At 33.0% G+C, this 115,343-nt stretch carries 112 protein-coding genes, 1 other RNA gene and 2 pseudogenes (2 of these 115 running past the window's edge); 52 read left to right on the top strand and 63 right to left on the bottom strand.

Annotated features, from left to right (window positions below; genetic code table 11):
* From HGK31_RS11560 to HGK31_RS11525, 8 genes are all read right to left on the bottom strand, one after another.
* Positions 1-1,974, bottom strand: partial view of a TonB-dependent receptor gene (locus HGK31_RS11560; protein ID WP_191860083.1) — the 5' portion only. Its footprint begins 402 nt before the window's first position; the window shows 1,974 of its 2,376 coding nt (coding positions 1-1,974); its start codon is at positions 1,972-1,974; its stop codon lies beyond the left edge, outside the window.
* Between the two features lie 69 nt (positions 1,975-2,043).
* Positions 2,044-4,272: an NADP-dependent isocitrate dehydrogenase gene (locus tag HGK31_RS11555; protein ID WP_191860081.1), complete on the bottom strand. Its 2,229-nt coding sequence runs from the start codon at positions 4,270-4,272 to the stop codon at positions 2,044-2,046.
* A 100-nt stretch (positions 4,273-4,372) separates the two neighbouring features.
* Positions 4,373-4,945, bottom strand: a complete 573-nt coding sequence (locus HGK31_RS11550; protein WP_191860079.1) for a pentapeptide repeat-containing protein — start codon at positions 4,943-4,945, stop codon at positions 4,373-4,375.
* A gap of 694 nt (positions 4,946-5,639) precedes the next feature.
* Complete coding sequence (gene rplS, locus HGK31_RS11545; protein WP_104736136.1) at positions 5,640-5,993, bottom strand: 50S ribosomal protein L19; 354 nt, start codon at positions 5,991-5,993, stop codon at positions 5,640-5,642.
* Between the two features lie 184 nt (positions 5,994-6,177).
* Complete coding sequence (trmD, locus tag HGK31_RS11540; RefSeq protein ID WP_191860077.1) at positions 6,178-6,855, bottom strand: tRNA (guanosine(37)-N1)-methyltransferase TrmD; 678 nt, start codon at positions 6,853-6,855, stop codon at positions 6,178-6,180.
* Between the two features lie 207 nt (positions 6,856-7,062).
* A complete protein-coding gene (locus HGK31_RS11535; RefSeq protein ID WP_191860075.1) occupies positions 7,063-7,638 on the bottom strand; it encodes a helix-turn-helix domain-containing protein in 576 nt (191 codons plus the stop codon).
* The gene (locus HGK31_RS11530; protein WP_191860074.1) at positions 7,631-8,101 is read right to left on the bottom strand and encodes a hypothetical protein; all 471 of its coding nucleotides are present in this window, start codon (positions 8,099-8,101) and stop codon (positions 7,631-7,633) included. Before HGK31_RS11530 ends, HGK31_RS11535 begins: the two co-directional genes overlap by 8 nt.
* A gap of 1 nt (position 8,102) precedes the next feature.
* Complete coding sequence (locus tag HGK31_RS11525) at positions 8,103-9,488, bottom strand: serine hydrolase (protein ID WP_191860072.1); 1,386 nt, start codon at positions 9,486-9,488, stop codon at positions 8,103-8,105.
* A 500-nt stretch (positions 9,489-9,988) separates the two neighbouring features.
* Between HGK31_RS11525 and HGK31_RS11520 the strand changes: the two genes are divergently transcribed.
* Together HGK31_RS11520 and HGK31_RS11515 are read left to right on the top strand one after the other, a co-directional pair.
* Positions 9,989-10,366 carry a MotA/TolQ/ExbB proton channel family protein gene (locus HGK31_RS11520; protein WP_191860070.1) on the top strand — a complete coding sequence of 126 codons (378 nt, stop codon included), beginning with the start codon at positions 9,989-9,991 and terminating at the stop codon, positions 10,364-10,366.
* Entirely contained in the window at positions 10,363-11,301 is a 939-nt protein-coding gene (locus HGK31_RS11515) for a DUF6624 domain-containing protein (protein ID WP_191860068.1), read from the top strand. Before HGK31_RS11520 ends, HGK31_RS11515 begins: the two co-directional genes overlap by 4 nt.
* A 34-nt stretch (positions 11,302-11,335) precedes the next feature.
* On the opposite strand, the gene HGK31_RS11510 is transcribed toward HGK31_RS11515, so the two are convergent.
* The 3 genes from HGK31_RS11510 to HGK31_RS11500 form a co-directional block, all read right to left on the bottom strand.
* Complete coding sequence (locus tag HGK31_RS11510; protein ID WP_191860066.1) at positions 11,336-11,977, bottom strand: tRNA (guanine-N1)-methyltransferase; 642 nt, start codon at positions 11,975-11,977, stop codon at positions 11,336-11,338.
* A gap of 134 nt (positions 11,978-12,111) precedes the next feature.
* Positions 12,112-13,560: a glyceraldehyde-3-phosphate dehydrogenase gene (locus tag HGK31_RS11505; RefSeq protein ID WP_191860065.1), complete on the bottom strand. Its 1,449-nt coding sequence runs from the start codon at positions 13,558-13,560 to the stop codon at positions 12,112-12,114.
* A gap of 139 nt (positions 13,561-13,699) precedes the next feature.
* The gene (locus HGK31_RS11500; RefSeq protein ID WP_191860063.1) at positions 13,700-15,112 is read right to left on the bottom strand and encodes a trypsin-like peptidase domain-containing protein; all 1,413 of its coding nucleotides are present in this window, start codon (positions 15,110-15,112) and stop codon (positions 13,700-13,702) included.
* A gap of 147 nt (positions 15,113-15,259) precedes the next feature.
* Between HGK31_RS11500 and dapF the strand changes: the two genes are divergently transcribed.
* The 5 genes from dapF to HGK31_RS11475 all read left to right on the top strand — a co-directional run bounded on the left by dapF (position 15,260) and on the right by HGK31_RS11475 (position 19,293).
* Complete coding sequence (gene dapF / locus HGK31_RS11495) at positions 15,260-16,039, top strand: diaminopimelate epimerase (protein ID WP_191860061.1); 780 nt, start codon at positions 15,260-15,262, stop codon at positions 16,037-16,039.
* Positions 16,033-16,557: a GNAT family N-acetyltransferase gene (locus tag HGK31_RS11490; RefSeq protein ID WP_191860059.1), complete on the top strand. Its 525-nt coding sequence runs from the start codon at positions 16,033-16,035 to the stop codon at positions 16,555-16,557. Before dapF ends, HGK31_RS11490 begins: the two co-directional genes overlap by 7 nt.
* Positions 16,558-17,601 carry an endolytic transglycosylase MltG gene (gene mltG, locus HGK31_RS11485; RefSeq protein ID WP_191860057.1) on the top strand — a complete coding sequence of 348 codons (1,044 nt, stop codon included), beginning with the start codon at positions 16,558-16,560 and terminating at the stop codon, positions 17,599-17,601. It abuts the gene before it with no gap.
* 3 nt (positions 17,602-17,604) lie between these two features.
* Positions 17,605-18,516: a DUF2279 domain-containing protein gene (locus tag HGK31_RS11480; protein WP_394368043.1), complete on the top strand. Its 912-nt coding sequence runs from the start codon at positions 17,605-17,607 to the stop codon at positions 18,514-18,516.
* A 108-nt stretch (positions 18,517-18,624) separates the two neighbouring features.
* Positions 18,625-19,293, top strand: coding sequence for a peptidoglycan-binding protein LysM (locus tag HGK31_RS11475; protein WP_191860055.1), 669 nt, complete (start codon positions 18,625-18,627; stop codon positions 19,291-19,293).
* Positions 19,294-19,299: 6 nt separating this feature from the next.
* Here HGK31_RS11475 and HGK31_RS11470 read toward each other — a convergent pair whose 3' ends face one another.
* From HGK31_RS11470 to dnaA, 4 genes are all read right to left on the bottom strand, one after another.
* Positions 19,300-20,016, bottom strand: a complete 717-nt coding sequence (locus HGK31_RS11470; protein WP_191860053.1) for an SAM-dependent methyltransferase — start codon at positions 20,014-20,016, stop codon at positions 19,300-19,302.
* Positions 20,013-21,389 (bottom strand): PQQ-dependent sugar dehydrogenase, encoded by a 1,377-nt coding sequence (locus HGK31_RS11465; RefSeq protein ID WP_233451102.1) that lies wholly within the window; start codon positions 21,387-21,389, stop codon positions 20,013-20,015. Before HGK31_RS11465 ends, HGK31_RS11470 begins: the two co-directional genes overlap by 4 nt.
* A gap of 105 nt (positions 21,390-21,494) precedes the next feature.
* Positions 21,495-21,956, bottom strand: coding sequence for a low molecular weight protein-tyrosine-phosphatase (locus HGK31_RS11460; RefSeq protein ID WP_233451097.1), 462 nt, complete (start codon positions 21,954-21,956; stop codon positions 21,495-21,497).
* Between the two features lie 12 nt (positions 21,957-21,968).
* Entirely contained in the window at positions 21,969-23,396 is a 1,428-nt protein-coding gene (dnaA, locus tag HGK31_RS11455) for a chromosomal replication initiator protein DnaA (RefSeq protein ID WP_104736122.1), read from the bottom strand.
* Between the two features lie 183 nt (positions 23,397-23,579).
* Here dnaA and HGK31_RS11450 point away from each other — a divergent pair, with 183 nt between their 5' ends.
* Positions 23,580-23,978 carry an acyl-CoA thioesterase gene (locus HGK31_RS11450; protein ID WP_104736121.1) on the top strand — a complete coding sequence of 133 codons (399 nt, stop codon included), beginning with the start codon at positions 23,580-23,582 and terminating at the stop codon, positions 23,976-23,978.
* Here HGK31_RS11450 and HGK31_RS11445 read toward each other — a convergent pair.
* The 4 genes from HGK31_RS11445 to ribD form a co-directional block, all read right to left on the bottom strand.
* The gene (locus HGK31_RS11445) at positions 23,967-24,587 is read right to left on the bottom strand and encodes an IMPACT family protein (protein ID WP_191860049.1); all 621 of its coding nucleotides are present in this window, start codon (positions 24,585-24,587) and stop codon (positions 23,967-23,969) included. The genes HGK31_RS11450 and HGK31_RS11445 overlap by 12 nt on opposite strands.
* Before the next feature lies 1 nt (position 24,588).
* Positions 24,589-25,353: an EamA family transporter gene (locus HGK31_RS11440; protein ID WP_317169737.1), complete on the bottom strand. Its 765-nt coding sequence runs from the start codon at positions 25,351-25,353 to the stop codon at positions 24,589-24,591.
* Positions 25,354-25,448: 95 nt separating this feature from the next.
* Positions 25,449-26,066, bottom strand: a complete 618-nt coding sequence (locus HGK31_RS11435) for an HAD family hydrolase (protein ID WP_191860046.1) — start codon at positions 26,064-26,066, stop codon at positions 25,449-25,451.
* Positions 26,063-27,088: a bifunctional diaminohydroxyphosphoribosylaminopyrimidine deaminase/5-amino-6-(5-phosphoribosylamino)uracil reductase RibD gene (gene ribD / locus HGK31_RS11430; RefSeq protein ID WP_191860044.1), complete on the bottom strand. Its 1,026-nt coding sequence runs from the start codon at positions 27,086-27,088 to the stop codon at positions 26,063-26,065. Before ribD ends, HGK31_RS11435 begins: the two co-directional genes overlap by 4 nt.
* A gap of 35 nt (positions 27,089-27,123) precedes the next feature.
* Between ribD and HGK31_RS11425 the strand changes: the two genes are divergently transcribed.
* From HGK31_RS11425 to HGK31_RS11405, 6 genes and pseudogenes are all read left to right on the top strand, one after another.
* Positions 27,124-27,618, top strand: a complete 495-nt coding sequence (locus HGK31_RS11425) for a GNAT family N-acetyltransferase (protein ID WP_191860042.1) — start codon at positions 27,124-27,126, stop codon at positions 27,616-27,618.
* A gap of 9 nt (positions 27,619-27,627) precedes the next feature.
* Positions 27,628-28,500, top strand: coding sequence for a peptide chain release factor N(5)-glutamine methyltransferase (gene prmC / locus HGK31_RS11420; protein ID WP_191860040.1), 873 nt, complete (start codon positions 27,628-27,630; stop codon positions 28,498-28,500).
* A 1-nt stretch (position 28,501) separates the two neighbouring features.
* Positions 28,502-30,934, top strand: a complete 2,433-nt coding sequence (ligA, locus tag HGK31_RS11415) for an NAD-dependent DNA ligase LigA (RefSeq protein ID WP_191860038.1) — start codon at positions 28,502-28,504, stop codon at positions 30,932-30,934.
* Positions 30,931-31,506 (top strand): annotated as a pseudogene (locus HGK31_RS14725) (exonuclease domain-containing protein); the annotation flags it as partial. The gene ligA and the pseudogene HGK31_RS14725, both read left to right, overlap by 4 nt.
* A gap of 72 nt (positions 31,507-31,578) precedes the next feature.
* Positions 31,579-31,809 (top strand): annotated as a pseudogene (locus tag HGK31_RS14745) (BRCT domain-containing protein); the annotation flags it as partial.
* A 94-nt stretch (positions 31,810-31,903) separates the two neighbouring features.
* Complete coding sequence (locus HGK31_RS11405; protein ID WP_191860034.1) at positions 31,904-32,653, top strand: hypothetical protein; 750 nt, start codon at positions 31,904-31,906, stop codon at positions 32,651-32,653.
* Here the strand turns inward: HGK31_RS11405 and HGK31_RS11400 are convergent, their stop codons facing one another.
* The 3 genes from HGK31_RS11400 to HGK31_RS11390 form a co-directional block, all read right to left on the bottom strand.
* Positions 32,654-33,037 (bottom strand): DoxX family membrane protein, encoded by a 384-nt coding sequence (locus HGK31_RS11400; protein WP_191860032.1) that lies wholly within the window; start codon positions 33,035-33,037, stop codon positions 32,654-32,656. It lies immediately after the preceding gene.
* A gap of 89 nt (positions 33,038-33,126) precedes the next feature.
* Positions 33,127-34,041, bottom strand: coding sequence for a bifunctional metallophosphatase/5'-nucleotidase (locus HGK31_RS11395; protein ID WP_191860030.1), 915 nt, complete (start codon positions 34,039-34,041; stop codon positions 33,127-33,129).
* A gap of 2 nt (positions 34,042-34,043) precedes the next feature.
* On the bottom strand, positions 34,044-34,805 hold the full coding sequence (locus HGK31_RS11390) for a 5'-nucleotidase C-terminal domain-containing protein (protein WP_191860028.1): 762 nt from the start codon (positions 34,803-34,805) through the stop codon (positions 34,044-34,046).
* A gap of 69 nt (positions 34,806-34,874) precedes the next feature.
* On the opposite strand from HGK31_RS11390, the gene HGK31_RS11385 reads away from it, so the two are divergent.
* From HGK31_RS11385 to HGK31_RS11315, 15 genes are all read left to right on the top strand, one after another.
* Positions 34,875-35,402 carry a DUF6913 domain-containing protein gene (locus HGK31_RS11385; protein WP_191860026.1) on the top strand — a complete coding sequence of 176 codons (528 nt, stop codon included), beginning with the start codon at positions 34,875-34,877 and terminating at the stop codon, positions 35,400-35,402.
* Entirely contained in the window at positions 35,395-36,276 is an 882-nt protein-coding gene (gene dapA, locus HGK31_RS11380; RefSeq protein ID WP_191860024.1) for a 4-hydroxy-tetrahydrodipicolinate synthase, read from the top strand. Before HGK31_RS11385 ends, dapA begins: the two co-directional genes overlap by 8 nt.
* A 114-nt stretch (positions 36,277-36,390) precedes the next feature.
* Positions 36,391-37,203 (top strand): outer membrane protein assembly factor BamD, encoded by an 813-nt coding sequence (locus tag HGK31_RS11375; RefSeq protein ID WP_191860022.1) that lies wholly within the window; start codon positions 36,391-36,393, stop codon positions 37,201-37,203.
* Positions 37,204-37,213: 10 nt separating this feature from the next.
* Entirely contained in the window at positions 37,214-37,543 is a 330-nt protein-coding gene (locus HGK31_RS11370; protein ID WP_104736160.1) for a DNA-directed RNA polymerase subunit omega, read from the top strand.
* A 6-nt stretch (positions 37,544-37,549) separates the two neighbouring features.
* On the top strand, positions 37,550-38,761 hold the full coding sequence (gene coaBC / locus HGK31_RS11365; RefSeq protein ID WP_191860021.1) for a bifunctional phosphopantothenoylcysteine decarboxylase/phosphopantothenate--cysteine ligase CoaBC: 1,212 nt from the start codon (positions 37,550-37,552) through the stop codon (positions 38,759-38,761).
* Complete coding sequence (porD, locus tag HGK31_RS11360) at positions 38,754-39,641, top strand: type IX secretion system protein PorD (RefSeq protein ID WP_104736106.1); 888 nt, start codon at positions 38,754-38,756, stop codon at positions 39,639-39,641. Before coaBC ends, porD begins: the two co-directional genes overlap by 8 nt.
* Positions 39,642-39,701: 60 nt before the next feature.
* A complete protein-coding gene (recN, locus tag HGK31_RS11355; protein WP_191860019.1) occupies positions 39,702-41,354 on the top strand; it encodes a DNA repair protein RecN in 1,653 nt (550 codons plus the stop codon).
* A gap of 45 nt (positions 41,355-41,399) precedes the next feature.
* Positions 41,400-42,212 (top strand): enoyl-ACP reductase FabI, encoded by an 813-nt coding sequence (locus HGK31_RS11350; RefSeq protein WP_104736104.1) that lies wholly within the window; start codon positions 41,400-41,402, stop codon positions 42,210-42,212.
* Positions 42,213-42,323: 111 nt separating this feature from the next.
* A complete protein-coding gene (locus tag HGK31_RS11345) occupies positions 42,324-44,036 on the top strand; it encodes an FG-GAP-like repeat-containing protein (RefSeq protein WP_191860017.1) in 1,713 nt (570 codons plus the stop codon).
* Positions 44,037-44,169: 133 nt separating this feature from the next.
* Complete coding sequence (locus HGK31_RS11340) at positions 44,170-45,972, top strand: T9SS type A sorting domain-containing protein (RefSeq protein ID WP_191860016.1); 1,803 nt, start codon at positions 44,170-44,172, stop codon at positions 45,970-45,972.
* Positions 45,973-46,045: 73 nt separating this feature from the next.
* Positions 46,046-47,059 (top strand): glycosyltransferase, encoded by a 1,014-nt coding sequence (locus HGK31_RS11335; RefSeq protein ID WP_191860014.1) that lies wholly within the window; start codon positions 46,046-46,048, stop codon positions 47,057-47,059.
* A gap of 85 nt (positions 47,060-47,144) precedes the next feature.
* On the top strand, positions 47,145-48,017 hold the full coding sequence (locus HGK31_RS11330; protein ID WP_233451094.1) for a CdaR family protein: 873 nt from the start codon (positions 47,145-47,147) through the stop codon (positions 48,015-48,017).
* Positions 48,014-48,607: a dephospho-CoA kinase gene (coaE, locus tag HGK31_RS11325; RefSeq protein ID WP_191860012.1), complete on the top strand. Its 594-nt coding sequence runs from the start codon at positions 48,014-48,016 to the stop codon at positions 48,605-48,607. Before HGK31_RS11330 ends, coaE begins: the two co-directional genes overlap by 4 nt.
* 70 nt (positions 48,608-48,677) lie before the next feature.
* The gene (locus HGK31_RS11320) at positions 48,678-50,252 is read left to right on the top strand and encodes a sensor histidine kinase (protein ID WP_191860113.1); all 1,575 of its coding nucleotides are present in this window, start codon (positions 48,678-48,680) and stop codon (positions 50,250-50,252) included.
* A gap of 4 nt (positions 50,253-50,256) precedes the next feature.
* Positions 50,257-50,967, top strand: a complete 711-nt coding sequence (locus HGK31_RS11315) for a response regulator transcription factor (protein ID WP_104736098.1) — start codon at positions 50,257-50,259, stop codon at positions 50,965-50,967.
* Between the two features lie 55 nt (positions 50,968-51,022).
* Here the strand turns inward: HGK31_RS11315 and HGK31_RS11310 are convergent, their stop codons facing one another.
* The 8 genes from HGK31_RS11310 to HGK31_RS11275 are packed head-to-tail and all read right to left on the bottom strand — an operon-like array spanning position 51,023 to position 58,548.
* Complete coding sequence (locus tag HGK31_RS11310; protein ID WP_191860010.1) at positions 51,023-51,535, bottom strand: YybH family protein; 513 nt, start codon at positions 51,533-51,535, stop codon at positions 51,023-51,025.
* A complete protein-coding gene (miaA, locus tag HGK31_RS11305; RefSeq protein WP_233451092.1) occupies positions 51,522-52,484 on the bottom strand; it encodes a tRNA (adenosine(37)-N6)-dimethylallyltransferase MiaA in 963 nt (320 codons plus the stop codon). The genes HGK31_RS11310 and miaA overlap by 14 nt, the downstream gene beginning before the upstream one ends.
* Positions 52,435-53,307, bottom strand: coding sequence for an ion transporter (locus tag HGK31_RS11300; RefSeq protein WP_104736095.1), 873 nt, complete (start codon positions 53,305-53,307; stop codon positions 52,435-52,437). The genes miaA and HGK31_RS11300 overlap by 50 nt, the downstream gene beginning before the upstream one ends.
* Before the next feature lie 33 nt (positions 53,308-53,340).
* Entirely contained in the window at positions 53,341-54,705 is a 1,365-nt protein-coding gene (locus tag HGK31_RS11295; protein ID WP_191860008.1) for an exonuclease domain-containing protein, read from the bottom strand.
* A gap of 23 nt (positions 54,706-54,728) precedes the next feature.
* Positions 54,729-55,406, bottom strand: coding sequence for a YggS family pyridoxal phosphate-dependent enzyme (locus tag HGK31_RS11290; RefSeq protein WP_233451091.1), 678 nt, complete (start codon positions 55,404-55,406; stop codon positions 54,729-54,731).
* Positions 55,396-56,634: a DUF1015 domain-containing protein gene (locus HGK31_RS11285; RefSeq protein WP_191860006.1), complete on the bottom strand. Its 1,239-nt coding sequence runs from the start codon at positions 56,632-56,634 to the stop codon at positions 55,396-55,398. Before HGK31_RS11285 ends, HGK31_RS11290 begins: the two co-directional genes overlap by 11 nt.
* An 11-nt stretch (positions 56,635-56,645) precedes the next feature.
* Positions 56,646-57,533 carry a 3-hydroxyacyl-CoA dehydrogenase family protein gene (locus tag HGK31_RS11280; RefSeq protein WP_104736092.1) on the bottom strand — a complete coding sequence of 296 codons (888 nt, stop codon included), beginning with the start codon at positions 57,531-57,533 and terminating at the stop codon, positions 56,646-56,648.
* Between the two features lie 55 nt (positions 57,534-57,588).
* A complete protein-coding gene (locus HGK31_RS11275; RefSeq protein WP_191860005.1) occupies positions 57,589-58,548 on the bottom strand; it encodes a Gfo/Idh/MocA family protein in 960 nt (319 codons plus the stop codon).
* Positions 58,549-58,704: 156 nt separating this feature from the next.
* On the opposite strand from HGK31_RS11275, the gene HGK31_RS11270 reads away from it, so the two are divergent.
* Complete coding sequence (locus tag HGK31_RS11270) at positions 58,705-59,346, top strand: protein-L-isoaspartate(D-aspartate) O-methyltransferase (RefSeq protein WP_191860003.1); 642 nt, start codon at positions 58,705-58,707, stop codon at positions 59,344-59,346.
* Here HGK31_RS11270 and HGK31_RS11265 read toward each other — a convergent pair.
* The gene (locus tag HGK31_RS11265) at positions 59,343-59,870 is read right to left on the bottom strand and encodes a hypothetical protein (protein WP_104736089.1); all 528 of its coding nucleotides are present in this window, start codon (positions 59,868-59,870) and stop codon (positions 59,343-59,345) included. The genes HGK31_RS11270 and HGK31_RS11265 overlap by 4 nt on opposite strands.
* 11 nt (positions 59,871-59,881) lie before the next feature.
* Positions 59,882-60,337 (bottom strand): SsrA-binding protein SmpB, encoded by a 456-nt coding sequence (gene smpB / locus HGK31_RS11260; RefSeq protein ID WP_191860001.1) that lies wholly within the window; start codon positions 60,335-60,337, stop codon positions 59,882-59,884.
* 93 nt (positions 60,338-60,430) lie between these two features.
* Here smpB and HGK31_RS11255 point away from each other — a divergent pair, with 93 nt between their 5' ends.
* Positions 60,431-61,171 carry a DUF6503 family protein gene (locus HGK31_RS11255; RefSeq protein WP_191859991.1) on the top strand — a complete coding sequence of 247 codons (741 nt, stop codon included), beginning with the start codon at positions 60,431-60,433 and terminating at the stop codon, positions 61,169-61,171.
* On the opposite strand, the gene HGK31_RS11250 is transcribed toward HGK31_RS11255, so the two are convergent.
* The 5 genes from HGK31_RS11250 to clpB form a co-directional block, all read right to left on the bottom strand.
* Positions 61,158-61,622, bottom strand: coding sequence for a SixA phosphatase family protein (locus tag HGK31_RS11250; protein ID WP_233451084.1), 465 nt, complete (start codon positions 61,620-61,622; stop codon positions 61,158-61,160). The two genes, HGK31_RS11255 and HGK31_RS11250, sit on opposite strands and share 14 nt — an antisense overlap.
* A gap of 75 nt (positions 61,623-61,697) precedes the next feature.
* Positions 61,698-62,483 (bottom strand): alpha/beta hydrolase, encoded by a 786-nt coding sequence (locus tag HGK31_RS11245; RefSeq protein WP_191859987.1) that lies wholly within the window; start codon positions 62,481-62,483, stop codon positions 61,698-61,700.
* 73 nt (positions 62,484-62,556) lie between these two features.
* Positions 62,557-63,255, bottom strand: coding sequence for a purine-nucleoside phosphorylase (gene deoD, locus HGK31_RS11240; RefSeq protein ID WP_191859985.1), 699 nt, complete (start codon positions 63,253-63,255; stop codon positions 62,557-62,559).
* On the bottom strand, positions 63,252-63,923 hold the full coding sequence (gene deoC / locus HGK31_RS11235; RefSeq protein ID WP_191859983.1) for a deoxyribose-phosphate aldolase: 672 nt from the start codon (positions 63,921-63,923) through the stop codon (positions 63,252-63,254). The genes deoD and deoC overlap by 4 nt, the downstream gene beginning before the upstream one ends.
* Positions 63,924-64,221: 298 nt before the next feature.
* Positions 64,222-66,831 (bottom strand): ATP-dependent chaperone ClpB, encoded by a 2,610-nt coding sequence (gene clpB / locus HGK31_RS11230; RefSeq protein WP_191859981.1) that lies wholly within the window; start codon positions 66,829-66,831, stop codon positions 64,222-64,224.
* Between the two features lie 202 nt (positions 66,832-67,033).
* Here clpB and ytxJ point away from each other — a divergent pair, with 202 nt between their 5' ends.
* From ytxJ to HGK31_RS11210, 4 genes are all read left to right on the top strand, one after another.
* Positions 67,034-67,423 carry a bacillithiol system redox-active protein YtxJ gene (gene ytxJ / locus HGK31_RS11225; protein ID WP_191859979.1) on the top strand — a complete coding sequence of 130 codons (390 nt, stop codon included), beginning with the start codon at positions 67,034-67,036 and terminating at the stop codon, positions 67,421-67,423.
* 219 nt (positions 67,424-67,642) lie between these two features.
* Positions 67,643-69,460, top strand: coding sequence for a M2 family metallopeptidase (locus tag HGK31_RS11220; protein ID WP_191859977.1), 1,818 nt, complete (start codon positions 67,643-67,645; stop codon positions 69,458-69,460).
* 156 nt (positions 69,461-69,616) lie between these two features.
* Positions 69,617-70,150 (top strand): hypothetical protein, encoded by a 534-nt coding sequence (locus HGK31_RS11215; RefSeq protein ID WP_191859975.1) that lies wholly within the window; start codon positions 69,617-69,619, stop codon positions 70,148-70,150.
* A gap of 32 nt (positions 70,151-70,182) precedes the next feature.
* On the top strand, positions 70,183-70,743 hold the full coding sequence (locus tag HGK31_RS11210) for a DUF1643 domain-containing protein (RefSeq protein ID WP_191859974.1): 561 nt from the start codon (positions 70,183-70,185) through the stop codon (positions 70,741-70,743).
* Positions 70,744-70,941: 198 nt separating this feature from the next.
* Here the strand turns inward: HGK31_RS11210 and fahA are convergent, their stop codons facing one another.
* Complete coding sequence (gene fahA / locus HGK31_RS11205) at positions 70,942-72,234, bottom strand: fumarylacetoacetase (protein ID WP_191859972.1); 1,293 nt, start codon at positions 72,232-72,234, stop codon at positions 70,942-70,944.
* 202 nt (positions 72,235-72,436) lie between these two features.
* Here fahA and glyA point away from each other — a divergent pair, with 202 nt between their 5' ends.
* Positions 72,437-73,708, top strand: coding sequence for a serine hydroxymethyltransferase (glyA, locus tag HGK31_RS11200; protein WP_191859970.1), 1,272 nt, complete (start codon positions 72,437-72,439; stop codon positions 73,706-73,708).
* A gap of 52 nt (positions 73,709-73,760) precedes the next feature.
* Here glyA and HGK31_RS11195 read toward each other — a convergent pair whose 3' ends face one another.
* The 4 genes from HGK31_RS11195 to HGK31_RS11180 form a co-directional block, all read right to left on the bottom strand.
* Positions 73,761-74,204: a nuclear transport factor 2 family protein gene (locus HGK31_RS11195; RefSeq protein ID WP_104736073.1), complete on the bottom strand. Its 444-nt coding sequence runs from the start codon at positions 74,202-74,204 to the stop codon at positions 73,761-73,763.
* A gap of 92 nt (positions 74,205-74,296) precedes the next feature.
* Positions 74,297-75,862: a hypothetical protein gene (locus HGK31_RS11190; protein WP_191859968.1), complete on the bottom strand. Its 1,566-nt coding sequence runs from the start codon at positions 75,860-75,862 to the stop codon at positions 74,297-74,299.
* A gap of 66 nt (positions 75,863-75,928) precedes the next feature.
* On the bottom strand, positions 75,929-76,312 hold the full coding sequence (locus HGK31_RS11185; protein WP_191859966.1) for an acyl-CoA thioesterase: 384 nt from the start codon (positions 76,310-76,312) through the stop codon (positions 75,929-75,931).
* Between the two features lie 8 nt (positions 76,313-76,320).
* Positions 76,321-77,352: a glutaminyl-peptide cyclotransferase gene (locus HGK31_RS11180; RefSeq protein ID WP_191859964.1), complete on the bottom strand. Its 1,032-nt coding sequence runs from the start codon at positions 77,350-77,352 to the stop codon at positions 76,321-76,323.
* 91 nt (positions 77,353-77,443) lie between these two features.
* On the opposite strand from HGK31_RS11180, the gene ffs reads away from it, so the two are divergent.
* The 3 genes from ffs to fsa all read left to right on the top strand — a co-directional run bounded on the left by ffs (position 77,444) and on the right by fsa (position 79,158).
* Positions 77,444-77,542: signal recognition particle sRNA small type (gene ffs / locus HGK31_RS11175), an RNA gene on the top strand.
* Between the two features lie 56 nt (positions 77,543-77,598).
* Complete coding sequence (locus tag HGK31_RS11170; RefSeq protein ID WP_191859962.1) at positions 77,599-78,402, top strand: SDR family oxidoreductase; 804 nt, start codon at positions 77,599-77,601, stop codon at positions 78,400-78,402.
* Between the two features lie 102 nt (positions 78,403-78,504).
* On the top strand, positions 78,505-79,158 hold the full coding sequence (fsa, locus tag HGK31_RS11165; protein ID WP_191859960.1) for a fructose-6-phosphate aldolase: 654 nt from the start codon (positions 78,505-78,507) through the stop codon (positions 79,156-79,158).
* A gap of 67 nt (positions 79,159-79,225) precedes the next feature.
* On the opposite strand, the gene HGK31_RS11160 is transcribed toward fsa, so the two are convergent.
* Positions 79,226-80,668, bottom strand: coding sequence for a TlpA family protein disulfide reductase (locus HGK31_RS11160; protein WP_233451078.1), 1,443 nt, complete (start codon positions 80,666-80,668; stop codon positions 79,226-79,228).
* Between the two features lie 148 nt (positions 80,669-80,816).
* On the opposite strand from HGK31_RS11160, the gene HGK31_RS11155 reads away from it, so the two are divergent.
* Positions 80,817-82,442, top strand: a complete 1,626-nt coding sequence (locus HGK31_RS11155) for an ABC-F family ATP-binding cassette domain-containing protein (protein ID WP_104736066.1) — start codon at positions 80,817-80,819, stop codon at positions 82,440-82,442.
* 52 nt (positions 82,443-82,494) lie between these two features.
* On the opposite strand, the gene HGK31_RS11150 is transcribed toward HGK31_RS11155, so the two are convergent.
* Complete coding sequence (locus tag HGK31_RS11150; RefSeq protein ID WP_104736065.1) at positions 82,495-82,728, bottom strand: putative signal transducing protein; 234 nt, start codon at positions 82,726-82,728, stop codon at positions 82,495-82,497.
* Positions 82,729-82,902: 174 nt separating this feature from the next.
* Between HGK31_RS11150 and HGK31_RS11145 the strand changes: the two genes are divergently transcribed.
* The gene (locus tag HGK31_RS11145; RefSeq protein ID WP_104736064.1) at positions 82,903-83,094 is read left to right on the top strand and encodes a cold-shock protein; all 192 of its coding nucleotides are present in this window, start codon (positions 82,903-82,905) and stop codon (positions 83,092-83,094) included.
* A 75-nt stretch (positions 83,095-83,169) separates the two neighbouring features.
* On the opposite strand, the gene pheT is transcribed toward HGK31_RS11145, so the two are convergent.
* A complete protein-coding gene (pheT, locus tag HGK31_RS11140; protein WP_191859958.1) occupies positions 83,170-85,596 on the bottom strand; it encodes a phenylalanine--tRNA ligase subunit beta in 2,427 nt (808 codons plus the stop codon).
* 96 nt (positions 85,597-85,692) lie between these two features.
* Here pheT and HGK31_RS11135 point away from each other — a divergent pair, with 96 nt between their 5' ends.
* The 3 genes from HGK31_RS11135 to HGK31_RS11125 all read left to right on the top strand — a co-directional run bounded on the left by HGK31_RS11135 (position 85,693) and on the right by HGK31_RS11125 (position 87,853).
* Positions 85,693-85,920 (top strand): hypothetical protein, encoded by a 228-nt coding sequence (locus HGK31_RS11135; RefSeq protein ID WP_191859956.1) that lies wholly within the window; start codon positions 85,693-85,695, stop codon positions 85,918-85,920.
* A 17-nt stretch (positions 85,921-85,937) separates the two neighbouring features.
* Entirely contained in the window at positions 85,938-86,522 is a 585-nt protein-coding gene (locus tag HGK31_RS11130; protein ID WP_191859955.1) for a hypothetical protein, read from the top strand.
* 98 nt (positions 86,523-86,620) lie between these two features.
* A complete protein-coding gene (locus tag HGK31_RS11125) occupies positions 86,621-87,853 on the top strand; it encodes a peroxiredoxin family protein (protein ID WP_191859952.1) in 1,233 nt (410 codons plus the stop codon).
* 142 nt (positions 87,854-87,995) lie between these two features.
* Here HGK31_RS11125 and HGK31_RS11120 read toward each other — a convergent pair whose 3' ends face one another.
* The 7 genes from HGK31_RS11120 to HGK31_RS11090 form a co-directional block, all read right to left on the bottom strand.
* Positions 87,996-89,471, bottom strand: coding sequence for a cryptochrome/photolyase family protein (locus tag HGK31_RS11120; protein WP_191859950.1), 1,476 nt, complete (start codon positions 89,469-89,471; stop codon positions 87,996-87,998).
* Complete coding sequence (locus HGK31_RS11115; RefSeq protein WP_104736057.1) at positions 89,468-89,599, bottom strand: DUF2256 domain-containing protein; 132 nt, start codon at positions 89,597-89,599, stop codon at positions 89,468-89,470. Before HGK31_RS11115 ends, HGK31_RS11120 begins: the two co-directional genes overlap by 4 nt.
* Positions 89,596-90,228 (bottom strand): flavin reductase family protein, encoded by a 633-nt coding sequence (locus tag HGK31_RS11110; protein WP_191859948.1) that lies wholly within the window; start codon positions 90,226-90,228, stop codon positions 89,596-89,598. Before HGK31_RS11110 ends, HGK31_RS11115 begins: the two co-directional genes overlap by 4 nt.
* Before the next feature lie 15 nt (positions 90,229-90,243).
* Positions 90,244-91,200, bottom strand: coding sequence for an FAD-binding domain-containing protein (locus HGK31_RS11105; RefSeq protein WP_317169736.1), 957 nt, complete (start codon positions 91,198-91,200; stop codon positions 90,244-90,246).
* A 143-nt stretch (positions 91,201-91,343) separates the two neighbouring features.
* Complete coding sequence (locus tag HGK31_RS11100; RefSeq protein WP_191859946.1) at positions 91,344-91,613, bottom strand: TIGR03643 family protein; 270 nt, start codon at positions 91,611-91,613, stop codon at positions 91,344-91,346.
* Positions 91,614-91,619: 6 nt separating this feature from the next.
* Positions 91,620-92,927: an ABC1 kinase family protein gene (locus HGK31_RS11095; protein ID WP_191859944.1), complete on the bottom strand. Its 1,308-nt coding sequence runs from the start codon at positions 92,925-92,927 to the stop codon at positions 91,620-91,622.
* Positions 92,928-92,936: 9 nt separating this feature from the next.
* Positions 92,937-93,593: a TetR family transcriptional regulator C-terminal domain-containing protein gene (locus HGK31_RS11090; RefSeq protein WP_191859942.1), complete on the bottom strand. Its 657-nt coding sequence runs from the start codon at positions 93,591-93,593 to the stop codon at positions 92,937-92,939.
* 186 nt (positions 93,594-93,779) lie between these two features.
* Here HGK31_RS11090 and HGK31_RS11085 point away from each other — a divergent pair, with 186 nt between their 5' ends.
* Positions 93,780-94,865 (top strand): DUF2911 domain-containing protein, encoded by a 1,086-nt coding sequence (locus tag HGK31_RS11085; RefSeq protein ID WP_191859940.1) that lies wholly within the window; start codon positions 93,780-93,782, stop codon positions 94,863-94,865.
* Between the two features lie 61 nt (positions 94,866-94,926).
* On the opposite strand, the gene recG is transcribed toward HGK31_RS11085, so the two are convergent.
* Complete coding sequence (recG, locus tag HGK31_RS11080) at positions 94,927-97,029, bottom strand: ATP-dependent DNA helicase RecG (protein ID WP_191859938.1); 2,103 nt, start codon at positions 97,027-97,029, stop codon at positions 94,927-94,929.
* A gap of 82 nt (positions 97,030-97,111) precedes the next feature.
* On the opposite strand from recG, the gene HGK31_RS11075 reads away from it, so the two are divergent.
* Positions 97,112-99,118, top strand: a complete 2,007-nt coding sequence (locus tag HGK31_RS11075) for a M1 family metallopeptidase (RefSeq protein ID WP_191859936.1) — start codon at positions 97,112-97,114, stop codon at positions 99,116-99,118.
* A 1-nt stretch (position 99,119) separates the two neighbouring features.
* A complete protein-coding gene (locus tag HGK31_RS11070) occupies positions 99,120-100,019 on the top strand; it encodes a patatin-like phospholipase family protein (RefSeq protein ID WP_191859934.1) in 900 nt (299 codons plus the stop codon).
* On the opposite strand, the gene HGK31_RS11065 is transcribed toward HGK31_RS11070, so the two are convergent.
* Positions 100,003-100,524 carry a DUF7935 family protein gene (locus HGK31_RS11065; RefSeq protein WP_104736047.1) on the bottom strand — a complete coding sequence of 174 codons (522 nt, stop codon included), beginning with the start codon at positions 100,522-100,524 and terminating at the stop codon, positions 100,003-100,005. The genes HGK31_RS11070 and HGK31_RS11065 overlap by 17 nt on opposite strands.
* Before the next feature lie 233 nt (positions 100,525-100,757).
* Between HGK31_RS11065 and HGK31_RS11060 the strand changes: the two genes are divergently transcribed.
* Positions 100,758-102,365, top strand: a complete 1,608-nt coding sequence (locus HGK31_RS11060) for a T9SS type A sorting domain-containing protein (RefSeq protein WP_191859932.1) — start codon at positions 100,758-100,760, stop codon at positions 102,363-102,365.
* Positions 102,366-102,429: 64 nt separating this feature from the next.
* Here the strand turns inward: HGK31_RS11060 and HGK31_RS11055 are convergent, their stop codons facing one another.
* On the bottom strand, positions 102,430-103,989 hold the full coding sequence (locus tag HGK31_RS11055; protein WP_191859930.1) for an FMN-binding glutamate synthase family protein: 1,560 nt from the start codon (positions 103,987-103,989) through the stop codon (positions 102,430-102,432).
* A 52-nt stretch (positions 103,990-104,041) separates the two neighbouring features.
* On the opposite strand from HGK31_RS11055, the gene HGK31_RS11050 reads away from it, so the two are divergent.
* Positions 104,042-105,601 carry a DUF748 domain-containing protein gene (locus HGK31_RS11050; protein ID WP_191859928.1) on the top strand — a complete coding sequence of 520 codons (1,560 nt, stop codon included), beginning with the start codon at positions 104,042-104,044 and terminating at the stop codon, positions 105,599-105,601.
* A gap of 92 nt (positions 105,602-105,693) precedes the next feature.
* Positions 105,694-108,027, top strand: coding sequence for an ATP-dependent helicase (locus tag HGK31_RS11045; RefSeq protein ID WP_191859926.1), 2,334 nt, complete (start codon positions 105,694-105,696; stop codon positions 108,025-108,027).
* Between the two features lie 4 nt (positions 108,028-108,031).
* Here HGK31_RS11045 and HGK31_RS11040 read toward each other — a convergent pair whose 3' ends face one another.
* Positions 108,032-109,000: a hypothetical protein gene (locus HGK31_RS11040; protein ID WP_191859924.1), complete on the bottom strand. Its 969-nt coding sequence runs from the start codon at positions 108,998-109,000 to the stop codon at positions 108,032-108,034.
* Positions 108,997-109,962 (bottom strand): pepsin/retropepsin-like aspartic protease family protein, encoded by a 966-nt coding sequence (locus HGK31_RS11035; protein ID WP_191859922.1) that lies wholly within the window; start codon positions 109,960-109,962, stop codon positions 108,997-108,999. Before HGK31_RS11035 ends, HGK31_RS11040 begins: the two co-directional genes overlap by 4 nt.
* A gap of 146 nt (positions 109,963-110,108) precedes the next feature.
* Here HGK31_RS11035 and HGK31_RS11030 point away from each other — a divergent pair, with 146 nt between their 5' ends.
* Positions 110,109-110,729, top strand: coding sequence for an L-threonylcarbamoyladenylate synthase (locus HGK31_RS11030; protein ID WP_191859920.1), 621 nt, complete (start codon positions 110,109-110,111; stop codon positions 110,727-110,729).
* 51 nt (positions 110,730-110,780) lie between these two features.
* Here HGK31_RS11030 and HGK31_RS11025 read toward each other — a convergent pair whose 3' ends face one another.
* The 3 genes from HGK31_RS11025 to HGK31_RS11015 form a co-directional block, all read right to left on the bottom strand.
* Entirely contained in the window at positions 110,781-111,641 is an 861-nt protein-coding gene (locus tag HGK31_RS11025; protein ID WP_104736039.1) for an OmpA family protein, read from the bottom strand.
* 104 nt (positions 111,642-111,745) lie between these two features.
* Positions 111,746-112,726: a glycosyltransferase family 2 protein gene (locus HGK31_RS11020; RefSeq protein ID WP_191859918.1), complete on the bottom strand. Its 981-nt coding sequence runs from the start codon at positions 112,724-112,726 to the stop codon at positions 111,746-111,748.
* Positions 112,723-113,169: a type I restriction enzyme HsdR N-terminal domain-containing protein gene (locus tag HGK31_RS11015; RefSeq protein ID WP_191860103.1), complete on the bottom strand. Its 447-nt coding sequence runs from the start codon at positions 113,167-113,169 to the stop codon at positions 112,723-112,725. The genes HGK31_RS11020 and HGK31_RS11015 overlap by 4 nt, the downstream gene beginning before the upstream one ends.
* Positions 113,170-113,195: 26 nt before the next feature.
* Between HGK31_RS11015 and holA the strand changes: the two genes are divergently transcribed.
* A complete protein-coding gene (gene holA, locus HGK31_RS11010; RefSeq protein ID WP_191859916.1) occupies positions 113,196-114,200 on the top strand; it encodes a DNA polymerase III subunit delta in 1,005 nt (334 codons plus the stop codon).
* Between the two features lie 2 nt (positions 114,201-114,202).
* Here the strand turns inward: holA and HGK31_RS11005 are convergent, their stop codons facing one another.
* The 3 genes in view from HGK31_RS11005 to HGK31_RS10995 are tightly spaced (at most 27 nt apart) and all read right to left on the bottom strand, a layout consistent with a single transcriptional unit that may run on beyond the window.
* Complete coding sequence (locus HGK31_RS11005; RefSeq protein WP_191859914.1) at positions 114,203-114,526, bottom strand: hypothetical protein; 324 nt, start codon at positions 114,524-114,526, stop codon at positions 114,203-114,205.
* Positions 114,527-114,529: 3 nt separating this feature from the next.
* Positions 114,530-115,006 (bottom strand): hypothetical protein, encoded by a 477-nt coding sequence (locus HGK31_RS11000; protein ID WP_191859912.1) that lies wholly within the window; start codon positions 115,004-115,006, stop codon positions 114,530-114,532.
* A gap of 27 nt (positions 115,007-115,033) precedes the next feature.
* Positions 115,034-115,343 carry the 3' end of a class I SAM-dependent methyltransferase gene (locus HGK31_RS10995; RefSeq protein WP_191859910.1) on the bottom strand. Its footprint extends 1,292 nt past the window's final position, so 310 of the gene's 1,602 nt are visible here — the last part of the coding sequence; its start codon lies off the right edge, out of view; its stop codon occupies positions 115,034-115,036.

Below are 115,343 nucleotides of genomic sequence, written 5' to 3'. Positions count from 1 at the left end.
GCTATACCATTCGCCATTATTTATTCCTGGTTCAAAGTTATTTCTACCAGGCGTACGTTGTTCAGATTTTGAAAGTGTATAGGCAATCCAACCTTTAAAACGACCTTCGTTTTTTCTAAAAAGTATTTCCAAACCATAGGCTCTAGCTTCACCATTTAAAATAACCTGTTCTATGGCGTCATTGGCAATTAAATCTGCGCCATCAATATAATCAATTCGATTTTTAACTTTTTTATAAAAAGATTCGACTTCTAAAGAGTAGGTGTTATCTCTTAAATTCTTAAAATATCCTATTGCAATTTGATCCAGTATTTGGGGTTTTATATACTTGCCACTTGGAGCCCAAACGTCTAAAGGTGTTGGTGAGCTGGTATTAGAAATTAAATGTAAATATTGACTCAAGCGATTATAACTTGCCTTAACTGAAGCACTGTTGTTTAATAAATAAGACAATGCTAATCTTGGTTCAAAATTGCCGAAAGATTTAATCACATCACTTCTATTGTATTTTTCGGTACCAAGTGGTTCTGCTTTTTCATAAATTTGAAGTTCTTGGTTAAAATTCACGGCTTGGTCATTTGCATAAATATTCAATTCGTCTTGGCCTAACCTTAAAAATGAATTATAACGTAAACCATAAGAAGCACTCAATTTATTAGTCAATTTATGTTCTATGTCTAAATACAAGGCATTTTCAAAGGCATATTTGTCAATTAGCTTATCTGCATTGATACCAGACTCATCATTTGAGGGTTTTATTTCACCAGGATTGAATTTGTGATAAATACTGTTTAAACCATATTGTAGTTTTATTTTATCACTTAAATAATGCTTGAAATCATACTTTATATTAAAATTTCGAATACCTGAATCCCAATTAAATCCAACAAAATCAAGACGAAGACCATAGTAGTAATCGGAATAAATTAAGGACAGATTTGAGAAAAGTTTATCAGAAAATAGATGATTCCACCTGAAGTTTAAAACGGTATTTCCATAGGTATTTTTAAAACTTTCATTCAAACTAAATACGTCACGACCAAAATAGCCAGATAAATAGACATTGTTGTTTTGATTTAGTTTGTAACTTATTTTTGTATTCAAGTCATAAAAATAGGCTTTGTTCTCAATATCAAATAACGGTAAAAATAAGTGTGCATACGTTGCTCTACCACCTAGTAGAAAGGAACCTTTTCCTTTGTTTATTGGGCCTTCAGCAAGTAACCTACTGGATATTAAACCTATGCCACCATTCATGTGGAATTTGTTACTGTTTCCTTCTTTTTGATAGATATCTAAAACAGAGGAAACACGACCACCATAGCGAGCAGGAATTCCTCCTTTATAAAGCTTTAAATCTTTAATAGCATCAGGATTAAAAACTGAAAAGAAACCAAATAGATGTGAAGAATTATAAATAGTCGCTTCATCTAGTAATATTAAATTTTGATCGGCTGCACCACCACGAACATTGAACCCTGAAGCACCTTCTCCTGCAGTGGTTACACCAGGTAACAATGTGATGGCTTTTATTACATCGGCTTCACCAAAAACTACAGGAATTTGTTTAATGGTATTAGATGTAAGGGCATTGATACTCATTTGTGGTTTTCTAATGTTGAGTTTTTCAACATTCTCTTTTATTACAACTTCATCAAGGCTTTCGACTGATGCGATAAGACTAAAATCTTTTTTGATATTATCAGTTAAGTCAATGGTTTCTGTAATGTTTTGATAGCCTAAATAACTTATTACTATATTATAGGAGCCTTTGGGTATGGTGATGGAATAAAATCCGTATTCGTTGGTTGTTGCACCAGTTTTTAATTCAGGAAAGATGATGTTAACGCCAATTAACGTTTCGTTGCTATCTGCATCTGAAACTATACCACTTAAGGTTACTTTATCTTGAGCGTATGTAAAAATATTGATCAAACATAGCAGTAGCAGTAGGTAATAAGTTTTAACCGTCATTAATAGCAATTTTTAATAAAAGTATAAAAAAAGCTCCTTTAAAAGGAGCTTTTCATATTAACTTTATGTTTAGTTTATTGAATCTAATATTTTGTTTAGTGTATCACTTGGTCGCATGACTGAATTAGCCATGGCATCATTTGGTTCGTAATAACCACCAATGTTAACCGAATTACCTTGAACTTTATTTAATTCTTCTATAATTAAGGTTTCTTTATCCTTAAATAATTTTGATAAACTGGCAAACGTATTTTTGAGTTCAGCATCTTTATTCTGATTGGCCAAGGCTTCTGCCCAATACAATGCTAAATAAAAGTGGCTACCTCTGTTATCCAATTCCCCAACCTTACGTTTAGGTGATTGGTTGTTCTGTAATAATTTTTCTGTTGCATCATCTAATGCTTCACCAAGAATAGATGCTTTAGGATTATTAGAAGCTTCACTTAAATGCTCCAATGAAACAGCCAATGCTAAAAACTCACCTAATGAATCCCAACGTAAATGATTTTCTTCAACCAACTGCTGAACATGTTTAGGAGCAGAACCTCCTGCACCTGTTTCAAATAATCCACCACCATTCATTAATGGAACAATGGATAGCATTTTTGCACTGGTTCCTAATTCTAAAATTGGGAATAAATCTGTTAAATAATCACGTAATACGTTACCCGTAACTGAAATGGTATCCTTTCCATCCTTTACACGTTCCAATGTAAATTGAGTTGCATCAACAGGTGAGAGAATACGAATATCCAATCCATTGGTATCATGGTTTTTTAGATAGATATTGACTTTTTTAATTAATTCAGCATCATGAGCTCTATTTTTATCTAACCAAAAAACGGCTGGTGTTTGAGAGTTTCTGGCTCTTGTAATGGCTAGCTTAACCCAGTCTTGAATTGGAGCATCTTTTACTTGGCACATTCTCCAAATATCACCAGCTTCAACGTTATGTTCCATTAAAGTATTCCCAGAGGTATCAATAACCGAAACTTTTCCGTCGCTTGAAATTTCAAATGTTTTATCATGCGATCCATATTCTTCAGCTTTTTGTGCCATTAAGCCAACATTAGGAACGGTTCCCATAGTAGTAGGATCAAAGGCTCCATGTTTTTTGCAAAAATCAATAGTAGCACTATACACACCAGCATAACTGCTATCTGGAATTACAGCTTTGGTATCTTGTTGCTTACCTTCTTTATTCCACATTTGGCCAGATGTACGAATCATAGCTGGCATGGAAGCATCAATAATGACATCACTAGGAACATGTAAATTTGTAATGCCCTTATCGCTATTGACCATGGCTAAATCTGGTCGATTGTTAAACGTAGCTTCTATATCAGCTTCAATAGCCTTGCGTTTTGCTTCTGGTAATTCTGAAATTTTACTTACCAAATTACCGAAACCATTATTAACATCTACACCAATAGCATCAAAATCGCTTTGATACTTTTCAAATAAATCTTTAAAAAACACCCGAACAGCATGACCAAAAATAATGGGGTCACTTACTTTCATCATAGTCGCTTTCATGTGAAGTGAAAAAAGTACGCCTTGTTCATTAGCATCAGCAATCTCACGTTCTAAAAAGCTTAATAACGCTTTTTTACTCATTACAGTTGCATCAATAATTTCACCAGACAATAATGGAAATGCAGGTTTTAAAACTGTTTCATTTCCTGATATATCAGTATGAACTATTTTAATTGACGTAGCATCTGAAATAGTTGTCGATTTTTCATTATGAGCAAAATCACCTTCGCTCATTGTAGCTACATGTGTTTTGGAGTCTTTGCTCCATGCTCCCATAGAGTGTGGATTCTTTTTGGCAAAGTTCTTCACCGCTTTAGGTGCGCGACGATCCGAATTACCTTCACGAAGTACTGGATTTACAGCACTTCCTTTTATTTTGTCATAACGATTTCTGATGTCTTTTTCAATGTCATTTTCAGGGTTGTCAGGGTAATCGGGAAGCTTGTAACCTTTTTTCTGCAACTCTTTTATAGCAGCTTTCAATTGTGGAATTGAAGCACTAATATTTGGTAATTTTATGATATTGGCTTCAGGTTTTTTAACCATCTCACCTAAAATGCCAAGAGCATCTTCTACTTGTTGTTCTGCACTTAAGAAATCTGGGAAAACGGCTAATATTCTAGCAGCCAATGAGATGTCTTTAGTTTCAACAGTAATTCCAGATGATTTTGCAAATGCTTTTACTATTGGTAGAAAGGAGTAGGTAGCCAATGCTGGAGCTTCATCTGTTTTAGTGTAAATTATTGTAGAAGATTTTGTCATAATTATTTAGATTTTTATAGACGTGAATGCTTTGTTTTTAAGAACTGCAAATATAACAAATATTGCTGATTTATAGATGCATCACGCTGTTTAACCCAATTTATTCTATAATGATTTGATGGTTTGATAATAAGGTAAGTGCACCATCTTTTGAAAATCGTGCTTTTTTAAGTTTATTGTTATTTGGATTAATATTAAAATTATTTGCTGTCCTGAAATCTACATGTTCCAAATAGGTATTTTCAAATATAGCATGCTTTAAATCTGATTTCTCAAAGCGTACTTTTGATAAATTGGCATTAGTAAAATCTACTTTTTCAAAAATACAATGGTTAAAATGCGTTTGGTTTAGATTTTTATTGTAGAAAGATGAAAAACTAAAAATAGAATGATGCGCTTCAATTGAAAATAGAAAGTCACTACATTCCGTGAAATTTATACCCAACAATTTACTATGTGTAAATAAAACCTCATTAAAAGTACTGTCTTTAATTTTTACGCCACTTAAATTACAGTCAGTAAACTGACATTCTATAAAAGATGTGGCAGATAGGTATGAATCAGTAAAATCGCAGTTTGTAAACGTACAATTATCATATTCTGCTTTAGGAAGACCCTTTGAGCGGTAGTCTTGTTTTTCAAATTTTTGATCAGAGATAACGGGTAAGTTCATGTTTTTATTGATACGGTTTTAATATACGAAACACGAATATATAAAAAACAAAAGCCATATCACTTCAGGATAAACCTGATGTTGACATGGCTTTCTTTTGAAATGTTTTGCATGATCTATGTAACATTGCTGCTACCTCATATGAAAATACATTCATACTTTTCAATTCAAGCGAAACCGTTTCAAAAAAACATTTTTAATAGTGCAACTTTCAAAATGTATTGACGTGTTGCTAAAAATGTTTCGTTTTAATTGCTTTTCTTGATGATTTGTCCGTTGTAATCCATTTTCATGACTCACCATTTTCAAATCATTGCTACATGTGTGTAACCATCACTTTCGATTCAATTACTATCCGTAGCTTTCCACTTCCAAGTTACAACCTACAGAATATGCTGTACTTTTTTAGCTTCATGATTTCTCAACCACATATGCTTACACATACTGTTTCAAAACCTCAAAAAACAATTATATAAAGAACGTTACTTTATACGATTTAAGAATAAAGTAGTTATTTTCAAACTAACACCAACCGAAGTTGTCCCTTAATCGTTTTGCTAATATATGGCGACATTTTAAATTTCCAAATTATTTAAGGTGTTAGATATCAACCAATTATAAACAAGAGTTATTAACTTTTGTTCATAAAAAAAGCCCTGTAAAAACAGGGCTTCCCAACGTTATTAACTGATTATTAACGTTTCATACTTTCTTTAATTCTTGCTTTTTTACCAGTCAAGCCTCTGAAGTAGTAAATACGTGCTCTACGAACGCTACCACGCTTGTTCACTTCAACTTTTTGTAATGCTGGCATGTTTACTGGGAAAATACGTTCTACACCAATAGTTCCAGACATTTTTCTGATAGTAAAAGTTTCTGAAGTTCCTGTTCCTCTTCTTTGAATAACAACACCTCTAAAAAACTGTGTACGTGTTTTATTACCTTCTTTAATTTCGTAATAAACCGTAATTGTATCTCCAGCACTAAACTCTGGAAAATCTTTTCTTGTTACAAACTCGTCTTGTACAAATTTTACTAAAGATTCCATATCTTTAAATTTAAATCAAATTAATTCGAAACAACATTCACGATTCTCGCCAGAGGTTAACCCGAAATTGGGTGCAAATATAAGTAATAATTAATAATGCACAATTAATAATATATTTTTTTACTTGTTCTCGATACTTTTCGACCTTAAGGGTCGAAACACTCGAACCGACGTCATAAAGAGTTTAATCATCCAATAAATCAGGACGTCTTTCTTTTGTGCGTTTGTAGGCTTGATCCTCGCGCCACTTTTCTATTTCAGGAAAGTTACCACTAAATAACAATTCCGGAACATCCCAGCCTTTATAGCTGCGAGGTCTTGTGTAAATAGGTGGAGCCAATAGATTGTCTTGAAACGAATCGGTTAGGGCAGAAGTCTCATTACCTAAAACACCTGGAATTAATCTGATAACCGCATCGCATAAAACAGCTGCACCTAATTCGCCACCAGAAAGTACATAATCACCAATAGAAATTTCACGAGTTATAAAATGATCACGCACGCGTTGGTCCACACCTTTATAATGTCCGCAAAGAATGATTATGTTTTCTTTAAGCGAGATTTGATTGGCAATGCCCTGATTTAAGGTTTCGCCATCTGGTGTCATATAGATTATTTCATCATACTTACGCTCGGCTTTTAAACCTGAAATACATTTATCTATGGGTTCAATCATCATGACCATACCTGCACCACCACCAAATTGGTAATCATCTACAGATTTATAGTTGTCTGTAGTATAATCCCGAAGATTATGAAAATGTACCTCTACTAAATTGGCCTCAATGGCACGCTTTAAAATAGACGCCTCAAACGGACTTTTAAGTAATTCTGGTAAAACGGTAATGATATCAATACGCATAGTCTTGCTTTAAAATGCAAATATACTTGAAATGTTTGGTGAAATCAGGATTGTTAATTTTGAATTTTCGTTAACGATCTAGTATATGATTTCGTTTCGGGAAAGTCCGCAGGACCCTTCTGCTCAAGAATCAGTATAAATGTAAGATTATTTTACCAATTAATACTTAGCCAGCTAAGCATTATACAAGTTGTTGTACGCTGGCTTTTATTTTAAAAATTTAATTTTCGGATTGTAGATTATATCCTTTTCATTACTGATTCTTATTGAATTTAGTAATATTAAGATCAAATTGATAAAGTACATAACTCCAATAATAATGAAAATCTTGCTTAGAGTAAAACTTTCTAATATTCCAATTTTTGAAAAGAGAAACCATAAAAAAGGAATAAAAAACAGAAGTAATGTCCAAGTTATCTCAAAATTGATTAGATCTTTTCCTAATTTATTGATGTTTTTGATTTTTCCTTTTCGTGATGTCCATAATATGAATGGAATTAAAATCCCAAGCAATGGAAAGAACAGAAATGTTAGAGCTGAAAGATTCATAAACGTTAAATACTTTTTGTCTTCTTTTATAGACCAATCAATTAATTCATCAGGATTTACTTTTAAAGCATTTGCTAATCGCTTCAATGATTCACCTGTAGGGTTTGATTCACCCTTTTCAATCCGTTGAATAGTTCGTAAACTTAAACCAGATTCTTCTGCTAGAAATTCTTGAGACATTCCTTTCTGGTTTCTTAATTCTTTTACTCTTAAAGCCAAATAGTTGTTATCCATTTTCTAAAGATTTCTTTTTAGTTAGAGTTTTTCTGTACCTCATTATTGTGATGGTTAATGTTCCTAATAAAAATCCAGGAATCAATTGAACTAACGACCCGTATATAACATGATTTAATAGCGCTTGCCCAAAATTATCAAAATATAGTCCATAATGAGTACCAATTTCCCATTTTGTATCTACCCACCAAAGTATGGCAACTGGAATTCTTGAAACAGGTGAGTAAATAAGTAAACTAAAAAAAAGAATCTTGAATGCTTTTTTAAGTTTAGCTATTTTAATACCTAAATATATTGCAAATCCTAACGTAAGCCAAAGTAACCCAATAATAAAAATAGAATATTCAGGCAATCCCAATAATTCCAAACAATATCTAACAGGTGTTAGGATTAGTGCAATTATTATAGGGGTTTTAGCATAATATATGCCTTGCTGCAAACTAGTTTTTTCTTTATTTTTCATACTAGTTCTTTTTAGCGATAATTTTACGACCAGATTGATTCATTGTTAAGCTAATAATAGTATTCGTCTCATTTTTATTAAACGTGATTTCTGCATCTACGATTTTTACAAAAAAATGATTTTGAGTTTCAGCAAAAAGTTTAACCTTTTTTGTTTGACCTGGAGCTAATAAGTATAATTGATTTGTGTTATCTAAACCGACTGTGAGGTTTACGTTTGGTTTAACCTCATAAGTACCCGTATAGTTATTCAATATCTCAGCGGGAACTGCAATAGACTTCCTTTCTTGTTTAGTGATTTTAATTGCTGCTGAAACTTTATTTGCGTCAGGGCTAGTAACAAATAATTCTGCAACTTGTTTTGCAACGTTGTTTACATTTTTACAATTGCAATTCGTTAATGCAGTTATATATACGTTTTCTTTAGGTAAAAACAGAGCAATACTGGTAAACCCCTTTGTGCTTCCTGTGTGAGCAATTACAGGAGAATTTCCCAATCTTGAAAACCGAAATCCATATCCGTATGGTATTTTTTTTTCGCTATTTAATAGGGTTGGCGTCATTGCTTGCTTTATACTAGACTCATTTAAAAGAGTGTTTGAATGTAATGCATTTTGCCATTTTAAAAGATCTTCCGTTGTAGATAATATTGCACCTGCTGAATACGCTAATGACAAGCTCATATAATCTGCGTTTATATAATCATTTTGTTCAACTATATAACCTTTAGTTTGGTATGGAATAATATGTTTCATATTTCCATAGTAGGACGAACTCATTCCTACTTTATCAAAGATTTTTTCTTGAATAAATTGTCCATAAGATTGCTTGGAAATTGTTTCAATAATTTGTCCCAATAAAATATAACCTGCATTACTGTATTTAAATTTTTCACCAGGCATAAATTCCAATGGTTCATCTTTAAAATAGGTAATAAGTTCTTTTGGAGACCTATCTACTCTTGACGTGTAATTCTTTTCACTTAAGAGTGTTTTGTTTTTTATTCCCGAAGTATGATTTAATAAATGATGAATGGTAATATTTTTTCCAAGCTCTGCATATTCAGGAATATATTTTCCTATTTTATCTTCGATATTGAGCTTACCTTGCTCTGCAAGCATTAAAATTGAAACTGCAGTAAATTGTTTTGTGATGGAACCAATCTGAAATACACTGTTAATCTCTATAGGTGTATTTAATTCTAAATTTGATTTTCCTAAAGCTTTTTTATAAATGGCTTTACCGTCTTTAGCTACCAAAATTGCAATGCCAGGATCATTAGCATTATATTGTAGGGAAACTATAGAATCAATTTTTGATTCATAACTTTGACTAAAGTTAAAATATGTAATGAAAAGAAAAGTGAGTGTTGTAAAAAAATTATTCATTGATTTGTATTTAATGTTCAGTGAACAAAATTAAACACAATGGGTGATGACACTTGCGCCAAGCTTATGACATCTTTATGACATCTGTGGCAGTCCTTTGAATACTTGATAGATATGGACTTAGTTGTTATTAGATTTTAAGTATAACGTATCCTTTATTCAGTCGAGTCTAGTGTGCTTAAAACTTATTGATATGATATCGTTTTAATGATTTATATCAGGAGTTACTGAAGTCAATTCAGCACAAGTAACGAACTTCGATGAAGTTTTTGTGAAAATCAATACGGACCAAAATAAAAATTTATCAATACTAGCCGTCAGATTTTTTCCTTGCCTATAAAACAGAGATCAATAACCAAATTAACAAGGAGTTTAACATGGTATGCAATAAATACTATAAAACTTTAAAAACGCTTGTTTAAAGCGTCATCCATCGCAAAAGAAGAAAACAGAAGGCTTATAGATTTAGATTTGCACCATAACTTAAAACTTATACTATTATGAGAATGCCTTTTACAGAATTTATAACAAGCGGTGATTTAAAATTTATTGTAGTGTTTGTCATTTTTATTGGAATGGCTTTATACCATTTTACAAAGAAAGTACAATCGAAAAACAAAAGGGAAGCCACGCAGCTTGAATATCATAATAATCGGATTGATAGTGCCGCTTTTTGGATCATTACATCGGCAGTTTTATCATTGTTATTGGGTTTAATGCATAGTTTCTATTTTATCGGAAAATCTGGTGGTGGAGCTCCAAACCTTATATTTCAAGGTATTTCCTTTACACTAATTACACCAGTTTTGGGAGTTGTTCTTTTTATGGTTTGCAAAATGCTTAAAGGAATATTTAACTCCATAAACACGCCATCATGATTTTATTGAAACATGTTATTGATATTGCTGCCTTTGTTGTAATAAGCCATACTTGTTTATCACAAGTTACTGTCTCTAATGGTGATCGTTTAAAACAAGAAGGCGATTTGGAAGCTGCTATTGCAGCCTATAAAGAATCATTTGTAAAAGCTCCCAAAGATTCAATAAACACTTATAGCTTGGCATGTGCTTTTGCTTTAACTTATCAAAAAGATAGTGCTTTTTACTATTTGAACATAGCGCTTAAAAGCAATCATTCGTTAAGACCATTAACCGATTCAGATTTATATGCCTTGATTGATGATGATCGTTGGGAAGATATCGAAAACAAACAATTTGAAAAATTTCAGGAGTATAATGGAAAGCTAGCACAACCAGAATATGCTAAAAAGCTTTTGCAAGTTATAATAAAAGACCAAGCGTTGGATTACTATATAAAACAAGCGAGACGCTTTTATGTGTCAGAAAAATATGTACCACACTGGTATTATCCTTTGGGAGAACTAAAACAACAATTAGTATCAAACAATTTTAAAGAAATACAACATTTGATTAATACTTATGGTTGGCCAAAATATTCTATAGTTGGCTCATTAGCAGCAGATGCTCCTTTATTATGTATTAATCATCATGAAAATGATTCCATTCGAAAAAAATATATTGACAGAATTAAGAATTCTTGTTTAAAAGGAGAGGGTAGTTGTACAGAATTTGCTAAAATTCAAGACAGAATACTTGTAAATGACGGGAAATTGCAATTATATGGTATGCAGTTTCGATATAGACAAGACAAGACGCTTGAACCATTTCCTATTAAAGATCCAGAATTTGTGGATAAGCGAAGAAAAACAATAGGTTTAGAACCCTTAAAAGATTATTTAAAACGAAAGATAAATTACGATTTTGATGTTGAACAAAAAAAATCTGCAGACTAGCATTTGCAGATTTTTTTGTATTCTAAAAAGAGGTTTAATTACCCATTTTTTGCTTGTTAATTTCGTCTTGCAATTGGCGTCTAACTTTTTGCTCGCGTTCGAGAGCTGTGCGCCTGTGTTCGTCAAATTCTTCTTCAATTTCAGCCAGATTCTTTTTGGCTTCTTTTGTAACAGCGTTACTGTTTTTAAATTTATATATAAAGAATAATAATAATGCAAGCAAGCCTGCAATTACGGACCACATAAGTACATTGTAACTTGATTTACTCATTTGTAATCCCAATAAAGACATATTATTTTTTTCTTTATTGGTAGCGTCTAGAGTGGCTTGTGTACTTGCTAAATTGGTTTTTAATTCATTAATTTCTTTGGCTTGTGTATTTACTATTGTTTCAGTATCAGATAAATCTTTGCGTACTGTTTTTAGAGAGTCAATGGTGTGTGCTTTGAGCGTTAAGAACATGTTTCTATTAACAGCTTCATACATTTGACCATTTGTGCCTTTGAAATTCCCAGATTTTCTTAAAACATACTCAAATTGATTGTCAATGGTGCTATTGTTTAAAGAGAGTACATCTTCTTCCTCATCAGAAGGTTCCGTTTGGGCGTGTAATGTGTTGAAACTACATAGAAATACTAAAGTAAAGGCAAAAATTAAAATGTTTGACTTCTTCATTTGGTTTTTGTTAAGTGTTGTTGTTTACGAAAATAAGAAAATATGTTTAGTTAAAAACAGTAATATTAAAAAGCCTCACATTGTGAGGCTCTTTTTTATATACGACTAAAAATATTATTTGGATTATATAACTACTAATAATATGTAAAACGTCTTACTTTGGCTATGTATTTTGCTAGTCTGATAACTTGATGGCTGTAACCATATTCGTTATCATACCAAATATATAATATAGCATTCTTGCCATCTTGACGTACAATGGTTGCTTTGCTATCATAAATTGCAGGAGCAGAACTACCAACAATATCACTAGAAACCAACTCGTCACTCAATTCGTATTTAATTTGCTCAACCAAATCACCTTCAAGCGCATATTTTTTTAGAATGGTGTTGATACCATCAACAGATGTTTCTTTTTCCAATTCCAAATTTAAAATAGCTAGAGAGCCATTAGGTACAGGAACACGAATAGCGTTTGATGTTAATTTACCTTCCAATTCAGGTAAGGCTTTGGCAACAGCACTTCCAGCACCAGTTTCAGTTATTACCATGTTCAATGCAGCGGCACGACCACGACGGTATTTTTTATGAAAATTGTCAACTAAATTCTGGTCGTTGGTATAAGCATGAATGGTTTCTAAATGACCACTTTTTACACCAAACGAATCTTCAACAGCTTTTAAAACTGGTGTGATAGCATTGGTTGTACAAGATGCAGCTGAAAAAATATCAACACTATCAGGATTGTGGTCTTTTTGGTTTACACCATGCACAATATTTGGAACGCCTTTTCCAGGAGCTGTTAATAATACTTTATTAGCACCTTTTGAAGTTAGATGTCGTGATAAAGCTTCTTTATCTCTAAAGGCACCTGTGTTGTCAATAACCAAGGCATCATTAATACCATAAGAAGTGTAATCAATATCTTCAGGAGCATTTGCTGAAATAATATTAACAGTTGTTCCATTAATAATTAAAGCATTGTTTTTTACATCAGCAACTACGGTTCCTGAAAAATCTCCATGAACAGAATCATTGCGTAATAATGAAGCGCGTTTTTCTAAAACGGTTTCATTAATGTCACCACGCGTTACGATAGCTCTTAAACGTAATTGGCTACCCTTTCCTGTTTTAGTCATTAATTCTCTAGCAACTAAACGACCAATTCTTCCAAAACCATACAATACAACATCTTTCGGCTGAATGGCTTTTTCAGTTTTTGCATCACTTAACTTGTCAGCAACAAAGGCTAAAGCATTACTGAATTTCTTTTCCTCCAAGTGATATTCATAAGTTAATTTACCAATATCTAATTTGGCAGGTGGTAAGTCTAATGTTTTAATGGCTTGAGCAATTTCAACTGAATCAAAAATAGAAATTGGCTTTTGCACAAACTCACATGCGTATTCATGCAAGTTTAGAATTTCACTAACATTTCGGTCAATTAATTGGTTTCTGAAAAGTACCAACTCAATAGATTTATCATACCATAAATCACTTACAATCTTGATAAATTCAACTGTGGCTCTTCTGCGGTCTGCCTGAAATGCTAATTCGCTTTCATAAGTTTCGTTAAAACTCATTGTTTAAAATTTTAGTGTGTTGTTTTAAATTTTTTGCAAAAATAAGATATTTCAAACGTTTTCGTTTGGTTTTTTATAAAATAAAAAATCCCTTTAACGTTAATATTTGTTAAAGGGATTTAAGGATTTTTAAAATGCATTATCTAAAAATATAACTGTGTTTTTGACCATTACGGTTAATAACGCTCATTTTTTCAATATTGTCGGCAAGTTTGCTGCCATATTTACTTTTTAGCCTTGTGATGTCATCAATACTATTGATTTTCGTGTCATTAATTTCGGTAATAATGAATCCTTTGTTTAAACCAATGTTTTTGTATAACCAATAATTATCATTTTTGGTAACTAGGACACCGCTTTCAATACTGTATTCATCTTTAAATTCATCTGAAATATTCCTAACTTGAATATCCAAAAATTCTGTGGTCATTATCTCAATATTAGATAAGGTCACAGGAAGAGTTTTTTTACTATTACCTCTTAAAATAGAAACGCTCACTACATCATCTGGTCTTTTAGTGTTTAAGTAACCAGTGAGATCAGCAAATTTTGATATTTTTACATTATCAATTTGTGTGATAATATCACCTTTTTCTATTCCTGCTTCTTTGGCACCAGATTTTTCATCAACCGAACTTACATAAAAACCTTCCGTAGTATTTATATCTAATTTTTCTGAAGTAATGCCATTCAGACCAATACCATTTACGCCCAAAATCCCATTTTGAACATTACCATATTCCATGATATCTTCAACCACTTTTCTGGCAATATTACTAGGCACAGCAAATGAATAACCAATGTATGAACCCGTTTGTGATGATATAGCAGTATTAATCCCGACCAATTCACCATTATTATTAACCAATGCGCCACCAGAATTACCTGGATTTACGGCTGCATCTGTCTGAATAAATGATTGGTAATTTTGACCCGAAAGATCTCTGGATTTCGCACTTATAATACCAGCTGTAACAGTTGAGGTTAGGTTAAATGGATTACCAACTGCCAAAACCCACTCGCCAATTCTGGCCTGATCAGAATCACCAAACGTTACGAATGGTAAATCTTCATCAGCTTCAATTTTTAAAAGTGCGATATCGGTTTTGGGGTCTGTACCAATTAATTGCGCTTCATAAATTTTATTGTCGTTGGTAGTTATAGATATTTCTCTGGCGCCATCAATCACATGATTGTTGGTAATGATATATCCGTTTTTATCAATTATGACACCACTTCCAGTACCTACTTGTGCTCTTTGTGAGCGTCTACCAAAAAAGAAGTCTTCTAAAGTGTTAGGACTTGAAACCACAGCTGTATTTTTAACATGCACTACGGCATGAACCGTTTTTTCAGCAGCTTCAACAAAACTTGGCTGTTCATCTGCCGATGCTAAATTTGTTTTGTAATAATTAGTAGGAATGAAGTTTGGTTGATTTTGAATGCTACTAATCTCTTCTGTATACTTATCTTCAAGTAATAGTTTATAAGCAGATAATGTTATAAATCCACCTAATACAGAAACAAGGACTAATGTTAAAATTTTTTTCATGTTCTAAATTGTTTTTATTAAATGAATAACGATTAAAATTAAATTTTTATTGATTCAGTTTTTAAGTTTTAACTTTTTTTAACGCCACTTTTAACGACTGTTTAACATAGCAATAAACACCATAATATTCATATATTTGCCAAGCTTATGATACTTACATTTTATAAATATCAAGGAACGGGAAATGACTTTATTATCATTGATAACCGCCAATTACTATTCGACAAAAATAATACCAAACGTATTAAGATGCTATGTGACAGACGTTTTGGCATAGGTGCTGATGGTTTGATTTTGTTGGATAATCATGAGACATTAGACTTTAAGATGGTGTATTTTAATTCTGATGGTAATGAAAGTTCCATGTGCGGTAATGGAGGAAGGTGCATTGTAGCCTTTGCTAATTTGTTAGGTATTGTGGAAAGTAAAGCTTCTTTTATGGCAATAGATGGCAGGCATGAGGCTATTATTGAGGATGGATTAGTACGCTTGCAAATGCAGGATGTATCTACTACAGAAAAATATGAAAAGCATGTTTTTTTGAATACTGGATCGCCACATCACGTTGAGTTGGTTGATGATTTAGATCAATTAAATGTCAAGAAAATAGGTTCTGAAATACGCTACGGAAAGCCTTATTACAAGAAAGGTAGTAATGTGAATTTTGTTTCTAAAAATTCAAATGACAATTTTTCAGTTAGAACCTATGAGCGTGGTGTTGAAGACGAGACTCTTTCATGTGGAACAGGTGTCACAGCTGTTGCACTTGCTATGCACGCTATAGGTAAAACAGCAAGTAATTTTGTAACTCTACAAACACCAGGAGGTGAGTTGTCGGTTACATTTAAAGAAAATAATGAAGGATACAATGATATTTGGTTAATAGGGCCAGCTAATATGATCTTTAAAGGTGAAATGACATGGTAACTTTAAGAGGCGAGCATATCTATTTAAGAGCTTTAGAGCCAGAAGATTTGGAATTTATTTATGCCATTGAAAATGATGAAACTCTTTGGGAATTGAGTAATACACAGACACCTTATTCTAGGTATTTAATAAAAGAATATTTAGACAATGCATATAAAGACATTTATGAAGTAAAACAATTGCGATTAGTAATTTCTGATTTTGAAGACCAAGCTCTTGGCTTAATAGATTTATTTGATTTTGATTTTAAAAATAAGCGAGCTGGAATAGGTATTCTTATAAAATCTGAATCTGATAGGCAAAAGGGCTTTGGGAAAGAGGCGTTAAAATTATTAATTAATTATTGTTTTAATCAGCTTCAATTGCATCAACTTTATTGTAACATTTCTGAAAACAATAATATGAGTGTACAATTGTTTAAAAATCAAGGTTTTGTTCCTGTTGGTCTAAAAAGAGATTGGAATTTTAACGGCAACACTTTTGAAAATGAATATTTACTACAATTAATAAAGAGTTAAATGTATATAAAGAAAATACTTTGGGCAATAGCTCTAATAGGTTTGGCAGTGGCGGCCTATTTTGCGTATTATGTATATAGTGCCATGTTTGAACCTAATACAGCTTTTAATAATGAGAAAGCCTACATATATATTCCTACTAACGCTACTTATGATGAGGTTCGTGAACAATTAGTTCCGTTGCTAAAGGATATTGATAAGTTTGATGCACTTGCAGAACGTAAACAATATACTAGTAACGTAAGAGCAGGACGATATGCCATAAAAAAAGGAATGAGTAATAATGATATCATTAATTCCATAAGAATAAACAACATTCCGATAACAGTAGTTTTTAACAACCAAGAATCTTTAGAAAAATTGGCTGGTAGAGTAAGTTCACAAATAGAGACAGATAGTACATCTTTGATAAAAGCTATGAAGGATGAAGCCTTTTTAACTCAAAATGGATTTTCTAACTATACAGCTTTGGGGATGTATTTGCCCAATAGCTATCAATTTGAATGGAATACATCGGCAGAACAGTTTAGAGAACGTATGCTAATGGAATATCAGCGATTCTGGACTGATGCAAGAATAACTAAAGCCAAAAACTTGAATATGTCTCAAAACGATGTGATGACTTTAGCGTCAATTGTTTATGAAGAATCTAAAAAGAAAGAAGAACAACCAAGAGTAGCTGGTGTTTATGTTAACCGTTTAAAATTAGGTATGCCTCTTCAAGCAGATCCTACCTTGAAGTTTGCCGCTTATCAATTACCTGAATATCAAAATACGGTTATTAAACGTGTTTTAAACAAGCATAAAGAAATAGAATCACCATATAACACCTATAAGTATGCTGGTTTGCCACCAGGATTAATAGCTATGCCAGATATTTCGGCAATAGAAGCCGTTTTAAATTATGAAAAACATAATTATCTATATTTTGCTGCTGATGCCAAGCGTGTTGGATATCATAAGTTTGCAAAGACTTTGAGTCAACATAATGCAAATGCTAGAGAGTATCAACGTTATTTGTCTTCACAAGGGATTTATAATTAGGATATAGTGATAAAACAGGTTGTATATATTGTATTTTTTCTATTTGTGACTTTTACTTTTTCTCAATCCAAGATTAATCTATTCCTTAAACCTAGTGACACCTTAAACAAATCTCGAAGAAATACTGTGGTAATTACAGAGGCGACTTTAGGTGTAGCTTCTCTAATTGCTTTAGACCAGTTATGGTATAAAGATTATCCGCGCTCAAAATTCCATACACTAAATGATAATAGTGAGTGGCTTCAAATGGATAAGTTGGGTCATGTTTATACATCTTATCAATTGGGACGGTTGGGAGCAAATGTTTTAAACTGGAGCGGTGTCAGCAAAAAACAACAATTAATATACGGAGGGACTTTAGGTTTTGCCTATTTAACGGCTATTGAGATATTTGATGGTTTTTCTGAAGAATGGGGCTTTTCTTGGGGTGACATGGCGGCTAATGCGGCTGGAACTGGATTGTATATTGGCCAAGAATTACTTTGGAAAGAGCAGCGTATGACCCTTAAATACTCATTTCATCGAACACAATATGCTTCACAGCGACCTGATAAATTGGGAGAGGGGCTTTCTCAAGAATTTTTAAAAGACTATAACGGTCAAACGTATTGGTTGAGTTTTAACTTGCATTCATTTTTTAAAGGCAATGGCATACCAAAATGGTTAAATGTAGCTTTTGGCTATGGAGCTGATGGTATGTTGACAGGTGAAGATGAAAGTATAAATGGACTTTTTGCAGACCAAAATAGAGTGCGGCAATACTACTTTAGTTTGGATATTGACTTAAGCAGAATTGATACAAATTCTCATGTTTTAAAGACGATTTTTGACATTTTTAACACGATAAAAGTGCCATTTCCGGCATTGGAGTTCAACGAAGAAAACGGCATTTTACTACACGGAATCTACTTTTAAGGCACTTAAACGATTAATTTTCAATATTTAAAAAAACGTCCTACCTTTGCAGGCTGAAATTTCAAAGCAATTTTCCCTCAAGAAATGCGTTGAAGAAATTTAAAAATTATGAGAAAAAATATTGGAAGTTTAATTGCCCTATCGCTTACAATATGTGTCTTATTATTCAGTTCGTTTAAATCGAACAAAGCGATTACAGAAAATGATTATTCAGCTAAAGATTTAGCTTATCATGATGAAACAGATTCTGAAACAACAGAATCTTCTCAAATGTTTCCATTAGAAAGAGCTTATAAGCCGTTTTCGCCTACATTAGGAAAATCATTTATTGGTTTTAAAGAGGCTTTAGGCTTTAAAGAGTCTGGTGGAGATTATTTTACAGTTAATACTTTTGGTTATTTAGGTAAATATCAATTTGGAAAGGAAACTTTAAAAATGATTGGTATCTATAACCTAACACATTTTTTACAAAACCCTGAAATTCAAGAAAAAGCGTTTGTAGCAAATGCACAACGTAATAAATGGATTTTAAGAAAGGATATTGAAAAATATGTAGGTAAAACCATAAATGGTATCAACATTACTGAATCAGGAATTTTAGCCGCTGCACATTTAGCAGGTCCAGGTAATGTGAAAAAGTATTTAAGAAGCTATGGTGCAGATATATTTGCAGACGCTTATGGTACAACTATTCAGTATTATATTAAAAAGTTTTCAGGGTATGACACAACTCTGATAAAACCTAACAGAAAAGCTAAAGTGGAATTAAAAGCTTAAAAATAGTTAATATTTATAGATTATGAATAGTGCAGGTCTTTTATGAAAGTCTGCACTATTTTTTTTCCACTCTTTTACTGTTTTCGTTTTTATATATTCCGTTGGTAATGTAATATCACAAGCTACACATACAAGAGTATATTCGTTTAGACAACTGCAAATGTCTTCTAGCATTGCATTGTTTCTATATGGTGTTTCAATAAATAATTGCGATTGATTTTGTTGCTGCGATAAGCGCTCTAAACGAACTAGTTCTTTTTTACGTTCTTGTTTGTCAATAGGTAAATAACCATTAAAAGCGAAGCTTTGTCCATTCATTCCAGAGGCCATTAATGCCATTATAATAGAAGAAGGTCCAACAAGCGGTACTACAGTTATGTTTTCGTTATGAGCTATATTAACGATATCTGCACCAGGATCAGCGATAGCTGGACAGCCAGCTTCAGATAATAACCCAACGTCAATGCCTTGAGAACAAGCACTTAAAAAAGTTGGTAGTTCAGATGCTTCGGTGTGCTTGTTAAGTGTATAAAGCTTTAGCTCTGATTGTTTTTTATTTGGTGTAATTTTCTTTATGAAACGCCTGGCTGACTTTTCATTTTCAACAATAAAAACATTTGTCTTTTCAATGGTATTCTTAACTGTGACAGGTAGGACTTCCAAAGGATTATTGTCTCCCAAGGTTGTAGGGATTAAATAAAGTTTACCAAATGTGTTTGTCATTGGTTAATGATCAGTTTTTTTATTTCTTTTTCTGAATTACCAGAAGATATCTCTGTAAGATATAAACCATTTGCCAAATCTTTGGTACGTATTTCAATCCGGTTTGATAAATTGGTTTCAAAAGCCTTAACAATTTTACCCTGTAGGTCATAAATAATAATGGACTTGATAGGGTTGCTTGCTGTTGATGTTTCAAAAATTAAAATATCATCAACTGGGTTTGGGTACATTTTAATGGTTGATTTGGTATAGTCATTCACACTCAAACTTGCATCTATTATATGATAGACATTTCCTGAATTTCGACCAGCTATATAAAGTTCCCCATTAATAGCTTCTCCAAAAGTTGTCCAGCCATTACCTGTAAATTGATTGGAAAAAGTTAAATCCCAATCGTTTCCGTTAGGTGTTAAAAAGCCAATTTCATTACTACAGTAATCAGCAAAAAAATAGAGTCCTACAAAGTTAGGAAAAGCTGTCCCACGATATCTATAGCCGCCAGTAATAGAACATTTAAATGGTCCATTCCCTGAATGATTATATTGAGCTACAGGAAAGGTTAGGGTGTTCATGTCAGGACAACCAGTAGTGTTATAGGTAGAATTACCCTCATAGCAACGCCAGCCATAGTTTTCACCTCCTGCAGATGTTGAGCTTACAAAGTTTATTTCTTCAATAGCACCTTGTCCAACATCACCTATCCATAAATCATTTGTTTCACTGTCAAATGAAAAACGCCAAGGGTTTCTTAGTCCGTAAGCCCAAATTTCATCTAAAGCCCCTGCATTTCCAACAAATGGATTGTCTGCTGGAATAGCATAATTATTGCCGCCTTCAGCGTTATTGATATTTATACGTAGCATTTTCCCAAGTAAAGAGTTTAAGTTTTGCGCATAATTATCTGGGTCGCCACCTGAACCGCCATCACCAGTAGCGATGTATAAATAGCCATCACTTCCAAATGCTAAATCACCACCGTTATGGTTTGAAAATGGTTGGCTAATCGTTAATAAAATTTCTTCGGTATTTGGGTCGGCAACATCGCCATTTGGAGGATTGGTAATAAATCTAGAAACTACCGTATCACCACTATTATTAATATAGTTAACGAAGAAAAAACCATTTGACATATATTGTGGGTGAAAAGCCAAGCCTAAAAGGCCACGCTCATTTCCAGTGTCAATGACACGACCGTCAATATCCAAAAAAGGAGTTGCATTTACGGAACCATCAGAATTTACTATTTTTATTATACCATCTTGTTCTACAACAAATAATCTATTGTCCCCAGCATTTTTAATGCTTACAGGACTATTAAAACCAGAAGCAAACAATTCAAGGTCAATTTCTTGAGAAAAAGACGTAATGCTCATCAGGCAAATTAGAATAAGGGGGAGGATTTTTTTCGTTTTCATATGTTTAGCGTTTGGTCAACCAAATTACGAAAAAAGAAAATAATATGAAGTGAATAATGATTGTTAAGAATTATTAAGCAACTTATTAGCTATTTGTTCACAAGCTTCATCTAACATTTTATAAGTGTTTTCGAAGCCTTGAATACCACCCGTGTAAGGGTCAGGGACACTATGGTTTTGGTTTGGATAAATTTCGTTTAGAATATAGTTCACTTTTGCTATATCATGAGTATTTCTAGCAAGTTTTATAACGTTCTCAAAGTTTGACTCATCCATAACATAAATGAGGTCATAATCATCAAAATCGTTAACTGAAAACTGCCTGCCTCTTTGATCTGTAATATCCAACCCATATTTTTTGGCAACTTTAATGGAGCGCTGATCTGGTAAATCTCCTATATGGTAATTTCCAGTTCCTGCCGAATCAATTTTGAATTTTGAATTTGGAAGTTTAGATTTTAAAATACCTTCAGCTAATGGTGATCGGCAAATATTACCTAAACATACCATAAGGATTTTAGTCATAATTAAACTGATTTAAACCGAAAGTTTTTTTGTTAAATCTTCAACGTATTTTCTAAATTGTTTGTCTGTAGATGATAAATTATCAACCGTTTTGCACGCATGAAGTACCGTTGCATGGTCGCGCTTTCCTATTTGTGAACCAATGCTCGCCAAGGATGCTTTAGTAAATTTTTTGGCAAAAAACATGGCCAACTGCCTAGCCTGAACAATATGACGTTTACGTGTTTTGGATTGCAAGGTATCTATATCCATTTGGAAATAGTCTGACACAATTTTTTGAATATAGTCTATGGATACTTCACGTTTAGTGTTCTTGACAAATTTTTCTACGACCTGTTTTGCAAGTTCAGTAGTGATTTCTTTTTTATTGAATGACGATTGTGCTATCAATGATATAATGGCACCTTCTAATTCACGAATGTTAGATTTTATATGTTTGGCAACATACTCTATAATTTCATCTGGCATTTCAACGCCATCGCGATAGAGCTTGTTTTTAAGAATAGAAACACGGGTTTCAAAATCAGGACTTTGCAATTCAGCTGAAAGCCCCCATTTAAATCGTGACAACAAACGTTGTTCAATGTCTTGCATGTCAACAGGTGCTTTATCACTAGTTAAAATGACCTGCTTGCCGTTTTGGTGCAAATGATTGAAAATATGAAAGAAAACGTCTTGAGTTCCTGATTTTCCCGAAAGGAATTGAACATCATCAATTATGAGAACATCAATTATTTGATAAAAATGAATAAAATCATTTCTGTTATTCTTTTTTACGGAGTCTATATATTGTTGCGTGAATTTTTCAGCTGAAATATACAGAACAGTTTTTTCTGGATATTTATCTTTTACATCGACCCCAATAGCATGAGCCAAATGGGTTTTTCCTAATCCAACACCACCGAAAATCAATAACGGATTAAACGATGTGCCTCCAGGTTTTGCCGCTACAGCTAAACCTGCGCTTCGAGCCAATCGGTTTGAGTCACCTTCTAAAAAATTTTCAAAATTATAACTCGGATTTAATTGTGATTCGATTTTTACATTTCGAATTCCTGGTATTATAAAGGGATTTTTTAGTTCAGGACTTTTATTATTTAAAGGTATATCAACATCTTGAGCTTTTACAGCTGATCTGTTGGTACTTGGTATTTTTTCAGTAAATGGTTGTTTATTGCCATAGGTATTTTCCATTTTGATTATATAAACCAATTTGGCATTTTCACCCAATTGTTTGGTAAGTGCGACTTTTAAAATCTTAACGTAATGTTCTTCTAGCCATTCATAGAAAAATTTACTTGGAACTTGAATGCTTAAGGCATTGTCAGCATATTTAACTGCTACTATAGGCTCAAACCATGTTTTGTATGCTTGCGGTTGTATATTATCCTTTATGAATTCAAGACAATTTTCCCATACCGATTGCGCAGTTTTACTCATTATAAAAGTTAAAATTTACTAGTTAGTTAGTATAAGAGAAGTGGATTTCCCTCGTTGATTTTTAGCATGACAAATATGTGAACAAAATTCTAAAAAAAAAAATGAATAGCTATTGAATTTCTAGAATTTTTTTCTCATGTTTAAAGCCATGCCTAAACTACAAAAAAATATTTAATAAGACCTATGTTTTTCGATGAAATCCCAATAAGAGTGCGTTACGGTGAAACCGATCAAATGGGTGTTGTACATCATGGCAATTATGCCCTGTACCTTGAAATGGGCCGTACAGAGTGGTTGCGAAAGAAAGGAATTTCATATAAGCAAATGGAAGATGACGGTGTTATGTTACCCGTAATTTCCATGAGTTTAAAATTCAAAAAGTCAGCACTTTATGACGAGGTAATTAAAGTGAAAACTATACTGCCAAAACTGCCTTCGGTAAAGATTGAATTTGAATACGAAATTTATAATGAGTCTAATGAGCTTTTGTTGACCGCCAATACCGTTTTGGCATTTATAGATATGAAAACAAAAAGACCTATTAAATGTCCAGATTACATTTTAGAAAAATTAGAGGTCTAATTCTTTTATCTCAACTTCGTAGAGATTTTTAAAGGATTCGAACACAGATTTTGCTTCGTTCAATCTAATTACGATAGTGATTTCGCAGGATAATTCTAGTTTTTGATTAATTATTTTTAGGTTTCGCTCTTTTATAATGCGCATCACCTTATTCATGTTCTTGTAATCAAATGAAATGACATATTTTACATTGATTGTCTTGGTTATTATCCGTGAAGCGTCAAGAGCCATTTGTGCAGCGGTTTTGTACGCATTAATCAATCCGCTAACACCTAATTTCACACCTCCAAAATACCTAACTACAACAATTAGAATATTAGTGACCTCATAAGATTGTATTTGTCCATATATGGGCATTCCAGCACTGTTGTTGGGCTCACCATCATCATTTGCTCTAAACTGTATGGTTTTTTCAGTTTTACCTAGTTGATAAGCATAGCACCAATGTCTTGCCGTGTGGTGTTCTTTTTTTAAATGTTCTAAATGCATTTTAACTGCATCTTCAGAATCAATAGGAAAGGCATAACCAAAAAACTTACTGTTTTTGTCTTTGAAGAGTACTTCAGGAGAGGCAGCCTTTATTGTTTTGTATGTATCTTTTATTTTCAAATTATGCTAAAGTAACTAATAGTATTGAAAGGATGGCAACACCTACTCCTAACCAATTTTTTGATGATAATTTTTCTTTGAACAAGATTAAGCCTACTAATCCTGAAAGCATAACAATAGCTACATTATTAACGGTAAAAATAGTTGAACTTTCTAATGACTCATGATCTAGAGCTTTGAGTAAGTAGTAAATGGAAGCGTAATTAACAATTCCTAAAACAAATCCACCTAACAGACTTAATCTATTAAATTTTAATTGTCTTTTTATTTTTTTTATAGTCAAAATAATTATTCCAATAATTGCGGCACAACCAAAAATAGTAGCTGAGAATAAAGGAATGCCGTTATCTTCAATATAAAATGTTTCTAAATATTTTATGGATGTATCAATAACCCCTGAACCTAAAAATACTAAAAAAGGGAATAGTAGATTGTGTTTTAATCGTATATTAGATTTAGGCTTGATAGAAACTAGAACTACTGCAAATAAGGCTAAAATGATACCAAATAGTTTTTGTAAGCCCGTACTTTCATCATAAACGTAAATTCCGAAAATTACAGGAATTACAACACTCATTTTTGTGGCTACAGATGCAACAGATAAGCCATTACGTTGTGAAACAATAGCCATAATGTTGAATATGATTATGAACAACATTCCTAATCCAATAGCTCCATAAAACCAAGATGATTCTACAATTTCAGACAAGTTGAAAGGTTTTGAACTCAAACTCAATCCTAAAAAGAAAGCAGTAATATAGTTCATTACTATAGCTTGCAAGGTATTCATATGATACCTGTCAAATAGCTTGAATAATATAAATATTGCTGTGGATGATAATATGCTGAAGAGTAGATATATCAAAACAGATCAGATTTTATAGAAAACAAATTGCTTACATCTTGTGATGTTTCATCAATATTCCATGTGTGAAAACCCATTTTAATGGCAGTATCTGTATTTTCTTTCGTGTCATCTATAAATAAGCATTCTTGATCTACTAAATCATTTTCATCTAAAACAAATTGAAAAATATCTTTAGTGGGCTTTCTTAATCCGATTTCATGCGACAGATAAAATTGATTGAAACTAGCTTTGAAGTTATTGTAAAAACTTACATGTTCTTTTATCCAATTAATATGTAATTCGTTGGTATTGCTTAAAAGAATAAGCTTGTATTGATTCTCTTTAGCGAGTTTTTGAATAAATTCGAGCCTGTGTTTTGGGAAGTCTTTTAAAATAATGTTCCAAGCATCTAAAATGGTCTTTCTGGATAATTTCGGGAAGTTATCCTGATAGAATTCTAAAAACTCATCACTTGAAATGAGGCCTTGTTCATAAAGAGTGTTAATAGCGATTAGTTCATCTGGAAATTCATCTAATTCAAATAAACTTAAGGCATTTTGCATGGCACCTTCTTTATCCAAATTAATAAAGACATTACCAAAGTCAAATATTAGTGTTTTTATCTTCGTCATATTTTGTGGAAATCAGTAAGCTTATTATGATAGGTTTTTAAGGTGTCATCTAAAATTTGAATTTCAGACATTAATTTTCCCTTAAAAACGGGCGCTTTTACACCGGTTTTGAAAGTGTTGGTTCCTGTAAAAACACGAGCTTCATCCCAAACATTCTCATCAATAAAGGTTTGTAATGTTTTGCTGCCGCCTTCAATTATTACAGACTGGATATCTTTTGAATGCAAATAATTACAAATATTGGACGCTAAACTCTCATTGAAATTAATATCTTTTTCAGTGATTCTTATAGTTTCAGCCTCTTTATTAAAAACAGCGTAGTCTTTTGATAATTTATGAGTTCTATCTAGAACAATTCGAATAGGATTCTTACCAGTCCACAATCTTACTGTTAAGCTGGGATTGTCCTCTATAACAGTATTTGTGCCAATTAAAATAGCTTGTTCTTCCGCACGCCATTTATGAACTAACTGCCTTGAATAAGGATTTGTAATCCATACTGGTTTTTTGTCTGGTTTTGTTTTTGGAGCGATAAAGCCATCAGATGTCTCTGCCCATTTTAAAATGATATAGGGTCTTTTCTTGTTGTGAAAGGTGAAAAATCTTTTATGATGCTTTTTGCATGTATTTTCAAGAACACCAACTGTAACATCACAGCCAGCAGCTTGCAGTTTTTTTATGCCGTTACCAGCAACTTTACTGTGCGTATCAATAGTTCCAATGACAATATTGGGTATTCGCTTGTCAATTATTAAATCACTACAGGGAGGCGTTTTTCCATAGTGGCTACAAGGCTCCAATGTAACATATAAGGTGGCTTCTTTTAAAAGTGTTTCATCCGTAACAGATTGAATGGCATTAACTTCAGCATGATTACCACCAAACGGACTCGTAAACCCTTCACCAATTATAATATTATTATGGACAATTACACAGCCAACCATAGGGTTTGGAGCTGTGGATCCTAATCCATTTTTGGCAATTTCAATACAGCGTTTTATGTATTTTTCATGTATCTTCATCCCGAATTTTGAAGCCATAAAAATAGAACAATAAAGTGAGCAATAATAATATTGTTATTAGAGAAATAGCGAAAGCAGATGATGAACAAATAGCTGCAGTTATTCGCAATGTTTTAATTGAGTTTGGTGTTCCTAAAGTTGGTACTGCCTATGCTGATAAAGCATTGGATAAAATGGCTGAAACATATAATAGATGCAAAGCTGCTTATTTTGTAATTGACGATGGCGAAAAGATTATTGGAGGTGCAGGTATTTCGCCACTTGATAATTTTGAAGGAAATACATGTGAACTACAGAAAATGTATTTTTTGCCCGAAGCAAGAGGTTTAGGCTTGGGAACCAAAATGATGACTATTTGTTTAGAGCGAGCAAAGCTGTTCGGTTATGATACATGTTATTTGGAAACCATGCCTTACATGAAAGATGCTAGAAAACTATATAAAAAGGTAGGTTTTGAAATGTTAGATAAACCAATGGGTGACACAGGTCATTACTCTTGCAATGTTTGGATGTTAAAGGATTTGAAATAGGTTGACTTTATGAAACTAAAGGATATACAGCTTATTTTTCATAGCGAACTTGATACTATTTATGGTGTAGATGAAGTGAATAGTTTTTTCAATATACTGATAAAACATTATTTAAATTTAAATAGAATTGCACTTGTGTTAGAACCAGATTTAACATTATCAAAATCTGAAGAACAACCCCTCTTCGAAGCGCTATCCAGGCTTAAAAACAATGAGCCCGTTCAGTATATAATTGGTGAAACCGAGTTTTTTGGATTACCTTTTAAAGTTAATAAACATACCTTAATACCAAGACCAGAGACAGAGGAACTTGTAGAGCAGATTCTTAAAACTATCATTTTGGATGAATCCAATAAGTCAATTAAAATTTTAGATATAGGAACTGGGACAGGTTGTATTGCCGTGTCACTGGCAAAAAACAATAAAAACTCTCAAGTTTTTGCGGTAGATGTATCAGAGGAGGCACTAAAAATCGCAAAATATAACGCAGAGTTAAACGCTGTAAATATCACTTTTATTCAGGATGATATTTTAAATCCCTCACATCCTGAATTAATAAATTCATCTCAAAACTTTGATATTATAGTTTCAAATCCACCTTATGTAAGAGAATTGGAGAAACAGGAAATAAAGGATAATGTACTGAAATTTGAACCACATGTAGCACTATTTGTACCAAATGATGATTCCTTGATATTTTATAAAGCAATTACAACGCTTGCTGTTAATAATTTGAGAGATGGAGGTCAGTTGTTTTTTGAAATTAATCAATATCTTGGTGAAGAAATGAAGCATCTTCTGGCAGATTTTAAATTAAAAAAAATAATATTGATTAAAGATATTTTTGGAAACGATAGAATTATAAAAGCGTCAAAAATTTAGAATGACAATTAAGGATCAAATAAAGAGTTTACAAGAAGAATTACGTCAACATAATTATAATTATTATGTGTTAGATAATCCTACTATTAGTGATTATGAGTTTGATATGAAACTCAAGAAATTGCAGGAATTAGAGGCTAAACATCCTGAATTTGCTGATGCCAATTCACCAACACAGCGTGTTGGAGGTGCCATTACTAAAAATTTTGAAACGGTCAAACATGAGCATCGCATGTATTCTCTGGATAATTCATATTCTAAAGAGGATTTATTGGATTGGGAAACACGTTTAAAAAAAATGATTGATGGTCCTATTCAGTTCACTTGTGAACTAAAATATGATGGTGCTTCAATTAGTCTGACATATGAAAATGGTAGTTTATTACGTGCTGTTACTAGAGGCGACGGTGTTCAAGGTGATGATGTGACTGCAAATGTTAAAACTATTAAATCCGTACCGTTGCAATTAAAGGGTGATTATCCACCAAAATTTGATATTCGCGGTGAAATTGTGTTGCCTTTTGAAGGATTTAACAAAATGAATGAGGAGCGTGAGGAAATAGGTGAGGAGCCCTATAGAAATCCAAGAAATACCGCTTCAGGCAGTTTAAAACTTCAGGACAGTGCTGAAGTTGCCAAACGACCTCTAGAGTGTTTATTATATAATATTACAGGTAGTAATTTAGGTATAAAAACCCAATTTGAAAGTCTGGAAAAAGCTAGAGCTTGGGGATTTAAAGTACCTAATGCTGCTAAACTCGCCAACTCTATAGATGAGGTTTTAGAGTTTGTAGAATATTGGGATGTTAAAAGACATGATTTGCCTTATGAAACTGATGGCGTAGTTGTAAAAGTTAATAGTTTGCAGCACCAAGATGAATTAGGTTATACGGCAAAAGCACCACGTTGGGCTATGGCTTATAAATTTAAAGCCGAACAAGTATCAACTATACTTTTAGAAATAACTTATCAGGTAGGACGAACCGGAGCTATTACACCTGTTGCTAATTTAGAGCCTGTTGAATTGGCAGGAACCACTGTAAAGCGGGCTTCATTACATAATGCCGATCAAATTGAAAAGTTAGATATTAGAGAAGGCGATACCGTTTTTGTTGAAAAGGGTGGCGAGATTATTCCTAAAATAATTGCTGTTGATTTATCTAAAAGACCTTCTAATTCAACACCAACACAATATATCACGCATTGTCCTGAATGTGAAACCGAATTAATAAGACAAGCAGGCGAAGCGCAACATTATTGCCCTAATTATAATGGTTGTAAACCGCAGATAATTGGTCGTATTCAACACTTTATTAGTCGAAAAGCTATGGATATTGATGGCTTGGGAAAAGGAACAGTTGAATTGTTATTTCATCATGATAAGGTAAATAATTACTCCGATTTATATTTCTTAAAACAAAAGGAAATTGAAGGATTAAGAATGTGGCTTGATAATCCAGATGCAGGTCTAAAGAAAAACAATCAATTACAAGTGCCTCTGGGAAAAGCAATTTTTGGTTTAAGTCAGGGTTGGGGTAATTTATCCAGAACCCATTCAGATTTAATAGCTGAAAGTGTTTCTGATATTATGGAAATATTTAATTTAAAAAAACTTCCTGAAGGTGTAGAAGAAAGAAAGTTTGAAAGGTTAATTGATATGCTTAACAAGACCATTCATACTGTTGAGCTGTCAAATTATTATTCATTTAGCGACTATGTGTCCTTTAATTTACTCCTAGATTTAAAATATCCTAAAGATACTTTAGACTTGTTTGAGATTAATAGTCTAGATATTGATTTTATAGATGAAGCTTTGAGTTTAAATAGGTTCAAAAGGCATGAGAAATTTGAAGACTTTATAGTGAAAGTATCCGATAGAAACCGAGTTGGGATTCAATCAAAAAATGCAGAAAAAATTATTGAAGCAATTCAGACTTCCAAAAAAAGACCTTTTGAAAATGTATTATATGCTTTAGGGATAAGAGATGTAGGTGAAGTAAGTGCAAAAAATTTAGTAAATCACTTTTTAACTTTAGATAGTTTGGTTGAAGCAAGCTTTGATGAATTGACTTCAATAAGAGATATTGGTGAAAGTGTTGCTAGTAACATTTTATCTTTTTTTAGTAATGAAGCTAATAGTAAAATAATAGCCAGACTTAAGGAGGCTGGACTTAATTTTGAAGTTGAAAAGAAAGAATTGTTATCTGAAAAGCTTAAAGGACTTAATTTTGTTGTTTCTGGTAAGTTTTCTATTGAAAGAAATGTACTTAAAAAAATTATTGAAGAAAATGGTGGCAAGAACGTGAGTTCCTTGTCTAAAAACACCTCTTATTTGATTGTTGGAGAGAATATGGGACCAAGTAAGAAAGAGAAAGCAGAAAAGAATGATATTAAGATGATAAGTGAGGAAGAATTTTATGACTTATTAAAATGATTAATAATTTCGTAGCATTTGATTTTGAAACAGCAAGCGGTAAAGCTCCTTGCTCTATTGGTATTGTTGAGTTTAATGATGGAGAAGTAGTTAATGAGTATTATTCTCTTATTAATCCTAAAATTGAAAAATTTAATCCTTATGCAGTTGGTGTCCACGGTATAAGAAAATGTGATGTATTAAATGAGCGTGAGTTTGATAAGATCTGGGTAGATGTTGAGCATTTTTTTAAAGATAAAATTGTAATTGCACACAACTCAAGTTTTGACATATCTGTTCTTAATTATTCACTTGAGCGGTATAACTTAAAAAATCCAATTAGCAAATGTTTTTGCTCATTGAGATTATCCAGAAAAGTATTAGAATTGGATGATTATAAATTAAGTACGTTGGCAGACTACTACTCAATAGAACAAAATAATTATCATAATGCATTGGAAGACGCTTTTGTTTGTGGTAAGATTTTTTCAAAGTTATTATTAGAAATAGATGATGTGAATTTATCTCTGATAAGTGACTCAATCATGCCAATAAAAAGAAAGAAACTACAGAAGGAAACAAAACCTTTTAAACTTTTAAAAGAACAAGAACAAATAATTATAGATTTAAGATTCAATCTTGAACAAGTTTTAGGGATTTTAACCAATAAATTGGCTAGTAAGACCTTTGTGGTTTCTGGTGTTTTTCAATCGGTTTCAAGGAATGAACTTAAAAAACTCATTGAAGATAATGGCGGGAAAGTTTCATCCTCTATATCTTCAAAAACCTCTTTTGTAGTTGCGGGCGACAACATGGGTCCCAGTAAAAGGGATAAGGCTGAAAAGCTTGGTATTTCTATAATATCTGAACAAGATTTTCTGGATATGATTATTTAGAAAGAGTATAAATAAAGCTTTTTATCGTTAAAGTGTATAATTTTATCGATTAATTGTAATTTTTGTATATATTTGCTTTCAGTAAATGTTAATAATGGGAATAAAGAAGTCTAATATATTAATTGGGTTGATCATAATGCTTTGTATAGCATTTACCGCTTATGAATTTCTAGGGCTTAGTTTAATTTCTGAAAAATTTAAAGCTTTAATTGTCCCGACTTTCACCCTATTGTATTTTGTATCAGTCAATCGAAAATCATTTTATTTTACATGGTTTTTAATTCTATTTTCTGTTTCAGAACTGATAGTGTTTTCAGAATTACTTTTTGATTTTAACACCATGACGGATGATGAAATTTTGAAATTTGATGACTTTTATTATACTTCTGGGAATTTATTATATATAGCAGCCTATATCTTTTTACTTATTGAAGTAGTCAAAACTTTTAATTTAAAAGCTGTCTTAAAAAATTACAAAATTCATTTGGTAGTTTTAAGTGCTTTAAATGTTTATATAATTTATGTTCTTTTGACTATTGTTAATCCGTATGTTGAAGATTCCTTTTTATTTTTTATAGAACTTATTTATAACATCGTAATGCTGTTATTGTTGACATTTTGCCTTATTAGTTACTTTTATAACGACAACAAAAAATCACTATTTTTATTTTTTGGTTCTGTTTGTCTTGTGTTTTCAGAAGTCATTCAAGTAGCTTATTTTTACATTACGGAATCAGAAAATGCTTTTCTGAATGTAGCACAAACATTTCTTTTCATATTAGCATTTAGCTTCTTCTATTTTCAGTCAAAAATCAGAAACAAAAAGGTTCAGTTTTTTGCGTGATTAAATTCTTGATTTCAGGAAAGGTATATCTCTTCTGTACAGATATAAAATTATTATTGATAGTATGAATGTGGTAATAGCCGTTATAAAAAGCGTGCCTTTATCATTGTTTACCTCGATGCCTATTTTTGTTAGATGCATTGAGATCGCACCTCCAATTATACCAAGAGTTAGTATAGCTCCTAACCAAACAGTTTTAGGTATTAGTAAAAGTATTCCGGCTATTAGTTCAAGAATGCCAATACCAATTCGACCATATGGCTCTAGACCACCTTGTTCAAAGATATAAACGCTATCTGGATGTGCTGTAAACTTAAACCGTAATGTTTGGATGAGAATTATTGCGACTGTAAGTCTTAAAATAAAAGGGATTTTTGATTTCATTTACAGTATGTTTCCCTTTTTTAGACGTTTTTCTTACCAACGCATTACAGATTAGTTATAAAATTTAATGAAGTCAGATATTACCATTATTATACAATAATTGAAGTTCCTTTTGCTTCTTTATTCTTATTATTATCAAAATAAAAATCGATTCTACCCAAATTAATGCCATAACATCCAACTTGGTTAACAAGCATGTTGTTTCCTGCTTTATTTTTTACAACGGTGGGTTTTGGTAAAAATGTATGTGAATGACCGCCAATAATAAGATCGATATTATTTGAATTTTCTGCAAGCTTTAAATCGCCAATTATATTAGTATTACTATAATTGTATCCAAGATGTGACAAACAAATTATTAAATCGCAATTTTCTTCTTCCCTCAAAATTCTCGACATGTCTTGAGATATTTCAATTGGGTCTAAATATTTGGTTTCTTTATATAAGTTCTTTAAAACCAAACCATCTAATTGAATGCCAATACCAAAAACGCCAATTCTGATGCCATTTTTCACAAAAACTTTATAAGGCTTCACGCTGCCATCAAGGATGGTGTTAGAAAAATCATAGTTAGCTGAAAGAAATTGAAATTTAGCATGTGGTAATTGTGCAAATAAACCATCAATACCATTATCAAAATCATGATTACCAATGGTGGCTGCGTCGTACTTTAATTTGCTCATAAGCTTAAATTCCAATTCACCACCGTAATAATTAAAGTACGGAGTTCCTTGAAAAATATCACCTGCATCAAGTAAAAGTGTATGTGGGTTCTCTTTTCGGATATTATCAATTAAAGTTGCACGTCTAGCCACGCCTCCTTTGTTTGGGTTTCTACCATCTTCAGGTCCAAATGGGTCAATATGGCTATGAACATCATTGGTATGTAAAATGGTAATTTGTTTTGTAGGATTCTGTGGCATGCAGGATGATAATCCAACACTGCCTAATCCAACTAATGCTGCGCTTGCTGATGTTTGTTTTAAAAATGCTCTTCGTTTCATGTTTAATTCTTTAGTTTAATGAAGCGATTATCAATTTTAGGGTCAATAGTGTCGGTTTTTATAAAATAATCGAGAAAAGCATTTCTAATTTTATAATTCATGATATGTACATCTTCGTTGTTTTGAAAAAAAGTCATGCTATCTCCGCCATTGTATAAATAGTCATTTGTAGCAACATAATAGACCCTTTCAGGATCAATAGGTTTTTTGCTTATAGAAGCATTAATCAAATTAAAGTCTGAATCTACTGTGATATTCAACTTTGATATTGGATGTGGACGTTTTGCCATTAATAAATAATCTATTAATTGATTAACACTAGATCCTTTCATAGCTACCACAACAATACTATTTTCAAAAGGCATTATTTCGTAAGCTGTTCGTATGGTTATGTTTCCTTTAGATATTATGGCTCTTATACCACCATGATTTACCAAAACCATATCGATGTCATGACCTGTCCTGGATTTAAATATAGGATTTGTTTGTTCGTAGATAACATCAGCAAATAAGTTGCCTATAGCTGTATTTAATTCACCATCACTTTTAGAATAAGTGTCTTTAGCATAAGAAATAACACTATCAAGCTCTTTATTTACATGAATGCGATAAGGTTGAATAAACGAATCAATTTTACTATCGCTTTTAAGGCTGTCAGAGACCGAAATTTGTTTGCCTTCTATGCGGTTTAACTGCCAATTATCTGGTTTGCAACCCAGAATTACTAAAGCAAAGAGTAAAAAATATAAAGGTTTTAATGTCATGTTTTAAACTAAAAATTAATAAGCATATCTAGGTACTTTTACTACCTTTGTACAAAGCATAAAGATATAATGATTTTAAAGGGTTTTAAAGAAAAATCTATTAAAAAAAAGCTAAATGCTTTATTGGATTCACCTAAAGTTGTTGTTGAGGATGGTTTTGTGAAAAGTATTGGTGTTTTATTTAATGCCGATGAAGTTGGAGATTTTGAAATGTTTAAATCGCTTTCTGATTATTTGAATGTAAGACCTAATAAATTAAAAATTATTGCGTTTACTGAAAATAAAAAAGAAAATCTTTTTTCTTGGAATGTATGTTTTAACCCAAAAGATATTGGTTGGCTTGGAAAAATTAATAATCCGGAATTGGAAACGTTTTTAAACGCAGATTTTGATTTATTGATTAGTTTTTACACGAGTGATATATTGGAATTGAAATTATTAACAGCACTTTCAAAAGCAAAATATAAGGCTAGTATATTTCAAAATGATAAACGGTTGAATGATTTAATAATTAGTACTGAAGTAAAACAGTTTTCAGTATTTAAGAGTGAATTAAAAAAGTATCTAAAAGTATTTAACAAATTAAGAAATGAATAAAAAGTTTGAAGGTGTTGGTATTGCCATTGTAACACCATTTAATGAGGATTTAACCATAGATTATCAATCGTTAATCAAGATTGTTAATTACAATATAGATAACGGTATGGATTATATTGTTATTTCGGGAACTACTGGTGAGAGCGTTACCATAAGTAGTGAGGAAAAGAAGCAAATAATACAAACCATTAAGCAGGCAAATAACAATCGTGTACCTTTGGTTTTAGGCATTGGTGGAAATAATACAAATCAGGTTCTAGAAGAAATTAAAAGCACTGATTTTTCAGGTATTGATGCAATATTGTCTGTTTCGCCATATTACAGTAAACCTACACAAGAAGGGGTTTATCAGCATTACAAAGCGGTTTCAAATGTTTCTCCAGTGCCTATAATAATGTACAATGTGCCAGGTAGAACAGCATCTAATATGTTGCCGCAAACTACTTTGCGACTAGCTCAAGATTTTGATAATATCATTGCTGTTAAGGAAGCAGGTAACAACATGTCCCAGTATCTTTGGTTATTAAAAGATAAACCCAGTGATTTTATGATTATTTCTGGTGATGATGATTTAGCACTGCCAGTAACATTAGCTGGAGGTTCAGGAGTTATTTCAGTAATTGGTCAAGCGTTTCCTAAAGATTTCACTAAAATGATTCATTTAGGGCTAGAAAGAAAAGCTGATCAAGCCTATAAGTTACATTTTAATCTAATGGAAATTACCAGTCTTATTTTTTCTGAAAACAATCCTTCTGGAATAAAGGCAGTGCTTCAAACAATGAACCTGTGCAAAGATAAAGTTCGTTTACCGTTAGTAGAAGCTACTGATGGTTTAAAATCAAAAATACAATCATTCATAGCACAGTACAATTAAAAGTTAAATTAAACTTAAACCTAATAAATACCTTATTTCAACTGTTAATTTAGCATAATAAAATATTTTTTAGTTCCACATTAATATCTTAATTTTGCATCCTGTTTAAAAACTATGAAGAAATTCTTTTACATTATCTTAACCTGCACGCTTTTAGGTTCTTGTAGTCCATATCAAAAAGCTTTGAAAGGTACTGATATTGGCGTGAAGTATAAAGAAGGTGAAAAACAGTTTGAAGCTGGTAAATATGCAAAAGCAAACAAATTGTTTGAGCAAATTATACCAAGTTACAGAGGTAAACCGCAAGCTGAAAAGTTGACCTATTTACACGCTATGGCTTCCTATAATTTAGAGGATTGGTATTTGGCTAGTTATCAGTTTGAACGTTTTGTGTCATCCTATCCTAATAGTGAAAAAGTTGAAGAAGCCTCTTTTTTAGGTGCTAAAAGCGCTTATATGTTGTCTCCTGTCTATTCAAAAGAACAGTTAGAAACAAAAGGAGCCATTGAAAAGTTGCAATCATTCATAAACCTTTATCCTGATTCAGAATATTTAGCTGAAGCTAATAAGTTGGTTAAAGAATTGGATTTTAAATTAGAAAAGAAAGCATTTGACATTGCCAAACAGTATAACACCATAGCTGGATATACTGCTGATTATAATGCGCCTATAGAAGCTATTGATCAGTTTATTTTTAATTTCCCTGGGTCAGTTTTTAGGGAAGAGGCTTTGTTTATAAAATTTGACTCGGCTTATAAGCTAGCTATTAATAGCGTTTCCTATAAAAAACAACAGCGTTTAGAGGATGCCAAAACATATTTTAACTCTTTCAAATCAGCCTATGCAAATTCAGAGTTTATGGTTGAAGCCGAAAAAATGAATGAAGAGATTGAAAGAGAATTAGAAAACTACAGTACTAAAAGTTAATATCATGAAAATGGATTTGAAAAAAATTAATGCTCCAGTAAATACTACAACTTACAACAGAAACAAAGTTGATGAGCCAACAGAGAACATTTATGAGGCTATTTCAATTATTTCTAGAAGAGCAGAACAAATAAATTCAGAGATAAAAAAAGAGTTGATTGAGAAGCTTGAAGAGTTTGCTACTTACAACGATAGTCTTGAGGAAATTTTTGAAAACAAGGAGCAAATTGAAGTTTCAAAGTTTTACGAAAAATTACCTAAACCACATGCATTAGCAGTACAAGAGTGGTTAGATGGTAAAATTTACCACAGAAATACTGAAGAAGATACTCAGGAATAAAAACGTATGTCAATATTAAGCGGCAAAAATATACTTCTAGGCATTAGTGCTGGTATTGCTGCTTACAAAACGGCAAGTTTAGTTCGGCTATTAATAAAAGCGGGTGCTCAAGTCCAAGTAGTCATGACGCCTGCTTCTAAAGATTTTATTACACCTTTAACCTTATCTACACTTTCTAGAAACCCTGTCTATTCAACTTTTGTTGATGAAGAAGATGAAAACGCTACATGGAACAATCATGTGGAGTTGGGTATTTGGGCAGATTTAATGCTGATAGCACCTGCCACTGCCAATACCATGTCTAAAATGGCCAATGGTGTCTGCGATAATTTGTTGTTAGCTACTTATTTATCTGCTAAATGCCCTGTTTACTTTGCGCCAGCTATGGATTTGGATATGTACAAGCATCCATCTACATTACGCTCATTAGATATTTTAAAACGATACGGAAACATTGTAATTCCTGCTACGAGTGGTGAATTAGCAAGTGGTTTGGTTGGTAAAGGTCGTATGGCTGAACCAGAAGATATGGTACTTTTTATAGAAAAAGATATTATAAATAATTTGCCTCTAAAAGGGAAGAAGGTTTTAATTACTGCAGGACCAACTTATGAGGCTATTGATCCTGTAAGGTTTATAGGTAACCATTCTAGTGGTAAAATGGGGTTTGAAATAGCGAAGGCAGCAGCGAATCTAGGCGCAGAGGTTTGCCTTATTAGTGGCCCAACCTCACAAAGCATAAATCACAGTTTGGTTAGCGTTGTAAATGTTACTTCAGCTGAAGACATGTATATTGCGGTTCATGACAATTTTAAAAACGTTGACATCGCAATTCTTGCAGCCGCAGTTGCAGATTATAAACCAATTGTAGTTGCCAAGGATAAAATAAAAAAGAAAGATTCAACGTTATCTCTAGAGTTAGAAAAAACAAAGGACATACTAGCGTCTCTAGGAGAAATTAAAACCAATCAGTTTTTAGTAGGTTTTGCACTTGAGACTAATAATGAGCTTGAAAATGCAAAAGCCAAGCTGAAAAATAAGAATTTAGACTTAATTGTCTTAAATTCGTTGAATGATAAAGGAGCAGGATTTAAGTCAGATACCAATAAAGTAACTTTAATCAACAAAAATGATGAGGTTAAAACTTATGATTTAAAATCGAAAGAGCAAGTGGCTCAAGACCTATTAAAAGAAATTATAAAACAACTTGATGAATAGAATTTTATTTGTTCTTACATTATTTATAGGATTCGCAGTTCAAAGCCAAGAATTGAATTGTAACGTTATTGTTAATGCACAATTTACAGGAAACGAAAATTTACAAATTTTTAAAACACTTCAAACCCAATTAAGGGAGTTTGTAAATACCACTAAATGGACAGATAAGGAGTATGCAGCACAAGAACGTATTGAATGTGGTATTTTTATAAACATAACAGAATACAATAGTGATATTTTTAAAGCTACCATTCAAGTTCAGTCATCAAGACCAGTTTATGGTTCTACCTATTCTTCGCCAGTTTATAATGTAAATGACAAAGACTTTACTTTCAGGTATTTAGAATTTCAAAATTTATTGTTCAATAAGAATCAGTTTGAATCCAATTTAGTTTCTGTTCTCGCTTTTCATGTTTACATGGTTTTGGGTTTAGATGCTGATACTTTTGCACCTAATGGTGGTGATGAATATTTAAAACAAGCACAAACCATAGTCAATTACTCACAACAGGAAAATGCTAAAGGCTGGAAATTGGAAGATGGTTTGCAAACACGTTTTGCTTTAATTGACAACCTATTATCACCTACTTTCAAAGAATATAGGTCTGTTATGTATGATTACCATCGTAAAGGATTGGATATTATGAATGAAGATCCTAAAAAAGGTAAAACAGCTATAGCTGAAGCCATTGGTGAATTTGAGTCTATGAATAGAAGAAGACCTAATTCCTTTTTATTGAGAACATTTTTTGATGCTAAAGGTGATGAAATTGAACAGATATTTTCTGATGGACCTAGTGTTGAAATAACAGAGCTTATAGCTACCTTAAATCGTGTTGCGCCAATGTATTCAAGTAAATGGCGTAGTATTAAATTTTAATTGTATTTCTTTTTTTATTTGGTAAAAAACCATAGCTTTTAAGTTTAATTTAATTTTCGCTTGTTAACATCTCTTTCTATAAAAAATTACGCGCTTATTGATGATCTACATGTAGATTTTAATCAAGGTCTGACCATTATTACTGGAGAAACAGGAGCAGGAAAATCTATCTTATTAGGTGGCTTGTCTTTAATCCTTGGTAAGCGAGCTGATTTAAGTTCTTTAAAGAATGATGATGATAAATGTATTATCGAGGCTGTTTTCAATGTTTCTAATTATGATTTAAAACAGTTGTTTAATCAATTAGATTTTGATTTTGAAGACTATACCATTATCCGTCGTGAAATATTACCTTCGGGAAAATCGCGTGCTTTTGTCAATGATTCTCTAGTAAATTTAAGCAGTTTACAAATTTTAGGGAATCAATTGATTGATATTCATTCACAACATGAAACCTTACAATTGGTTGATAATGATTTTCAATTCCGAGTTATTGATGCTTTGGGTGACAATAAAGAAAGGTTAAGATTATATAAAGAAGCTTTAAAGCAGTATAAAATAGCCTCAAAGCAATATGATGAATTATTAAAATTTCAAGCCGAAGCAATAAAAGAGCACGACTATAATACGTTTTTATTGAATGAATTGATTGAAGCAAATTTAGTTGATGGAGAATTGGAAGTGCTTGAAGAAACCTACGAAACGCTTAATAATGTTGAAGAAATCAAAGAAACACTAGAAAGTACATACCATTTATTAGATGATGAACAAGTAGGTGTTTTAAGTAACTTGGCTACCATAAAAAACAGTTTACATAGGTTAAGCAAATATGCTTCAAAATACGATGATCTTTATAACCGAATAGATAGTTCTGTTATTGAACTTAATGATTTGTTTGATGAAGTTGGAGTTTTGAAAGATGATTTAGATTTGGACCCTGAAAGATTAGAACAAACTTCAAGTAAAATCGAGTTAATCACTTCCTTGATAAAAAAGCATTTTGTAAATGACGTATCAGAATTAATTAAAATAAGAGATAACCTTTCCCAAAAGGTAAAGGAAACTGAAAATCTTGATGAGGAGATATTAAAAAAAGAGAACCAGGTTAAGGAAATCTTACAAGTTGTAAATAGTATTTCAATAGAAATTCATGATAATAGAGAAAAAGCCATACCAAAACTAAAAAAAGAGTTAGAGGATATTTTACAACAATTAGGCATGCCCAATTCAGAATTTAACTTTGAGGTAGATTTAGTTGATGACTTTTTTAATAATGGAAAGGATATATTGAAATTTCAGTTTAAGGCAAATAAAGGAGGTCAGTTTCATGACCTAAAAAAGGCTGCTTCTGGAGGTGAATTATCTCGAATAATGCTTTCCATAAAGCTAATATTGTCTAAATATGTACAATTGCCATCTATTGTGTTTGATGAAATTGATTCTGGCGTTTCAGGAGAAATATCTAATAAAATGGGAGATATGATGCTTGAAATGAGTAAGACTATGCAAGTATTAACTATAACACATTTACCACAAATTGCGGCAAAAGGTCATACGCACTTCAAGGTTTATAAGGAAGATGTTAACCAAATAACACAAACAAATTTGATGGAATTAAATCACGATGAACGCATTGTTGAGATTGCGCAAATGTTGGGAGGTGAGAAAATTTCAAATTCAGCAATAGCCCATGCCAAACAATTATTGAATTAATACTATCTTTGGTAAACTAAAAACAACGAATCAACTTATATAAATATGTCTAATAATTTATTAAAAGGAAAAAAGGGAATCATTTTTGGAGCGTTAGATGAAAATTCAATCGCTTGGAAAACAGCAGAACGTGTTCATGAGGAAGGTGGTACGTTTGTACTTACAAATGCACCAGTGGCCATGAGAATGGGACAAATAAATGCTTTGGCTGAAAAAACAGGAAGTCAAGTAATACCTGCTGATGCCACTTCTGTAGAAGATTTAGAGAACTTGGTTGAAAAATCCATGGAAATACTAGGAGGTAAGATTGACTTTGTACTTCACTCTATTGGTATGTCAATTAACGTGAGAAAAGGAAACCATTATACAGATCAAAATTACGATTGGACACAAAAAGGAACTGATGTTTCTGCAACTTCTTTCCATAAGGTAATGCAGACACTTTATAAAAAAGATGCTATGAATGAATGGGGAAGTATAGTTGCGTTGACTTATATGGCAGCACAGCGCGTATTCCCAGATTATAATGATATGGCAGATAACAAAGCTCTTTTAGAAAGTATAGCGCGTAGTTTTGGTTATTTCTTTGGTAGAGACAAGAAGGTACGTGTAAATACTATTTCTCAATCTCCAACACCAACAACTGCAGGTAGTGGTGTAAAAGGTTTTGATGGCTTTATATCATATGCAGAAAAAATGTCTCCTCTCGGAAATGCCACAGCTTTAGACTGTGCAAACTATACTGTAACACTCTTTAGTGATTTGACACGGAAAGTGACACTTCAAAATTTATTCCATGATGGTGGGTTCAGTAACATGGGTGTAAGTGATGCTGTGATGGACACTTTTACAAAATAGAAACAAAAATAGACTTATATACTAGAGAGGCTTAATCAAGCCTCTCTTTTTTTTGCGAAATGTTAAATTTAAATAGTAAATTTAAACGTTTAATAGGTTAAAACTTTAAGTGTGAAAAAATTATATTTCGTTTTTATCCTTTTAGTTTTCAAAGCTCCAGCCCAAGTGAGTTTTGTAAATCAAGCTTCTGCACTAGGAGTTAATATGTCAGCAGGTGACCTTGAATATGGAAGTGGCATTTCTTTTTGCGATTATAATAATGATGGTTGGGATGATATAACTATAGCTACTCAAGGAGGTAGCCAAACCGAATTCTATTTAAACGATCAAGATGGCACTTTTACTAGACAAAATATCACATTAGCTAGTAATAATGTTCAAGGAAGACAATTAGTTTGGGTTGATTATGATAATGATGGTGACAAAGATTTATTCATTGTAAGTAATACAGACGGAAACCATTTATACAATAACAACGGCTCACTTATTTTTACAGATGTAACAGCAGCTGCAGGTTTGCCTACAAATAATATTGAAAGTTGGGGAGCGTCATTTGGAGATGTTAATAACGATGGTTATTTGGATTTGTTTATCAGTAATAGAGATGATAATTTGGTGCAACCTAATTTGTTGTTTTTAAATAATCAAGACGGTACATTTACTGATATCAGTCTATCTTCAGGAATACACAGCACAAGTCATCTTTCATTCTGTTCAGCTTTTTTTGATTATAATAATGATGGTTGGCAGGATATTTACATTGCTAACGATAAGATTTTTAATGAAAACTTTTTATATCACAATAATGGTGATAACACATTTACAAATGTAGCTCCAAGTGCTGGTGTCAATATTGCTATTGATGCCATGACCACAACGGTTGGAGATTATAATAATGATGGTTGGTTTGATATTTATGTAACAAACACTCCTACTCAAGGTAATGCCTTATTTAGAAATAATGGCGATAATACTTTTACCAATGTAACGGTTAGTTCAGGTACAGCCTTCAATAGTTTTGCTTGGGGAGCAGTTTTCTTGGATGCGGATAATGATATGGATTTAGATATGTACGTGAGTAGTTCCATGGATGGCTCTGTTCCTCAATTGCCATCAGCTGTGTTTTACACCAATAACAATGACGGAACTTTTAGTACACCTAATGCAGGGTTTGTAGGCGATAATGGTATCAGTCATGCAAACGCTGTTGGCGATGTTGACAATGATGGCTATCCAGAAATCATAGTGAGCAATGCAAATAATGAAAATGTGTTTTTATGGAAAAACCAAACTGTTCAAAATAATAATTGGTTAAAAGTCAAGTTAGAAGGTGTTATTAGTAATAAAGATGGTATTGGTTCTAAAATTGAAATATCTATAAACGGAGAAAAACAATACCGTTATACACTATGCGGTGAAGGATATATTTCTCAAAATTCTAATTCTGAATTTTTTGGATTAGGTACCAATACTATTGTTGATTATGTAAAAGTTACCTGGTTAAGCGGAGCAGTTGATTATTTTGAAAATGTCAATGCGAACCAGCAGTTAAATATTTTGGAAGGGTCAAACCCTTTGCATGTTGATGATTTTAATAATTTATCACTATTTGTAAAAAACCCAGTTGGTACTGAATTACATATTAGTTCATCAGAAACTATAACAGAAATTATGCTTTATGATTTGTTGGGTAACAGAATTCTTCATGAGAAATTAAACACCCATTCTTACCAAAAAAATGTTTCTTCTTTAAGCCAGGGTATCTATCTATTAAAGATAAATAGTTTAAATACACAGCATCTCAAACGAATTATTAAAAAATAAGCTTGTATTTCATCAGTTAAAAATTACTCTTTATCGAAAAAAAATGCATTTCGTCGATTAGGGACTACCTATGTTTTTAGGGTTTAAATTATTCAATACTTTTAGTGATTATGTAAACTTAAACTAAATAAATATGAAAAAAATTACTTTATTATTAGCGTTAATCTCGTTTTCTTACGGATTTTCGCAAACCTTAAATCAAAATGCTAGTTGGCCTAATGCCAATTGGACAGTGACAGGATCATACAGTACCGATCCAACTGCTTTTGAAGCAGACCCTACAACAACTTCAAATTTTGCTTTTGATGATGATGATGCAGGAAATCCAAACGATGATGATATAGCTGCTGAATCTCCCGTTATTGACCTTACTGCTGCCCATAGTGCTGGAGAAACTGTGATAACTGTAACAGCTAACTATTTTTTCAGAGTGGTTAATACACTTGGAACAGCTCAAGAAGATTTGTTGACCATACAATATTGGGATAACGATGCTAGTTCTTGGATGGAATGGGTTGGAGCAATGGACGGCACTGAAGGAGCAGGTGGACCTAATACAAATAATTTTTGTACACCAACTAAAACAGCTTTCGAAACACCACCTTTAAATATCAGTGGCTTTACTGCTACCCAACTGTCAGGATTTAAATATAGAATATATTATGATGATGACGGATTGGAGCCTACTGGAAATAGTTGGGAATGGGGTTTCTGTTTTGATTCACCAACTATTGTATCATCTGGATGTGCTGCTGCAACTTTTACTTTAGCGCAAGGAACAAACAATTGTCCAACTGAAGAATTTTTTATAAATGTAGATATTACAGATTTAGGAACAGCTACTACAGTAAATATTTTAAATGATGGAGGAGCAGCGGCTGTTAATGGCGTTGATCTTTCAGGTTCGCCTTATTCTGTAGGGCCTTTTCCAGCAGGTACTGATGTGACTATTACTGTTGAAGATGCTGCAAATTCAAGTTGTAATGGAATGAATAATTTAACAACATTGGCATCTTGTCCACCAAGTTGTGCTACTGGACCAATTACACCATTAGATGGTGCTATAGATGTAGATGCTTTCGCTAATATCACTTTATCATGGACTGCTCCTGCTTCAGGACCTGCACCTGACAATTATGATATTTATGTAGGAACTATGTCTGATGGTAGTGATCAAGCCTTTTTCAGTAGTACTACTGATACGTTTTTTGAAGCACCAATTGGAGCTTATGATACAACCATTTATTGGAGTATTATTCCAAGTACTTTAGGGGTTGAGGCAACAGGTTGCTCACTATGGTCTTTTACAAGTGCTAGTCCAGATGGAACATCTTGTTTAAATGCTCCTAATGGTCAGTGGCCAGGTGCAACATATGATATTGCTGCATCAGGTACATGTGATGGCACTACTTCAAATGAAGTTGTTGCTAATGGCTGGACTGGAGAGTATTCACTGGTAACTGTTGTAGATGGAGAGACTTATATTTTTGAAAGTTCTGTAGGAACAGATTTTGTAACTATAGGTAGTGAAGATGGAACAACGGCTTATGCTTCTGGTGAAGGGTCAGCAACATGGACCGCAGATTTATCTGGGAATGTTAGATTCTATTTACATAATGATACAGATTGTAATACAGAACAAGTTGATAGGATAAGATCTGTTATTTGTGGTGTTACCTTATCAACAGAAGATTTTCTGTTTAATGATAAGTTATTTACTTATTACCCAAACCCAGTTAGCAATAACTTAACAATTCAAGCACAAAAGAATATTCAGAACGTAACTGTTTATAATATGTTAGGTCAAGAAGTTTTAAACAACATACCAAACACTGTTGAAAGTACAGTTGATATGTCTAATCTTAAAACTGGAGCTTACTTTGTAAAAGTGACTATTGATAATAAAACTGAAACTATTCGCGTTATTAGAGACTAATATTTTTATAATAGTATTTAAAAAGCCACTCATTTGAGTGGCTTTTTTTATAGGTTTATCTACATTTGTCTATATGAAATTACAGTATTCATTCGTCATTCCCGTTTACAACCGTCCTGATGAGATTAAGGAGTTGTTGGAGAGTTTTGTGAATTTAGATTTTGATCAAGCGTTTGAAATTGTGATTGTGGAAGATGGATCAAGTATAACTTCAGAAAAAGTAGTTGAGTCCTTCAGCGATAAATTAAATATCATTTATTATTACAAGTCAAATTCTGGTCCTGGTGACTCTCGAAATTTTGGGATGCGTAAGGCTACAGGAAATTATTATATCATATTAGATTCCGATTGTATTTTACCACCTAGCTACTTGAAGCTTGTTGATGAGAGCCTCCAAAAAGAGTATGTAGATTGTTATGGTGGTCCTGATAATGCCCATAGTTCATTTTCTTTAATACAGCAAGCTATAAACTTTTCAATGACATCTGTTTTGACAACTGGTGGAATAAGAGGTAATAAGCATAGTGTTGATAAATTTCAGCCACGAAGTTTTAATATGGGGCTTTCTAAAAAAGCATTTCTGGCCACGAATGGATTTGGTAGAATTCATCCTGGTGAAGATCCAGATTTATCAATTAGATTATGGAAAACAGGATTTAAAACCAAACTAATCTCAAATGCTTTTGTATATCATAAAAGACGAATCTCTTGGTCTAAGTTTTTTAATCAAGTATATAAATTTGGTAAAGTAAGACCAATTTTAAATCTCTGGCATCCAGAAACCAAAAAGATTACGTATTGGTTCCCTTTTTTATTTGTTTCAGGATTTTTAGTGGCTACACTGTCGTTCATATTCTTGAATTGGTTCTTACCTTTGTTTTTCTACGGTATTTATTTTACCTTAATCTTTATATCAGCTTTAATAAAAAGTAAAAATTTAAGTCTAGCAGGTTATTCAATTATAGCAGCTTCTATTCAATTTTATGGCTATGGTTTAGGTTTTATTAAATCAATCTATGCCATTCGTGTTTTAGGAAAAGCGCCAGAAGACTGTTTCCCAGAATTATTTTTTAATCAACATGTTTAAAAAAATAAAATCCAAAATACTAAAATCAATAAGGAATAAAAGAGTTAATATTTTTCTTTTGTTCCTATTAGTTTCATTCATTATTTTGATACTAACCAAATTATCAAAACCCTATATAAGTACTGTTAAATTTGGAATTAATAAGGTGAACATTCCTGAAGAACATGTGGTTTTTAATGCAAAAAACAATCAGCTAAAAGTAAGTGTAAAGGGGCAAGGTTTTAGTTTATTACAGTATTACTTAAAGAAGCCTTTAATTAATATTGATTTTACCAAAAACATTACAAAAATGGATAGTTTTTATGTTTGGAATAGTTCACTGGGTTATTCTGATATAATCTCACAGTTTGATAAAGACATAGAGGTCCTTAATATCAATCCAGATACACTGAAGTTTAGGTACGATGTAAATGTCATAAAAAAAATACCAGTAGTGTTAAATGAGCAAGTTAAATTTAGTCAAGGATATGACTTGATTGAACACTATGAGCTAAAACCTGACTCTATTAAAATCATCGGTCCAGAAAGTCTCATAGAAGAAATAGCAAGTATTGAAACCGATACGCTTTTTTTAAAAGATATTAAGAACAACATAGCGATTAATCTACCATTGAGAATGCCCGAAGTGGCTGACGAAATTAAATTTTCAAGCAACAGTATTTTGGTTTCAGCAGAAGTTGGAAAATTTACTGAAGGCAGTTTAAAAGTTCCTATTCAAATTAAAAATGTTCCAGCAAATATTAAAATCAAATACTTTCCTAAAAAGGTAAACGTTTCTTTTTATACAAGTCTTCAAAATTTCAATACAGTGAAGGTTGAAGATTTTATGGTTGAGTGTGATTTTTCTGAAGTTTCTGAAAAGCAACATTATCTCATTCCAAAGATTGTGAAAAAACCCGAAAATGTAAGAAATGTAAAAATGGGTCAAGAATTAATTGAGTATATCATCACCGAATGAAAATTGTAGGACTTACAGGAGGTATAGGAAGCGGCAAAACTACTGTTGCTAAAGTTTTTAATGAGCTTGGTATAGCTGTGTATATTTCAGATTTTGAAGCTAAAGCACTTATGAATCGATCAAAGGTTATTAAGCGAAAGCTCATTGTGTTATTCGGTGAAGAGGCTTATTTAAATAATACCTTAAACAGACCCTTTATTGCTAACAAAATTTTTAATAACAAATCACTTCTTGATAAAATGAATGCCATTGTGCACCCTAAAGTAGGTCAGCATTTTAATAAATGGGTAAAAAAACAATCAGGTTCTTATGTTTTAAAAGAATCGGCTATTTTATTTGAAAGTGGTGGTGATGCCTATTGTGATTTCACAATTTTAGTTACTGCTCCAGAGGATATTCGCATTCAGCGTATTATTAAAAGAGACAATACTTCCAAAGAAAAAGTTAAGGCTATTATAGAAAATCAATTATCAGATGCTGTAAAACGTGATAAAGTTGATTTTATTATTGAAAACACCTCCTTAAATAATATGAAGGAACAGGTGCATCAGGTTCATCGCGAACTACTTAAAAACATAGAGCAAACCTGAATTTTAACATTTTTGTTAATGTAAGGTTAAATGCTAAGTTCCCTAAATGTTAAAATGTTAATTTTGAATGATGAGCAAAAGGTTATTCATCATATTGGTGTTATTAATGAGTTTGTCGCTTGTCGGAATAATTTTTGTTCAAGCTTATTACATTAATAACTCCATTGAAAATGAGGAGGAGCAATTTAACTTCAATGTAAAAAAGGCATTAAGTTACACTGTTCGACAAATTGAAGACAATGAATTGGAAGGCTATTATAAAAAGTATCATAATTTAATTGATCAAGAAAAACAAGCCGATTCAATTTCTGTTTCAGAACTTTTCATTTTTCAACAGAACAATGAAACCAATGAAACGCTCATTACCAGAAGTGGTATACTCGAAGAAAACTATAAGTTGTCTTCATCGCTCTTTGACATAGGTTTAGATAGTTTGAACATCAAACGTATTCTTAATAGTACTGAAACTAAAATATATAGTAATCAACCTTCATTAGATAATGAAATTAATGCCAATCATATTTCTAGCATTATCACGCAAAGTAGATTAACTGAAGCTGAAAAAATTGTACTAGACCAATCCTTAAAGATAGGAGCTAGTAGAATTCCAATTCATAAGCGTGTTAATGAAGAAGAAATTTCAGAATTGTTAACCAGAAAGTTACAAGAGGACAATATTGATCTGGATTATGAATTTGCTATTTATAGTAATGATTTAGCTACTAAAGTTCAAAGTGAAAATTTTGAACTTCAAAAAGCTTCCACTTTCAGTATTAGAATTTTTACAAATGAGGTTGATAAAAATAATTATAGCTTACTTGTAAACTTTCCAAAAAGAAATAAGTTTGTTCAATCATCAATAATACGAATGACGTTATTGTCAATCATATTTACCTCCATTATTATTATTGCTTATTCAAGTGCCTTGTTACAGTTGTTTAGACAACGTAAAATTTCTGAAATCAAAACGGATTTTATTAATAACATGACACATGAGTTCAAAACTCCAATAGCAACAATCAATTTAGCTTTAGATGCCATTAAAAACCCTAAAGTGATTGAAGATAAAGAGCGTGTGATGCGATATTTACAGATGATAAAAGATGAGAACAAGCGCATGCATGCGCAGGTAGAAAATGTATTGCGTATATCTAAACTTGAGAAAAACGAACTAAACATTAGTAAAGATCGTGTTAAACTTCATGATTTGATTGAAGATGCCATTACCCATGTGGAGCTGATTGTTGAAGACAGAAAAGGATTTATCAAAACACATTTAGATGCTGATAAATCATCAGTTTTAGCAAATGAAACGCACTTTACAAATGTAATTGTCAATATCCTGGATAATGCTATTAAGTATTCGCCAGATGCACCAAAAATAGATGTTTACACAGAAAATGTGGGAACAAACATTATTCTAAAAATAAAGGACAAGGGTAGCGGTATGAGCAAAGCAGCACAAAAACGTGTGTTTGAAAAATTTTATAGAGAACACACAGGAAATATACATAATGTAAAAGGACATGGACTTGGTCTAGCCTATGTAAAGAGAATTGTAGAGGATCACCAAGGACATATATCTGTAGAAAGTGAAAAAGAAAAAGGAAGCACATTTATTATTAAACTTCCATTAATATCATAAAATTATGACTGAAGCACAAAAGAAAATTTTATTAGTAGAAGACGACCCAAATTTTGGAACCATTTTAAAAGATTACTTAATCATGAATGACTATGAAGTCACTCATGCTAAAAACGGTATGGAAGGCTTTGAGAAATTTAAGAAAGATGATTTTGATTTATGCATTCTTGATGTCATGATGCCTTATAAAGATGGTTTTACTCTAGCCAAAGAAATTAGGGAGAAAAATACTGATGTACCTATTGTTTTCTTGACAGCCAAAGCCATGAAAGAGGATGTTTTAAAAGGTTATAAGGTTGGTGCTGATGATTATTTAAATAAACCATTTGATAGTGAAGTTTTGTTGATGAAAATAAAAGCTATCATGCAACGAAAAGCAACTGAAACAGTTGCTGATAGCAAGCAGTTTCAATTTAAAATTGGAGATTTTGATTTAAATTCAAAGCTTCGTTTTTTAACCTATGATGGAGGTGAACAAATAAAGCTATCACCTAAAGAAAATGAGTTGCTACGTTTGTTGGCTTTACACGAAAATGATTTAATGCCTCGTGAATTGGCTCTTACCAAAATTTGGAGAGACGATAATTATTTTACATCTAGAAGTATGGATGTTTATATTGCCAAATTACGTAAGTATTTAAAATTAGATCCTAAAGTTGAAATCTTGAACATTCATGGAGAAGGCTTTAGATTGGTTGTTAATACTGAAGACTAAACCAATAAACTAAATAGATATAATACATAAAACCCAGCTAAATAAGTTGGGTTTTTCAGTAGCTGTCTAAATTATCTTGATGAAAGGCATTGATAAAAGAACTTTCATTTATGGTGTTGTTTTCTGAAGAATCATAATCAACCAATATTTTCCAAATACCACTTTCCTTACGCAATATTACATGGAATTTTCCATAGTAGTGTTGTTCATTTTGAGTTCCTTTGTTTACAGTTAGTTTGTAAATACCCCTTTCTGAACCTGAATCATCATTGATTATGCGTTCTAAAAAACGGAACGAAATAGTTCTTTCCTGATTATTATTTGTCCAGCGGTTCTCATAGCCTTTAATATAATTTTCTTTACTTAATATGCGCTTGCCATCACCACCAACTCGAATTAAATCTTCACTGTGTAGTGAGCCAAACAATCTATAGTCTGACGTTTCAAAGGCTTTTGTAAATTGTTCCCAAACATCTTTATTAATTTGTTCTAGGTTCTTGTTGTTCTGGGAAATAATAACATGACTTACAAAAAAGGTAGTAAGTAAGAAGAGTTTAAGATGCTTCATCGCGTTCAATTTTTTCGGTTATAGCATTAATTATTTCAGCAACATGAGTTTTGTAATCAAACCAAGAAATATCATCGGTTTTCTTAAACCAAGTTAGTTGGCGTTTTGCAAATCGTCTGGAGTTTTTTTTAATTTCAGAAATAGCAAAATCCAAAGTCCATTCACCTTCAAAATACTTAAATAATTCCTTATATCCAACTGTGTTTAGGCTGTTTAACTCTTTATTAGGATATAGGCGTTTAGCTTCTTCAAGCAAACCCATATCAACCATTAAATCTACACGTTCATTAATTCTCTGGTAAATAACTTCTCGTTCAGCTGTTAAACCGATTGATAAGGTTTTAAAATTTCTTGAGTCTTTTTTTTTGTTTATAAAAGAAGAATAAGGCTTACCAGAACCTATGCAAACTTCAAGAGCTCGCATAACCCGATGAGGGTTTTCTAAAGCAATTGTCTTATAGGTGTTTATATCGAGCTCTTTGAGCTGTTTTTTTAGGGGCTCAAGACCATCCTTATCTAAAATAATATTGAGATTATTTCTTACACTTGGGTCTATTTCAGGGAAATCATCTAACCCTTTTGTTACAGCATCGACATAGAGTCCAGAGCCGCCAACCATAATCGCCAACCTATTTTTTTTAAAAAGATTTTCTAGGGTATTCAAAGCATCTTTTTCAAAAGCGCCAACATTGTAATCTTCAAATATCGATTTATGATGTATGAAATGATGAGGTGCTGCCTGAAGTTCTTCTTGATTTGGTGCAGCAGTACCAATTTGCATTTCTTTAAAAAACTGTCTGGAATCTGCAGAAATTATTTCGGTGTGGAAATGTTGCGCTAGAGCAATACTTAAATTAGTTTTACCTATGGCTGTTGGTCCAACAATAGAAATTAAATAGTTAGTCATGATGTAATTTGCAGCCACATTTAAAGCAATATTCTGCACCATCTACATGCTTTTCATTTAAACAATTTGCACAGCACTGTGAATTTAATTGAACTTCATTTGGATGCGGAGGAATAACCCCTTGTTTTGACTTGTCGTTATCATTCGCTTTTTTCGTGTATTCAGCTGATACAATACCAGTAGGTACAGCGATAATACCATAACCAAGAATCATAATTATGGTGGCGATAAATTGCCCTAAAGGTGTCACAGGAGCAATATCACCAAACCCAACTGTTGTTAATGTTACTATACACCAATAAACACTTTTTGGAATATTTGTGAATCCGCTCTCTTCTCCTTCAACCAAATACATTATGGTTCCAAATATGACAGCAGCAATCATTACAGCGAATAAAAAAACAGAAATTTTAGCACGACTGGCCTTAATTGCCGAAGCTAGTTGATTGGAGGCACCTAAATAGCGCGCCAATTTTAAGATTCTGAAAATACGTAATAATCTTAAGGCCCTCAATGCAACTAGGGCATGTGTTCCCGCAAAAATGAGAGATAGGTACTTTGGTATGGTAGAAAGAAGGTCTATAACACCATAAAAGCTTGTAATGTATTTTATAGGCCTTCTTACAGAAATTATTCGCAATATGTATTCAATAGAGAATAAAATGGTTATTATCCACTCTGATATATTCAGGAAGTTATGGTATTTGGCATCAATACTTTTTACACTTTCAAGCATAACCAATACAATACTTGCCAAAATAGCAATAAGAAGGACAACATCAAATAACTTTCCAGCAGGCGTATCAGCTTCATAAATAATTTCATGAAGTTCGTCTTTCCAAGATTTAGTGGGTTTTACAGCCATGGTAACCAAAAATACTAAAAACTAAACTAGTAATTAATTTAATTGAATAATTTTCAGTTTTTTATTACGTCTTAAATAACTTTGTATAATGTGTTGCGAATCGCGATTGTTTTCCATGGGCGTAATTACAGATTTTAATATATCTATATTATTTATTTGATAATTTAAATTGAAATAGCCTAAACCTTTAAAAACACCATTTTCAATTAAAATGGCTGAACGTTCCTCAATATCACGACCTCTGTCAATAACTACCATATTTTGAGTATCATAACTATTTTTATTAATCAACTCCAGAACACGTTGGTTATAATCAGTTACAGTCTCTATTTGAATACAAGCACCTTCACATTGTTTTATGTTATAATTAAAACAGCTTTTTTTGGTTGGGTATAAGCCTACTAATTTTTGACATAAGTTATAATTTTCAACAGATTGAAATAAAAAGCTTTTAGCGCTTTGTCTATTGCTGAACGTTGTTATAGGTTTTTTTCTGCCATCTGCCTTGTCAATAGTTAGATTAATATAGCCATGTTCATCAGTAAAGCTATATAAGGCATGTGTAAATAAGTTTCGTCTTAAAGCTCTATTAAAAAGAGGTTTGTTGCGTTTGATTTCTTCACTTTCTTTGAGGAGAGCAACCAATTCGCTACCTGTTTTTTCATAGGTTACTGCAGCTACTTGACGTTGTAACTTTTTTGATTTAGTACTTGTGTTTGTGAAGTGCTGACTGATGCGATTTTTTATATTCTTACTTTTACCAATGTATATAACATCACCATTTTCATTATGAATATAGTAAACTCCTGTGTCATTAGGGAGTTCATTAATGATCTGTTTAAGATTAGGCTCCATTTGATACTTTGGTTCCAATCTTATTGCATCTTGTACAATAAATTTCTCCAAATCTTTAGAAAGCAACATTTTGAAGAGTTTTACCGTTGCCATGGCATCACCACTAGCTCTATGTCTATCGCTGACAGGTATCCCAAGAGACCTTGCCAATTTACCCAAACTATAGGAGTCTTGCCCAGGAATTAATTTTTTTGCTAATTCCACTGTGCAAAGTGTTTTACGCTTAAAGCCAAAACCCAATCGTTTAAATTCGGTGCGTAAAATACGGTAATCAAATTGGGCGTTATGCGCTACAAGGATACAGTCTTCAGTAATTTCAACAATACGTTTGGCAACCTCGTAAAATTTAGGAGCCGTTCGTAGCATGTTACTATTTATACCTGTGAGATTAACTACAAACGGCTGGATGTCGCGTTCAGGGTTAACTAAACTAATGAATTGGTCAATAACTTTATGACCATCAAATTTGTAGATTGCAATTTCAGTTATGCCCTCTTCATTATACTTTCCGCCAGTTGTTTCTATGTCTAATATTGCGTACAAAAAATAATTCTATCAATAAGTTTTTAATAATTACGTTCACCAAATATACTGCTTCCAATTCTGACCATATTGCTACCACAAGAAATGGCCAATTCGTAATCACCACTCATACCCATTGATAGGACTCGTAAGTCATGATTTGTAGATTCCAATTCTTTTAGTTCGTCAAAACCGGATTTTAGTGTTTTAAATTCGTTTTCAATTTGTTTTTTGTCATCAGTAAAAGTAGCCATACCCATAACGCCAGTAACATTTACATGCTTGAGTTTTTTTAGTTCATCAGACTTTAAAATAGCTTTAGCTTCATTAACGGACATTCCAAATTTAGAATCTTCTTCAGCAATTTTTATTTGTAACAAGCAATTAATACTTCTGTTATGTTTAGAAGCTTGTTTGTTTACTTCTTTGAGCACTTTAAATTTCTCAACACCATGAATTAAACTCACAAAAGGTGCCATATACTTTATTTTATTGCTTTGAACATGACCAATCATATGCCATTCAATGTCTTTAGGTAGCTGTTCATGTTTCTCAACCATTTCTTGAATTTTATTTTCACCAAACACACGCTGTCCAGCGTCATAAGCTTCCATAATGGTGCTCACTGGTTTGGTTTTCGAAACGGCAACCAGAGTTACTCCTTTGGGTAATGACAATTTTATTTTCTTAAGATTTTCAGAAACCATATTTTTAGAACTCATAAATTGTTACACCACTACGCAGTTTAGGCTCAATAAAAGTTGATTTTGGAGGCATTTTTAAACCATCGTCGGCAATTTGCTTCATCTCCTCAACATTCACAGGAACCATGCCAAATCCTACAGCAAAATCACCGCTGTCAACTTGACTCTTTACGTTGACAACATCTTTTTTACCATTACTATACATAATTCGTAGATCGTTTCTTAAATCATTGATTCCAAGTATTGGTTGCAAAATTGTTTTGTACAAAATTTGAGCGTCCAAAGCGTCTAATGATGTCTCAAATTTATAGAGTGATTTACGAAGATAGAGAGAATAAAAATCACCATCTAGATACATGCTAAAATGATGTTTTTTGGATGGTTTATAGGGCATTTTTCCGCGATTCTCTATGCGATATATTCTATCAAGTTTAATAAGGAATTCTTCTTTTGATAAGCCATTTAAATCCTTAACAATTCTATTGAACTCATGAATTCGCAAATCTGATTCAGGAATTAAATAAGTCATGAAAAAGTTATAAGATTCATCTCCTTTATGATTGTTGTTCTGGGATTTCTCATCTTTATATAACAAATACGATGAGGCAGACCGATGATGACCGTCAGCAATATAGACTGTTTTCATAGCCTTAAATTCATCTGATATAGTCTTAATTACGCCAATATCATCAATTTGCCATAAATAATGTGTATCTCTGAATGTGGTAGTGAATTCAAATTCAGCACGTTCTTTTTGTGCTTCAGAAATTATTTTTGAAATCACATCATTGTCTGGATAGGTGAGTAGAACAGGCTCGGCATTGAACCCAACAGTTTTTAAATAATCTTTAAAAATAATTTCTTTGTAGGCTAGGGTTTCTTCGTGTTTTCTAATGACATTGGATTCATAATCTTTGGCACTAGCAGCTGCTATTATACCATTAAAAACTTGATGTTCCCTATCTACAATTTTATAGACATAGAAACTGGGCTTATTATCCTGAACAAATATGTTATCTTCTTTAAATTCGAGATAGCGATTTTTAACAAGTTGATAGCGTTCCGTTCCGGTGATTTCTCTATCATACTTATAACCTGGATTTACAATATGTAAAAAAGAAAATGGATTGTAATCCAGTCTGGCTTCACGTTCTGCTTGTGTATAGGTTTGATACGAACGCGATGCGACAAGGCTTACCTTATCACGCGTTGGACGTACTGCTTTAAATGGGATTATTTTAGCCAAACTAACATTTATTATGCGAATTGTTTTGCTACATGTTCTGCTTTTCTGCTATTAGAATAATCATAAAAGCCTTCACCAGATTTCACACCTAATTTTCCTGCCATTACCATATTAACGAGTAGAGGACAAGGTGCATATTTCGGGTTTTTAAAGCCATCATACATGACGTTTAAAATAGATAAACAAATGTCTAATCCAATAAAATCTGCCAGTTGTAATGGACCCATTGGATGAGCCATTCCTAATTTCATAACCGTATCAATTTCCTCAACACCGGCAACACCATTGTAAAGTGTTTCTATTGCCTCGTTTAGCATGGGCATTAAAATCCTATTTGCTACAAAACCAGGATAATCGTTAACTTCTGTTGGTGTTTTTCCTAGTTTTTTAGACAAATCCATAATGGTATTGGTAACTTCATCACTCGTATTATAACCACGAATAATTTCAACCAATTTCATAATTGGAACGGGATTCATAAAATGCATACCAATAACCATTTCTGGTCTAGAAGTTACCGCTGCAATTTGCGTAATGGAGATAGATGAGGTGTTACTTGCCAAAATAGTGTCTTCTGGACAAGCCTCGTCCAATTGTTTGAAAATTTTAAGTTTTAAATCAATATTTTCTGTAGCAGCTTCTACGACCAAACTGGCATATTCTACACCTTCGGGAATACTGGTAAAGGTTGTGATGTTATCAAGAGTTTCTGCCTTATCAGCTTCGGTTATTTTTTCTTTGGCAACCATACGATCTAAATTTTTAGAAATGGTATCCATGCCTTTTTTTAAAGAGGCTTCACTAATATCTATAAGTTGTACTTTAAATCCGCTTTGAGCGAATGTATGTGCTATACCATTTCCCATGGTTCCTGCTCCTATAACAGCGACATTTTTCATAAAAAAATATTTTTTATGTCCACAATAAAATGGACATCTTGAATTATTTAATTGTTTAAAATTGGTTTATAATCATTGTGGCAACACGAAGTGCTTCGGTGCCATCATGTAAGGTAACTATTGGCTTTGTATTATTAGTAATGGCATCAGCAAATGTTTCCAATTCATCTAAAATGGCATTATTGGATGCAATTTCAGGATTGTCAAAATAAATTTGCTTTTTTATGCCTTCGGCATTTTGCAATATCATATCAAAATCACCAGGGTTTTCTGGAGCATCTTTCATTTTTACTACTTCACATTTTTTCTCCAGAAAATCTACCGAGATATAAGCATCTTTTTGAAAGAAACGTGACTTACGCATGTTTTTTAATGAAATTCGGCTAGCTGTTAAATTGGCAACACTGCCATTTTCAAATTCTATTCGTGCATTGGCAATGTCTGGTGTATCACTAATAACAGACACGCCACTTGCTGAAACATTTTTGACATTAGATTTTACAACACTCAAAATAATATCAATATCATGAATCATTAAATCTAAAACAACAGGAACATCAGTTCCTCTAGGGTTAAATTCTGCCAGTCTATGTGTTTCAATAAACATGGGGTTTTCTATTTTGTCCTTTACGGCTATAAAGGCAGGATTAAAACGCTCTACGTGACCTACTTGTCCTCTAATGTTGTGCTGCGCCAATAGTTCTCGAATTTCTTCAGCTTCTTCAACAGTATTGGTTATTGGTTTTTCAATAAAAATATGTTTGCCTTTTGCAATGGCTTTAATGGCACAATCATAATGCGAAAGAGTAGGTGTGACGATATCAACCATATCAACGGCTTCAATAAGTTCGTCAATTGAATTAAAGTACTTATAGCCAAATTCAGCTTCAACCTTTTTTGCATTAGTTTCATCAGCATCATAAAACCCAATCAAGTCATATTTAGCTGATTGCTGTAAAAGTCTTAAATGTATTTTGCCTAGATGACCAGCACCAAGAACGCCAGCTTTTATCATTTTCTTATCATTTTGAACAAAAATAAGGTTTTTAACTATTTATTTACATGAATAAGCCCATAAAATCTATAATCTTAAAATCTTTAATAATTTGAATATTTTTTAATTTTTATGCTGAAAATGTTTGACTAATTTTATGCCTCAAAATAATTGTCATTGAAAGATACTTTTAAACATAAAGGGATGCGTCAGCAGTTAGTAACTATTGTTGAAGGCAAAGGGATTAAAGATCAACAAGTATTACGAGCCATTGGTGATATTCCAAGACACTTATTTATGGATTCTGGTTTTTTGGATCATGCTTATCAGGACAAGGCATTTCCTATTGCCGCAGATCAAACTATTTCACAACCCTACACTGTAGCTTTTCAAACAGAATTACTTGAAGTAAAGCCAGGTGATAAAATTCTTGAGATTGGTACTGGTAGTGGTTATCAAACAGCTGTACTTTGTAAACTTGGAGCTCAAGTGTACACAATAGAAAGACAAAATGAGTTATTTAAAAAGACTAGTAAGTTTTTACCTAAATTAGGTTTTAGACCGAAAAAGATGATTTTTGGTGATGGTTATATTGGTCTTAAAGAAGAGGCTCCTTTTAATGGAATTATTGTAACAGCAGGAGCACCGTTTGTCCCAAAAGCTTTACTCGGACAACTGGCTATTGGTGGTCGCTTGGTTATTCCAGTAGGCGACGATGTACAAACCATGACCCTTTTTATAAGAAAAGGCAACAAAGAGTTTGAAAAACACGAGTTTGGCGAATTCCGTTTTGTACCCTTGCTAGAAGATAAAAATTAATTTTTAGGTAAGTAAGCGTCTGGGATAGGGCTTTCAACGCTTTCCTGTTTCCAATAAATATTTATGACCCACCATCTTGTACCATCATTTAGCAGTTGAATACTATTAATACCTCTCATAAAAGGTTTTTCATCAGTTTTCTTGTAGTAAGACTCATAGGTGCTAAAAACCTGTGAAATATTTCCAAACGTTTCAACTGTTCTATGAATTTCAATTTCATGAAAACCATTTTCTACCAGCCATTTCCCAGATGATTTAATATAATCACTAGGAGTCATAAACCTAGCACCATATTTGCCTTCTTGGTTCTTACCTGTTGGTATTAACTTGGCGTCTGGATGAAACAAGTATTTAAAAAGGTCCCAATTACGTTCTTCGCCTTTATCACCTGAAATTACCTGGTATAAGGTTTTTATAGTTGTATCTAAACTGATAACTTTATCAGCATAAGGGCTGACTTTGTCTTGAGAAAAACCCATGAAGCAAACCAGTATCATGAAGGTAATAACTGTTATTTTTTTCATAATTATATGTTTTAAAAACTTTTCTTTATGCGATCTAAACGTACTTTGTTTTCTCGATCTTTTATAGATTCACGTTTATCATACAACTTTTTACCTTTAGCCAAGGCAATTTCTAGCTTTGCAAACCCATTGTCATTAATAAATAAACGCAAAGGAATGATAGTTAATCCAGTATTTTGAGATTCTTTTTCGAGCTTTTTTAATTCCCGTTTATTTAAAAGCAGTTTGCGTTCAGCTTTTGGTTTGTGATTGTAGTAGTTGCCAAATAGATATTCTTCAATAGTCATGTTTATGACAAACAATTCACCCCTGTCGTTAAACTCACAAAAGCTTTCGGCAATTGAAGCTTTACTATTTCTAATGGATTTTATTTCAGTACCAGTCAATACAATACCAGCTGTGTATTTATCAAGTATTTCGTATTGAAATCGCGCTTTTTTATTCTGTATGTTAATTTTTTTCTGCATGAACTTCAAAGGTATATAATTTATGATTATTTTCTGAAGGATTAAAGTAAGTATTCAATAGCTTTACGACTTAAAATGGTAAAATATGCCTTTATGAAGTATCTTTTAGTATTATGCTGTATAGTCACCTTATTAGGGTGTGACCAAAAGTCTGCCAAATATCTATCTGCTCAAGACGTCATTGATAAATCTATTGAAGTTTCTGGAGGTGCAAAATTTGATAGTTCAATTATTGAATTTGATTTTAGAGACAAACATTATTATGCCGAAAGAAATCAAGGTACGTTTAAGTTAGTGAGAACATTCAAAGATTCAACAGGAAAAATCACTGATTTTTTAACCAACAAAGGTTTTGAGAGGCATGAAAACAATAAGCCCGTAAAGGTTCCAGACAGTATGCTATCTCGTTATAGTGCTTCAGTTAATTCGGTTCATTATTTTTCGGTGCTGCCTTATGGATTAAATGATGCTGCTGTGAATAAAGCACTATTGGAAGAAAAAAACATTAAGAATAAAGCGTATTACAAAGTAAAGATTACTTTTAATCAAGATGGTGGTGGTGAAGATTTTGAAGATGTATTTGTTTACTGGATAAACCAAGAATCTTTTAAAGTAGATTATTTAGCTTATTCATATAATGAGACTGATGGTACCGGATTTCGATTTCGCGAAGCTTATAATGAACGATATATTAATGGCTTACGCTTTGTGGATTATAATAATTACAAACCCAAACAGTCGAAATTATCTGTTAGTCAGTTAGACGAATTGTTTGAGAAAGGTGAATTAGAACTTCTTTCTAAAATTGAACTTAAAAACATTAACGTGGATTAATTTCTAGTACCTGATGTGAAATGACGCAATCGGTAATGGTAACTATGTATAGATTTCCATTATTACTGTCATCAATATCGTCATACTTATTTTCTCCAATAATAGTATTTACAAATTCTGGTGTGGTATTACTGTGACCAACAATCAAAACTGTTTTTCCATTATTATCTGTCTTAAATTTTTCGTCGTTTATAGCACTAGCGTCATAAATTGTAAGGTCTAAATTATTGGCACGTGCTGTTGGATGAGCTGTTTCTCTAGTTCTATTATAATCAGTTGAATAAATAGCATCAAATTTCACATGCTTTAAAATATTGCTCCAATGGTTAGCTCTAGCTTTACCTATTTCAGTTAAATGAGGATCACGATTGGTTTTATCACTTCTGTCTTTTTCTGCGTGACGAATGAAATAATAGGTCGAAATACTGCTTTTAGTACTTGAGTCTTGCATGCTTTTATCTTGGCAATTAAGAAAAGAAAAAGAGCAGAATAATAGTAACAGCCCACGTTTTAAATACGACATATATTAGTTTTTGTGTTTGTTTAAAAAATCCATGACTACTTTCCAATTAGCAGTGACTGGAGCTTGAACGCGTTCTTCCACAAGCATTGATGAGCCATGTCTGCCGTTTTGAGCAACATATGTTTGATGTCCAAATTCTTCAGCTAAAGCCATTTGCGTTTTTACACTTTCAATGGCAGCTTCACTACTCGGTCTTAACAGGAGCATGGGTGTTTTTATTGATTCAAAATATGGGTTGGGTTGACAGCCATTCATGGGTTCTCCTGAAGCCGGTGAAAAAGCTAAAACAGCATCAACAATATCTGGATTATTATAAGCTAGTTTAATAGCAAGTGTAGCGCTATAACTACTTCCCCATACTATAATTTTTCCAGTGTTTGAGGTGTTTTTCATGTATTTCAGGCTAGCTTCTAAATCTGGATAGGCATCACAATAGTTAAACCGATTTATATCAATATCAGCAACTGTTCTGTTGTAGTTGCCGAGTAATTGTCCACCAACGCGCTGATCTACAGCCAAAATATTATAGCCAGACTCCAATAGTTTAGGAATTATAGGTTTGTATTCAGAACGAACATTGGCACCACCTTGATGAAAGAGTATAATGTTTGGCGCATCTAAATCTTGTTGATAGAAATCTGCATAAACTTTTACGCTATCTGATGAGTAAAAATAAACTTCTTTCTTTATAGGTTCTTCGGTTGGTTTTGTAGTGATTTCTTTATTAGTTTCTTTACAGGAGGAAAAAATTAAACCGATTAAAAGAAATAGAGTGGTCAGTTGTTTCATAATTGGATTGATTGATGTTTAACCAAATATAGAAACACTTTGATTATAAGGCTTTTAAATATTTGTTAAAAAACTAGGCGAGTTCTAGAGCTATCTCTATCATTTCTTTAAATGTCGATTCGCGTTCTTTACTTGTAGTACGTTCACCAGTAACTAAAGAGTCAGAAATGGTTAATATGGATAGGGCATTAACGTTGTGTTTTGCAGCAATGGTATAAAGTCCTGCAGATTCCATTTCGACACACAGTACGCCAAATTTTGACCATTTTTTGTACGATTCAAAATTGTCGGCATAAAACTCATCAGAGGTAAACACATTACCGGCTTTTAACGGTATATTTTTAGCTTTTGCTGCTTCTACTGCTTTTTGGAATAACCCAAAATCGGCAGTTGGTGCGTAATCGGCACCACCAAAGCGTAATTCATTAACGCCAGAATTTGATGATGCAGCCATGGCTAATACAATGTCACGTACTTTTACATGTTTTTGGTATGATCCAGCGCTGCCAACGCGAATTAGATTTTTAACGTCAAATTCATTTATTAATTCATGTGCATAAATAGAAATGCTTGGAACTCCCATTCCTGTTCCCATTACCGAAACACGCTTGCCTTGGTAGGTTCCAGTATAGCCAAACATATTCCGAACTCTATTGAAGCAAACCGGATTATCTAAAAACGTTTCGGCTATCCATTTAGCTCGTAAGGGATCGCCTGGTAATAAAATAGTTTCTGCAATGTCTCCTTTTTTGGCTTCAATATGTACACTCATATTACGGGTTCTTGAATTTGTGCTTTGCTTTCCAATAGAATATTGACACCAGAAGACGTTCCAATTCTATCAGCACCCAAATCTATGTATTTTTTTGCAGTTTCTAAATCTCTAATACCTCCAGATGCTTTAATTTTTGCTTGATTTCTTATTGTTTTTTTAATCATTTTCACAGCGGTTAAGGTAGCTCCGCCTTTTGAGAAACCAGTAGAGGTTTTTATAAAATCAGCTTTAGCATCCAAACAAATTTGAGCTGCTTTAACAATTTCATTTTTAGATAATTCACTAATTTCAATAATTACTTTCAATGGAGTTTTTCCAATAGCCAATTTTACATCACGAATATCTTTGTAAACGCTAACAAAATTTTCACTTTTCATCATGCCAATATTCATGACCATATCAATTTCATCAGCACCTTGAGCGATAGCTTGTTTAGCTTCAAATACTTTTGTTTCAGTGGTGGAGGCACCTAAAGGAAAACCAACTACTGTACATACTTTAACATTAGATTTTGAAACTAGCTGCTTTGCATAAGCTACGTAAGAGCTATTGACACAAACTGCATAAAATCGATGCTTTTTAGCTTCTGCGCATAAATTTCTGATATCCTTTTGCGTTGCAGAAGGTTTTAAAAGTGTATGGTCTATATAATTATTAATTTTCATAGTAAATTTAGGTTAAGTGCTGTAAAAATACGATAAACTGCACATTTTATTGCATGTTTAGGTAAGTTTTAGATGAACGGTAAGCATATTTTTTTCAATTTGCTCATTTTTAATTTATTACCTTTTTCTATAATTATGTACGAATTCAATAAAATTATAGATTGAAATTATAGTTTGTTTAACATTTTAATAAAAAAGAGCAATCCGCATCTTCTTCAAGATTTGTATTGCTCTTTCAAACTAACTAACCAACTATTATGAAAACGTAACAGTTTGAAATTTATTACGCTTACTCACATTAAAATTCTTCTACTACTAAATCACCTTGATTTCTAAAGACTAATTTATCGTCAAAAGCATCTAAAAGTATAATGCTATCTGTCGTTACGCGACCTGATAAAATTTCCTTACTCAATTGATTAAGTACTTCTTTTTGTATGACACGTTTTACAGGTCTTGCACCATATTCTGGATTGTAACCTTTTTCAGCTAAATAGGCAACAGCTTCCGGTGTTGCATCAAAAGTGATCCCTTGTTGTGCAATCATTTTGGTAATGCCTTTTAATTGTAAACCAACAATATCGGTAATGTTTTCTTTGGTCAACGGTGTAAACATAATGGTATCGTCAATACGATTTAAAAATTCAGGCCTTACTGATTGCTTTAACAAAGCCAGTACATCCACCTTTGCAACTTCCATAGCAGCATCGATATCTTTTGTAGCTTCAAAACGTTCTTGAATAATATGACTACCCATATTAGAGGTCATGATTATAATCGTGTTTTTAAAATCGGCAATACGACCTTTGTTATCTGTTAATCGCCCTTCATCTAATACTTGCAATAAAATGTTGAAGGTATCTGGATGTGCCTTTTCAATTTCATCTAATAAGACTACCGAATACGGTTTGCGTCTAACAGCTTCTGTTAATTGACCGCCTTCGTCATAACCTACATATCCTGGAGGTGCGCCAACTAACCTGCTCACAGCATGACGCTCTTGATACTCACTCATATCAATTCGGGTCATAGCATTTTCATCATCAAATAAATACTCTGCTAGAGCTTTCGCTAATTCAGTTTTACCAACACCTGTTGTTCCTAGAAACAAGAATGTTCCAATAGGTTTTTGAGGGTTTTGCAATCCAGAACGACTACGTCTTACAGCATCACTTACAGCTTCAATAGCTTCCTCTTGGCCAACCACACGTTTGTGCAATTCGTCTTCCAGTTTCAACAGTTTTTCGCGCTCGCTCTGTAACATTTTGGTTACTGGAATACCTGTCCATTTAGCCACAACTTCGGCAATGTCATCATAAGTCACTTCCTCTTTAATTAAAGAGTTGCCACTTTGATTTTCTTGCAATTCTTTTTGAAGCTTTTCCAAGGTTTCTTGTGCTTCTTTTATTTTGCCATAACGGATTTCAGCTACTTTACCATAGTCACCTTCACGTTCAGCACGTTCTGCTTCTAGCTTGAAATTTTCAATATCCGATTTAGTTGTTTGGATATTGTCAACCACTTCTTTTTCACTTTTCCACTTGGCGTTTATCTCGTTGCGTTCCTCTTTTAAATTAGCTAATTCTGAACGTAAAGATTTCAACTTGGCTTCATCTTTCTCACGCTTAATGGCTTCAATCTCAATTTCTAGCTGCATGATTTTACGATCTAACACATCTAATTCTTCTGGTTTAGAATTGATTTCCATACGTAATTTAGAAGCAGCTTCATCCATTAAGTCAATAGCCTTGTCAGGTAAAAAACGGTTTGTAATGTAACGCTCTGATAATTCTACAGCACCAATAATTGCCTCATCTTTAATACGAACCTTGTGATGTGTTTCGTATTTTTCCTTTATACCTCGTAATATTGAAATAGCACTTTCGTTATCTGGCTCATTCACCGTTACTTTTTGGAAACGACGTTCTAGAGCTTTGTCCTTTTCAAAATACTTTTGGTATTCGTCTAGGGTAGTGGCACCAATGGCTCTTAACTCGCCTCGAGCTAAAGCTGGTTTTAAAATATTGGCCGCATCCATAGCGCCTTGTCCACCACCTGCGCCAACTAGTGTGTGAATTTCATCAATAAAGAGTACAATATCACCTTCACTAGTCGTTACTTCTTTGATAACGGCTTTTAAGCGTTCTTCAAACTCGCCTTTATATTTAGCACCTGCAATTAGAGCTCCCATATCTAAAGCAAAAATTTGTTTTTCTTTTAGATTTTCTGGAACATCACCATCAATAATTCTATGTGCTAAACCTTCGGCAATGGCTGTTTTTCCGGTACCTGGCTCACCAACTAAAATCGGATTGTTTTTAGTTCTTCGTGATAAAATTTGAAGTATACGTCTTATCTCCTCATCACGACCAATAACAGGATCAAGCTTACCATCTCTAGCTAATTGGTTGAGGTTTTTAGCATATTTGCTTAACGAGTTGTAAGTTTCTTCTTGACTTTGTGATGTTACACGGTCGCCTTTACGCAACTCTTCAATGGCTGCTGTTAGAGCTTTTTCGGTAACACCTTGGTCTTTGAGCATTTGCGCTATTTTGCTTTTCGATTTAAAAACCGCTAAAATTAAATGCTCAACCGAAACATACTCATCATTCATTTTTTTAGCAATGATGGATGCCTCATTTAATGTTTTTCCTGCATCACGTGACAACATGATGTCACCACCAGATACTTTAGGAAAACTCTCCAGTTGTTTATCTAAAGCTTGTTCTAATACGTTTACATTTACATTCAGTTTTTTTAGAATGAATGGTAAAACGTTTTCATCAACATTGAAAATGGCTTTAAAAATGTGCTCATTTTCTATTTGTTGATTCTCGAAGCTCTGCGCAAGCTGCTGTGCTAGCTGTATGGCTTCCTGTGATTTTATAGTATAATTATTAAAATTCATATTATTTAATTTCTTTAAATGTTGTGTTGTTTGATAGGTCTATTTCAATTATCTTACCAATTCAAAACAACAGACAAAATGTCCGATAAAAGCAGATGAACAGTGACGTTTAGTCAGTTGTAAGATTTTAAAAACTTAACGACTTAAATGATTCTAAAGGTAGATTCCGTATCAAGTACGGAATGATAGAAAATGAAATTTTATGGGCATTTTAAACAAATTATTTGGTGGTTCAGCTGAATCTAAAGAAGAAAAACAACTACCATGGATTCCGTTAAACGATATCCAGCAACTGCAACATATAACCGAAAAATCTAAAACCAAAACACAGGTTATCTTTAAGCACTCTACACGCTGCGGTATTAGCCGTATGGTAATGAATCAGTTTGTGGAAAGCTATGATTTAAATGAAAAGGACTTGGACTTGTATTATTTGGATTTGTTGTCTTATCGGGATGTATCCAACGAAGTAGGTTATACATTTCAAGTTATGCACGAGTCACCACAGCTATTGGTGATTAAAAATGGTGTGACCGTAGCACATTCTAGTCATGGTGCCATAAATACTGTGGATTTACAAAAATTTGTTTAGATCCTATTCGTTCATTCGAGTGAATTTCAACATTTTTTATGATTGAAATTTGTATCGAGAATAAGAATTTAGACTTACAAAATACTTTTCGATATAATTTTTCTGCGATAAATTACTCGAACTGACGTATGTGCTTTATTTTTATTTTCTAAAAGGCATAAATACCAAAATCCAGCTATTTTTCGTAATTTCAGCAGTCTAATCAAAAAAACTCTTGAAATGAAAAATACATTCCTGTTGTTTGCTCTATTAATAATTGTTGCGAGCTGTAAAAAAGAAGTAAAACAAGAGGTCACTAAAGATAGTATCCAAGCAGACGTTAATGCTTTCTTGGATAATTACACCCAGAACTTCACTAGGTTATATTACAATTCATCTTTAGCGGAATGGGATGCGAATACTAGAATTGTTGCAGGTGACACAACTAATGCTTACAAAGTACAGCAGGCAAACGAAGCCTTTGCTAAATTTACAGGAAGTACTGAAAATATTGAAAAAACCCGAAAATTTTTAGAGAATAAAGACAGTCTGGATATTGTACAAGTTCGTCAATTGAATACCATTTTGTATGCTGCAGCTAATAATCCAGAAACGGTTTCAGAATTGGTGTCCAAACGTATTGCAGCCGAAAATGCCCAAAATGAAACTTTGTTTGGATTCGATTTTCAGGTAGATGGGAAATCGGTAACCACAGGAGAAATTGATGCTGTAATGCGCGAGTCTTCAAATTTAAAGGAACGCCTGGCTAATTGGGAAAGTTCAAAAGCAGTCGGTAAGTATCTAAAGGAAGGTTTAGGAAATTTACGAAACTTACGCAACGAAACCGTTCAAGCTTTGGGTTATGATGATTATTTTTCCTATCAGTTATCTGATTATGGTATGAATCGTAAGGAGATGCTTCAAGAAATGAATCAAATGGTGAAAGAAGTCTGGCCCTTATATCGTGAATTACATACTTGGGCACGATACGAATTGGCTAAAAAATATAAACAAGAAGTTCCTGAATACATACCAGCACATTGGTTGCCAAATCGTTGGGGACAAGATTGGAGTGCTTTAGTTAATGTGGAAGGATTAGATATTGATGGTGCTTTAGAAGATAAAGACCCAGAATGGATTGTAAAAGAAGGTGAGAATTTTTACAAGAGTATAGGTTTTGATGCCTTGCCACAAAGTTTTTATGAAAAATCGAGCATGTATCCATTGCCTGAAGATGCTACTTATAAAAAGAATAATCATGCTTCAGCATGGCACATGAATCTGGAAAACGATTTGCGTTGCCTGATGAGTGTTGAACCAACAGCCGAGTACTACGAAACCATTCACCATGAACTAGGACATATTTATTATTTTCAAGCCTATACCAATCCCGATGTGCCACCATTGTTGCGTAATGGTGCCAATAGAGGGTATCATGAAGCTATTGGTAGTTTGTTAGGTTTAGCTGCCATGCAAAAACCGTTTTTAGCCGAAAAAGGACTGGTAGATGCCAATACGAAAATTGATGAAACTCAAAACCTATTAAAAGAGGCTTTAAACTATGTGGTGTTTTTACCATTTTCTGCGGGTGTAATGACGGAGTTTGAAAACGCGCTTTATGCCGAAAACCTCTCCCAAGACCAATTTAATGCCAAGTGGTGGGAACTCGCTAAAAAATACCAAGGCATGGTACCACCAACCGATAGAGGTGAGGCATATTGTGATGCTGCCTCTAAAACGCATATTAATAACGATGCTGCACAGTACTACGATTATGCAGTTTCCTATATTTTATTATTTCAGTTTCACGACCACATTGCTAAAAACATCTTAAACCAAGATCCACATGCTACTAACTATTATGGCAGTAAAGAGGTAGGTAACTTTTTAAAAGGTGTGTTGGAAGTAGGAGCTAACTGCGATTGGCGTGAGCTGTTGCAAAGTAAGATTGGTAGCGGTATGAGCGCTAAACCCATGCTCGATTATTTTGAACCCTTAATGACTTATTTACAGGAGCAGAATAAAGGGCGTAAATACACTTTGCCAGAAACATTTTAGAGGAATAAAATTACGTACACGTACGTATTGACTTTCTAATATGAAAAATCTAACTTCGCTTACTTGTGCTGAACTTGGTTTCAGTATCACAAGATATAAATCATTAAAACGAATTATATCATCGCGTTGTGCATAATGCCGAACATTAAACTAAATATGAAAATTTTAAAAACAGTAACAACTTTTTTGATTCTATTTTTTGTATTAGTAATCAATGCTCAAGCTAAAAAAGTGCCGAATTACTTTGGAGAAGATACTATGATGACCTTAACTGAAAAGCACGAATTCAATAAGGTTTTTTATGTTGATTCTTACAAAATCATTGTAGTTCAGCAAATTTACATTAATGTCTCTGGAAAAGACCAAAGAGTCATCCATTTTGGTATAGACGCCAATGAAAATGGTGTACTTGAAGTAGATGAAGCAACTAATACGGAATATGCTGATTTAAATTATTCCAGCAATCTTCAAAAACCTTTATATCTCGGAAGTATGGAAAATGATAAATACATACAAGATTTTTATTTAATTCATCAAAGTTATGAAGATGGAGTAGGTTCTTCTTTCAGTGTAGTAGAATATAATGGATATGACTCTGATGAAAATGGAGAAATTTCAGAAAATGAGAAGAATGAAGACCGTGAATTTCATTATCAAGAGAGAAATGGATTTACAGGTTGGGGTTCTTAAAATGTTGAACTAAAACTAACACATATCTTAAAATGACCAAGCCGACATATAAATATCCTGCTTTCGTGACAAACGTGGATTTGAGAAGCAATAACGGTAAAAGATATTGGCTGAATTTAGAAATAGATAAAAACAAATCAGACCGAATTATAGTCATACTCAAAAATCCAAGTAAAGCTGACAAAATAATTTCGGATAAAACAGTTTTTAACGTTTCAAGTTATATTTACCGAAACCAAGAAAAGTATTCGGAATTGAACAATGTTGGGAACATTATTATTTTAAACTTAATGCCTCATTATTTGACTGACTCAAGTCGACTAAAAGAATTTAAGGAAACAATATTTGACCAAGAAAACATTCGGACTTTGAATGAGTATTGCGGTAAAAATAAGAATGTGATAATTGCTTGGGGAAATCACCCAAGCGGACTTTACTACGAATATGAAAAACTAAAAGAAGAAACGAAAAAAGTCTTGACCAAAAACAACAATCAAGTTTTCTACGTTGATAAAATGACTAACGCTGGAAACCCGAAACATGGACAAGTTTGGGGCTATGAAAATGAATTAAAAAAAGTAATTGAATTATAAAAGCATTATCACAACATTGGCTGTAAACAATTGCTATTGTAGGCTTATTCTGAAAATTCCTGCGGAATTTTTAGCTTTTCGTGTAATTGCAAAAGTTCGAGCTAACCCACGCAACTGCTCATAGCCACGACCGATAAGCGTAATAACCAAAAACTCCCAAGTTTTAATTTGGGAGTTTTTTATGTATTAAAGTTAAAATTACTTACTCTTTTTTGGGTTATACACTGGTAATAACTGTGTAGATACTTCACCAAAACCAATACGTGTTCCATCTTTTTCACAGTGGCCACGCATAATAACCGTATCGTAATCGTTTATAAATTTTCGTTCTGAACCATCATTCATTTTTAATGGTTTTTCGCCACGCCAAGTCAGTTCCAACATAGACCCAAAAGAGTCTGGTGTTGGTCCAGATATCGTACCACTTCCCATCATGTCTCCAGAATTTACTGGGCAACCGTTTACAGTATGGTGTGCCAATTGTTGGCACATATTCCAATACATATATTTAAAGTTGGAGTTACTCACAACCGTTTCTTTTGCTTTTTTAGGCTTAATGGCTACTTCCAAATTAATATCATAACTCTTTTTGCCTTTATATTGTAAGTACGGTAGTTGTGGTTTTAAGGGTTTAGGACTTTCCACGCGGTAAGGCTCCAAGGCATCCAAGGTCACAATCCATGGTGAAATGGATGAGGCAAAGTTTTTTGCCAAGAATGGTCCTAGTGGTACATACTCCCATTTTTGGATATCACGAGCGGACCAGTCGTTAAATAGTACCAGTCCAAAAATATACTCTTCGGCTTCTTCAATTGGAATCGGTTCACCCAAGTCGTTTGCATCTGTTGTAATAAAGGCCATTTCCAATTCAAAATCCACCAACTTACTTGGTCCAAAAACAGGCATGTCACTATCTGCAGGTAAGGTTTGACCTTGTGGTCTATGTACAGGTATTCCAGAAGGAATAATCGAACTGCTTCTACCATGGTAACCTACAGGAATATGTAACCAGTTTGGCATTAAAGCGTTTTCCGGATCACGGAACATGGTGCCAACATTAGTTGCGTGCTCAATACTCGAGTAAAAATCGGTATAATCACCAATTTGCACAGGGAGTTGCATTTCAATTTCATCTAAACGAAACAGAACAATTTCCTTATGCTGCTTATTGTTTTTAAGTGTATGGTTTTCAGCATCAAAAATCTGTGCTATACGGTTTCTTACTGAACGCCATGTTTTTCTACCATCAGCAATAAAATCATTTAAAGAATCTTGTAGAAAGATATCATCGGTTAACGGAATACCCTCAAAATAGCCTAATTGATGTAAGGCGCCCAAATCAATGGCTGTATCACCAATTCGTGTTCCAATGGTAATAATATCGTCACGCGTTAAAAACACGCCAAACGGAATATTTTGAATAGGAAAATCAGAATTTTTATCGACATGTAACCAAGACTTTCTATCTGGATTGTTGGCTGAAAGTGGCATAGTATTGTATTAATTTAATGGTTGATAAATCTAGTCAAACCTACATAACTTTTTATTTTTAAACTAATTTTAATCATAAAATATAGGCTCGATGAAGTTATTTACAACTGTGCAAAACTTCTTGGAGTAAATATATGTTTTTTGAAGAATTAAACTAATGGTTTTATTATTTTTGACTTCGATTTAACTATAACCAAAATTTATGCAACGCGACGAACAAATTTTTGAATTGATAGCGGCTGAAAAAGAACGTCAGCTTCACGGTATAGAACTTATTGCATCGGAGAATTTTGTCAGTGACCAAGTGATGGAAGCAGCAGGTTCTGTATTAACTAATAAATATGCCGAAGGCTATCCAGGAAAACGCTATTATGGCGGCTGTGAGGTGGTTGATGAAGTTGAACAATTAGCCATTGATAGAGCTAAAACCTTGTTTAATGCCGAATATGTAAACGTACAGCCACATTCGGGAAGTCAGGCCAATACAGCTGTGTTTGCTGCTTGCCTAAAACCGGGTGATACTATTTTGGGTTTTGATTTGTCGCATGGAGGACATTTAACCCATGGGTCGCCTGTTAATTTTTCTGGAAAATTATATAATCCGGTTTTTTATGGCGTAAAAAAAGAAACAGGTATTATAGATTATGATCACGTTGCAGAAATGGTTGAAAAGCATAAACCAAAATTAATTATTGCTGGTGCTTCGGCTTATTCGCGTGATATGGACTTTAAACGTTTCCGTGAGATAGCAGACTCAATTGGTGCGATTTTGTTGGCTGATATTTCACATCCAGCAGGATTAATAGCTAAAGGGATTTTAAGCGATCCGTTACCACATTGCCATATTGTTACCACAACAACACATAAAACCTTAAGAGGCCCACGTGGAGGAATGATTATGATGGGTCAGGATTTTGATAATCCGTTTGGTTTGACATTGAAAAACGGCAATCTAAAGAAAATGTCAACCCTCTTGAATTCAGCTGTTTTTCCAGGAAATCAAGGTGGACCACTAGAGCATATAATTGCGGCTAAAGCCATTGCTTTTGGTGAAGCATTAACAGATGATTTTATGCATTACATGCTTCAGGTAAAGAAAAATGCTGCTGCTATGGCAGAAGCCTTTGTAAAACGCGATTATCATATTATTTCCAACGGAAGCGATAATCACATGATGTTGATTGATTTAAGAAACAAAAATATTAGTGGTAAAGATGCCGAAGAAGCTTTGGTTAAGGCTGATATTACAGTAAATAAAAACATGGTTCCTTTTGATGATAAGAGTCCATTTGTAACTTCTGGAATTCGTGTGGGAACACCAGCCATTACAACTCGTGGCTTGAAAGAAGATGATATGGAGGCTATCGTAGCGCTTATTGATGAGGTAATTATGAATTATGAAGATGATGCGACATTAGAAACGATTGCAGGAAAGGTGAATGCCATGATGCAGAATTTGCCGTTGTTTGCTTAATAACAACATAACTATAATTAAAAAAACCTGCTTAAGAGCAGGTTTTTTTAATTTAAGACTTTTCCTCATAAGGGCCTTCCCAGAGCACTTGTTCTATCATCCATTTATCACCACGTTTGGAGAGAAGAATATAATCAATTCCCCACCACGCAGTAACTTTGGCTGCTGCAATGGTGTTACCTATATTCAATACCTCAACTTGTTTAGGTGCGTCAGGTTTTGGAAATTTCTTTTTTGCCTTTACATTGTCAGCAAAGGCTAGTGCCTGGTCAAAAGACATGTGATCAACTTGTTTGTATTCACCTGTATCTTTATTTTTCCAGAACCCAAATTTGTTGAGTTCAGGTTGTAGACTTGCTTTTAGTTTTGCTGTATCACCTTCGTAAAACCCTTCAATGTAATTGTAGCAAGCTTTTTCAACCAATTCTTTATTGGTTTGAGAATGGCCAATTGCCATTCCTGTTATTAGTAAAGCGAGTGTAATAAATTTTTCCATACTGTTCGTTAGTTTGATTAAAATTAAGCATCATTTGATGCGTAATAAAAGTAACTATTTAAACAGTAAGTAGTTGTTAACGAGACGTTAATCTAAAACATGATGTGTTGATAGGCACCAGAATCTGGATTTGGTGAGGTAGGTCGTGGTTCTCTCAAGATATCAAATTGGGTTGTACCATTGACAAATATGGGGTTCCCTATTTCAACAGCACCGGAATTCTCACCAATTATGAGTTTATTGTTTTCAGTATCCATGAAATCGGGATCTTCATTGAATATATTGGCTTCGTATAAGGCTGTATTGTCAAAATCGTAGTTGTCATCTGTAAAATTGTTGTTAGGATCAGAAAAACGAATTAGACAATTAGTAAACTTAAACTCAAAAAGAACCGGATTTGAATTGTCGTTTAGTTCATCTAAAATCAATTCAGGATTGTCATTTCCGTAAATAATACAGTTATTAAAATTGGCTTCGGTTAGGTCTGCAATAATGGTTGCTTCTGGTGTTTCTGTAAAATTATTCAGTAATAGGGCAGGGAATTGCCTGAAACTATTACGCCAGTAATTGGCAATAGTACAATGAGTAAAATTATATTTACCTCCTAAAGTTCCAGCAAATGAAGACTGTCCTGAATTATTGATAACTACATTTTCACCTGTGATTGATGTGTTTCTTCCTAGAATTCCAAAGTTACTGGAGTTGTAAATTTGTGAATTGGTAATAGTTAGTTTCGCATTGGTTTCATCAGGTTCGCCATCGCTTAAAATACCAACGCCAGCATTTTTGATAGTTGCGTAATTGATGATATTATTGACACTGCCTTCAAATAGCCAAATTGTACCCCATTGTCCTGGCACATCACTAAAGGCAGGTTCTAGCCTGTCACCTTCAAAAATAACTTCGTTTTCTAAAAGTTCTTGGTCGTCACTATAATCACCGTTGACTTGTAGGGAAGCACCTTCTGATACTAAAATTCCTGAATTAGCGTGAAAATGTACGCGTGCACCTGCTTCAACAGTTAAAATTTCGCCGTTGGGAACAGCAGCATAACCATAAATAACATATGGACGTTCATTGGTAAATGTAAATTCATCAGGCATGAGATAACGACCTTGAATGTCAGTTTCTACTTGTTCGCCACCAATATTTAAGGTAAGTGTCTCAATAATACCCGTTGTATTATCACGATCAGGATAGATAAAAACAGCATCTTTTACAAGTGTCACTAAATCAACATCTTGACTGTTGGCTCCTGAATCAAATTCAATTTTATCAGTATAAAGAAATTCACCATTGGTATTAGGTAAATTATCAATATCAATGGTTGTTTCAATAAAAACAAACATACTGTCCTTTGCTAAAATCTCAACATTTTGAAAAGATTTTCCAGGCATGCCATCAACATTTAATCGGTATTCAGAATCTTCACCTCGTGCTAAACGAATTGTGGGAATACTAATATCATCACTACTACGATTATATACTTTTAGGGTATAGGTGCTAGAACCAATATTAGTAAACACCGTATCGAGATATACGGTGTCTTTTGAAAACTCCAAGTTGCCAGTACTAGGCGAAAATTCCAAGTCTTTTCTGCAGGAACTTAATGTTGCCAATAAAGCAAAAGTAACAAATGCGTAAATGAAATGTTTCATGAGAAGTTTTCGGTTTGTTCAAAAATATAACTTTTGAATTGATGATTTCGTATGAAGGCTTTAAAATTATTCAAATAAATTTTTGATTGTTTCAGATATTCTGGTGGGTTTTAAGTTGGTTTTGTTCATGAAACACCATTTGGTCTCTGATTTTGCCAAAAGTATGTCATTTTTATAAAATTCAACCATTCGTGTAGATGTCACGCCTTCTGAATTCATAACGTAAGTTTTGATAGTCACGGTATCATTTAAAACGGCTGGTTGCTTGTATTGAATGTGGTGCGATAACACGACCCAAAAATGGTTATTTAAAACAGTTTCTGAAGCCCGATGCACCCAGTGCTTTTCAGCAATATCCTGCACCCACTGAACATAGCGTACATTATTAACATGGTTGAGACTGTCTAAATCATCAGCTGTTACTTTTTTAATGATTTCAAAAGTTTGCATGGCATGATTTATTTTTCAACAATTTCCACTTCAAATAATTTATCCCAATACTTTCCGGTTACAAACAAGGTTTTGGTGTCTGTGTTATAGGCAATACCATTGAGGACATCCAGTCTGGGGTGTTGCGTAACTTTGTTCCTCAACGATGTAAAATCAATAACGCCATCAACGGCTCCATTTTTTGGGTTGATGATGGCAACACCATTCTTATTCCAGCGGTTAGCATATATTTTACCATTAACCCATTCCAGTTCATTAAGTTCTACGACTTTACCTTTGTTATGGTAAGCTTGAATATAGCCTTCTTCAACGAGTGTTTCAGGATTGAGTGTCCAAATTTTTTCGGTACCATCACTTTTGTAAAGTTTAGAACCATCATTACAAATACCCCAACCTTCTAAACTGTTTCCGTATTTAAAGCTACCTGTTTTCTCAAAAGTGTCAATATCATAAACAAAACCAGTACCTTTTTTCCAGGTTAATTGATAAATTTTATTATTTAGAATGGTAATGCCTTCACCAAAATATTCATTGGCTAAATCAATACTCTTCAGGACTTCTCCAGTTTTATAATCTACCTTACGAAGTTTAGATTCACGGTATTGTCCAGTTCCTTCATAAAGCTCACCATTATAGAACTCCAATCCTTGGGTATAAGAGCGGATATCGTGAGGATATTCATTGAGAATATTAAAGGTATATATTTTAGGTGATTGGTTATTTAAAACGGTTATAGATTCAGTAATACTGGTTGATTCACCTTCTAATTTAAAACTAGCTATTATTTCATGGGTTCCTAAATTTACATCCGTAATATTAGTCGCAGCAGAAATAGGATTGCCATCAAGGGTGTAAGTTACACCTTGGATCTCATGATTTTTTGGATTTTTTAAGGATAATTCTAATTTATCACCAAGCGCAATAGCATTGTTTGCAGAATTGGTTGTAATAGTAATATCTTTTTTTAACTCGCTCACATCGGTGCTACAGGAAGCTAGAGCAAGGCTTAAAAATATGATTGTAAGTGACTTATAAATCATGGTGTTTTTCTAATTATTTTGAGCAAGATATTTATTAAAATTCAGTTTAAAAAATCATTGCGTTAAATTTAAAAGATTGTATCTTTGCACTCGGCAAGTCCTACACAACCAGCTCCTGCTGAATCCTCCAGGGCGGGAACGCAGCAAAGGTAAGTGGTCGTAGCGGTGTGATGTAGGTAGCTTGCCTTTTTTTGTACCCTTAACTTTCCTTTTTTATTGTACTTTTGAAACTCGAAATTCTATTTTATGTCTAAAGTTGTATTAATTACAGGAGGTTCTTCTGGAATAGGTAAATCGGTCGGTGAATTTTTAAGTGATAAGGGTTTTGTTGTATATGGAACCAGTCGTTCACCAGAGAAGTACGTGACTAGTAAATTTCCCATTGTAGGATTGGATGTTACCAAGCCAGAAACTATTGTAACAGCTATTAATCAAGTGGTTGAAAAATCAGGAAAGATAGATGTATTAATTAACAATGCTGGTGTTGGTATTACTGGGCCAATTGAAGAAATTCCTGAAGCTGAAATAAAAAATAACTTTGAGACCAATTTTTTTGGACCTATTAATGTTATAAAAGCCGTTTTGCCGTATATGCGTGAGCAACAATCGGGTTTAATTATAAATGTAACGTCAATTGCAGGTTATATGGGCTTGCCGTATCGTGGTATTTATAGTGCTAGTAAAGGTGCATTGGAGCTGGTAACGGAAGCTTTTAGAATGGAATTAAAACCCTTCAATATTCAAATGACTAATATAGCTCCTGGCGATTTTGCAACCAATATTGCATCTGGTCGTTATCATGCACCTGTTTTGGCTGGTTCACCGTATAAAGAAACCTACGGAAAATCTCTGAAATTGATGAATGAACATGTGGATGCAGGTAAAGATCCTTTGGAAATGGCTAAAGCTATTCTAGCTATTATCAACACATCTAAACCCAAAGTACATTATAAAGTAGGCGAGTTTATGCAAAAATTCTCTATTGTGCTTAAACGTATTCTCCCAGATACCGTTTATGAAAAAATGCTGATGAATCATTATAAGTTATAGTCTGTAATTTGTTAACTATTTTTAATAAAAAGACATGATAAAAACTTCTATTTAATTGTACTTTTGCACTATAAACAACACAACTTATAACAAATAATTTTTATGAAATTTTTTATTGATACGGCTAATTTAGACCAGATTCGTGAAGCCCAAGATTTAGGTGTCCTTGATGGTGTAACTACCAATCCATCTTTAATGGCTAAAGAGGGTATTACAGGCCATGATAATATTATGAAACACTATGTTGATATCTGCAATATTGTAGATGGTGATGTAAGCGCCGAAGTAATTGCGACTGATTTTGATAGGATGATTCGTGAAGGTGAAGCATTGTCTGAATTGCATGAGCAAATAGTGGTTAAATTGCCAATGATTAAAGATGGTGTAAAGGCTTGTAAATACTTTTCAGATAAAGGTATTAAGACAAACGTAACTTTGGTGTTTTCTGCTGGTCAAGCTTTATTGGCAGCCAAAGCTGGAGCAACGTATGTGTCACCATTTATAGGTCGTTTGGATGATATATCAACTGACGGTTTAAACCTGATTGCTGAAATCCGTCATATATATGATAATTATGCATTTGATACTGAAATTTTAGCAGCTTCTGTTCGTCACACGATGCATGTTATTGACTGTGCTAAATTAGGTGCTGATGTTATGACTGGCCCATTAAGTGCAATTGAAGGCTTATTAAAGCATCCATTAACAGATATTGGATTAGCGAAATTTTTGGAAGACTTTAAAAAAGGGAATTAAATAAATTATAAAACGCATAAAAAAAAGCCTCAATCTTTATTGAGGCTTTTTGATTTTATAAATGCATTTAGTTATTGAGTAATCCTAATAATTCTTCCTCAAACCGTATGTTGAACATACTCGTATGGGCATTAACTATTTTGCCTTTCTCATCAATTATCATAACCTTATTTATCGGAGATATCGCTAATTTATATTTAGCCTCTTTTGGGTTTGCTAATAAATACTCATTATCAGTATTGTAGCGATATTGTTTGATGACATTGCGCCACAATTTGATATCGTCATTATTTACATTTATGGCTATAAAGTCTATTTCTGGGTATTTGAGTTTAAGCTCATCAGCTTTTTTATGACTATCAATATGCGATCTATAAGTTGAAGACCAAAAATATATCACAGATGGATTTTTAATTTTAGAATTCAAACTAAATTGATTTCCATTGGCATCAATAACACCAACTTTTGGCAGCATATTGCCAGATTTTAAATCTTTTAAAGATTTTACAATGTTTGATACATAGCGCTGATGTTCTGTATTTGAGTTTTTATTGACAAAGGACTCTAATAAAGCATCATAATTATCAACATCCTTACTGTTCGTGATATATTCAATAGCTGTTTGGGCCAATAACGAGTTTCTAATAGAATCATTAACCACTAAACTATCTATGAGTCTTAATCGAATCATGTTGTAATCAAAAGACTTGACATTGTAAACGCTATCATTTGAATTTTTAAAGTGTTCAGTTAAAGCGATATTTTCAAAATGATGTTTTAAAAACGAATAGTATGGGAAATAGTCCATTAAATTACAATAGTTGTAATCTATTTGCTTTCTGTAATCATAAAATCCTTTAGGGAGTGATTCAAAATTTCTTTTTTCACTTTGGGAATAATTGACAAATGGATAAACCTCCTTACTTAAATAATAATCATAATTTATAGTGCCTTCTATCAATTCATTAAAAAATGGTGATGTAGAATTATTGCCTTTAAATGCTTTAAGCTTTTTGAGTTTGTGATCTCTTATTGAATCTAGCAGGCGTTCAAATTCATCAGCTGGTAGTTGACTATATCCTAATATGATTTTATCTTCAACTTCACCATCCAAAAAGAGATTGATTAAATAATTATTCTTTTTAGCACCAACACCTGTATAAACCAATGATTCGTCAAACTCAAGGGTGTTTAAGCGAAACATAATACTGTCTTTGGGTTCCAATAATACCATTTGAAATTCTAACCCTTCTGCAGCAGGTAGCTTAAAGGTATAGAGGCCATCTTCCAATTGCTTAATTTTGTATAAAAAACGATTGTTAGCGTCTAGAGTAACAGTATCAAGAATTTGTTCAGATTTGGATAGGATAACAAAGTTCTTCTTTGGGTTGATAATTTCACCGCCCAAATATGCATAATTGTCATCTTTCTCCTTTGTGTCATCTTTACATGATACAAAACTTAAAGCCATAAAAAGTACTAGGCTTAACCGTTTTATAAATCCCATCATAGTTATATATAGCATATATTCTTGTAACAAAAATAGATGTTGTGATTAATAAGTCTTGTTAATACGTTGTTAAATATTAATTACAAAGGTTTTACTTCACTTTATGGCAGTAATTTTCTACTTTTGCAAAAAATTTAAAGAATAAGATATGTTATCAGTTTCTAATTTATCAGTCCAATTTGGTAAGCGCATACTTTTTGATGAGGTTAGTACCAGTTTTAATCAAGGTAATTGTTACGGAATCATAGGTGCCAATGGTGCAGGAAAATCTACATTTTTGAAGATTTTAGCAGGAAAACAAGAGCCAACCTCTGGTCAGGTGCATCTAGAACCTGGGAAACGCATGTCAGTTCTTGAACAAAATCATAATTTGTATGATGAGCACACAGTGCTTGAAACGGTTATTATGGGAAACAAGCCGCTGTTTAAGATAAAAACAGAAATTGATGCACTTTATGCCGATTACACGGACGAGAACGCCGAAAAGATTGGTGAACTTCAAGTTGAATTTGAAGAAATGAATGGATGGAACGCAGATAGCGATGCAGCTTCCTTATTATCTAATTTAGGTATTTCAGAAGATTCACACTATTCATTAATGAAAGATTTAGATGGAAAGCAAAAAGTTAGAGTGCTTTTAGCACAAGCGCTTTTTGGAAATCCTGATGTGCTTATTATGGATGAGCCTACCAATGATTTGGATTACGAAACTATTTCATGGTTGGAAAACTTTTTAGCAAATTATGACAACTGTGTAATTGTGGTATCGCATGATCGCCACTTTTTAGATGCTGTTTGTACGCACATTTCTGATATTGATTTTGGAAAAATCAACCACTTTTCTGGAAACTATACGTTTTGGTATGAATCATCGCAATTAGCCGCTAGACAACATGCGCAACAGAATAAAAAGGCTGAAGAAAAGAAAAAAGAACTTGAAGAGTTTATCCGTCGTTTCTCGGCTAACGTGGCAAAAAGTAAACAGGCTACCAGTAGAAAGAAGATGATTGATAAATTGAATATTTCAGAAATTAGACGTACCAGTCGTCGTTATCCTGCTATTATTTTTGAGCGTGAACGTGAAGCTGGTGATCAAATTTTAAATGTTGAAGGTTTAGCAGCTTCTTTAGATGGTGAAACTTTATTTAGAGATGTGGATTTAAATTTGGCAAAAGGTGATAAAGTTGTAGTGTTTTCAAAAGATTCAAGAGCTACAACAGCTTTTTATGAAGTTTTAAATAATAATCAAAAAGCAGACTCTGGTAAATTTGCTTGGGGAATTACTACAAATCAATCATACTTACCATTAGACAATAGTGCGTTTTTTGAAAATAATTTAACTCTAGTAGATTGGTTGCGTCAATGGGCTAAAACAGAAGAAGAACGAGAAGAAGTTTATATTAGAGGATTTTTAGGTAAAATGATATTTAGTGGAGAAGAGGCTTTGAAAAAGTCTAATGTGTTATCAGGAGGTGAAAAGGTACGTTGTATGTTAAGCCGTATGATGATGATGCGTGCCAATGTATTGATGTTGGATGAACCTACGAACCACTTGGATTTAGAAAGTATTACGGCTTTTAACAATTCCTTGAAAAATTTCAAAGGAACTGTCTTATTTACTACTCATGACCACGAGTTTGCTCAAACGGTTGCAAACAGAGTTGTGGAATTGACACCAAATGGTGTTATTGATAGATATACCACTTTTGATGAATACATGCAAGATGCAAAAATAAAAGAGCTACGAAATAAAATGTATGCCGTTACCGTATAATTGGCAGTAAAAAAAATAAATATAAGACCTTGGAGCAGGCTTCAAGGTTTTTTTATGCTTCCAATTCAGATTTTACACTCTCAACAACAGGTAGAGCATTTGCTAACTCATCAGCATTGACATAAATATCCTGATAACCTGGAACCGAAGATCCAAAACCAGCTAGTCTGGCAGATTCAGTTTCATCCTTAACAATAGCAGTAATGCCAAGGGCATCCAATTTGTCCACAATGAGTTGTGCAACGATAAAACTTCCGGTATATATTTTTCTATAATTTGAATCCATGTTATAGTAGTTTGCTTTCTACTAAAGATACGAAAATTATAGACAATTTATCTGAACTTTATATATTTTTATAATCGGTTGAGAGTGCGATAATTAAAAAATAACCGTAAAAAAACGTGTATATAATTTTATTCGACTATATTTGTGCTTTATTAAAATTTTTAAATTATTACAATGAGTAAAGGAACAGTAAAATTCTTCAACGATTCTAAAGGATTTGGATTTATCGTAGAAGATGACACAAACAAAGAACATTTTGTTCACATTTCTGGATTGATCGACGAAGTTCGTGAAGGTGATGCAGTAGAATTCGATCTTACAGAAGGTAGAAAAGGAATGAACGCAGTAAACGTTAAAGTATTATAATATATATTTTAAACTTATTGAAAAACAAAAGCCTCGATTATTCGAGGCTTTTTTCATTTATAATAAGTTAGTTTTTTATCTTAATTCCGCACCAAGTTGTTTCTCAAAATTAGCTTGAAGTTTATTCATGATTTTATCAATTTGCTTATCGGTAAGTGTTTTGTTCTCGTCTTGTAACGTAAAACTCACTGCGTAACTCTTTTTGCCGGCAGGCAAGTTTTTTCCTTCATATACATCAAACAGATTTACGTCTTTTAGTAAGTTCTTTTCTGTTTGATTAGCAATGGCATCAATTTCGGCAAATGATACAGAGTCATCCAACAATAATGCAAAATCTCGTCGTACTTCAGGGTATTTAGGAATGCTTTTAAAAGTAACGTTGTTGGTTTTTGCCAGAGTTACCATATTATCCCAGTTAATATTTGCAAAAAGCACATTTTGAGAAATACCAAAATGTTTTAGAATAGATTTTTTTACCAATCCAAACTCTACAAGTACCATCTTTTTTTGGGATAGTTTCAAGCCTTCACTAAACACATTGGAGGTTATGGGTGCGGCTTTTATATTTAAGATTCCCAATCTAGAAATGAGAGATTCAACAGTTCCTTTTAAATAATAAAAATCACTCGGCTGTACAGGAGTGTTCCAGCGCTCGGTTTGCCTGTTGCCAGTAACAAAAAGCGCTAAATGTTTTGGCTCTTCACGTTTATCTTGGTAGGTGTGGTAGGTTTTACCAAACTCAAACAATTTTAAATTGTCTCGTTTTCTGTTAATATTATGACGTACACTTTCTAATCCAGAAAACAACATAGATTGTCTTAAAACACTTAAATCATTACTCAACGGATTGAGCATTTCTACATTGTGCTCTGGATTTAAATCAGCATCTAAACTCACATATTCTGGAGTAGTCAAGGAGTTTGTCATGGTTTCATAAAAACCCTGTGAAGCCAATTGGTTGCCAACAATATTCTGTAATTTGTAATCTTCAAATCGCGATGTATTTGAAATAGATGCATTTAATTTTTCGGTTGTATTAATGTTATTATAACCATAAACACGTAAAATTTCCTCAATAACATCTGCCTCGCGTTGTACATCATTTCTAAATGAGGGAACGGTGAGTCCCAAACCCGTTTCAGTCACGTTATTGATTTTTATGTCTAATGACATCAAAATGCGTTTTATAACTTCACGTGGGATTTCTTCTCCAATCAATTTTTTAGCATTTTCAAAACTTAAGCGTACTTGAAAGTCTTCAATTTTATTGGGATATATATCTACAATATCACTAGTAATCTCACCACCAGTTAATTCTTCAATTAATAACGCAGCACGTTTTAAGGCGTATTCGGTAATATTAGGGTCAATTCCACGTTCAAATCGGAACGAGGCATCAGTGTTTAAAGCATGTCTTTTAGCTGTTTTTCGAATGCTAACAGGATCAAAATAAGCGCTTTCAAGAAAAATGCTGGTAGTTTCTTCCGTAACACCAGAATCCAATCCGCCAAAAACACCTGCAATGCACATGGGGTTTTCAGCATTACATATCATCAGGTCATCCTCATGCAACTCACGTTCAACACCGTCAAGCGTTGTAAATTTAGTCCCTGCTTTTAAAGTTTTGACCTCAATTTTATTACCTGTTATTTTAGCTGCATCAAAAGCGTGAAGTGGTTGTCCTAATTCATGTAAAACATAATTAGTAATATCAACTACATTATTAATAGGAACTAGGCCAATGGCTTTTAATCTATTTTGAATCCAGGCAGGCGACTCGCCAACTTTTAAACCCGAAATGGTTACACCACAATAACGTGGTGCTAAATTTTTATTTTTAACTTCAACATCAATTTTAAGGGCTCTATTGTCAACATGAAAAGCACTTACTGATGGCGTTATTAATTCTAAATTAATATCTTTTTGTAATAATCCAGCTTTTAAATCGCGAGCAACACCATAGTGACTCATAGCATCAGCTCTGTTGGGTGTTAAGCCAATTTCATATACAGTATCATTCTCTACGTCATAAAGTTCTGAACCTAAAGTTCCGACCTTGGTTTTTGAGTCTAGTACTAAAATACCATCGTGAGAGGTTCCAAGTCCTAATTCATCCTCGGCACAAATCATTCCATGGCTTTCTTCGCCTCGAATTTTTCCTTTTTTTATTTTCCATGCCTCACCTTCAGCAGTATAGAGAGTGGTTCCTATAGTTGCAACCAAAACTTTCTGACCAGCAGCTACATTTGGTGCGCCACATACAATTTGAAGTGTTTCATCAGTGCCAATATTTACGGTAGTGACCTTTAAACGATCGGCATTAGTATGCTGTTCACAGGTTAAAACTTCGCCAACCACGATACCTTCTAAAGCACCTTTTATTGATTGAAATGGTGTAACACCTTCTACCTCAAGACCTAAATCCGTTAAAAGTTCACTAATTTGTTCGGTATTCCAATCAGTTTTAATAAATTGCTTAATCCAATTAAGAGAAATCTTCATGTATAGATGCTATTTAAGTGTGCAAAGATAAAATATTGCTACTAGCATTCAAACATTGCCATAAAAATTGTAATTTTATTGCAACAATAAATTAACATGAAGCAATTTTCTAAATTTTTAATAATATTAGTAGCTCTAGGCTTTTGGTCTTGTAGGGATACTAAAGAGGTTGAAGAAACCGTTGAAACTGAAATACAACAAGAAGAGTCTGTAAATGAGACTGATGGTAAAAACCTAGAAAGTGATTTGCAGGAAGCTTCAGAAGAATTGGATAAAGAAGTTAAGGAACTAGAGAGTGCCTTAAAAGAACTCGATACTATTTAAGAACTAAAAAATGAATTATGAAGAATTTTAAAAGCATATTATTCGCAGTGTTACTGGTAGCGTTTGTTGGTAATACTGTACAAGCTCAAGAAAAGACAAAAGACGTTAGAAAAGAAGCGTCAAACAAAAAGATTGAAAATAATATAAATGCAGATGCGGCACAAGATGCTAAAATGCAAGAAATGTTCAAAAAAGCTAAAGCCGAAGCTACTACTGCCGAAGAACGCGCCATGATTGAGAAAAAGCGTATAGCTTATGAGCAATCTAGAGCTAACAATGGCAAAGCTTATGGAAAAAATAAAGGCGAGCTAGAAGGAAAAGAATTTGGTCAGGAGCGTGCAGCTTTATCCAAGAAAAAACTTTATGAAGCTTACAATGAAACACGTGCAGCTGAAGCAACAATTAATGAAAGCAGTGTGAGAATTAAAATGGCCAGAGAGCGATTGGAAGCAAATAAATCAACAATGACAGCTGATGAATTAGCTAGTAAAGAAGCTAAAATCTCTACTGCCGAAAAAGAACTAAAGGATGCTAGACAAGCATTGGAAAATCAGCGTAAATTAATTAAAGAAAAGCACGAATCTTTAGGTTCTGATAATTAATAGTTACAAAAATCAACAAGTCAAAAGGTGTTAATATGTTTAGCACCTTTTTTTGTTGCAAATATTTTTTGTTTCTTCGATTAAAATCAAAAAATAGCATGAGGTATCTATTCATTTACCTATTAGCAATAGGTGTAGTTTCTTGTAAAAATGATAGTAAATTAGTGTCAAACAATGAGGCTAACATTTTAACTCAAGGGACATATCGTGTTTCTCTTGATGTTGCAGAAGACATTCAACTTCCATTCATCATGGAAGTACTAACGCCCAATACCGCAAAAATTTATAATGCTGATGAAGAAATAGTGGTAGATGAAATTTCTTATGAAAACGACTCGGTCTATATAAAAACACCGGTTTTTCAAGGGTATATGGTTGCAAAAATTCTTGATGATCAATCGCTAAATGGAACTTTTGTTAAAGCCGATTTAAACCGTTTTGTACCTTTTAGTGCCATGTTAAGTGAAACGCGTTTTCCAGATGAGGTAAAGGCGCAATTTGATGTTACTGGAAACTGGGAAACTGTCTTTAGCCCAAATTCTGAAGCAGACCGTTATATAGCCAAAGGTAGTTTTAAGCAAAAAGGAAACACCGTTACAGGAACATTTGAGACAACTACTGGTGATTATCGTTTTTTAGAAGGTGTAGTTGCTGGTAATGAGCTTAAACTCTCTACGTTTGATGGCGCTCACGCCTTTTTATTTACTGCCACTGTAACCGATTCGACCATGACAGGCATTTTTTATTCAGGAAATCACTGGCAGGAACCATTTGTAGCCAAGCGCAATGCAAATTATGAATTACCTGATGCCGAAGGGTTAACCTATTTAAAAGAAGGGTTTGATAAAGTTAGTTTTAGTTTTCCCGATGCAGCTGGTAATACAGTATCCTTGGAGGATGACCGTTTTAAGGATAAAGTGGTTTTAGTCCAAATTATGGGAACCTGGTGTCCAAATTGCCTTGATGAAAGCAAGTATTTCACAGATTATTACAAACAGCACAAGGATAAAGGATTAGAAATAGTAGCACTAGCCTTTGAATATGTAAAAACCGAAGAAAAGGCCTTTAGAAATATCAACCGATTAAAAGATCGTTTAGATATAGACTATACCATTCTATTGGCTCAATATGGTACGTCAAGTAAATCTAAAGCGCAAGAAAAACTGCCTATGCTCAACCATATATTAAGCTACCCAACAACTATTTTTATTGATAAAAAAGGCGAAGTACGAAAAATACATACAGGTTTTAACGGTCCAGCTACGGGAGAAAAATACACTCAATATACAACAGAATTTGAGGGGTTTGTAAATGGTTTATTAGCCGAGTAATTGGTGTTACGCTTATCGACTTGATATAAATCGTTTTAATGTTTTATTTCTCATGATACTGAAACCAAGTTCAGCACAAGTAAGCGAAGTTAGAATTTAGAAGTCAAAAAATCAATACGTACATATGCGTAATTTTCAATAGTTATAAACTATCTAGAAAGTCATTGGCTGCTTTAAAATGGGCTTCTTTTTTATCATCAGAGAGTCTTTTGAGATTGTGGTACATCATACTGGTTCTTGGGTTTGATTCAAATACCTTTTGATGTTCATGTACAAATCGCCAAAAAAGCCCATCCCAAATGGTTTCCCATTTACTGCCACCACTATAATTGCTCATTTTTTTTATGTAGTTTGAACTGGACAAATATGGTTTCGTAGCAAAGGTGCCACCATCGGCAAATTGGCTCATACTATACACATTAGGCACCATAACCCAATCATAGGCATCAATGAACAATTCCATAAACCATTGGTAAACCGCATCGGGATGAAACTCGCACAAAAGCATAAAATTTCCTAAAATCATCAAACGTTCAATATGGTGGCAGTAACCTGTTTTTAAGACTTTTTTTATAGTGTCGTCAACTGGTTCAATACCTGTAGAGCCCTCGTAAAAGGAATTTGGAATACGGCGTTTAAAACCCCAAAAATTTTTAGTTCTTGCAAAAGAACCTTTAAGTTCATACATACCTCTCATAAATTCTCGCCAACCTATAATTTGCCTGATAAATCCTTCGGTAGAGTTTATAGGGATGTTTTCTTCTAGACTAAATTGTAAGGTTTTGTCTATAATGGTGTGCGGTGAAATCAAACCCACATTAAGCATGGGTGTTAAAACACTGTGGTTTAAAAAAATCTCCGCTTTTAATATGGCATCTTCATAAATACCAAAGTCATAAAAACGATATTCTAAAAACTGTTGCAGCCAATTCAACGATTCTTCATGTGTAATAGGGTATAAGCGTTGTTTGGAAATGTTGCCCGGATTTTTTTTAAAATGTGTTTGCGTATACGTTACTGCCTTTTCCCAATAGCTAGAAGATTCCGGATAATGAATGTTTGGAGGTGTTTTGTCTTTTGGATATTTTTTTCTGTTTTCTGTATCATATGTCCATTTACCACCTTCTGGATTGTCGTCTTCATCTATTAAAATATTCCGTTTTTTACGCTGTTGTTTGTAAAAGGTGGTTTGGGAAAAGGACTTTTTTTCGGGTTTAAAAAAGTGTTTTAAATCAGATTTAGTATTTATGAATAAAGGGTTGTTATAACTAACTAATTCACAATCATTTAGTATAGAATGTATGTGTTTTTCAAGCCAATTATCAACAGGGTCAATAATATGTATTTCAGTAGTGCCTTGTTCAATGAGAGTAGCTATTAAATTTCGGATATCTGAATTGTCGTCTGTAGCTTCAATATAAACAACTTCTTTATTTTTATTCTCTAAAAAATCTTTGTAATAAAGCATGCTTGCCCTATGAAAGGCAATTTTTTGTTTATGGAAAGCATATTGTGAAAAAAACAAATATTCTTCAACAAGATATATCGGGTAATCATTATCTAATAAAGGAGACTCTGAAAAAAGTTGATTAGGAAAAAGAATATTGACTGCTTTCATGGTTTATGTTTTCTACATTTTTGACTACAATATTTAACCTGTTCCCAGTCCTTTTGCCATTTTTTACGCCAGTTAAAAGGCCGTTGGCAAGTCAGACATATTTTAGATGGTAGCTCGCTTTTTTTCATTCGAAATCAGGCAATTCATTCGTGCGAACATAAGGATAGGTTGCTAAATTATGAAGTCTATAATAACTATTAAGACCCGAAATACCAGCAGATTGCGTGCTAGCTAAATCAATTTGACCTAATTCATTAATAGTTTCATCTGGAACATCTAATAAAACAACAGAACCAATAACAAAGATACAGCCATTAGGCAATGGAATACTTTCTAAATGTTTCATGCCAATTTTTATCGGGCTTTGCGTCACAAAAGGCGCATGAAAATTATCTATAAATGATTTGTCAATGTGCATAGCATCAAATTCAGAATGGTGTTTCTCAAGTTTTGCTGATGTGTAATGCGCTTTTTTAGTAAAGGTTTCAGATATGCTGTTAATGGTGTAGTATTTAGTTTCCAAAATGTTGGCATAGGTGTCTTTGGGACTAATTGGGTTTTGCGGACGCATTATAAATCCTAGTTGTGCAGGATGTGATCCCAAATGCACCACCGAAGAAAAAATGGCAACGTTATCCGTGCCATCTAGTGCCCGTGTTCCTATTAAATTGGCTGGCTTAATGCCAGTAATAGAATTTATAAGGTTTAGCCTGAACTTGCGTTCTAAATTAGTAATATCAGTATCGTTTATTCTCATAAGGTAATTACAATGTTATTCCTGCCATTTAGATTTAAGTTCTTTTTTTGCATGTTTCCAAAAGGCAAAAAAGGATTGATATGATGTAGTCTCTTTGGTCATCCAGTCTCTTGGGTCTTTGTTTCCTTTGTAATGGGCGTTTGTTGGATGTTCTTTATAAAAAATATTGTGGTCATCTACACGTTCTAGTAGTTCTTCAAAGCTACCGACCATGATTTTAATACCAGATATGTTTTTTGATAAATTAATTACAAATTCTATGCATGGATTACTTACAGGAAATGCATCAAACAGTCGAGGTTCAAGAAGCAGGATACGTTGAGCGTCCTCATCTTTTCGCCAAAAAGGATCTAAATTATAATAATTGTAAATCAGTGTTTTTTGGTTTGACTTTAAGCTTGGATGTTCAATTTGAGGGAGACTAGTATAAAGCTCTAACCTTGTGGTTTCTGTTAAAACTTTGGGAACATCAAGATTTACAATGTTTTCATAACTAACATCTAAAAACGTGTTTTGTTGATTGCTATAAAAGTATTTGTTGATGTTATCTTGATTAGCGTAGTATTTCTTATTGGCGTTCGTGCCAGCGACCCATTGCCAGCTTAAGCTGTTACTTGCTAAATCACCATCTAATAAATGGTAATACAGCCATTGAGAAGGTTTAAGCCAATGGGATTGCGCCATATTACAACATAAAGAAGCGACATACATACGCATATGATTATGCATATAGCCTGTTTCAAACAAGTGTTCTATGGCGTGGTCTATTTCTATTATACCTGTATTGGCACTAACAACAGCCCTTGAAATCTGATAATTGGATACAGGGTTTTGTACGTGTTTTAAATCTCTAAAAATAGTATCACCTTTAGTATTCCAAGCGAGTTGCCAGTAATCTCGCCAAGCCAATTCTTGAATGAGTTTCTCTGAAGAAGACCAAGAAATATTTAGCGATTTCAGATAGTTAAACACATATGCTGTTGAAATTACCCCTCTCGAGATATAAGGACTTAAATACGTAAGTCGGCCATCTTTATAGTTTCTTGTGGCTGCATATTGAATGGGGTCAATACCTTCAATACGTGATTGGATAGCTGTTATGTCTGTCGGGAAATCTATCTTTTTGAAATCTTGTTATTAGAAATAGACCGTTGGCGAGAACACTTAAAACGAGTTACGGAATCATTTCGTTTTTTTAAATGCTTTTGACTTATACCACTGTTCACGCGTTTTCGCCATAATTTAAAAGAACTTGGCTTCAGTTCTTTACGCATGATTTTGATGACATCAGATTCAACTAAATTAAATTGAAATTTTATGGCTTCAAAAGGCGTTCGATCTTCCCAGGCCATTTCAATCACTCTATCCAATTCTCTTGCCGTCATAGTATTCTAAAATCCAATGTTTTTTATTTTAATATTTTGAGCTTTTAAATCAAACATGAGATTGTATAGACCGAAAAATGACCTATTCATATAGATAAAATGTTTCGAACCTCTGTTACCATTCATTTTACGCAGTTGTGTGTTTTTCGAGTATTTCTCTCCTAAATCCGCAATTTTTCCAAAAAAATCTGCGTTTGAAAAATCAAAAATGGCCTCATGTAATGGTTGTGTAAACAAGCTTAACATGTCATGAAACATTTCGGTGAAAAAAGCAATTTCCTCGGGACTATCGTCGGGTCTTAATATTTCTAGTTCATACATTTTTTCGGTGAAGCGCGCTTTATTCGAAATGTTTTCTTTGTCAGCCAGTTCAAAATAAGGTTTATAAAATTCATCTGGAATGGTTTTCATACACCCAAAATCGAGAACGATCAAATCGCCTTCCTTTGAGATTAAAAAATTACCAGGATGTGGATCGGCATGAACTTTTTTTAATTTATGAATTTGATACATATAAAAATCCCAAAGTGCTTGACCAATTTTATTTGACAAATCTTGGTTCTGATTATAAGAGGTGAACTCAGATAAATGCTCACCTTTCATGTAGTCCATAGTTATGATACGTTCAGATGACCACTGTTTATAATACTTTGGAAATTTTAAATTGGGTATATGTTTGCAGGCTTCAGCTATTTCTTCGCTTTGCTGTAATTCAAGTATGTAATTGGTTTCTTCAATTAATTTGCTTTCAACTTCTTTAAAATATTTATCAGAACCATCTCCTTTAATGTTAAACATACTCATAGCGATTGGCTTTACCATAGCTAGATCAGAAGAAATACTTTCTGCAACACCAGGATATTGAATTTTTACTGCTAATGTTTTACCATCTTTTTCAGCCATATGTACTTGACCAATACTGGCGGCATTAACTGATGTAGCATTAAAGGTATCAAATAACGCATTTGGGTGTTTTTCAAAATATTTTTTGAATGTTTTTACAACTAGAGGCGGAGAGAGTGGTGGTACCGAAAATTGTGCTAAAGAGAATTTTTCCACGTAAGCACGTGGCATGATACTTTTTTCCATACTCAACATTTGAGCGACTTTCAAGGCACTTCCTTTTAGTTGTTTTAAACCATCATATATATCCGAAGCGTTATTTTCATTTAATCTTTCTTTGGCTTCAATTTCTGACTTGGTTATTTTATCTCCATAGTATTTTAGGTAATTTACGCCAACCTTGGCTCCGGTAGAAACTAGTTTAGAGGCTCGTTGTAGTTTGGATGTCGGAATTTTATCTATAGTTTTCATAGCTTATGTTTAGGGCATTTTAATTTTTTCTTTGAAAATAAATTTTCCAAAGTCAATCAGACTCTTAAGAGGTGTGACATCAAGTAAATCAAATGTTGTATTTACAGATTTTTCAATAAATACATCCGTCTTTTCAAAGCTAGGCGATGAATCGTCCATCCAAAACTTAAGTGTTAATAGCATTTGAATCCAAGCACTTTCTTTTAATCCAGCCTCTTGAATTTTATCTATTTGCTCTTGGTTAGTCTGTATAAGTTCAATTTTTAATTGTTGAATGTAAATCGTAAATGCCTTTTTTAATGGTGATAATAGTTTCATGCTTTTGAGACTATTCTTATGTTCTGAAAGCGCCATTAATACATAACTTCTGTTAGCAGTTAAATTCTCAAAAAAGGTGTAATAAAAACTTAACAATTTATGTCTGGCATCATATTCTAAATAGTCTTTACTCGCATTTAAGACCTGGATGGTGCTATTGAAAATTTCAGTGAAAATTTCAGGTTCAATAGCGTTTAAAGTCCCGTAATGCTTATAAAAGAGCGTTTCTTCGAAATTATAAGCTTTTGCAAATGCATATACTGATTCCGGTTTTTTGTGGTTTTCTAGAACATATTCCATATAGAATGAAATGATGTCCTTTTTTGATATATTTTTTTTCTTTCCCATAATAGTTTTGTTCAACTTTATTTTTATAAAGTTAGACAAAAGTACATTATTATTTTGGATTCAGCAAAAAAATAACTTCTTAATAAAGCGTTAATTAACAGTTGATTAGTGTTAATTAACAGAATACTAACAACTAGGCCTTTGATTTGTGTCTAACTTCATAACAACTAATTAATTCAATGTATTATGAAAAAAATCAACTTTTATGTCGTTTTACTTTTATTAGTATATAGTACTTCGGCTCAAGCACAATTAAACACGCCACGCGGTAGTCAGCTTGCTACAGTTACCCAGCGTGTTGGAATTACTGATATCAGTATTACCTATTCTAGACCTAGCGTTAATGGTCGAGAAATTTGGGGATCATTAGTGCCTTATGGTATGAATAATTTAGGTTTTGGAACGGCTACTGCAGCGCCATGGCGGGCAGGTGCAAATGAAAACACAACCATTACATTTAGTCATGATGCCTATGTAGAAGGCAAGCCCATTAAGGCAGGTACTTATGCGCTTTTTTTTGAAGTTAAACCAAATAACGAAGCTACACTTATTCTCTCTAAGGATAATCAGGCTTGGGGTAGTTTTTATTATGATCAGAAGCGTGATGCACTTCGTGCGAATATTTCAACTAAAAAAGCTCAACATCATGAACTACTTACATTTGAGTTTAATACTGTAAATACGAACGATGCCATAGCGTCATTAGTTTGGGGAGACAAAGAATTTCCCTTCAAAATTGCCGTCGATGTCACTGATGTTGTATTGGATGAATTTCGAGCAAAATCGAATGGTCAATTCGGTTTCAATCGTCAAAATTGGGAGCAGGCTGCAGCTTATGCGCTTAATAATGGAGGAGACCTAAATGAAGCACTGGGCTGGATTGATGGTGCAATTTCTGGCAATTTTTATAGCCAAAAAACGTTTAATAATTTGGCTATCAAAGGTCAGATTTTAAACAAACTTGGTCGAACCGATGAATATGCTGCACTTATGGATGAAGCATCGGGTATGGCAAACAAACAACAGTTAAATGCTTTAGGCTATCAGATGATGAATGCTAAAGATTATGAGCGCGCTGTTGCCTTTTTTAAAGAAAATATTGTTAGACATCCTGATGATCCCAATGGATATGATAGTCTCGGAGAATGTTACAAGAATATGGGTGAAAACCAAAAAGCCATTAAAAACTTTAAAAAGTCACTCTCAATGAACCCGCCGGCTAATGTTAAGGCTAATTCAGAAAAACACCTAAAAGAATTAGGTGCATTATAGTGTCATCAATCTAATCACTAATAGTTTTGTATTAAAAGCTTAGCCATATGGTTGAGCTTTTTTAACTGATATAGTTCCAAATGTTACGGTATTTACTCATTTGTTTATACGTATGCAGTAGAACTTTGTTTTGTGGTGAGGATAGTGCGGGGTCATTTTTAAGAATTTGTTGTGCATAATAGCGCGCCGATTTCAAGATGTCAGTATCTTTTAATAAATCTGCTATTTTTAAATTAAGCACACCGCTTTGTTGGGTCCCCATAATGTCACCGGGCCCACGTAAACGTAAATCCACCTCTGCAATTTCAAATCCATCATGAGTCCGCACCATAGTTTCTATTCTTACTTTACTGTCGTTACTCAATTTATGGCTGGTCATAAGTATACAATAGCTTTGTTCAGCTCCACGACCAACCCGACCTCGCAATTGGTGTAATTGCGAAAGACCAAAGCGTTCAGCACTTTCAATTATCATAACCGATGCATTTGGGACGTTAACACCAACTTCAATTACAGTAGTTGCTACCATGATTTGGGTTTCGCCCTTTACGAAACGTTGCATTTCATAGTCCTTATCCGCAGCTTTCATTTTGCCATGTACAATGGATATTTGGTATTTTGGTTTAGGGAAATCACGTTCAATACTGGCATAACCATCCATTAAATCCTTATAATCCATTTTTTCGCTTTCTTGTATCAATGGGTAAACGATATAAATTTGTCGTCCTTTTTCTATTTCATCTCTAATAAACCGGAATACCTTTAGTCTGTTTTTATCATAGCGATGTACAGTTTTTACTGGCTGTCGCCCAGGAGGTAATTCATCAATTATTGAAATATCTAAATCGCCATAAACAGACATAGCTAAAGTTCTTGGAATAGGTGTAGCCGTCATGACTAAAATGTGTGGTGGCGAGGTGTTTTTATGCCATAATTTACTTCGCTGTGCTACTCCAAAACGATGCTGCTCATCAATAATTGCCAGACCTAAATTTTTGAATTTTACGACATCCTCGAGTAGGGCGTGTGTGCCAATAAGTATCTGTAAATTGCCATTTTCTAAATTTTCATGAATTTCTCTTCTTTCTAAAGTGTTACTTGACCCTGTTAGTATTTTTATACTGATATTCAGTTTGTTACACCAATCATATAATCCGTTATAGTGTTGTACTGACAAAATTTCAGTCGGAGCCATTAAGCAAGCTTGAAAACCATTGTCAAGTGCCATGAGCATTGACATGAAGGCTACAATGGTCTTCCCGGAGCCAACATCGCCTTGCAATAGTCGATTCATTTGCGCGTTACTGCCTAAATCCTGTCTTATTTCTTTTAAAACACGTTTTTGTGCATGGGTTAATTCGAATGGTAAATGTTGTGAAAAAAATGAGTTGAAATAATCACCAACTTGAGAAAAAGGAAAGCCTTTAATTTTAGATTTATGAATGAGATTTTTAAGAATGAGCTGTAATTGAATGTAGAATAATTCTTCAAATTTTAGACGATATTGAGCCTTTGAAAGTAACTCTTGATTTTGAGGAAAATGAATATTAAAAAGTGCTTCACTTTTTGATATTAATCTCTGATTTTCTAATAACTCTGGCGATAAGGTTTCGCTAAATCGTCCTTTAGTTTCTGTAAACAGTTGTTGCATGATTTTAAGAACAACACGATTGCTAATGCCTTTATTAGTTAGCTTTTCAGTGGAAGGGTAAATGGCTTGCATGGCCGACTGAATACTAGTTTGATGATCTTTGAGTAATTCCATATCTGGGTGAGGCATGGAAAACTTACCATTAAACCAATTGGTCTTCCCGAAAACCACGTATTCGGTATTGAGTTTGAGGTTTTCTCTAATCCATTTGTGTCCACGAAACCACACCAATTCCATAATGCCTGTATCATCCTGAAACGTAGCTACAAGTCGTTTGCCGCGTTTTTGTGCGATTTCTTCAAACTTGATAATTTTCCCAATAATTTGAACTTCGGCAGTATTACGCTGTAATTCATTGATTTTATAATACTTCGTTCGATCTAAATACCGATTAGGAAATAGATTAATTAAATCTTGATAGGTGTGAATGCCGAGCTCTTTGCGTAGTAATTCTGCGCGATTTGGGCCTACGCCTTTTAGATAATCTATTGGTGTTTGAAGATTAGTACTCACAATAGCGAAATTAACTTATTTCAGGCAATTCGAGAAATGCAAATTTTTGTATTTTGGACTAATCTTTGCGTAAATAAATACTATGAGAACACTTTTTAGCTTACTTTTTCTTTGCTTTACTTACGTGACTTTTTCGCAACAGATAGATTATGTGGATTTTATATCTGCTAAAACAAATATTTTTGAAATTGATATTAAGGAAAATCTTATAAGTGGTGAAATAATTTATGAGTTTGATATTTTGAAGGATGTCGATTCAGTCTTTGTCGATGCTGTAGATTTCAAACGCTGTGTTATTTCGTTAAATAATTCTAAAGTGAAGATTCCTGAATATAATGGCAAACAAATTATTGTTAGAGAAGCGTTCAAGGCTGGTAAGCGCTATAGACTCCTCATAAATTGGGTGGTTGAACCTAAACAATCTCTTTATTTTGTAGGCTGGGAGAATAATGCGCCAAATCAAATTTGGACACAAGGTCAAGGTAAATACACGAGTCATTGGTTGCCGAGTATTGATGATATGAATGATAAAATAGAATTTGATTTAGCGATAACTTTTGACAATGATTTTGAAGTTATTGCTAATGGTAATCTTATTGAAAAAGAAGTGGGAGTGATTTCGACTAAATGGCATTATGACATGGAAAAACCTATGTCTAGCTACCTAGTGGCATTGGCAATTGGTAAGTACGATAAAACAGTAGAGACTTCGAACTCTGGCGTTCCATTGCAAATGTATTTTTACCCGCAAGATTCCCTAAAAGTAGAGCCCACCTATCGTTATACAAAGCAGATGTTTGATTTTTTAGAAGAGGAAATAGGAGTGCCTTATCCTTGGCAAAATTACAAGCAAGTTCCTGTACATGATTTTTTGTATGCTGGTATGGAAAATACGAGTCTCACCATTTTTTCAGATGCTTTTGTGGTTGATTCTATAGGTTTTAACGATAGAAATTACGTAAATGTTAATGCGCATGAATTAGCACATCAATGGTTTGGTAATCTGGTAACGGAGACTTCGGGAACGCATCATTGGTTACAAGAGGGTTTTGCAACCTATTATGCGTTATTAGCTGAACGACAGGTGTTTGATAATAATTACTATTATTGGCGATTGTTTGAATATGCGCAGGAGTTATTTGATCAAGATAATCGTGGTCTAGGAACCTCATTGCTTAATCCTAAATCGAGCAGTACGACATTTTATAAGCGAGGTGCCTGGGTTTTACATGCCTTAAAGGAATTGGTTGGAGAAGCTATTTTTAAGCAGGCTGTAAAAAATTATTTAAATAAATATCAATTTCAAAATGTTGAAACATCAGATTTTTTTAAAGAAGTGGAGCAATTGCATGGTAAGTCATTAAATGAGTTTGTTTCAGAATGGCTAAAGGCAGAAACATTTCCTTACAACAAGGCAATGGCAAGTCTCGAAAAATCTGTATTTATTCAAGAGTACTTGATGGCTGATTGTGAGGCCAAAAATTCAAAATGTGATTATTACTTATCGGCACCGCTTTCTGCTGAAGCTAAATCAAAAATCGTATCGCAAGTCCCGGAAAGAATCACATCTGATGTTTTTAAAAATGGGATGAAAGTAAGGCAGGCTATTGCGAAATCTTTGCAGAAAATACCCAGTAGTCTTAAGGTTGAATATGAGTCGCTTTTAGATGATGCATCATATGTGACTCAAGAAGCAGCTTTGTACAATCTATGGCTCAACTTTCCTGAAGGCAGGGCTTCGTATTTAGATAAAATGAAAGAGGTTCAGGGTTTCAATGACAAAAATGTTCGTCAAATATGGTTGGTTTTGGCCTTTGTGACTCCTGACTACCAAAATGATAGAAAACAGCATTTTTTTGATGAACTGGTGAGTTACACTTCAAGTGATTTTGGGTTTGAGGTTAGGCAAAACGCCTTTTCTTATTTGCAAGCACTGGATATTTTTAATGATGTCGCTCTTGAGAATCTTTATGAGGCTTCAAAACACTTTAATTGGCGATTTAAATCGTTTTCTAAAGATTTGCTAGATGCCTTGTCAAATGATGTGAGGTATCAAGGTAAAATAAATTTAATAAAATCTAAAAACTAGTATGCGAGCATTGGTGATTTCTGGAGGTGGAAGTAAAGGAGCGTATGCGGGTGGCGTTGCTCAATATTTGATGGAAGATCAAGGCAGGGTTTATGATATGTTTTTAGGGACTTCAACGGGAAGTTTGCTTGTTCCACATTTGGCGGTTAACAATATTCCGAAATTGTATAATCTTTTTACGAATGTTCAACAGCATGATATTTTTAGTGTGAGCCCTTTTGTACAGCGCCAAAAAGGTAATAGAGAGTATGTTTCAATTGATTTTATTAATTCGCTATGGCAATTTATTAGATTAAAGCGTACGTTTGGCGAGAGCAAGGCTTTAAGACGTAATATTAGACGAAATTTTACTTTAGAAGAGTATAATACTATAAAAAAAACCAAGCACGATTTAGTGGTAACGGTTTCTAATCTTTCCAAAAATAGAGTAGAGTATAAGTCTATTAAGGATTGTAGTTATGAAGAATTTTGTAATTGGATTTGGATTTCCTGTAATTATATACCCTTCATGTCAATTGCTAAAGTGGATGGATATGAATACGCCGATGGTGGTTTGGGATGTGTAGTGCCTATTAGAGAAGCAATTTTACGTGGTGCTACAGAAATTGATGCTGTGGTTTTGGAGGCTGAAAATATGGAGCACAACAAGGTGTTGGGTAAAAATCCCTTTTCGTTATTATTGAATTTATTTGGGCATCTTCTGGATCAAGTGGAGCGTAACGATATAATTATTGGTAAGTTGGCTGCAAAAAACAAGGGTGTTAAGTTGAATATTTATTACACCCCAACCTCATTGACGGAAAATTCTTTGATTTTTAGTAAACGGTTAATGGTGAAATGGTGGCAACAGGGTTATGATTATGCCAAAGCAAAGCATGATTTGATTACCACATCTCGCTAACCTCTTGTTTTATGTAAGATAATGCAGCATCGCTAGGTGCTCTTTTTTCCATCATTTCAGTTAAAACAACTTCACGTAGTTTATTGGCGGAATCTGTTTTTTCTAAAAGACTCGCTTTTCTAATGAGTTGAATTGTAGCATTTTTAGCTGCTGTTATAATGTTCCAACATTCGTCACTTAAATATATTTGCTGGGATAAATTATGCTCAAACTCCTGATCAATTGTTTGTATAAGTAAAGACTCGTAAGTGTCTTTATCAGAATTAATTGGACTTACTCGTATTAGTAATTTTGATGGTGTAATTCGCTCTAAAAAAAGAGCCATACGTTCATAGGCTTGCAACCGTAGTGGCATGGCGTTTACTTGCAAATCTTTTTGTAATAAAAAACGTCTTCTACCGTCTTCATTTTTTGTGTGTTCCTTAAAAAAGTAATAAGCGATTAAACCAGTTATAAGAGCTGGAATAGCATATAAAAATAATCCAATAATCTGTTCAGTTTCCATAATTTATATTTTCATAAGCAAACATAGTCTGTTTTTTATTTTAAACAAAATCAAGCGATAAGTTTGTAAAATCGCCTTTATTTCAATGATTTTCAATGATTTTTAAGTATTTGAAAAACAGCATTATATAAAATTAAAATGCATTTTATCGAAAAAATATGCATTTCATAGAGTGTTTTTTGTATATTAGCACCCAATAGTCAAATATTTTAAAATTAGTAACCCCAAATCTAATGAAAAATAAGACCTACTTTAGTTATGCTATACTATGTAGTGCTGTATCAAGGTTTAAGCGCAGTTATTTATGTGTAACCTTTGTATTATATGCAATATCGTCATATGCTCAATATACAGCTATTCCTGACACGCATTTTGAAGAAACTTTAGTCCAGTTGGGTTATGATGATTATCCGCTTGATAATCAGGTTCCAACGGCTAACATCAATACTGTAACTTATTTAAATGTTTATGGCAAGGGAATTCAAGATCTTACAGGTATTGAAGGATTCACCTCTTTAACAGTTCTAAATTGTAGTGCTAATAATTTATCTCATTTAGATTTATCGTCAAATGTAAATTTAACAGATTTAAGGTGTCACTATAATCAAATTAGTAACATTACTTTACCAAGTAGTCATAATCTTGTGAGTTTGATATGTCACTCCAATTTTATTTCAGAACTAAACATTTCTGAATTATATGCTTTAGAGGAAATAGATTGTTCAGATAATTTAATTGAAGAATTAGATTTAAGCAGTAATTCGCATTTGGTGAAGTTAAACTGTAACAATAACAGTTTGGCACAAATTGATACTAGTAATAATCCTTGGATTAAGGAATTACAATGCCGAAACAATTTTCTTGAGAGTCTTCAGGTTAATAATAATAGTCTTTTGGAGTTTTTAGACTGCTCTTACAATTTAATAAATAACATCAACTTAAATTTTAATGGAAACTTAAAAAAGCTGTTTTGTAATGATAATCAAATATCAAACTTGAACTTGCAACAAAACATTGAGTTGCAAAATTTGAATTGTGACGCTAATCGCATGGATAATTTAAACATTAGCTCAAATACCGAATTACTTCAGCTATCATGTAGTCAAAACCAATTAAGAAGATTAGACGTTTCACAAAATATAAATCTGGAAAGTTTATCTTTTTTTAATAATCAAATTGATGAAATAGATTTAACAAATAATGTAAATATCAGACATCTTTATAGTTATGATAACCCTCTAGGAGAATTAAATTTAAGCACCAATGCTGCATTAACTCATTTATCGTGTGGTAATAACGCTTTGTCTCAATTAGACGTATCAGCAAATGGGTCATTGAATTATTTAAATTGCATTAATAATAACATTTCTGAATTGGACATTTCTAATAACTTCTATTTGAGAAGGTTGTTGTGCGAAAACAATGATTTGGAATATTTAAATGCGGCTAATGGTAATAATACATTTATTAGAAATTTTAGTGCATATAGTAATCCGCAATTATCGTGTGTAAAGGTTGACAACCCACAGTATAGTAGAGCTAATTGGACTGACATAGATGAGCAAACAGAATATAGTGAAGAGTGTTCAAGCCTTTCAGTTGATGATAATGACTTAACTACTATGATTGTTTTTCCAAATCCTGTAAAGAATAGTGTAACGGTTTCAAGCACCACAGAATTAAATTTTAATTTAATCAATGTGAAAGGTCAATCCTTATTGAACGGTCAACTAACATATACAAATAATACTATTGATATGTCTAATTTATCACAAGGCGTTTACTTTTTAAAGCTCATTTCAGATCAAGGAAGTATCGTTAAGAAAATAATAAAAGAATAATTAATATTTTTTCAGAGTTGTTTATGTAAAATGCTTCACTTTAATTTAATTAAGTGGAGCATTTTTATTTGTGATTTCCGCCTAAAAAACCGCAGGATTTTAATGCTTGAATACCATTGAAAGGCACTGCAGTTTTTTCGTACATATAGGTTTTATTTAAATCTTCAGACAGATTGTGGTCATCTACATTAACGTCAATATCTTTCATTTGAAATTGGCAAGGATGTTCATAGCCTGCTGCATGAGTTATTTCAATAAGTTCTTTTCTAAAGGTTTTGAAGTATTGCGCCAGCCGTTCTGATTTCAATGGTATGTTGATACCACTTTGTAACCATTTGCTTTGAGTTGCAACACCACTTGGGCATCTATTAGTATGACATACTTGAGCTTGAATACAACCAATACTCATCATGGCTTCTCTTGCAACATTAATACAATCTACTCCCATAGCAAATGCCATAGCGGCTTTGGCAGGAAAACCTAGTTTACCACTGCCAATGAATACTATACGATCTGTTAAGTTTCTATCTTTAAAAAGCTTATAAACATCACTAAAGCCATAAACCCATGGCAGTGAAACATGATCGGCAAAACTTGGAGGTGCTGCTCCAGTACCACCTTCGCCACCATCAATTGTTATAAAATCAGGACCCTTGCCAGTTTTTAGCATTAAATCCGCAAGCTCTATCCACTGATCTAGTTTTCCAATTGCTGCTTTTATACCAACGGGAAGTCCTGTTTTTTCAGCGATAATTTCTATAAACTCCAACATTTCAGGAACATTAGAAAATGCCGAATGATTGGGTGGGGAAAGAACATCTTTTCCAAGTGGTACATGTCTAATATTAGCAATTTCTTTAGTTATTTTCGCAGCTGGAAGCACACCACCTTTACCAGGCTTGGCACCTTGTGACAGTTTTATTTCAATAGCTCTGATATAAGGTGTTTTTTCTACCATGTCCACCAGTTTTTCTATTGAAAAATCACCATTTTCATCACGCACGCCAAAATAACCTGTCCCAAAATGAAAAATCACATCGCCACCGTTACAGTGGTAAGGAGATAAACCGCCTTCGCCTGTGTTGTGATAAGCATGAGCCATTTTTACACCTTTATTTAATGATTCAACAGCTTTTGCAGAAAGAGAACCAAAACTCATTGCTGATACATTGATAATAGATGCTGGTCTATAGGGTTTTTTGCGTTTATTGTGTAATCCCATAACTTTTGCACAAGGCAAAAATGTTTTGTCAAGATAATTGGGATGATTTTTATCAATTTTGAAAGGCATCATCGCATTATTTATAAAAATGTGCTGATGCGCATAGATATCTCTGTCTGTACCAAAACCTTCATAATTATTTTCCTTTTTTGCAGATGCATAAATCCAGCTTCTTTCAATTCTATTAAAAGGAAGTTCTTCTCTATTGTTGGCAACAAAATACTGACGAATTTCAGGACCTATACTTTCAAATAAATATCTAATGTGACCAATAATAGGAAAGTTATGGCTTATAGTATGTCGTTTTTGAAAAAATATATCACGAATTGCAACAATTAAAAGTACAATTAAGACCCACATCCACCATGTGATATGGCTTAATATTTCAGTAAATTCAGTCATTCTAATAAAATTTAAAGTAAATATATTTAAAAATTATGGATATATTTATTGTATGCATAGAGCGATAAAGCTGATTTTTCTATTTTTCATTAGCACACTGATTATCTTAATAATTGGCATTTTTATTGCTCAAAATTCTCTAAAAAACAAGATAGAAACCGCACTGCGAGAAAGATTGCCAGATTATGTGAGTCTTAACTATTCTGACTTGGACTTAAGTCTATTTAGAAACTATGTTGAGATGCATAATGTCGAAATATTAAGGGTTGGAAAGGTTACGAGCGAAACAAGTTTTAGCGTTTCGTTCAAAAAATTAGGAGTTTACAAAATAAACTATTGGGATTACCTTTTTAACGACTGTATTGATGTAAACAATGTCAAGATTGTAGAGCCCATAGGTACTTACTATCATAATGAGATTGTACCAAAAAAGGAATATAATTTACCTAAAACAATAGAAGTAAAAAAAATCATTAACGTAAGAAATTTTGTTATTTCAAACGGAACATTCCAGGCCTATGATACACAAACTGATTCATTGCTTTTAGATTTAAAGAATTCACAGTTTACTTTAAGAAATATACATTTTGATAAAGAAACTTTTATAAAAAAAGTACCCTTCGAATATGAAGATTATAGTTTTCAATTTGAAGAATTGTTTTACAGGTTAAATGATTTTGAAAATTTGACTACTAAAAACTCCGAATTTAAAAATGAAACTAGTGTAATTAGAGATTTTAGATTAAAAACAAAGTATTCAAAGGAAAAACTGTCAAGTATTATTATCAATGAACGTGACCATTATGATATAGAAGCTGATTCGGTATGGTTAAAAGATTTTAATTTAGAAAGATTGATAGATTCAATTTCTCTTGTAGCTTCAACAAAAACAACTGTTTATAATTCTACAATTAATGTGTATAGGGATAAATTGGTTAATGATGACTTAAGAATAAAACCATTATACAGCAAAATGTTAAGGGATTTAAATTTTTATTTGAAGTTAGACACCATTAGCATCAATAATGCTAATATCCAATACGAAGAAAAAGTAAGAGTGGATAATGTGGCTGGAATTATTACATTTTCAGATTTCAATGCAACAGTTCAAAACTTTAGTAATACCTATAAATCACCTGTTCAAACTATTATTGAAATAGATGCCAATTTCATGAATCATGCACCTTTACAAGCTACGTGGCAATTTGATGTTAATAATCAATCTGATTTATTTTTATTTCAGGCTGAAGCGAGTAATTTACAAGCTGACAATTTAAATGATTTTACAGTACCAAATTTTAATAAGCGTCTTGAAGGTGAGCTTGATAAAACATATTTAACAATTAGTGGCAATTCACAAGAATCAAAAATTGATTTTAAAGTAAAATATAAACATTTTGATGTGGTTGCATTAAAAAAGAACGGAAAGGATAAAAACAAAATTCTTTCAAAAGTATTTAATCTGTTTGTTTCAAAAAATAGTAAGAATGGGAATAGTAGCTTTAAAGAAGTCACAAAATCTAATATTGAGCGCGATAAAACTAAATCTGTTTTCAACTATATATGGATTAGTACTAGAGCAGGCCTGATAAAGGCCTTAACAATTGAATAAATTTTTTGACATAAATTGTTTATAATTATTCATAATTCACGAGCCATAAACGTTTTACAATACTTATTTTCACACTTTGAAAAAAGAGAGTTTTGGAAAAGTATTTAAGTCAGTTAAATGATGCGCAATTAGCACCTACGATACAAAAAGAAGGGCCCATGATTGTTATTGCTGGAGCAGGTTCTGGCAAAACGCGAGTTTTAACATATCGTATAGCCTATTTAATGAGTCAAGGTATTGATCCCTTTAATATACTGGCTCTAACATTTACCAATAAGGCAGCTCGTGAAATGAAAGCACGTATTGCTACCATTGTCGGTGAGAGTGAAGCCAAAAATCTTTGGATGGGTACATTTCACTCGGTATTTGCTAAAATCTTACGTTTCGAAGCGGATAAATTAGGCTTTCCTAGCAATTTTACTATTTATGACACACAAGATTCTGATAGGTTGATTGCTTCAATTATTAAAGAAATGGGATTGGATAAAGATGTGTATAAATACAAACAGGTTCGCTCCCGAATTTCTTCTTATAAAAACAGCCTAATAACCGTTAAAGCCTATTTTCAAAATCCGGAATTAGTTGAAGCCGATACGATGGCTAGGCGCCCACGTTTAGGTGAAATATATAAAAACTATGTTGATCGCTGCTTTAAAGCTGGTGCTATGGATTTTGATGATTTATTGTTAAAAACCAATGAATTGCTTACAAGATTCCCTGACGTATTGGCTAGATATCAAGATAAGTTTCGGTATATTTTAGTAGATGAGTATCAAGATACCAATCATTCTCAATATTTAATTGTTCGAGCACTTTCTGATAGATTTCAAAATATTTGTGTAGTTGGTGATGACGCACAAAGTATTTATGCTTTTCGTGGCGCTAATATTAATAACATACTCAATTTTCAACGCGATTATGATGATGTAAAAGTGTTTCGATTAGAGCAGAACTATCGTTCCACAAAAAATATAGTTAATGCTGCTAATTCTATTATTGATAAAAACCAAACCAAATTAGACAAGGTTGTATGGACAGCTAATGACGAAGGGTCTAAAATTATTGTCAATCGCTCTTTAACGGATGGTGACGAGGGACGTTATGTAGCCAGTTCTATTTTTGAAAATAAAATGCAAAATCAACTTCAGAATAGTGATTTTGCTGTGCTGTATCGTACAAATGCCCAATCACGTGCCATAGAGGATGCCTTGCGAAAGCGTGACATCCCTTATCGTATTTATGGAGGGTTGTCATTTTATCAACGTAAAGAGATTAAGGATGTATTGTCGTATTTACGATTGGTTATTAATCCAGCCGATGAAGAAGCCTTAAAACGTGTTATAAATTATCCAGCTCGAGGAATTGGTCAAACTACTTTAGATAAGCTTATCGTAGCAGCCAATGGATATGAGCGCACCATTTTTGAAGTTCTTGAAAATATCGATAAGCTAGATATTGGAGTAAACTCTGGAACAAAAACAAAACTCAAAAACTTTGTGACTTTAATCAAAAGTTTTCAGGTATTGAATGAAAAAGCTAATGCCTTTGAATTAGCTGAACATGTTGTGAAGGCTAGTGGTTTAATTCGGGAATTCAATAAAGATGGTACACCTGAAGGCATTGCTAGAATGGAAAATATCGAAGAGCTTTTAAATGGTATCAAAGATTTTGTTGAAGGACAAAAGGAAATCGTTGATGCTACGGCTTCATTAGCAGAATTTTTAGAAGATGTAGCGCTTGCCACTGATTTAGATGCTGACAAAGGTGATAGTAACCATGTGGCTTTAATGACTATCCATTTAGCCAAAGGATTAGAGTTTCCATATGTGTATATTGTTGGTATGGAGGAAGACTTATTCCCAAGTGCTATGAGCATGAACACACGTAGCGAGTTGGAGGAGGAGCGACGATTGTTTTATGTGGCTTTAACACGTGCCGAAAAACAAGCTTACTTAACTTATGCTTTGTCACGTTATCGTTGGGGAAAGTTAATCGATTCTGAACCTAGTAGATTCATAGAAGAAATAGATGATCAATATCTCGATGTTGTAACACCAATTGAAGAGCGACGCTTCAATCCTATGTTGGATGCCGATATTTTTGGTGATGTTGAACCTAATAAAATTAGATTCAAAAAACCAGTTCAACCAACAATAAAAAAAGGAAGAACAACAGTAAATAAAATTGAAAAGAAAACAATTTCAACCCCAAAAAACCTAAAACCAGTTTCAAAAACATCAGGTAATACCAATTTATTTGATAGTAAGTTGGCAGTTGGTAATATTGTTGAACATTTGCGATTTGGAAAAGGCGAAGTCCTAAAAATTGAAGGAACTGGAAGTGATGTTAAAGCTGAAATAAAATTTAATAATGGAGGCGTCAAGAAGTTGTTACTCCGCTTTGCTAAATTGGAGGTTATTAGTTAAGAAACTATTTGACCATAAAAACAGAATTAATGTTTCCTTTTCCGTCATATTCTTTTACAGGATTATCAGGATCTACCATCCATTCATTATCCACAATAAATTTGTAATGATGCTTTCCTCCAGTTAGAGTCAAGTTTAAAGTCCAGCCAAAATCTGTTTTTTTCATTTTCGGAGCATCTTCAGACCAATTATTAAAACTTCCTGACAAGATGACTTCTTCAGCATCCAAAAAATTCCGTAATTCAAAGGTTACTTCTTTGGTAATATTAATTACCGAATTATATTCACCGTATTCGTTTTCAACTTTATCTGGATTATAAGGGTCTTCAATCCAATTTCCGTCAACTATATAACGATATTGATAAGATCCAGGTTTAATTTCTAGTGTTATTTCCCAACCATTCTCCACTTTGTTCATAGCGAAAAGATTTTCATCCCATTTATTGAATGACCCAGCAAGAATTACTTTTTTTGCATTTTTATGTCCATATAATTTAAAACAAGCATTACCATCCTCATTTTGATAAGCTGTATAAAACTTTAAATTATAAACATTTAGAGGACTTCCGCTTGGGGTTTTTGCAGGAGCAATATTAGCAATATTATCATTGGGTTCAGCCCAGTATTTTCCATTAATAAGGAACTTAAATTCCCAAGAAAATTCATTGGTGAAATCAGATATTTTTTTTCTTAATTCAAAGGTATTGATACCAATTTTTTTCATTTTCCATTTGTCGCGAGTCCAATTGTTAAATTGCCCAGACACTATAACTTCTTTTATATTTAAATCGTCAAAATCATTGATGCTGCCTATTTCATCAGAAGTGATTCTGTTGTAATCGCTAATGTCAAATACAAATACAATATCATCACCTTCTATCTTGTAACCTAAAACATTTTCTTCTTGTGAAAAACTTAAGGCGCAAGTGATAAAGCATAAAATACTAATACTATGTTTTATAAATAATTTCAATGTTTTTCTATGGGATAATTTATAAAATACAATTTCTCTTTCTGATAATTTATGATGGTTCTTTTTTGTTTAAAAAACTCATAGCCTAAAATACCATCCAAATCTGTACCAAAAGCTTGGTTAATACTCCGCAAGTTGGTTAAAACAGTGTCCATGGGACCAAAATAGATGGTTTCACTTAATCTCACTCGATGTAGTTTTCCGGCAATTACTTCTTTTTTATTGTTGCTCGCATCAATTAAAGTTAAGCGTTTCTTTGGAATAAAGAATTGAAGGATTTCTTTATTAAGGTTTTTACTTATTTGATTGAATTCTGCTGCGGTGTCAAGTCCAAACGTCACTTTCTTATTATTGATGTCGCCAAAGAGTAAAATAGTATGATTATTTAATGAGAAATTTAAACTATCAACTATTTCTTCGAGGTAAACTTTTTTATCAAGTTTATTTCCAGCTTTATCAACTTTTGATAATGTAATTTGATTCAAATATAAATCAACAAACACTTCATAATCTTTTAAAACGGAATAGCCAATAATTCCTAATAGTTTTATCTTTTTGCTTTTTTCTATGTGGGAAAGGTTAATAACATCAGACTTTAAAGCTTCTAATTTAAAGTTTTGAAGTACAAAATCCTTTATCTGTTTTTCATATGGATTATCAATGGCTTCCAATACACCAAAAGTTTGATTGTCTTTTTCCTGATGTTTATAAAGGTTTTTAAAGTGTACTTTGTTCAGAATCATGGCTTCTGATCCCGTATCAATAATAAAATTTCCATTTTGACCATGAATTTGAGCTTCTACAACAATAAGATGATCTACAAGTTTAAAAGGAATTCGCGTTGTGTATTCATTAACTTTTTCAGAATTTGGAAAAATAATAGATCTTTTACTCTTTAAATCATTTGCGTTCAAAAAGTTTGAATAGCATGTAATTAGTATAAATAATAGTATTCTTGGCATATTATTAAGACTGAAAAAACAAGTAAATGTTACAGAATTTATCCGATAGATTATAAATTTAAGCTTAATTTTCGAAATGTTTTGATGGTGATTAATAATTCAAATAAAAATATTTAATTTGTATAACATCATTTCACCAAATCACTATGGCAGAATTTATTAGAATTTACGAAGAGAATCCTAATCCAAGGGAGATAAAAAAAGTGGTGGATGTATTAAAGCGAGGTGGCTTGATAATTTATCCAACCGATACCGTTTATGGATTGGGTTGTGATATTACTAATACTAAAGCCTTGGAAAAAATTGCTCGCATTAAAGGTGTAAAACTTGAAAAGGCTAATTTTTCATTTGTTTGTCATGATTTGAGCAATTTGAGTGATTATGTTAAGCAAATTGATACAGCTACGTTCAAAATTTTAAAACGCGCGCTTCCTGGACCTTACACATTTATTTTACCTGGAGCAAAAACATTGCCTTCTGTTTTTAAGAAGAGAAAAACAGTTGGTATCCGTGTTCCTGGCAATCAAATTGCTTTAGAAGTAGTAAAAGAATTGGGCAATCCTATAGTTTCTACTTCTATACGTGATGATGATGATGTTATTGAATATACAACTGATCCCGAACTTATTTTAGAGAAATGGGATAATATTGTTGATTTGGTTATTGATGCTGGTTATGGTGATAATGTAGCCTCAACTGTTATTGACTTATCTGAAGATGTGCCTACTATTATTAGAGAAGGTAAAGGCAGTTTGGAGATATTCTAATAAAAAAGCTCAATCTTTCGATTGAGCTTTCCATAAATACTTTCTTAAATATTATCCGCCGTTAGCTTCAAGACTTTTCATTTCTTTTTCTATCATATCATAGAATTCGTCAATTTTTGGTAAAATAACAATTCTAGTACGTCTATTGGCAGCTCTGCCTTCGGCAGTATCATTGGTATCAATTGGAACATATTGTGAGCGACCTGCAGCAATAAGTTTTCCAGAATTAACTCCTAAATCTTCAAGTACGCGCACTACTGAAGTAGCACGTTTTACACTTAAATCCCAGTTGTCAATTAATGGTGGCTTATTATAAGGTACAGGGTCTGTATGCGCCTCTACCATACATTCAAAGTTAGGTTTGCTTTTTACAACTTTAGCAACTTTACCTAAAACTTCTTTTGCACGATCGTTTACAACATAGCTACCGCTCTTGAATAATAATTTGTCAGCAATAGAGATAAAAACAACACCTTTTTCAACATTTACTTCAATATCAGGATCATTTATACCTACTTCTTTTTTCAGACTAGTAACCAAAGCTAGCATAACGCTATCTTTTTTGTTCATAGCATCTTGCAGTCTTGAAATTTTTAAATCTTTTTCTTTCATGCTTTCTAAAGTCTTTTCAACATTAGAGGCACCTTTAGAGGTTAGCATAGTAAGATCTTTATTACTCTGAATTAAGTTTTCGTTAGAATTTTTTAAATCAGCAATACGATCTTCTAGAGATTTTGCTCGCGCTTCAGCAGAAGCCTTGTCTGCTAAACATGAATTCAATTTTACTGTAGCCGTATTTAATAAATCCTGCGTTTCTTTTTGTTTTTCTTCTAATGCAGCATATTCTTTTTTGGAGACGCACGAACCTAAAAGAAACATAGCAGATATACCAAATAAAATTATTTTTTTCATTTTTTTAATGTGTTTTAGTTGTTATTAATTAACATATCAAAATTATACAAAAGAATAATCCATCTTAACTCTATTAACAAAAACTTTAACATTTTTATAAACAATCAAAAATACTTATTGTTTTTTATATAATAATCCCATACAATAGAAGTGGTTTTGTAGTATTGAGGACATTTTGGAGAGCTTTTTCGCTTTTTTAGATATTTATAGAAATTGAGGTAGAAACTTATATGTGCTTTCAGTATGGCGAATAAATGGTTGAACTTGAATTCAAATAAAAACTTTATTCCTGCCAATCCATCTAACAGTAGTCTGGTAACTATCAAGATGAACAGATTACCAGGTGCATTTTTTACAAGATTAAAAAGACTGTTTCGGAAGTTTAAATAGGTTTTTTTCGGATTGGTGTTTTGTAGTGTTGCACCACCTACATGATAAACTTTTGAAAGTCCAACATACTGCGTTTTGTAACCCATATTAAAGGCACGCCAACACAAGTCTATTTCTTCCATGTGTGCAAAAAACGATTCGTCAAAACCTCCTAATTTGTCAAACACAGGTTTTCTAATAAACAAGCAAGCGCCAGAAGCCCAAAAAATAGTTTGTTCATCGTTGTACTGCCCTTTATCTTTTTCAACGGTGTTAAATATCCTACCTCTACAATAAGGATAGCCAAATTTATCAATGAAACCTCCTGCTGCACCAGCGTATTCAAAATAGGTTTTGTTTTTGTAGTCTAAAATTTTAGGTTGAATTATAGCAGTTTCTTCGAGATTTTTAAACGTATCTTGGATAGGTGCTAACCAGTTTTTGGTTACTTCAATATCGCTATTTAATAAGCAGAAGATATCAGCTTCAATACTTTTTAGGGCTTCGTTATACCCCTTGGCATAACCACCATTTTCAGAGTTTTGAATAATTGTTACTGATGGAAAATTATTTTTTAGAAAGCTAACAGAATCATCATTAGAAGCATTGTCAGCCACATAAACATCGGCTCCTTCAGAGTTGGATATGACCGAAGGTAAAAACTGCTCTAATAGCTTTTTCCCATTCCAGTTTAATATGACAACGGCTATTTTCATCTTTGATATGATGGAATATCTTTTAAAAATAGATAGCACTCTTTTTCTAAATCCATTTGGCAATAATAATGATTTAAACCATTGGTAACCATTAAATACGAAGCGTTTAATGATAGGTTATAACGTGCAATTTGATCAAATGTGTCTTGATCGATAGAAGTTTTAGGTGCTTTACATTCCACAATTAAATGAATGGATCCGTCAGTATTATAAACTACAATATCATAGCGTTTTTTTAAATCATTTATTTGCAATTCTTTTTCAACATTGATTAGTGAAGCAGGATATTTTTTTTCCTTGATAAGGAACTGAACGCAATGTTGTCTTACCCATTCTTCAGGTTGTAAAACCACAAACTTTTTACGAATAGAATCAAATATAGATACTTTATTTTCGCTATTTTTGAAACGAAATGAATATGTAGGGAATTGTAATTCTTGCACAACACAAATTTGGTGATTTTTTTTCAATGGATGAAGTTAAAGCGTTAGTTAGTGATATAAAAAGTAGAAAGTTTGTGCCTATTTATTTTTTGATGGGTGAAGAACCTTATTACATTGATAGAATTTCGGATTACATTCAAGAAACTGTATTAACTGAAGAAGAGCGTGGCTTTAATCAAATGGTATTATATGGAAGGGATGTTTCTATTGAAGATGTCATTTCAAACGCTAAGCGTTATCCCATGATGGCAGAACATCAAGTTGTTGTGGTTAAAGAGGCACAAGATTTAGCAAGAAATATTGAGAAACTTGTTGATTATGCCAATCAGCCGCAACCTTCTACTATTTTGGTGTTTAATTATAAATATAAAACCCTAGATAAACGTAAGACATTATACAAAACGCTCAAAAAAACAGGTGTTGTTTTTGAGAGTAAGAAATATTACGACAATCAAATTCCAAATTGGATTAGTCGTGTTTTGGCTGGTCAAAACTATACTATTACCCAAAAGGCAGCCTTGATGTTAGCTGAATTTTTAGGTACAGATTTAAGTAAGATTAGCAATGAATTAAATAAGCTAAAAATTGTTTTACCTGAAGGCACACAAATTACACCAGAACTTATTGAAGAAAATATAGGTATTAGTAAGGACTATAATAATTTTGAATTACATAAAGCAATTGGCTCACGTGATATTTTAAAAGCCAATAGAATCATCAAATATTTTGGTGAGAACCCAAAGGATAATCCCATGGTTCTAACTGTTGGTTTCTTACACACCTATTTTTCAAAGCTATTGCATTTACATGGTTTAAAGGATAAATCGCCTAGAAGTGTTGCTTCTGCTCTAAAAATATCACCTTATTTTACAGAAGAGTACATTACAGCTGCCAGAAATTACCCAATGAAAAATGTAAGTGCTATCATTTCCACGTTAAGGGAGTTTGATGTAAAAAGTAAAGGAGTGGGTTCTAATGCTGTACCACAAAAAGATTTGTTGAAAGAATTACTTGTTAGAATTATGAATTAGTTCTATTTTGGAGGTAAGCTTATAACATAATCAAAACTTTTATTTAATAGTTTAACCATAAAATCAGAATCATTCAACATTTTTTCAGTGATTAGAACATAATCTTTCATTACTGCTCCATACGACATGAATTTTGTAGTATTGTGTTCTTCCTTAAAAGTGTCACAATGCGCTTTAGGCAGCCTTACTCCAAGTTCACCAGCTTTATTCAATAATGAAAACATATAACCATTAGCAGATGTGTAAGGCATGGTTTTGCCTTTTCGTTCAAATCTTGGACATAATGCAACGAGACTATCATAAATTTTAAGTGTTTCTTCTCGCATAAATTAAGAGTTAATTAATTCTAATTGCTGATTATAGTCATATTGTAAATCTTCATGAAGAGAACTAATTAATTTTTGAATACTAAATATTTGTCTTTCGTAAATATTTGTCAAAGTCTTATTTCTAAATATTGAAGGTTTAAGCGCTTTAAGCTGCCCACAAAAATAGAGTAGGAGTTCAACTTCTGTTTCTTTTTTTAATGAATACCTAGCGAATTTTTTAATGAGCCGTAGTATCTTTCGAACACTTTTTTTCATGTAGAAATAACTATCAGTATTTATGTTTTCAAATAATTGATCAAGTTCTACTTTAATTCCTTCTACAAATTGTGTTTCATCATGAGATTCAAATAACAGATAGGTTAACAATTCTTTGTTTTCTTTCTTAAAACGAACTAACCTTAAACAAAGTTGCATAAGCTCTTCGTGAGAACGATGATTAAGTTCTTTTCTTATAGTAACTACAGATTCTGCTTTCATTTAATATTTTGTATTTTTTCTGTGTTTTTAACCTTTTAAAAGATTTATGCTTACTGTAGCCAAATTACTATCTGGAAATTTTGTGAAGTATTTACCATCAGGTATAAGCTCTGCTTCCATTGCTATTTTGTGGAAAACATCTACTTCCAAAATGTATTGATCACTATACCCATGTGTGGCATCATAGGCTGTTGCTGCTGTAATTCCTAAATTTTGAGCGGTTAACTTGGGGTTTATGGTATGCAGTTCTATTACTAATAAACCAAATTTTTCTACATAAGGTTTCCATTTCTTAAGATGTTCTAATAGTGAATCTTCAACCAAATTATTATTTAAG

This window comes from Hanstruepera ponticola (assembly GCF_012931685.1).
Classification (GTDB): Bacteria; Bacteroidota; Bacteroidia; order Flavobacteriales; family Flavobacteriaceae; genus Hanstruepera; species Hanstruepera ponticola.
This window is presented reverse-complemented; position numbering and strand designations above follow the sequence as displayed.

Excerpts from the sequence above, each read along its gene's own strand:
- HGK31_RS11210 (WP_191859974.1), top strand. The coding sequence starts at position 70,183 with ATGACCAAGCCGACATATAAATATCCTGCTTTCGTGACAAACGTGGAT.
- HGK31_RS11465 (WP_233451102.1), bottom strand. The coding sequence starts at position 21,389 with ATGAGCATTACGTCTTTTTCTCAAGAAATTGACCTTGAATTGTTTGCT.
- HGK31_RS11275 (WP_191860005.1), bottom strand. The coding sequence starts at position 58,548 with ATGATAAAAGCTGGCGTTCTTGGTGCTGGTCATCTAGGCAAAATACAT.
- HGK31_RS11525 (WP_191860072.1), bottom strand. The coding sequence starts at position 9,488 with ATGAATAATTTTTTTACAACACTCACTTTTCTTTTCATTACATATTTT.
- HGK31_RS11125 (WP_191859952.1), top strand. The coding sequence starts at position 86,621 with ATGAGGTATCTATTCATTTACCTATTAGCAATAGGTGTAGTTTCTTGT.
- HGK31_RS11160 (WP_233451078.1), bottom strand. The coding sequence starts at position 80,668 with ATGATGGGATTTATAAAACGGTTAAGCCTAGTACTTTTTATGGCTTTA.
- HGK31_RS11025 (WP_104736039.1), bottom strand. The coding sequence starts at position 111,641 with ATGAAAAAAATAATTTTATTTGGTATATCTGCTATGTTTCTTTTAGGT.
- HGK31_RS11085 (WP_191859940.1), top strand. The coding sequence starts at position 93,780 with ATGAAAAAAATCAACTTTTATGTCGTTTTACTTTTATTAGTATATAGT.
- HGK31_RS11335 (WP_191860014.1), top strand. The coding sequence starts at position 46,046 with ATGAAATTACAGTATTCATTCGTCATTCCCGTTTACAACCGTCCTGAT.
- HGK31_RS11130 (WP_191859955.1), top strand. The coding sequence starts at position 85,938 with ATGAAGAATTTTAAAAGCATATTATTCGCAGTGTTACTGGTAGCGTTT.
- smpB (WP_191860001.1), bottom strand. The coding sequence starts at position 60,337 with ATGCAGAAAAAAATTAACATACAGAATAAAAAAGCGCGATTTCAATAC.
- dapA (WP_191860024.1), top strand. The coding sequence starts at position 35,395 with ATGAATAAAAAGTTTGAAGGTGTTGGTATTGCCATTGTAACACCATTT.
- HGK31_RS11000 (WP_191859912.1), bottom strand. The coding sequence starts at position 115,006 with ATGAAAGCAGAATCTGTAGTTACTATAAGAAAAGAACTTAATCATCGT.
- HGK31_RS11110 (WP_191859948.1), bottom strand. The coding sequence starts at position 90,228 with ATGAGAATAAACGATACTGATATTACTAATTTAGAACGCAAGTTCAGG.
- coaBC (WP_191860021.1), top strand. The coding sequence starts at position 37,550 with ATGTCAATATTAAGCGGCAAAAATATACTTCTAGGCATTAGTGCTGGT.
- HGK31_RS11505 (WP_191860065.1), bottom strand. The coding sequence starts at position 13,560 with ATGAGTTTTAACGAAACTTATGAAAGCGAATTAGCATTTCAGGCAGAC.
- HGK31_RS11255 (WP_191859991.1), top strand. The coding sequence starts at position 60,431 with ATGAAGTATCTTTTAGTATTATGCTGTATAGTCACCTTATTAGGGTGT.
- HGK31_RS11145 (WP_104736064.1), top strand. The coding sequence starts at position 82,903 with ATGAGTAAAGGAACAGTAAAATTCTTCAACGATTCTAAAGGATTTGGA.
- HGK31_RS11050 (WP_191859928.1), top strand. The coding sequence starts at position 104,042 with ATGCATAGAGCGATAAAGCTGATTTTTCTATTTTTCATTAGCACACTG.
- HGK31_RS11245 (WP_191859987.1), bottom strand. The coding sequence starts at position 62,483 with ATGAAACAACTGACCACTCTATTTCTTTTAATCGGTTTAATTTTTTCC.
- HGK31_RS11385 (WP_191860026.1), top strand. The coding sequence starts at position 34,875 with ATGATTTTAAAGGGTTTTAAAGAAAAATCTATTAAAAAAAAGCTAAAT.
- deoC (WP_191859983.1), bottom strand. The coding sequence starts at position 63,923 with ATGAAAATTAATAATTATATAGACCATACACTTTTAAAACCTTCTGCA.
- HGK31_RS11120 (WP_191859950.1), bottom strand. The coding sequence starts at position 89,471 with ATGAAAGCAGTCAATATTCTTTTTCCTAATCAACTTTTTTCAGAGTCT.
- HGK31_RS11060 (WP_191859932.1), top strand. The coding sequence starts at position 100,758 with ATGAAAAATAAGACCTACTTTAGTTATGCTATACTATGTAGTGCTGTA.
- HGK31_RS11265 (WP_104736089.1), bottom strand. The coding sequence starts at position 59,870 with ATGAAAAAAATAACAGTTATTACCTTCATGATACTGGTTTGCTTCATG.
- HGK31_RS11530 (WP_191860074.1), bottom strand. The coding sequence starts at position 8,101 with ATGAAAAATAAAGAAAAAACTAGTTTGCAGCAAGGCATATATTATGCT.
- HGK31_RS11290 (WP_233451091.1), bottom strand. The coding sequence starts at position 55,406 with ATGAGTTCTAAAAATATGGTTTCTGAAAATCTTAAGAAAATAAAATTG.
- dnaA (WP_104736122.1), bottom strand. The coding sequence starts at position 23,396 with ATGAGTAAAACTGCGCAATCGGTATGGGAAAATTGTCTTGAATTCATA.
- HGK31_RS11400 (WP_191860032.1), bottom strand. The coding sequence starts at position 33,037 with ATGAAATCAAAAATCCCTTTTATTTTAAGACTTACAGTCGCAATAATT.
- HGK31_RS11340 (WP_191860016.1), top strand. The coding sequence starts at position 44,170 with ATGAAAAAAATTACTTTATTATTAGCGTTAATCTCGTTTTCTTACGGA.
- HGK31_RS11135 (WP_191859956.1), top strand. The coding sequence starts at position 85,693 with ATGAAGCAATTTTCTAAATTTTTAATAATATTAGTAGCTCTAGGCTTT.
- HGK31_RS11195 (WP_104736073.1), bottom strand. The coding sequence starts at position 74,204 with ATGGAAAAATTTATTACACTCGCTTTACTAATAACAGGAATGGCAATT.
- HGK31_RS11320 (WP_191860113.1), top strand. The coding sequence starts at position 48,678 with ATGAGCAAAAGGTTATTCATCATATTGGTGTTATTAATGAGTTTGTCG.
- HGK31_RS11370 (WP_104736160.1), top strand. The coding sequence starts at position 37,214 with ATGGATTTGAAAAAAATTAATGCTCCAGTAAATACTACAACTTACAAC.
- clpB (WP_191859981.1), bottom strand. The coding sequence starts at position 66,831 with ATGAATTTTAATAATTATACTATAAAATCACAGGAAGCCATACAGCTA.
- HGK31_RS11215 (WP_191859975.1), top strand. The coding sequence starts at position 69,617 with ATGAAAATTTTAAAAACAGTAACAACTTTTTTGATTCTATTTTTTGTA.
- HGK31_RS11315 (WP_104736098.1), top strand. The coding sequence starts at position 50,257 with ATGACTGAAGCACAAAAGAAAATTTTATTAGTAGAAGACGACCCAAAT.
- HGK31_RS11220 (WP_191859977.1), top strand. The coding sequence starts at position 67,643 with ATGAAAAATACATTCCTGTTGTTTGCTCTATTAATAATTGTTGCGAGC.
- HGK31_RS11350 (WP_104736104.1), top strand. The coding sequence starts at position 41,400 with ATGTCTAATAATTTATTAAAAGGAAAAAAGGGAATCATTTTTGGAGCG.
- HGK31_RS11115 (WP_104736057.1), bottom strand. The coding sequence starts at position 89,599 with ATGAAAAAAAGCGAGCTACCATCTAAAATATGTCTGACTTGCCAACGG.
- ligA (WP_191860038.1), top strand. The coding sequence starts at position 28,502 with ATGACAATTAAGGATCAAATAAAGAGTTTACAAGAAGAATTACGTCAA.
- ytxJ (WP_191859979.1), top strand. The coding sequence starts at position 67,034 with ATGGGCATTTTAAACAAATTATTTGGTGGTTCAGCTGAATCTAAAGAA.
- glyA (WP_191859970.1), top strand. The coding sequence starts at position 72,437 with ATGCAACGCGACGAACAAATTTTTGAATTGATAGCGGCTGAAAAAGAA.
- miaA (WP_233451092.1), bottom strand. The coding sequence starts at position 52,484 with ATGGTGCAGAATATTGCTTTAAATGTGGCTGCAAATTACATCATGACT.
- HGK31_RS11020 (WP_191859918.1), bottom strand. The coding sequence starts at position 112,726 with ATGAAAATAGCCGTTGTCATATTAAACTGGAATGGGAAAAAGCTATTA.
- HGK31_RS11500 (WP_191860063.1), bottom strand. The coding sequence starts at position 15,112 with ATGAAAAAAATTTTAACATTAGTCCTTGTTTCTGTATTAGGTGGATTT.
- HGK31_RS11390 (WP_191860028.1), bottom strand. The coding sequence starts at position 34,805 with ATGACATTAAAACCTTTATATTTTTTACTCTTTGCTTTAGTAATTCTG.
- HGK31_RS11075 (WP_191859936.1), top strand. The coding sequence starts at position 97,112 with ATGAGAACACTTTTTAGCTTACTTTTTCTTTGCTTTACTTACGTGACT.
- holA (WP_191859916.1), top strand. The coding sequence starts at position 113,196 with ATGGATGAAGTTAAAGCGTTAGTTAGTGATATAAAAAGTAGAAAGTTT.
- HGK31_RS11150 (WP_104736065.1), bottom strand. The coding sequence starts at position 82,728 with ATGGATTCAAATTATAGAAAAATATATACCGGAAGTTTTATCGTTGCA.
- HGK31_RS11550 (WP_191860079.1), bottom strand. The coding sequence starts at position 4,945 with ATGAACTTACCCGTTATCTCTGATCAAAAATTTGAAAAACAAGACTAC.
- HGK31_RS11250 (WP_233451084.1), bottom strand. The coding sequence starts at position 61,622 with ATGCAAGACTCAAGTACTAAAAGCAGTATTTCGACCTATTATTTCATT.
- HGK31_RS11185 (WP_191859966.1), bottom strand. The coding sequence starts at position 76,312 with ATGCAAACTTTTGAAATCATTAAAAAAGTAACAGCTGATGATTTAGAC.
- HGK31_RS11395 (WP_191860030.1), bottom strand. The coding sequence starts at position 34,041 with ATGAAACGAAGAGCATTTTTAAAACAAACATCAGCAAGCGCAGCATTA.
- HGK31_RS11100 (WP_191859946.1), bottom strand. The coding sequence starts at position 91,613 with ATGACGGCAAGAGAATTGGATAGAGTGATTGAAATGGCCTGGGAAGAT.
- HGK31_RS11450 (WP_104736121.1), top strand. The coding sequence starts at position 23,580 with ATGTTTTTCGATGAAATCCCAATAAGAGTGCGTTACGGTGAAACCGAT.
- HGK31_RS11475 (WP_191860055.1), top strand. The coding sequence starts at position 18,625 with ATGAGAAAAAATATTGGAAGTTTAATTGCCCTATCGCTTACAATATGT.
- HGK31_RS11520 (WP_191860070.1), top strand. The coding sequence starts at position 9,989 with ATGAGAATGCCTTTTACAGAATTTATAACAAGCGGTGATTTAAAATTT.
- HGK31_RS11555 (WP_191860081.1), bottom strand. The coding sequence starts at position 4,272 with ATGACAAAATCTTCTACAATAATTTACACTAAAACAGATGAAGCTCCA.
- porD (WP_104736106.1), top strand. The coding sequence starts at position 38,754 with ATGAATAGAATTTTATTTGTTCTTACATTATTTATAGGATTCGCAGTT.
- rplS (WP_104736136.1), bottom strand. The coding sequence starts at position 5,993 with ATGGAATCTTTAGTAAAATTTGTACAAGACGAGTTTGTAACAAGAAAA.
- HGK31_RS11035 (WP_191859922.1), bottom strand. The coding sequence starts at position 109,962 with ATGCCAAGAATACTATTATTTATACTAATTACATGCTATTCAAACTTT.
- HGK31_RS11170 (WP_191859962.1), top strand. The coding sequence starts at position 77,599 with ATGTCTAAAGTTGTATTAATTACAGGAGGTTCTTCTGGAATAGGTAAA.
- HGK31_RS11030 (WP_191859920.1), top strand. The coding sequence starts at position 110,109 with ATGGCAGAATTTATTAGAATTTACGAAGAGAATCCTAATCCAAGGGAG.
- HGK31_RS11310 (WP_191860010.1), bottom strand. The coding sequence starts at position 51,535 with ATGAAGCATCTTAAACTCTTCTTACTTACTACCTTTTTTGTAAGTCAT.
- HGK31_RS11065 (WP_104736047.1), bottom strand. The coding sequence starts at position 100,524 with ATGGAAACTGAACAGATTATTGGATTATTTTTATATGCTATTCCAGCT.
- HGK31_RS11180 (WP_191859964.1), bottom strand. The coding sequence starts at position 77,352 with ATGATTTATAAGTCACTTACAATCATATTTTTAAGCCTTGCTCTAGCT.
- HGK31_RS11070 (WP_191859934.1), top strand. The coding sequence starts at position 99,120 with ATGCGAGCATTGGTGATTTCTGGAGGTGGAAGTAAAGGAGCGTATGCG.
- HGK31_RS11375 (WP_191860022.1), top strand. The coding sequence starts at position 36,391 with ATGAAGAAATTCTTTTACATTATCTTAACCTGCACGCTTTTAGGTTCT.
- HGK31_RS11090 (WP_191859942.1), bottom strand. The coding sequence starts at position 93,593 with ATGGGAAAGAAAAAAAATATATCAAAAAAGGACATCATTTCATTCTAT.
- fahA (WP_191859972.1), bottom strand. The coding sequence starts at position 72,234 with ATGCCACTTTCAGCCAACAATCCAGATAGAAAGTCTTGGTTACATGTC.
- HGK31_RS11470 (WP_191860053.1), bottom strand. The coding sequence starts at position 20,016 with ATGACAAACACATTTGGTAAACTTTATTTAATCCCTACAACCTTGGGA.
- fsa (WP_191859960.1), top strand. The coding sequence starts at position 78,505 with ATGAAATTTTTTATTGATACGGCTAATTTAGACCAGATTCGTGAAGCC.
- HGK31_RS11005 (WP_191859914.1), bottom strand. The coding sequence starts at position 114,526 with ATGCGAGAAGAAACACTTAAAATTTATGATAGTCTCGTTGCATTATGT.
- trmD (WP_191860077.1), bottom strand. The coding sequence starts at position 6,855 with ATGCGTATTGATATCATTACCGTTTTACCAGAATTACTTAAAAGTCCG.
- coaE (WP_191860012.1), top strand. The coding sequence starts at position 48,014 with ATGAAAATTGTAGGACTTACAGGAGGTATAGGAAGCGGCAAAACTACT.
- HGK31_RS11405 (WP_191860034.1), top strand. The coding sequence starts at position 31,904 with ATGGGAATAAAGAAGTCTAATATATTAATTGGGTTGATCATAATGCTT.
- HGK31_RS11490 (WP_191860059.1), top strand. The coding sequence starts at position 16,033 with ATGGTAACTTTAAGAGGCGAGCATATCTATTTAAGAGCTTTAGAGCCA.
- HGK31_RS11440 (WP_317169737.1), bottom strand. The coding sequence starts at position 25,353 with ATGAACTATATTACTGCTTTCTTTTTAGGATTGAGTTTGAGTTCAAAA.
- HGK31_RS11435 (WP_191860046.1), bottom strand. The coding sequence starts at position 26,066 with ATGACGAAGATAAAAACACTAATATTTGACTTTGGTAATGTCTTTATT.
- HGK31_RS11190 (WP_191859968.1), bottom strand. The coding sequence starts at position 75,862 with ATGAAACATTTCATTTACGCATTTGTTACTTTTGCTTTATTGGCAACA.
- HGK31_RS11460 (WP_233451097.1), bottom strand. The coding sequence starts at position 21,956 with ATGACTAAAATCCTTATGGTATGTTTAGGTAATATTTGCCGATCACCA.
- prmC (WP_191860040.1), top strand. The coding sequence starts at position 27,628 with ATGAAACTAAAGGATATACAGCTTATTTTTCATAGCGAACTTGATACT.
- HGK31_RS11535 (WP_191860075.1), bottom strand. The coding sequence starts at position 7,638 with ATGGATAACAACTATTTGGCTTTAAGAGTAAAAGAATTAAGAAACCAG.
- mltG (WP_191860057.1), top strand. The coding sequence starts at position 16,558 with ATGTATATAAAGAAAATACTTTGGGCAATAGCTCTAATAGGTTTGGCA.
- dapF (WP_191860061.1), top strand. The coding sequence starts at position 15,260 with ATGATACTTACATTTTATAAATATCAAGGAACGGGAAATGACTTTATT.
- pheT (WP_191859958.1), bottom strand. The coding sequence starts at position 85,596 with ATGAAGATTTCTCTTAATTGGATTAAGCAATTTATTAAAACTGATTGG.
- HGK31_RS11510 (WP_191860066.1), bottom strand. The coding sequence starts at position 11,977 with ATGAAGAAGTCAAACATTTTAATTTTTGCCTTTACTTTAGTATTTCTA.
- HGK31_RS11515 (WP_191860068.1), top strand. The coding sequence starts at position 10,363 with ATGATTTTATTGAAACATGTTATTGATATTGCTGCCTTTGTTGTAATA.
- ribD (WP_191860044.1), bottom strand. The coding sequence starts at position 27,088 with ATGAAGATACATGAAAAATACATAAAACGCTGTATTGAAATTGCCAAA.
- HGK31_RS11300 (WP_104736095.1), bottom strand. The coding sequence starts at position 53,307 with ATGGCTGTAAAACCCACTAAATCTTGGAAAGACGAACTTCATGAAATT.
- HGK31_RS11155 (WP_104736066.1), top strand. The coding sequence starts at position 80,817 with ATGTTATCAGTTTCTAATTTATCAGTCCAATTTGGTAAGCGCATACTT.
- deoD (WP_191859985.1), bottom strand. The coding sequence starts at position 63,255 with ATGAGTGTACATATTGAAGCCAAAAAAGGAGACATTGCAGAAACTATT.
- HGK31_RS11055 (WP_191859930.1), bottom strand. The coding sequence starts at position 103,989 with ATGACTGAATTTACTGAAATATTAAGCCATATCACATGGTGGATGTGG.
- HGK31_RS11280 (WP_104736092.1), bottom strand. The coding sequence starts at position 57,533 with ATGAAAAATGTCGCTGTTATAGGAGCAGGAACCATGGGAAATGGTATA.
- HGK31_RS11095 (WP_191859944.1), bottom strand. The coding sequence starts at position 92,927 with ATGAAAACTATAGATAAAATTCCGACATCCAAACTACAACGAGCCTCT.